At 65.5% G+C, this 112,835-nt stretch carries 116 protein-coding genes and 1 pseudogene (1 of these 117 running past the window's edge); 78 read left to right on the top strand and 39 right to left on the bottom strand.

Annotated elements, in window-relative coordinates; translation table 11 throughout:
- The 3 genes from NMI01S_RS27455 to NMI01S_RS27445 all read left to right on the top strand — a co-directional run.
- A protein-coding gene (locus NMI01S_RS27455; RefSeq protein WP_063001720.1) for an AMP-binding protein crosses the window boundary here: on the top strand, nt 1-541 show its 3' portion. It extends 1,151 nt beyond the left edge of the window; only the last 541 of its 1,692 coding nucleotides appear in the window; its start codon lies off the left edge, out of view; the stop codon is at nt 539-541.
- 260 nt (nt 542-801) lie between these two features.
- Nucleotides 802-1,335: a PaaI family thioesterase gene (locus NMI01S_RS27450; RefSeq protein WP_369689935.1), complete on the top strand. Its 534-nt coding sequence runs from the start codon at nt 802-804 to the stop codon at nt 1,333-1,335.
- Nucleotides 1,332-2,309 (top strand): quinone oxidoreductase family protein, encoded by a 978-nt coding sequence (locus NMI01S_RS27445; protein WP_063001609.1) that lies wholly within the window; start codon nt 1,332-1,334, stop codon nt 2,307-2,309. The genes NMI01S_RS27450 and NMI01S_RS27445 overlap by 4 nt, the downstream gene beginning before the upstream one ends.
- 591 nt (nt 2,310-2,900) lie before the next feature.
- Here the strand turns inward: NMI01S_RS27445 and NMI01S_RS27440 are convergent.
- Together NMI01S_RS27440 and NMI01S_RS27435 are read right to left on the bottom strand one after the other, a co-directional pair.
- Nucleotides 2,901-3,314 (bottom strand): MaoC/PaaZ C-terminal domain-containing protein, encoded by a 414-nt coding sequence (locus NMI01S_RS27440; protein WP_063001608.1) that lies wholly within the window; start codon nt 3,312-3,314, stop codon nt 2,901-2,903.
- The gene (locus NMI01S_RS27435) at nt 3,314-3,775 is read right to left on the bottom strand and encodes an FAS1-like dehydratase domain-containing protein (RefSeq protein ID WP_063001607.1); all 462 of its coding nucleotides are present in this window, start codon (nt 3,773-3,775) and stop codon (nt 3,314-3,316) included. Before NMI01S_RS27435 ends, NMI01S_RS27440 begins: the two co-directional genes overlap by 1 nt.
- A gap of 66 nt (nt 3,776-3,841) precedes the next feature.
- On the opposite strand from NMI01S_RS27435, the gene NMI01S_RS27430 reads away from it, so the two are divergent.
- From NMI01S_RS27430 to NMI01S_RS27385, 10 genes are all read left to right on the top strand, one after another.
- Nucleotides 3,842-5,029, top strand: coding sequence for an acyl-CoA dehydrogenase family protein (locus tag NMI01S_RS27430; RefSeq protein WP_063001719.1), 1,188 nt, complete (start codon nt 3,842-3,844; stop codon nt 5,027-5,029).
- Nucleotides 5,030-5,042: 13 nt separating this feature from the next.
- Nucleotides 5,043-6,995: an AMP-binding protein gene (locus tag NMI01S_RS27425; protein ID WP_063001606.1), complete on the top strand. Its 1,953-nt coding sequence runs from the start codon at nt 5,043-5,045 to the stop codon at nt 6,993-6,995.
- A 10-nt stretch (nt 6,996-7,005) separates the two neighbouring features.
- Nucleotides 7,006-8,073 carry an acyl-CoA dehydrogenase family protein gene (locus NMI01S_RS27420; RefSeq protein ID WP_063001605.1) on the top strand — a complete coding sequence of 356 codons (1,068 nt, stop codon included), beginning with the start codon at nt 7,006-7,008 and terminating at the stop codon, nt 8,071-8,073.
- A gap of 62 nt (nt 8,074-8,135) precedes the next feature.
- A complete protein-coding gene (locus NMI01S_RS27415; RefSeq protein WP_063001604.1) occupies nt 8,136-9,302 on the top strand; it encodes an acyl-CoA dehydrogenase family protein in 1,167 nt (388 codons plus the stop codon).
- On the top strand, nt 9,302-10,099 hold the full coding sequence (locus NMI01S_RS27410; RefSeq protein WP_063001603.1) for an SDR family NAD(P)-dependent oxidoreductase: 798 nt from the start codon (nt 9,302-9,304) through the stop codon (nt 10,097-10,099). The genes NMI01S_RS27415 and NMI01S_RS27410 overlap by 1 nt, the downstream gene beginning before the upstream one ends.
- 1 nt (nt 10,100) lies before the next feature.
- The gene (locus tag NMI01S_RS27405) at nt 10,101-11,300 is read left to right on the top strand and encodes a thiolase family protein (RefSeq protein WP_063001602.1); all 1,200 of its coding nucleotides are present in this window, start codon (nt 10,101-10,103) and stop codon (nt 11,298-11,300) included.
- Complete coding sequence (locus tag NMI01S_RS27400) at nt 11,300-12,529, top strand: acetyl-CoA hydrolase/transferase family protein (protein ID WP_063001601.1); 1,230 nt, start codon at nt 11,300-11,302, stop codon at nt 12,527-12,529. The genes NMI01S_RS27405 and NMI01S_RS27400 overlap by 1 nt, the downstream gene beginning before the upstream one ends.
- 52 nt (nt 12,530-12,581) lie before the next feature.
- Nucleotides 12,582-13,340, top strand: a complete 759-nt coding sequence (locus NMI01S_RS27395; protein WP_063001600.1) for an SDR family NAD(P)-dependent oxidoreductase — start codon at nt 12,582-12,584, stop codon at nt 13,338-13,340.
- Between the two features lie 8 nt (nt 13,341-13,348).
- On the top strand, nt 13,349-14,191 hold the full coding sequence (gene menB / locus NMI01S_RS27390; RefSeq protein ID WP_063001718.1) for a 1,4-dihydroxy-2-naphthoyl-CoA synthase: 843 nt from the start codon (nt 13,349-13,351) through the stop codon (nt 14,189-14,191).
- Between the two features lie 21 nt (nt 14,192-14,212).
- The gene (locus NMI01S_RS27385; protein ID WP_063001599.1) at nt 14,213-15,313 is read left to right on the top strand and encodes an LLM class flavin-dependent oxidoreductase; all 1,101 of its coding nucleotides are present in this window, start codon (nt 14,213-14,215) and stop codon (nt 15,311-15,313) included.
- Here NMI01S_RS27385 and NMI01S_RS27380 read toward each other — a convergent pair.
- Nucleotides 15,271-15,987: a FadR/GntR family transcriptional regulator gene (locus NMI01S_RS27380; RefSeq protein ID WP_063001598.1), complete on the bottom strand. Its 717-nt coding sequence runs from the start codon at nt 15,985-15,987 to the stop codon at nt 15,271-15,273. The two genes, NMI01S_RS27385 and NMI01S_RS27380, sit on opposite strands and share 43 nt — an antisense overlap.
- Before the next feature lie 257 nt (nt 15,988-16,244).
- On the opposite strand from NMI01S_RS27380, the gene NMI01S_RS27375 reads away from it, so the two are divergent.
- Genes NMI01S_RS27375 through NMI01S_RS27355 form a run of 5 tightly spaced genes read left to right on the top strand, consistent with a single transcriptional unit; the run spans nt 16,245 to nt 20,821 of the window.
- Nucleotides 16,245-17,027, top strand: coding sequence for an enoyl-CoA hydratase/isomerase family protein (locus NMI01S_RS27375; RefSeq protein WP_063001597.1), 783 nt, complete (start codon nt 16,245-16,247; stop codon nt 17,025-17,027).
- Nucleotides 17,028-17,056: 29 nt separating this feature from the next.
- The gene (locus NMI01S_RS27370; protein ID WP_063001596.1) at nt 17,057-17,866 is read left to right on the top strand and encodes an enoyl-CoA hydratase/isomerase family protein; all 810 of its coding nucleotides are present in this window, start codon (nt 17,057-17,059) and stop codon (nt 17,864-17,866) included.
- Nucleotides 17,867-17,896: 30 nt separating this feature from the next.
- Complete coding sequence (locus tag NMI01S_RS27365) at nt 17,897-18,709, top strand: enoyl-CoA hydratase/isomerase family protein (protein ID WP_063001595.1); 813 nt, start codon at nt 17,897-17,899, stop codon at nt 18,707-18,709.
- 8 nt (nt 18,710-18,717) lie between these two features.
- Nucleotides 18,718-19,758 (top strand): phosphotransferase family protein, encoded by a 1,041-nt coding sequence (locus tag NMI01S_RS27360; RefSeq protein WP_063001717.1) that lies wholly within the window; start codon nt 18,718-18,720, stop codon nt 19,756-19,758.
- Between the two features lie 40 nt (nt 19,759-19,798).
- Entirely contained in the window at nt 19,799-20,821 is a 1,023-nt protein-coding gene (locus NMI01S_RS27355; protein ID WP_063001594.1) for an Rv3169 family protein, read from the top strand.
- A 157-nt stretch (nt 20,822-20,978) separates the two neighbouring features.
- Here NMI01S_RS27355 and NMI01S_RS27350 read toward each other — a convergent pair whose 3' ends face one another.
- The 3 genes from NMI01S_RS27350 to NMI01S_RS34400 all read right to left on the bottom strand — a co-directional run bounded on the left by NMI01S_RS27350 (nt 20,979) and on the right by NMI01S_RS34400 (nt 23,061).
- Nucleotides 20,979-21,875: an SDR family oxidoreductase gene (locus NMI01S_RS27350; RefSeq protein WP_063001593.1), complete on the bottom strand. Its 897-nt coding sequence runs from the start codon at nt 21,873-21,875 to the stop codon at nt 20,979-20,981.
- 79 nt (nt 21,876-21,954) lie between these two features.
- On the bottom strand, nt 21,955-22,749 hold the full coding sequence (locus NMI01S_RS27345; protein WP_063001592.1) for an enoyl-CoA hydratase-related protein: 795 nt from the start codon (nt 22,747-22,749) through the stop codon (nt 21,955-21,957).
- Between the two features lie 75 nt (nt 22,750-22,824).
- The gene (locus tag NMI01S_RS34400; RefSeq protein WP_084513332.1) at nt 22,825-23,061 is read right to left on the bottom strand and encodes a flavin reductase family protein; all 237 of its coding nucleotides are present in this window, start codon (nt 23,059-23,061) and stop codon (nt 22,825-22,827) included.
- On the opposite strand from NMI01S_RS34400, the gene NMI01S_RS27340 reads away from it, so the two are divergent.
- Complete coding sequence (locus tag NMI01S_RS27340; protein WP_157126397.1) at nt 23,036-23,359, top strand: hypothetical protein; 324 nt, start codon at nt 23,036-23,038, stop codon at nt 23,357-23,359. The genes NMI01S_RS34400 and NMI01S_RS27340 overlap by 26 nt on opposite strands.
- A 57-nt stretch (nt 23,360-23,416) precedes the next feature.
- Here the strand turns inward: NMI01S_RS27340 and NMI01S_RS27335 are convergent, their stop codons facing one another.
- Together NMI01S_RS27335 and NMI01S_RS27330 are read right to left on the bottom strand one after the other, a co-directional pair.
- Complete coding sequence (locus tag NMI01S_RS27335) at nt 23,417-23,638, bottom strand: hypothetical protein (RefSeq protein ID WP_157126396.1); 222 nt, start codon at nt 23,636-23,638, stop codon at nt 23,417-23,419.
- A gap of 173 nt (nt 23,639-23,811) precedes the next feature.
- Nucleotides 23,812-24,642 (bottom strand): alpha/beta fold hydrolase, encoded by an 831-nt coding sequence (locus NMI01S_RS27330; protein ID WP_063001589.1) that lies wholly within the window; start codon nt 24,640-24,642, stop codon nt 23,812-23,814.
- 7 nt (nt 24,643-24,649) lie between these two features.
- On the opposite strand from NMI01S_RS27330, the gene NMI01S_RS34395 reads away from it, so the two are divergent.
- Entirely contained in the window at nt 24,650-25,081 is a 432-nt protein-coding gene (locus tag NMI01S_RS34395; RefSeq protein ID WP_245717051.1) for an oxygenase MpaB family protein, read from the top strand.
- 270 nt (nt 25,082-25,351) lie between these two features.
- Nucleotides 25,352-25,885, top strand: a complete 534-nt coding sequence (locus tag NMI01S_RS34390) for a DUF3558 domain-containing protein (protein ID WP_157126395.1) — start codon at nt 25,352-25,354, stop codon at nt 25,883-25,885.
- Nucleotides 25,886-26,767: 882 nt separating this feature from the next.
- Here the strand turns inward: NMI01S_RS34390 and NMI01S_RS34385 are convergent.
- Nucleotides 26,768-27,265: an SDR family NAD(P)-dependent oxidoreductase gene (locus tag NMI01S_RS34385; RefSeq protein WP_084513328.1), complete on the bottom strand. Its 498-nt coding sequence runs from the start codon at nt 27,263-27,265 to the stop codon at nt 26,768-26,770.
- 208 nt (nt 27,266-27,473) lie between these two features.
- Here NMI01S_RS34385 and NMI01S_RS27320 point away from each other — a divergent pair, with 208 nt between their 5' ends.
- The 10 genes from NMI01S_RS27320 to NMI01S_RS27275 all read left to right on the top strand — a co-directional run bounded on the left by NMI01S_RS27320 (nt 27,474) and on the right by NMI01S_RS27275 (nt 37,646).
- On the top strand, nt 27,474-28,649 hold the full coding sequence (locus NMI01S_RS27320) for a thiolase family protein (RefSeq protein WP_063001587.1): 1,176 nt from the start codon (nt 27,474-27,476) through the stop codon (nt 28,647-28,649).
- Nucleotides 28,649-29,395 (top strand): SDR family oxidoreductase, encoded by a 747-nt coding sequence (locus NMI01S_RS27315; RefSeq protein WP_063001586.1) that lies wholly within the window; start codon nt 28,649-28,651, stop codon nt 29,393-29,395. The genes NMI01S_RS27320 and NMI01S_RS27315 overlap by 1 nt, the downstream gene beginning before the upstream one ends.
- Complete coding sequence (locus NMI01S_RS27310) at nt 29,392-30,519, top strand: beta-ketoacyl-[acyl-carrier-protein] synthase family protein (protein ID WP_063001585.1); 1,128 nt, start codon at nt 29,392-29,394, stop codon at nt 30,517-30,519. Before NMI01S_RS27315 ends, NMI01S_RS27310 begins: the two co-directional genes overlap by 4 nt.
- On the top strand, nt 30,519-31,697 hold the full coding sequence (locus NMI01S_RS27305) for a thiolase family protein (RefSeq protein ID WP_063001584.1): 1,179 nt from the start codon (nt 30,519-30,521) through the stop codon (nt 31,695-31,697). Before NMI01S_RS27310 ends, NMI01S_RS27305 begins: the two co-directional genes overlap by 1 nt.
- The gene (locus NMI01S_RS27300; RefSeq protein WP_063001583.1) at nt 31,694-32,146 is read left to right on the top strand and encodes a Zn-ribbon domain-containing OB-fold protein; all 453 of its coding nucleotides are present in this window, start codon (nt 31,694-31,696) and stop codon (nt 32,144-32,146) included. Before NMI01S_RS27305 ends, NMI01S_RS27300 begins: the two co-directional genes overlap by 4 nt.
- A 274-nt stretch (nt 32,147-32,420) precedes the next feature.
- On the top strand, nt 32,421-33,488 hold the full coding sequence (locus tag NMI01S_RS27295; RefSeq protein WP_063920871.1) for an LLM class flavin-dependent oxidoreductase: 1,068 nt from the start codon (nt 32,421-32,423) through the stop codon (nt 33,486-33,488).
- A gap of 102 nt (nt 33,489-33,590) precedes the next feature.
- Nucleotides 33,591-34,418, top strand: a complete 828-nt coding sequence (locus NMI01S_RS27290) for an alpha/beta hydrolase (RefSeq protein ID WP_167669952.1) — start codon at nt 33,591-33,593, stop codon at nt 34,416-34,418.
- 80 nt (nt 34,419-34,498) lie between these two features.
- Nucleotides 34,499-35,761, top strand: coding sequence for an acyl-CoA dehydrogenase family protein (locus tag NMI01S_RS27285; RefSeq protein ID WP_084513327.1), 1,263 nt, complete (start codon nt 34,499-34,501; stop codon nt 35,759-35,761).
- Nucleotides 35,758-36,891: an acyl-CoA dehydrogenase family protein gene (locus NMI01S_RS27280; protein ID WP_063001580.1), complete on the top strand. Its 1,134-nt coding sequence runs from the start codon at nt 35,758-35,760 to the stop codon at nt 36,889-36,891. The genes NMI01S_RS27285 and NMI01S_RS27280 overlap by 4 nt, the downstream gene beginning before the upstream one ends.
- On the top strand, nt 36,888-37,646 hold the full coding sequence (locus tag NMI01S_RS27275) for an SDR family NAD(P)-dependent oxidoreductase (RefSeq protein WP_063001579.1): 759 nt from the start codon (nt 36,888-36,890) through the stop codon (nt 37,644-37,646). Before NMI01S_RS27280 ends, NMI01S_RS27275 begins: the two co-directional genes overlap by 4 nt.
- Before the next feature lie 222 nt (nt 37,647-37,868).
- On the opposite strand, the gene NMI01S_RS27270 is transcribed toward NMI01S_RS27275, so the two are convergent.
- The gene (locus tag NMI01S_RS27270; protein ID WP_218021128.1) at nt 37,869-38,180 is read right to left on the bottom strand and encodes a putative quinol monooxygenase; all 312 of its coding nucleotides are present in this window, start codon (nt 38,178-38,180) and stop codon (nt 37,869-37,871) included.
- A gap of 304 nt (nt 38,181-38,484) precedes the next feature.
- Between NMI01S_RS27270 and NMI01S_RS27265 the strand changes: the two genes are divergently transcribed.
- From NMI01S_RS27265 to NMI01S_RS27250, 3 genes are all read left to right on the top strand, one after another.
- Nucleotides 38,485-39,330 carry a mycofactocin-coupled SDR family oxidoreductase gene (locus NMI01S_RS27265; protein ID WP_063001577.1) on the top strand — a complete coding sequence of 282 codons (846 nt, stop codon included), beginning with the start codon at nt 38,485-38,487 and terminating at the stop codon, nt 39,328-39,330.
- 94 nt (nt 39,331-39,424) lie between these two features.
- Nucleotides 39,425-40,270: a mycofactocin-coupled SDR family oxidoreductase gene (locus tag NMI01S_RS27260; RefSeq protein WP_063001576.1), complete on the top strand. Its 846-nt coding sequence runs from the start codon at nt 39,425-39,427 to the stop codon at nt 40,268-40,270.
- Nucleotides 40,271-40,641: 371 nt separating this feature from the next.
- Nucleotides 40,642-41,385: an SDR family oxidoreductase gene (locus tag NMI01S_RS27250; protein WP_063001574.1), complete on the top strand. Its 744-nt coding sequence runs from the start codon at nt 40,642-40,644 to the stop codon at nt 41,383-41,385.
- 73 nt (nt 41,386-41,458) lie between these two features.
- Here the strand turns inward: NMI01S_RS27250 and NMI01S_RS27245 are convergent, their stop codons facing one another.
- The 7 genes from NMI01S_RS27245 to NMI01S_RS27215 all read right to left on the bottom strand — a co-directional run bounded on the left by NMI01S_RS27245 (nt 41,459) and on the right by NMI01S_RS27215 (nt 47,291).
- The gene (locus NMI01S_RS27245; RefSeq protein ID WP_063001573.1) at nt 41,459-42,205 is read right to left on the bottom strand and encodes an SDR family NAD(P)-dependent oxidoreductase; all 747 of its coding nucleotides are present in this window, start codon (nt 42,203-42,205) and stop codon (nt 41,459-41,461) included.
- A complete protein-coding gene (locus tag NMI01S_RS27240; protein WP_063001572.1) occupies nt 42,202-42,963 on the bottom strand; it encodes an SDR family NAD(P)-dependent oxidoreductase in 762 nt (253 codons plus the stop codon). Before NMI01S_RS27240 ends, NMI01S_RS27245 begins: the two co-directional genes overlap by 4 nt.
- Before the next feature lie 17 nt (nt 42,964-42,980).
- On the bottom strand, nt 42,981-43,436 hold the full coding sequence (locus NMI01S_RS27235; RefSeq protein ID WP_063001571.1) for a MaoC family dehydratase: 456 nt from the start codon (nt 43,434-43,436) through the stop codon (nt 42,981-42,983).
- Between the two features lie 27 nt (nt 43,437-43,463).
- Entirely contained in the window at nt 43,464-44,204 is a 741-nt protein-coding gene (locus tag NMI01S_RS27230; protein WP_063001570.1) for an SDR family NAD(P)-dependent oxidoreductase, read from the bottom strand.
- 92 nt (nt 44,205-44,296) lie between these two features.
- Nucleotides 44,297-45,352 (bottom strand): NAD(P)-dependent alcohol dehydrogenase, encoded by a 1,056-nt coding sequence (locus NMI01S_RS27225; protein WP_063001569.1) that lies wholly within the window; start codon nt 45,350-45,352, stop codon nt 44,297-44,299.
- Entirely contained in the window at nt 45,349-45,777 is a 429-nt protein-coding gene (locus NMI01S_RS27220; protein WP_063001568.1) for an NUDIX domain-containing protein, read from the bottom strand. Before NMI01S_RS27220 ends, NMI01S_RS27225 begins: the two co-directional genes overlap by 4 nt.
- Nucleotides 45,777-47,291, bottom strand: coding sequence for a class I adenylate-forming enzyme family protein (locus NMI01S_RS27215; protein WP_063001567.1), 1,515 nt, complete (start codon nt 47,289-47,291; stop codon nt 45,777-45,779). Before NMI01S_RS27215 ends, NMI01S_RS27220 begins: the two co-directional genes overlap by 1 nt.
- 153 nt (nt 47,292-47,444) lie before the next feature.
- On the opposite strand from NMI01S_RS27215, the gene NMI01S_RS27210 reads away from it, so the two are divergent.
- The 9 genes from NMI01S_RS27210 (at nt 47,445) to NMI01S_RS27170 (ending at nt 55,925) form a co-directional block, all read left to right on the top strand.
- Complete coding sequence (locus NMI01S_RS27210; protein WP_063001566.1) at nt 47,445-48,035, top strand: TetR/AcrR family transcriptional regulator; 591 nt, start codon at nt 47,445-47,447, stop codon at nt 48,033-48,035.
- 161 nt (nt 48,036-48,196) lie between these two features.
- Nucleotides 48,197-50,017 carry a sigma-54-dependent Fis family transcriptional regulator gene (locus NMI01S_RS27205; RefSeq protein WP_167669951.1) on the top strand — a complete coding sequence of 607 codons (1,821 nt, stop codon included), beginning with the start codon at nt 48,197-48,199 and terminating at the stop codon, nt 50,015-50,017.
- 146 nt (nt 50,018-50,163) lie between these two features.
- Nucleotides 50,164-50,988 carry an enoyl-CoA hydratase/isomerase family protein gene (locus NMI01S_RS27200; RefSeq protein WP_063001564.1) on the top strand — a complete coding sequence of 275 codons (825 nt, stop codon included), beginning with the start codon at nt 50,164-50,166 and terminating at the stop codon, nt 50,986-50,988.
- Nucleotides 50,989-51,008: 20 nt separating this feature from the next.
- Complete coding sequence (locus tag NMI01S_RS27195) at nt 51,009-52,190, top strand: acyl-CoA dehydrogenase family protein (protein WP_063001563.1); 1,182 nt, start codon at nt 51,009-51,011, stop codon at nt 52,188-52,190.
- Nucleotides 52,191-52,204: 14 nt separating this feature from the next.
- Nucleotides 52,205-52,720, top strand: coding sequence for a flavin reductase family protein (locus NMI01S_RS27190; RefSeq protein ID WP_063001562.1), 516 nt, complete (start codon nt 52,205-52,207; stop codon nt 52,718-52,720).
- On the top strand, nt 52,717-53,838 hold the full coding sequence (locus NMI01S_RS27185; RefSeq protein ID WP_063001561.1) for a 3,4-dihydroxy-2-butanone-4-phosphate synthase: 1,122 nt from the start codon (nt 52,717-52,719) through the stop codon (nt 53,836-53,838). Before NMI01S_RS27190 ends, NMI01S_RS27185 begins: the two co-directional genes overlap by 4 nt.
- A 48-nt stretch (nt 53,839-53,886) precedes the next feature.
- Nucleotides 53,887-55,044, top strand: a complete 1,158-nt coding sequence (locus tag NMI01S_RS27180; protein ID WP_063001715.1) for an acyl-CoA dehydrogenase family protein — start codon at nt 53,887-53,889, stop codon at nt 55,042-55,044.
- A gap of 9 nt (nt 55,045-55,053) precedes the next feature.
- On the top strand, nt 55,054-55,497 hold the full coding sequence (locus NMI01S_RS27175) for a hypothetical protein (RefSeq protein WP_063001560.1): 444 nt from the start codon (nt 55,054-55,056) through the stop codon (nt 55,495-55,497).
- Complete coding sequence (locus NMI01S_RS27170; RefSeq protein ID WP_063001559.1) at nt 55,497-55,925, top strand: MaoC family dehydratase; 429 nt, start codon at nt 55,497-55,499, stop codon at nt 55,923-55,925. The genes NMI01S_RS27175 and NMI01S_RS27170 overlap by 1 nt, the downstream gene beginning before the upstream one ends.
- 250 nt (nt 55,926-56,175) lie before the next feature.
- Here the strand turns inward: NMI01S_RS27170 and NMI01S_RS27165 are convergent, their stop codons facing one another.
- The 5 genes and pseudogenes from NMI01S_RS27165 to NMI01S_RS27150 form a co-directional block, all read right to left on the bottom strand.
- On the bottom strand, nt 56,176-56,847 hold the full coding sequence (locus tag NMI01S_RS27165) for a TetR/AcrR family transcriptional regulator (protein WP_084513324.1): 672 nt from the start codon (nt 56,845-56,847) through the stop codon (nt 56,176-56,178).
- A gap of 215 nt (nt 56,848-57,062) precedes the next feature.
- Nucleotides 57,063-57,367 (bottom strand): annotated as a pseudogene (locus NMI01S_RS36590) (acyl-CoA dehydrogenase family protein); the annotation flags it as partial.
- 635 nt (nt 57,368-58,002) lie between these two features.
- Complete coding sequence (locus NMI01S_RS27160) at nt 58,003-58,455, bottom strand: DoxX family protein (RefSeq protein WP_084513323.1); 453 nt, start codon at nt 58,453-58,455, stop codon at nt 58,003-58,005.
- Nucleotides 58,456-58,752: 297 nt separating this feature from the next.
- A complete protein-coding gene (locus tag NMI01S_RS27155; RefSeq protein WP_063001556.1) occupies nt 58,753-60,516 on the bottom strand; it encodes an FAD-dependent monooxygenase in 1,764 nt (587 codons plus the stop codon).
- Between the two features lie 498 nt (nt 60,517-61,014).
- On the bottom strand, nt 61,015-61,590 hold the full coding sequence (locus NMI01S_RS27150) for a TetR/AcrR family transcriptional regulator (protein WP_084513322.1): 576 nt from the start codon (nt 61,588-61,590) through the stop codon (nt 61,015-61,017).
- Between the two features lie 388 nt (nt 61,591-61,978).
- On the opposite strand from NMI01S_RS27150, the gene NMI01S_RS27145 reads away from it, so the two are divergent.
- The 4 genes from NMI01S_RS27145 (at nt 61,979) to NMI01S_RS27130 (ending at nt 66,475) form a co-directional block, all read left to right on the top strand.
- Nucleotides 61,979-62,548: a VOC family protein gene (locus NMI01S_RS27145; protein ID WP_063001554.1), complete on the top strand. Its 570-nt coding sequence runs from the start codon at nt 61,979-61,981 to the stop codon at nt 62,546-62,548.
- A gap of 37 nt (nt 62,549-62,585) precedes the next feature.
- Complete coding sequence (locus NMI01S_RS27140) at nt 62,586-63,449, top strand: fumarylacetoacetate hydrolase family protein (protein ID WP_369689934.1); 864 nt, start codon at nt 62,586-62,588, stop codon at nt 63,447-63,449.
- Nucleotides 63,446-65,488, top strand: coding sequence for an acetoacetate--CoA ligase (locus NMI01S_RS27135; protein WP_218021127.1), 2,043 nt, complete (start codon nt 63,446-63,448; stop codon nt 65,486-65,488). Before NMI01S_RS27140 ends, NMI01S_RS27135 begins: the two co-directional genes overlap by 4 nt.
- Before the next feature lie 69 nt (nt 65,489-65,557).
- Nucleotides 65,558-66,475, top strand: a complete 918-nt coding sequence (locus NMI01S_RS27130) for a zinc-binding dehydrogenase (RefSeq protein WP_245717050.1) — start codon at nt 65,558-65,560, stop codon at nt 66,473-66,475.
- 640 nt (nt 66,476-67,115) lie between these two features.
- Here the strand turns inward: NMI01S_RS27130 and NMI01S_RS27125 are convergent.
- The 5 genes from NMI01S_RS27125 to NMI01S_RS27105 form a co-directional block, all read right to left on the bottom strand.
- Complete coding sequence (locus NMI01S_RS27125) at nt 67,116-67,601, bottom strand: hypothetical protein (protein ID WP_157126393.1); 486 nt, start codon at nt 67,599-67,601, stop codon at nt 67,116-67,118.
- Between the two features lie 276 nt (nt 67,602-67,877).
- Nucleotides 67,878-68,219, bottom strand: coding sequence for a hypothetical protein (locus tag NMI01S_RS27120; protein WP_063001550.1), 342 nt, complete (start codon nt 68,217-68,219; stop codon nt 67,878-67,880).
- A 600-nt stretch (nt 68,220-68,819) separates the two neighbouring features.
- Entirely contained in the window at nt 68,820-69,725 is a 906-nt protein-coding gene (locus NMI01S_RS27115; protein ID WP_084513321.1) for a hypothetical protein, read from the bottom strand.
- A gap of 36 nt (nt 69,726-69,761) precedes the next feature.
- Nucleotides 69,762-70,592, bottom strand: coding sequence for a helix-turn-helix domain-containing protein (locus NMI01S_RS27110; RefSeq protein WP_167669949.1), 831 nt, complete (start codon nt 70,590-70,592; stop codon nt 69,762-69,764).
- Nucleotides 70,593-70,691: 99 nt separating this feature from the next.
- On the bottom strand, nt 70,692-70,967 hold the full coding sequence (locus NMI01S_RS27105; protein ID WP_063001547.1) for a hypothetical protein: 276 nt from the start codon (nt 70,965-70,967) through the stop codon (nt 70,692-70,694).
- A 256-nt stretch (nt 70,968-71,223) separates the two neighbouring features.
- On the opposite strand from NMI01S_RS27105, the gene NMI01S_RS27100 reads away from it, so the two are divergent.
- Nucleotides 71,224-71,967: a helix-turn-helix domain-containing protein gene (locus NMI01S_RS27100; protein WP_063001546.1), complete on the top strand. Its 744-nt coding sequence runs from the start codon at nt 71,224-71,226 to the stop codon at nt 71,965-71,967.
- A gap of 74 nt (nt 71,968-72,041) precedes the next feature.
- On the opposite strand, the gene NMI01S_RS27095 is transcribed toward NMI01S_RS27100, so the two are convergent.
- Both NMI01S_RS27095 and NMI01S_RS27090 read right to left on the bottom strand, forming a co-directional pair.
- Nucleotides 72,042-72,302 (bottom strand): hypothetical protein, encoded by a 261-nt coding sequence (locus NMI01S_RS27095; protein WP_063001545.1) that lies wholly within the window; start codon nt 72,300-72,302, stop codon nt 72,042-72,044.
- A 72-nt stretch (nt 72,303-72,374) separates the two neighbouring features.
- On the bottom strand, nt 72,375-73,217 hold the full coding sequence (locus tag NMI01S_RS27090) for an MmyB family transcriptional regulator (RefSeq protein WP_167669948.1): 843 nt from the start codon (nt 73,215-73,217) through the stop codon (nt 72,375-72,377).
- A gap of 895 nt (nt 73,218-74,112) precedes the next feature.
- Here NMI01S_RS27090 and NMI01S_RS27085 point away from each other — a divergent pair.
- The 28 genes from NMI01S_RS27085 to NMI01S_RS26945 all read left to right on the top strand — a co-directional run bounded on the left by NMI01S_RS27085 (nt 74,113) and on the right by NMI01S_RS26945 (nt 101,703).
- Nucleotides 74,113-74,736 (top strand): hypothetical protein, encoded by a 624-nt coding sequence (locus tag NMI01S_RS27085; RefSeq protein WP_063001543.1) that lies wholly within the window; start codon nt 74,113-74,115, stop codon nt 74,734-74,736.
- Nucleotides 74,733-75,971 (top strand): cutinase family protein, encoded by a 1,239-nt coding sequence (locus tag NMI01S_RS27080; protein ID WP_084513318.1) that lies wholly within the window; start codon nt 74,733-74,735, stop codon nt 75,969-75,971. Before NMI01S_RS27085 ends, NMI01S_RS27080 begins: the two co-directional genes overlap by 4 nt.
- A complete protein-coding gene (locus NMI01S_RS27075) occupies nt 75,968-77,065 on the top strand; it encodes a lipase family protein (protein ID WP_063001542.1) in 1,098 nt (365 codons plus the stop codon). Before NMI01S_RS27080 ends, NMI01S_RS27075 begins: the two co-directional genes overlap by 4 nt.
- Nucleotides 77,066-77,071: 6 nt before the next feature.
- The gene (locus NMI01S_RS27070; protein ID WP_084513317.1) at nt 77,072-78,604 is read left to right on the top strand and encodes a cutinase family protein; all 1,533 of its coding nucleotides are present in this window, start codon (nt 77,072-77,074) and stop codon (nt 78,602-78,604) included.
- Nucleotides 78,605-78,966: 362 nt separating this feature from the next.
- Nucleotides 78,967-79,416, top strand: a complete 450-nt coding sequence (locus tag NMI01S_RS27060) for a DUF8176 domain-containing protein (protein WP_501193598.1) — start codon at nt 78,967-78,969, stop codon at nt 79,414-79,416.
- The gene (locus NMI01S_RS27055) at nt 79,413-80,072 is read left to right on the top strand and encodes a hypothetical protein (protein ID WP_063001539.1); all 660 of its coding nucleotides are present in this window, start codon (nt 79,413-79,415) and stop codon (nt 80,070-80,072) included. Before NMI01S_RS27060 ends, NMI01S_RS27055 begins: the two co-directional genes overlap by 4 nt.
- The gene (locus NMI01S_RS27050) at nt 80,069-80,353 is read left to right on the top strand and encodes a hypothetical protein (protein WP_063001538.1); all 285 of its coding nucleotides are present in this window, start codon (nt 80,069-80,071) and stop codon (nt 80,351-80,353) included. The genes NMI01S_RS27055 and NMI01S_RS27050 overlap by 4 nt, the downstream gene beginning before the upstream one ends.
- Nucleotides 80,354-80,468: 115 nt before the next feature.
- The gene (locus tag NMI01S_RS27045) at nt 80,469-81,404 is read left to right on the top strand and encodes an alpha/beta fold hydrolase (protein ID WP_063001537.1); all 936 of its coding nucleotides are present in this window, start codon (nt 80,469-80,471) and stop codon (nt 81,402-81,404) included.
- Nucleotides 81,401-81,637 carry a hypothetical protein gene (locus tag NMI01S_RS27040; RefSeq protein ID WP_063001536.1) on the top strand — a complete coding sequence of 79 codons (237 nt, stop codon included), beginning with the start codon at nt 81,401-81,403 and terminating at the stop codon, nt 81,635-81,637. Before NMI01S_RS27045 ends, NMI01S_RS27040 begins: the two co-directional genes overlap by 4 nt.
- A 25-nt stretch (nt 81,638-81,662) precedes the next feature.
- Nucleotides 81,663-82,301, top strand: coding sequence for a DUF8175 domain-containg protein (locus NMI01S_RS27035; protein ID WP_063001535.1), 639 nt, complete (start codon nt 81,663-81,665; stop codon nt 82,299-82,301).
- Nucleotides 82,298-83,113 carry a DUF8175 domain-containg protein gene (locus NMI01S_RS27030; protein WP_063001534.1) on the top strand — a complete coding sequence of 272 codons (816 nt, stop codon included), beginning with the start codon at nt 82,298-82,300 and terminating at the stop codon, nt 83,111-83,113. Before NMI01S_RS27035 ends, NMI01S_RS27030 begins: the two co-directional genes overlap by 4 nt.
- Nucleotides 83,110-84,519, top strand: coding sequence for a TrbL/VirB6 family protein (locus tag NMI01S_RS36290; protein WP_157126391.1), 1,410 nt, complete (start codon nt 83,110-83,112; stop codon nt 84,517-84,519). The genes NMI01S_RS27030 and NMI01S_RS36290 overlap by 4 nt, the downstream gene beginning before the upstream one ends.
- Complete coding sequence (locus NMI01S_RS27020; protein ID WP_063001532.1) at nt 84,516-85,994, top strand: SCO6880 family protein; 1,479 nt, start codon at nt 84,516-84,518, stop codon at nt 85,992-85,994. Before NMI01S_RS36290 ends, NMI01S_RS27020 begins: the two co-directional genes overlap by 4 nt.
- Entirely contained in the window at nt 85,991-87,757 is a 1,767-nt protein-coding gene (locus NMI01S_RS27015; RefSeq protein WP_063001531.1) for a putative type IV secretion/conjugal transfer ATPase, read from the top strand. Before NMI01S_RS27020 ends, NMI01S_RS27015 begins: the two co-directional genes overlap by 4 nt.
- Complete coding sequence (locus tag NMI01S_RS27010; RefSeq protein WP_157126390.1) at nt 87,757-88,884, top strand: C40 family peptidase; 1,128 nt, start codon at nt 87,757-87,759, stop codon at nt 88,882-88,884. The genes NMI01S_RS27015 and NMI01S_RS27010 overlap by 1 nt, the downstream gene beginning before the upstream one ends.
- Nucleotides 88,881-89,432 (top strand): hypothetical protein, encoded by a 552-nt coding sequence (locus tag NMI01S_RS35080; RefSeq protein WP_157126389.1) that lies wholly within the window; start codon nt 88,881-88,883, stop codon nt 89,430-89,432. The genes NMI01S_RS27010 and NMI01S_RS35080 overlap by 4 nt, the downstream gene beginning before the upstream one ends.
- The gene (locus NMI01S_RS27000; RefSeq protein ID WP_157126388.1) at nt 89,429-89,983 is read left to right on the top strand and encodes a hypothetical protein; all 555 of its coding nucleotides are present in this window, start codon (nt 89,429-89,431) and stop codon (nt 89,981-89,983) included. Before NMI01S_RS35080 ends, NMI01S_RS27000 begins: the two co-directional genes overlap by 4 nt.
- Nucleotides 89,980-91,047, top strand: coding sequence for a hypothetical protein (locus NMI01S_RS26995; RefSeq protein ID WP_063001528.1), 1,068 nt, complete (start codon nt 89,980-89,982; stop codon nt 91,045-91,047). Before NMI01S_RS27000 ends, NMI01S_RS26995 begins: the two co-directional genes overlap by 4 nt.
- Before the next feature lie 59 nt (nt 91,048-91,106).
- Nucleotides 91,107-91,985: a hypothetical protein gene (locus NMI01S_RS26990; RefSeq protein WP_157126387.1), complete on the top strand. Its 879-nt coding sequence runs from the start codon at nt 91,107-91,109 to the stop codon at nt 91,983-91,985.
- Nucleotides 91,982-92,923 carry a hypothetical protein gene (locus tag NMI01S_RS26985; protein ID WP_063001526.1) on the top strand — a complete coding sequence of 314 codons (942 nt, stop codon included), beginning with the start codon at nt 91,982-91,984 and terminating at the stop codon, nt 92,921-92,923. The genes NMI01S_RS26990 and NMI01S_RS26985 overlap by 4 nt, the downstream gene beginning before the upstream one ends.
- Before the next feature lie 193 nt (nt 92,924-93,116).
- Nucleotides 93,117-93,950 (top strand): hypothetical protein, encoded by an 834-nt coding sequence (locus NMI01S_RS26980; protein ID WP_157126386.1) that lies wholly within the window; start codon nt 93,117-93,119, stop codon nt 93,948-93,950.
- 205 nt (nt 93,951-94,155) lie between these two features.
- Nucleotides 94,156-94,926 (top strand): hypothetical protein, encoded by a 771-nt coding sequence (locus tag NMI01S_RS26975; protein ID WP_063001524.1) that lies wholly within the window; start codon nt 94,156-94,158, stop codon nt 94,924-94,926.
- A gap of 64 nt (nt 94,927-94,990) precedes the next feature.
- Entirely contained in the window at nt 94,991-95,953 is a 963-nt protein-coding gene (locus NMI01S_RS26970) for a hypothetical protein (RefSeq protein WP_063001523.1), read from the top strand.
- A gap of 313 nt (nt 95,954-96,266) precedes the next feature.
- The gene (locus NMI01S_RS26965; protein WP_063001522.1) at nt 96,267-96,974 is read left to right on the top strand and encodes a hypothetical protein; all 708 of its coding nucleotides are present in this window, start codon (nt 96,267-96,269) and stop codon (nt 96,972-96,974) included.
- Nucleotides 96,971-98,239, top strand: a complete 1,269-nt coding sequence (locus tag NMI01S_RS26960) for a hypothetical protein (RefSeq protein ID WP_063001521.1) — start codon at nt 96,971-96,973, stop codon at nt 98,237-98,239. The genes NMI01S_RS26965 and NMI01S_RS26960 overlap by 4 nt, the downstream gene beginning before the upstream one ends.
- Nucleotides 98,240-98,291: 52 nt before the next feature.
- A complete protein-coding gene (locus NMI01S_RS26955) occupies nt 98,292-100,151 on the top strand; it encodes a type IV secretory system conjugative DNA transfer family protein (protein WP_063001520.1) in 1,860 nt (619 codons plus the stop codon).
- A 41-nt stretch (nt 100,152-100,192) separates the two neighbouring features.
- Complete coding sequence (locus NMI01S_RS26950) at nt 100,193-100,999, top strand: DUF4913 domain-containing protein (RefSeq protein ID WP_063001519.1); 807 nt, start codon at nt 100,193-100,195, stop codon at nt 100,997-100,999.
- Nucleotides 101,000-101,247: 248 nt separating this feature from the next.
- Nucleotides 101,248-101,703, top strand: coding sequence for an NUDIX domain-containing protein (locus NMI01S_RS26945; RefSeq protein WP_063001518.1), 456 nt, complete (start codon nt 101,248-101,250; stop codon nt 101,701-101,703).
- Nucleotide 101,704: 1 nt separating this feature from the next.
- Here NMI01S_RS26945 and NMI01S_RS26940 read toward each other — a convergent pair whose 3' ends face one another.
- From NMI01S_RS26940 to NMI01S_RS26910, 7 genes are all read right to left on the bottom strand, one after another.
- Entirely contained in the window at nt 101,705-103,174 is a 1,470-nt protein-coding gene (locus NMI01S_RS26940) for a B12-binding domain-containing radical SAM protein (protein WP_063001517.1), read from the bottom strand.
- Nucleotides 103,143-103,937, bottom strand: coding sequence for a DNA glycosylase family protein (locus NMI01S_RS26935; RefSeq protein WP_063001516.1), 795 nt, complete (start codon nt 103,935-103,937; stop codon nt 103,143-103,145). The genes NMI01S_RS26940 and NMI01S_RS26935 overlap by 32 nt, the downstream gene beginning before the upstream one ends.
- A 15-nt stretch (nt 103,938-103,952) precedes the next feature.
- Nucleotides 103,953-104,570, bottom strand: a complete 618-nt coding sequence (tmk, locus tag NMI01S_RS26930) for a dTMP kinase (RefSeq protein ID WP_063001515.1) — start codon at nt 104,568-104,570, stop codon at nt 103,953-103,955.
- A gap of 315 nt (nt 104,571-104,885) precedes the next feature.
- Entirely contained in the window at nt 104,886-105,131 is a 246-nt protein-coding gene (locus tag NMI01S_RS26925; RefSeq protein WP_063001514.1) for a hypothetical protein, read from the bottom strand.
- Nucleotides 105,128-105,775, bottom strand: coding sequence for a hypothetical protein (locus NMI01S_RS26920; RefSeq protein WP_157126384.1), 648 nt, complete (start codon nt 105,773-105,775; stop codon nt 105,128-105,130). The genes NMI01S_RS26925 and NMI01S_RS26920 overlap by 4 nt, the downstream gene beginning before the upstream one ends.
- 45 nt (nt 105,776-105,820) lie before the next feature.
- Complete coding sequence (locus tag NMI01S_RS26915; RefSeq protein ID WP_063001512.1) at nt 105,821-106,606, bottom strand: SAM-dependent methyltransferase; 786 nt, start codon at nt 106,604-106,606, stop codon at nt 105,821-105,823.
- 142 nt (nt 106,607-106,748) lie between these two features.
- The gene (locus tag NMI01S_RS26910; protein ID WP_063001511.1) at nt 106,749-107,078 is read right to left on the bottom strand and encodes a hypothetical protein; all 330 of its coding nucleotides are present in this window, start codon (nt 107,076-107,078) and stop codon (nt 106,749-106,751) included.
- Nucleotides 107,079-107,266: 188 nt separating this feature from the next.
- Here NMI01S_RS26910 and NMI01S_RS26905 point away from each other — a divergent pair, with 188 nt between their 5' ends.
- A complete protein-coding gene (locus NMI01S_RS26905) occupies nt 107,267-108,493 on the top strand; it encodes a helix-turn-helix domain-containing protein (RefSeq protein WP_245717049.1) in 1,227 nt (408 codons plus the stop codon).
- Between the two features lie 84 nt (nt 108,494-108,577).
- On the opposite strand, the gene NMI01S_RS26900 is transcribed toward NMI01S_RS26905, so the two are convergent.
- The 3 genes from NMI01S_RS26900 to NMI01S_RS26890 form a co-directional block, all read right to left on the bottom strand.
- On the bottom strand, nt 108,578-108,898 hold the full coding sequence (locus NMI01S_RS26900) for a hypothetical protein (protein ID WP_063001509.1): 321 nt from the start codon (nt 108,896-108,898) through the stop codon (nt 108,578-108,580).
- A gap of 216 nt (nt 108,899-109,114) precedes the next feature.
- Nucleotides 109,115-109,786, bottom strand: a complete 672-nt coding sequence (locus NMI01S_RS26895; protein ID WP_063001508.1) for a hypothetical protein — start codon at nt 109,784-109,786, stop codon at nt 109,115-109,117.
- On the bottom strand, nt 109,770-110,378 hold the full coding sequence (locus NMI01S_RS26890) for a hypothetical protein (protein WP_063001507.1): 609 nt from the start codon (nt 110,376-110,378) through the stop codon (nt 109,770-109,772). Before NMI01S_RS26890 ends, NMI01S_RS26895 begins: the two co-directional genes overlap by 17 nt.
- Nucleotides 110,379-111,230: 852 nt before the next feature.
- On the opposite strand from NMI01S_RS26890, the gene NMI01S_RS26880 reads away from it, so the two are divergent.
- The gene (locus tag NMI01S_RS26880; RefSeq protein WP_167669947.1) at nt 111,231-112,322 is read left to right on the top strand and encodes a S1 family peptidase; all 1,092 of its coding nucleotides are present in this window, start codon (nt 111,231-111,233) and stop codon (nt 112,320-112,322) included.
- The last annotated feature ends 513 nt before the right edge of the window (nt 112,323-112,835 follow it).

Here is a 112,835-nt window from a genome sequence, read left to right as displayed (position 1 = left end):
CGTCGGTCCCGACGGGAACGAGCTGCCGCGCGGAGCCGAGGGTGATATCGCCTATCGCGGTCCGGAACACATGATCGAGTACCTCAATCGCCCGGAGGAGACAGCTGAGCTGTTCACTCCCGACGGGTTCTCGCGTTCCGGCGATCTCGGGGTGATGGACGAACAAGGCTATGTGCGAGTTACCGGCCGTACCAAGGACATCGTGATTCGCGGCGGCATGAACATCAGTGTCCGCGAGGTCGAGGACAAGCTGGCCGACCACCCCGATCTGCTCGCGCTCGCCGTGGTGGGGATGCCGGATGAGAAGCTGGGTGAGAAGGTGTGTTGCTATGTGGTCACCAAGGAAGGGCACACCCCGCCGACCGTCGAGCAGTTGCGCACCTATCTCACCGATCGTGGCGTCGCCATTCAGAAGACGCCCGAACGGGTCATCGCCATCGACGAGCTGCCGATGACCGCGACCGGAAAGATCCAGAAGCACCTGCTGCGGATGCGGGTCGCCGCCGAGCTGAACCAGCCGACAGCCGCGGGTGCCCGTTGAGTTCGGCCTGCACGCCCGAATTTTTGATCAGTGGCGCTGAGGCGCTGGTGCGTGTGCGGCCGATCGGTCTGTCGCCGGACTGCGCGGAATTGGCGGTCGAGTCGGGTCCCTGGTTGCGGGATCCGGCTGCCGGTGTCAGCCGTGCCGCGCTCGCGGTGCCGCTCGATGATGTCACGGGATACATCGTCGCGGCGGCATCGGCGTGGGATAAATGGCCCGTGAGCCTCGGGATCCGGCTCGACCTGCTCGCTGATCCGCCGATGGACGGATCGCTGCTCGCGGTGACGGGTGAATTGATCGGTAGTGACGATCGCGGCGGGACGACCCGTGGCATGGTGACCGACGCGGCCGGAACGGTCATCGCGTTGATCACCCAACGCTCGCACCTGCTTTCGGTCGACGGACCGCCCACCGCCCCCGCCGTGAAGTTCGATGCTCCCGTGGACGGTGTATCCATCCGCAATTCTCTGGGCGTTCGTGAAAGTGCTTGCGGCGTGGTGGAATTGCCCGCGTCGGCTTTCGCTGCCAACGGCATCGGCAATGTGCACGGCGGAATCCTGCTCTGCGGAGCGGAATTCGCCGCCATGTCGGCGCTCGAAGCCGACGGAAGTCTGCGGACCACAAGCATCGATATGGTCTTCGTCCGGCCGGGCGACGCGAATGACACCACGACCTTCCGTGCCGAAGTAGTCCACCGCGGTCGCTCTCTCGCGGTGGTTCGAGTGGTCGCCGTGAACGCGTCGGGCAAGACATGCGCCGAGGCGACCGTGACCGTACAGCGGGAGATCTTATGAAAGCGATCGTGATGTCGGACTTCGGCGGTCCTGAGCAGTTGGTGTTCGGTGATGTCGACGAGCCGACCGCCCGCAATGGTTGGGTCACAGTCGAATTGCGTGCGAGCGCGCTCAACTGGCACGACGTGCTGGTACGTCGCGGGCAGTATCGTTCGCCGCTGCCACACACTCCTGGAGCGGACGGCGCCGGCGTACGCACTGACACCGGCGAGGAGGTGGTCATCCTCCCCTCGCTGTTCTGGGGCGATCGCCACGACGCACCCGCGGCCGATTTCGAGATCCTGGGCGACCACGTGCCGGGAACCTATGCCGAACGGGTCTGCGTCCCCGAGCAATGCCTGGCCCCCAAACCGACAGGCTACTCCTGGGAAGAGGCAGCTGCGCTACCGCTCGTGGGCGTGACGTCCTACCGTGCCCTGGTGACCCGGGCCGGCCTGAGCGCCGGGGAATCGCTGCTCATCATCGGCGCCGGAGGCGGAGTCGCGACGATGGCATTGTCGCTGGCGACGGCCCTCGGCGCCCAGACATTCGTGACGGCATCGTCGGAGGAGAAGCTGGCCCGAGCCCGCAACAGCGGCGCCGCCGGCGGGGTTCTGCATACCGGCGACGACTGGCCGAAAGAGGCAAAAGCGCTGTCCCCGGACGGAAATGGGTTCGACGTCATCCTCGACCCGGTCGGCCTGTGGGACAGGTCGGTCGAAGCCCTTCGGCCCGGCGGGCGTGTGGTGGTTCTCGGCGCCAACGTCGCCGAACACGTGACCATGGACGTCCGCCGCTTCTTCTTCGGCCAATACAGCCTCCTCGGCACGACCATGGGCGGCCCGGGCGATTTCCGCGGTCTGCTGAACCTCGTCTCCACCGGCGCCGTGTCCGCGCCGACCATTGCCGCCACCTATTCGCTGGACGACGCCGCACAGGCCCATCGTCATCTGGAGGCGGGCGACGCAATCGGCAAAATCGTGCTGGTTCCATAGAGGCAACCGCGTGGTGAGTTACTGGCGGCGGTCGGCACCTCGGCCGGCCAGCGGGCGCACGGCCCGAGCAATGCGCCGCGGTTCTGGCGCTGCTTTGCGGGCGAACTTGTCGGACCGGTATCGCCGAATCAATCGTGCAAACCTCGCCGACTTTTGAGGCTTCCGGGCTGTTGCAAAATACGGGCGGGTTTCTGCCATGACTTGGAGCACAGGTACAGCCGGCCAGCAGACGCAATATCGCGTCCCAAGGAAGGTCGTTTGGTGTCCCGCTGTGACGTCACTATCGAGCCTTCGGCGCATTTTGCAACAGCCCGCTTCCCGCATTCTTCGTGGAAGTTTGCAAGAAAAGTTTGTGCAGCGCGTGAGCTGGCCCATGGAATCGCGTTCCGACAACCCGACCCCCGCTATCCGAGACCACACCGGGCGAGGTTCACCATCGGCCATTGCAACGGCGGCTCCGACGCCAGAGCCCTCACGGCCCGGGGCCGCTGTGTCCCCCAAGGCGTTTCGGTGCTCGATTTCCTTGGGGGAGTGCGCCGCTCATCGGGAAGATTGAGCACAAGACGAACGGAGTAGTTCAGGCACAGCGGATCACGACACTGTGGTTCGCACGCGAGCAACACCCGTGACAACCACCCGCTCATCGGATTTCGCGTGCAGAGACAGCGTCGCGACGCCAGTTGCCGCATCGATCGAATCGACCTGACCTCCGAGGTCGATCGTTTCTCCGATGCGCAAGGGGGAGGCGAACCGCACGGAGTACGAGATCAGGTGCTCGATGTGAACCAGGTCGGAAACCCAGGCGGCGAGCATGCCGGCCTGCATCTGGCCCATCGAGATGACTCCGGGCAGGCCGGCTCGGATCGCGTAGTCGGGGTCGTGGTGCAGCGGGTTGAAATCCCCACCGGCGCCGGCGAATCGGACGATATCCGTCTGGGTGATCGGGCCGATGCGGCGGGATTCCAGTTGCGCGCCCGGTAGCAGGGTGACGGGGGTGCGGGTCATCATGCGCCTCTTTCGATCAGGACTTCGCGTTGGGTGAGCACGCGGTCACCCGCGCTGTCGATCCATTCGGTTTCCAGGGTGACCAGGCGCATCGTGCCGCCGCGTTTGCCCTCCTTCGTGGTGTCGTCGACGACGCGCCGCGTCCCGGTGAGGCGGTCGCCGACGACCGGCGGGCGGATGTAGTGCCATTCAACTGATCCCACCACCACGCGTTCGATCGCGAGTCCGAGGTCGCGGACGAATTGTTGCTGGTTTCGGTGATGGCCGGCGACGACCACATGGGTCGGGGTCGCCGGGAGGTTGGTGAATCCGGCTGCGGTCGCGGCCTCGGTGTCGGTGTGGACCGGATCGAGCGCGTGGGTGGCTGTGGCGAATTCCCTGATCTTCCCGGCTTCCACCTCGAACGACGCGACGTCGAGGACGCTGCCGGCCGGTAGCTGCCGAGCCGTGGGGCTCGTCATGGGGACCTCCTGGATTTTTTGGTCTGACCTATTGTAACGTTGGTCCGTAAACACGTGGAGGTGCAGATGGATCTGAGTGATTCGCCGGACGAGGCGCGATTCCGAACACGCATTCGTGACTGGCTGACCGAGACCCTGCCGAGTTTGCCGTGGCCGGAACCGGCGCGGCTCGAGGACAAGCGCGCGTTCTGGTCGGTGTGGCAGCGCAAGCTTTTCGCCGCCGGCTTCGCCGGTCTGTCGTGGCCGGCCGAGTTCGGCGGCGCGGGCGCCGATGCCAAGACCAAGGCCATCTTCAACGAGGAGATGGACCGCGCGGGGGCGCCGGAGCGGCTGAACATCATCGGTGAGGACTTCGCGGGCCCGACGATCGTCGCCTTCGGCAACGACGAGCAGAAGCGGCGGTACCTGGAGCCGATTCTGACCGGCGACGAGATCTGGTGCCAGCTGTTCTCCGAACCGGAATCCGGATCCGACCTGGCCTCCCTGCGCACCAAGGCGACCAAGGTCGAGGGCGGCTGGAAGATTCAGGGACAGAAGATCTGGACCTCACGCGCGCAGATCGCCGACAACGCGATCCTGCTGGCCCGCACCGGCGGCGGCGATCGGCACCGGGGCATCACGTACTTCCTGCTGCCGATGTCGTCGCCGGGTGTGACGGTGCGCCCGCTCGCGCACATGCTGGGCGAGGCGGAGTTCAACGAGGTGTTCCTCGACGACGTCTTCCTCCCCGACGAGGCGGTGGTCGGTGCGGTCGACGGCGGCTGGAAGGTCGCCATGGGGACGCTGGCGTTCGAGCGCGTCGGCATCGCGACCGGACGAGTCAACACCACGCGCGCGGTCGAGGACCTGATCGCACAGGTCAAGCGGAACTCCGACGACGAGGGCAATCCGCTGAGCGGCAAGTCCGAGATCCGCCACCGCATCGCCGACCTCTACGGCCGCGCGCTGACCCACTATCTGATCGGCCAGCGAGTCATCACCGGCGCCGCGTCCGGACAACCCCCGGGGCCGGTCACCTCGATCGGGAAATTGTTTTTCTGCCCCTTGGTCGAGGACATCGCGGACTTCGGCCTCGAATTGACCGAATTCGGTGGCCAATTCGGCCTGGCCGAGGACGACGAGGACGCGGACGCCGACCAGCAGCGCTGGCTGCGGCTGGCCTATCAGGCACGCGGAACCGCCATCGCCGGCGGATCGACGTTCATCCAACGCAACATCGCTGCCGAGCGTGTGCTCGGAATGCCCCGCGGTTGAGAAAGGCTGCACGATGAGCACCTACGTGTGGAATCCGACACCGGACTACCTCGAGCACGCGAACGTCCTGCGATTGGCGCGTGGGCACGGCATCGATTCGATCGACGAACTGCGGCGGCGATCGACGGCGGATGTGTCCTGGTACTGGGATGCAGCGGTGACCGACCTGGGCATCCCGTTCGCGACACCGTACGACTCGGTTCTCGACCTGTCGAACGGGGTCGAATTCCCGGACTGGTTCGTCGGCGGCACCTTCAACGCGGTCGATGCGTGTATCACCCGCTGGCTCGGTGACAACGCCGACCGGGCGGCGATCGTGCACGAGGCCGAGGACCAGTCGGTCCACACGATCACCTACGGCGAACTCGCCGAACAGGTCGGCCGGGTCGCGACCGGTCTGACCGAGCTGGGCATCGGCGAGGGCGACGCGGTGGCCATCTACCTGCCGATGATCCCCGAGGCCGTGGTCGCCTGCTATGCCGCGGCGGGAATCGGAGCGATCATCGTCCCGCTGTTCTCCGGCTTCGCCGCGCCCGCCATCGCCTCGCGCCTGAACGACGCGCAGGTCAAGGCGGTCTTCGTCGCGGACGGCACGATTCGCCGCGGCCGCAAGGTCGGCATGGCGGACGAGCTCACCAAGGCGCTCGCACAGACGCCGTCGGTGCGTTCGGTCATCACGGTCGAAAATATCGGTGGCACAGTAGATTTCGCCGGTATGGATATCGCGGCCACGGCATGGAGCTCGCTGGTCGGACCCGACGTCGCGCCGTACGAGTTCCGCCCGTTCCCGACCATGCAGACGCTGATGCTCGGCTACACCTCCGGTACGACCGGCAAGCCCAAGGGCGCGGTCCACACGCACGCCGGATTCACGATCAAGGTCGCCACCGAGGTGGCCTACTCCTTCGATATCGACGCGGGCGACACCTTCTGCTGGATCACCGATATGGGCTGGGTGATGGGTCCGCTGGCGGCCTTCGGCACCCACGCCAACGGCGCGACGCTGCTACTCTACGAGGGTTCCCCCGATGTACCAGACACCTGCCGGCTGTGGGATCTCGTGCAGCGCCACCACATCACAATGCTCGGCGTCTCGCCGACCCTGATCCGTGCGCTCAAGTCGACACCGCCCGCCGAGATCGCGACACGCGACCTGAGTTCGGTGCATGTTCTCGGATCCACCGGCGAGCCGTGGGATCCCGATTCCTACGACTGGCTCGCCGAGACGGTTTTCGGCGGCCGGGTTCCGGTGATCAACTTCTCCGGCGGCACCGAGGTCGGCGGCTCGTTCCTGGCGCCCTACCCGGTGGAACCGATTCCGAGCTGTTCACTCGGAGGTCCGTCGCTGGGGATGGATGTCGATGTCGTCGACGACACCGGAAAGTCGTTGCGCGGCAGCATCGGTGAGCTCGTCTGCCGGCAACCGTGGCCGGCGATGACGCGCGGCGTGTGGCACGACCGGGAGCGCTATCTCGAGTCCTACTGGTCCACGTTCCCCGGCATCTGGTGCCACGGCGACTACGCCCGCGTGGACGACGACGGCCAGTGGTACATCCTCGGCCGCTCCGACGACGTGATGAACGTCGCGGGCAAGCGGCTGGCACCGGCCGAAGTGGAGTCCGTGCTGACCACCCACCCCGCGGTCGCGGAGGCCGCCGCCGTCGGCATCCCGGACCCGAAGAAGGGCGAATGCGTCTGGGCGTTCTGGGTTCCGCGCAAGGGCGCCGATACCGAAGGGGTGTCCGACGAGCTGCGCACACTCGTCGCCGAAGGTGTGGGGAAACCGTTCGCCCCGGCGAAGGTGTGGACGGTGGAGGCCCTGCCGAAGACCCGCTCCGCCAAGATCCTGCGGCGCGCGGTGCGTGCCGCGGCCATCGGCACCGACCCCGGCGACCTCTCGAGCGCCGAGAATCCCGAGGCCGTGACCGCCATACGAGATGTCGTGCATCGCACGAGGACCAACTGAGGAGCAAGCGATGCATTGGGAACTGTCCGAGGAACAGGAACTGTTCGCCGCATCCCTGCGCGAGTGGCTCACGGCGAAATTCCCGACCGAGGCCGTGCGGAAACTGCAGGCCGGCGAGGATCCGGATCGGTTCACCGAAGCTCTGATCAAAGAGGGCTGGTGGGGTGTCGGCTACCCCGAGGAAGTCTCGGGACAGGGTGGCGGGGTCCTCGAGTTGGCCTTAACCGCAAGGGAATTCGGCCGCGCGGCGGTGCCCGACTCGCGGTGGCTGGCGGCCGCCCTCGTCGCGCCGTCGCTCACCCGGCAGGAACTGGGCGACCAGCTCGCCGGCGCGAAGCGATTCACCCTGGCAATCAGTGCCGACCGTGTACCGGCCTTCGAGCCGCTGGTCGCGCAGGGCGGGAGGCTCACCGGGACCGTCCGCCACGTCGTCGGCGCCCGCGGGACAGATGTGTTCGTTGTACCGGTGACAGGACCGGAAGGGCTCGGCTTAGCGCGTGTTTCGGCCGCCAGTGCCGTTATCGGAGAAGACCGTCTGCTCGACCGTTCGCGCGACGCGGCCACCGTCGAGTTCACCGGCGCACCGATCCTCGACACCGTTCCCGCGGACGAGGCGTCGCTGTCGCGGATCACGACGCTGGCCGGGGTGCTGGTGGCCGCCGATGCGCTGGGCAGCGCCGAGCGCATGCTCGAACTCGCCGTCGAATACAGCAAGCAGCGCAAGCAATTCGGGCAGTTCATCGGCTCGTTCCAGGCGGTCAAGCATGCGGCGGCGCAGATGCTGGTAACGGTGGAGGCGTCGTACTCGACAGCGCTGTACGCCGCGGCCGCGCTCGACGCGGGAATCGACGACGCCGCGACCATCGCCGCGGTCGCCAAGGCTCAGGTGACCGGGACGGTGGCCGACCTCGCGGAATCGGCACTCACCGTGCACGGCGCGATCGGATACACCTGGGAACACGATCTGCACCTGTTCTACAAGCGCGCCAAACTCGACCGCACGCTGTTCGGCCCGCCGCTGGTCTGGAACGAGCGCATCGCGGCGGCGCTGCTGGACGAGCCGGTCCGGCAGGGCTGACACTTGCAATTTTTGGTCAGTCCATTGGTATAGTTGGCTTAATTGATGGATGGAGTACGGGCGTGGATTTCCAACTGACAGAGGATCAGGTCACGATTCGCGACGCGGTCGCCGAACTGGCGGCCAAGTTCGACGACCAGTACTGGCAGGAGAAGGACGAGAAGCACGAATTCCCGACGGAGTTCTACAACGCGTTCGCCCAGGGCGGCTGGCTGGGGATCACCACGCCCGAGGAGTACGGCGGACATGGATACGGCATCACCGAGGCCTCGATTCTGCTGGAACAGGTGGCCGCCTCCGGTGCCGGGATGAACGGCGCCAGTTCGATGCACCTGTCGATCTTCGGTATGCATCCGGTGATCGTGCACGGCAGCGAAGAGCTCAAGCAGCGCACGCTGCCACGCATCGTGAGCGGCGATCTGCACGTGTGCTTCGGTGTGACCGAACCGGGCGCCGGCCTCGACACCACGAAGATCACCACCTTCGCCCGGCGCGAGGGCGACAAATACATCGTCAACGGGCGCAAGGTCTGGATTTCCAAGGCGGTGGAGTCGGAGAAGATTCTGCTGCTGACCCGCACCCAGAAGTTCGAGGATTCGCCGCGCAAAACCGACGGCATGACGCTGTTTCTCACCGATCTCGATCGCGACCGGGTGGACATCCGGCCCATCAAGAAGATGGGCCGCAATGCGGTGACCTCCAACGAGCTGTTCATCGACAATCTCGAGATTCCCGTCGAGGACCGGGTCGGCGAAGAGGGTAAAGGTTTCACCTACATCCTCGACGGGCTCAATCCCGAACGGATGCTGGTCGCGGCCGAAGCGCTGGGAATCGGGCGGGCCGCGCTGCGCGCCGGTGTGCGCTACGGCAACGACCGTGAGGTGTTCGGCCGCCAGATCGGCAAGAACCAGGGCATCCAGTTCCCCCTCGCCGACTCGCTCGCCCGCCTCGACGCGGCGGAACTGATGCTGCGCAAAGCCACCTGGCTCTACGACAACGGCAAATCGTGCGGCCGCGAGGCCAACACCGCCAAATACCTGTGCGCCGACGCGGGTTTCGAAGCGGCCGACCGTGCCCTGCAGACCCACGGCGGCATGGGCTACTCCGAAGAGTACAACGTGGCCCGCTACTTCCGCGAAGCGCGTCTGACCCGCATCGCACCCATCAGTCAGGAGATGATCCTGAACTTCCTGGGTTCCCACGTGCTCGGCCTCCCGAGGAGCTACTGATGACCGACCAGCCAGTCGAAACCCCCACCGCCGCACCCGGTATCGAGGTGTTCGGCCTCGACGGCCGTACCGCTCTGGTGACCGGCGCGGGCGGTGGTGTGGGAGCAGCCGTCGCCGAGGCATTCGCCGTGGCGGGAGCCTCGGTCCTGGTGACCGATATCAACAAGGACGCGGCCGCCGCGGTGAGCGAGCGCATCACGAAGGCCGGCGGCGCCGCGGAGCCGTTCACGCTGGATGTCTGCGATGGTGACAACGCCCGCGACGCGGTCGCCGCAGCTGCCCGCCTCGGCAACGGAAAGCTCAACATCCTGGTGAACAACGCCGGGGTGATCGCACCCGCGATGTTCCCCAAGATGGACGAGGACCGCTTCCGCAAGGTGCTCGACACTCACCTCATGGGTAGCTATCACTGCAGCCACGCGGCGCTGGATTACCTCGCCCAGGACGGAACCGGCCGCATCATCAACGTGACCTCCGCCGCGGGATTGACCGGAACGATCGGGCAGGCGAACTACGGCGCCGCCAAGGCCGCCATCGTCGGGCTCACCAAATCACTGGCCCGCGAGCTGGCCAAGCAGTCGATCACCGTGAACGCGGTGGCGCCGCTCGCGGCGACCGCGATGACCGAGAACATCCGCAGCAATGAGAAACTCGCCGCGAAGACACTGGCGCGAATTCCCCTGGGCCGCTGGGCCTATCCCGACGAGATCGCGCCCACCTTCGTATTCCTGGCCTCGAGAGCGGCCGGCTACATCACCGGCCAGGTGCTGCCGGTCGACGGCGGAACGGTGATCTGAGATGAGTGCACGAGTATCCGGTCCGTTCGCGACGTCGGGGCGCGAGGTTGTCATCGCCGAGGCGGTACGCACCCCGATCGGCAAATCGCATCCGGAGAAGGGATGGTTCCGCGATATCCATCCCAATGCGATGTTGGCGTCCTGCTATCAGGACCTGATCGGACGCACCGGCCTGGACCCGGCGGCGGTGGAGGATCTGGTCATCGGGTGCACGGCCCCGTTCGGTGAGCAGTCCCGCAATATCGGCCGCAATGCGTGGCTGCAGGCCGGCTATCCGGCCGAGGTTTCGGCGACCACACTGGATCGTCGCTGCGGATCCGCGCAGACCGCCGTGAATTTCGCCGCGGCCCTGGTGTCTTCGGGCGTGCACGACATCGTGATCGCGGGCGGCGTCGAGCATATGGGACATGTGCCGATGAATTCGCCCGCCAAGATCAGCGAACTCTACGGTGACCCCTGGCCTGCCGCGCTGCGCGAGCGCTACGACTTCGTCACCCAGGGCGAGAGTGCGGAACTGATCGCCGAACGCTGGGACATCTCGCGCACCGAGATGGACGAATTCGCGGTACGGTCGCACGCTCTGGCCACCGAGGCCATCGCCGCCGGCCGATTCGACCACGAGATGGTGAGGCTGGAACTCGACGGTGAGATCCGCACCGGCGACCAGACCGTCCGGCCGGGAACCTCGCTCGAGACGCTGGGCACGCTGAAACCGGTCTTCCGCAGCGAGAACGGCCGGATCACCGCCGGCACCTCGAGTCCCATCTGCGACAGTGCGGCGGCGGTGCTGCTGTGCACGCGCGAGGCCGCGCAGCGGCACGGCTTGCGTGTCCGCGCGCGGATCGCGGACCAGACCACCGTCGGGGTGGATCCGATCATCATGCTGACCGGCCCGATCCCGGCGACGCACAAACTGCTGGAGCGCAACGGCCTGACGGTCGCCGATATCGATCTGTTCGAAGTGAACGAGGCGTTCTCCTCCGTCGTGCTCGCCTGGCAGCGGGAGTTGAAGCCCGATATGGACCGTGTCAACGTCAACGGCGGCGCGATCGCGCTGGGACATGCGGTGGGCGCCACCGGATCTCGGTTGATCGCGACCATTCTCGCGGAGATGGAACGCCGCGACAGCCGGCTCGGCCTGGTGACCATGTGCTGCGGCGGCGGGCTGGGCACCGGAACGCTCATCGAGCGGGAGAACTGATGGTCGACTTCGGCGGGCTGCTGCGGCGGGATATGGGGGTGTGGTGGAGCCAGGCCGCGGCCGAGCCACGCCCGCTCGTCGATCAGCTGCTCGCCCAGGCTCCCGAACTCGGGCCGCTGCGCCTGTTTACCGGATTGAGCTGGAACGACCAACTGGCACAAGCGATCTCGCCGACCGACACGATGGTCTCCTACGGTGGCTTGGGCGCGTTGCGTGAGCTCGGCGCCACCGACCAGCTCGAGGTCGTGCCGTGTCACTATTCGGCACTGCCCCGGATGTTCGCCGAGCACCGGCTGCCGTGCGATGCCGGACTGGTGCAGGTATCACCGCCGGACCGCGACGGCATGTGCTCGCTGGGTATCGGCGTCGACTACATGGCCGACGCGATCGGCCATACGCCGCTGCTGTTCGCGGAGATCAACAAGCAGATGCCCGCCGTGCCCGGTTCACCACGAATCCCGTTGAGCCGCTTCGCGGCCACATGTGAGACCGACCGTCCGCTGCAGCAGGAGGCACGCCGTCCCGCCGGCGAGGCCGACCGCGTCATCGCGGCACATATCGCCGGATTGGTCGACGACGGCGACACCCTTCAGGTGGGCATCGGTTCCCTCGGGGCGGCCGTCTTCGACGCGCTGGCCGGTCACCGCGATCTCGGCGTGCACACCGGCATGATCACCGACGGAGTGCTGACGCTCATCGACAAGGGCGTGATCACCGGCGGGCGCAAGCCGATCGATACCGGATTGTCGGTAGCCGGAACCGCTTTGGGCTCGGCCGACATGTACGCGCGGATCGCCGAACTGCCCGCCCGGTTCCGGCCGACCAGCTATACCCATGCGCCGCAGGTGCTGTCGCAGCTCGACGCGCTCGTCGCGGTCAACTTCGCGATCGAAGTGGACCTGACCGGGCAGGTCGGCGCGGAGATGAGCCGCGGCACCTATCTGGGCGCGGTGGGCGGCCAGGTCGACTTCGCCCGCGCCGCCGCGCTGACCGGGAAACGATCGATCATCGCGCTGCGCTCGACCATGCGCGGACGCTCGTCGATCAAATTCGCTCTCGACGAAGGTGTGGTCACCACCGCGCGCGCCGACGTCGACTGCGTCGTCACCGAGCACGGTGTCGCCCATCTGCGCGGGCAACCGCTGGCGGAGCGCCGACGCCGCTTGATCAATATCGCCGCTCCGGAGTTTCGCGACGAACTCGCGAGCGCGGCGCGCCTGGCGTCCTGAGGTCATCGAACAACTGTGATCGAACGTCTGTCATCGAAAGGAATCGACACCCATGAGCAATCGCGTAGCGCTCGTCACCGGCGGCGCCCAGGGAATCGGCGAGGGTATCTCGCGCAAACTCGGCGAGGCCGGCTTCCGCGTCGCCGTCGCCGATCTCAATCACGAAGTGGCACAGCAGACCGCGAAGGAAATCGTTTCCGCCGGCGGCCAGGCGATCGCGGTGCCGATCGACGTCACCGACACCGATTCGGTGAAGGCCGCGGTGCAGCAGGTCACCGACAATTTCGGACCGGTCGAGATCGCCGTCAACAACGCCGGCTGGGACGACTTCATGAAGTTCCTCGACACCGACGAAGCGTTCTGGGACAAGATCCTCGACATCAACTTCAAGGGTGCGCTGCGCGTCAACCACACCGTGGTTCCGGGTATGATCGAGCGCGGCTTCGGCCGGGTGATCAATATCGGTTCCGACGCGGGCCGGGTCGGGTCGTCGCTCGAGGCCGTGTACTCGGGCGCCAAGGGCGGCATCATCGCCTTCACCAAGACCCTTGCCCGCGAGGTGGCCACGAAGGGCGTCACGGTCAACACCGTGTGCCCCGGGCCGACCGACACCCCGGCATTGCGTAAATTCGCGAACAACTCCGGTCAGGATGCGGACAAGGTGCTGGGCGGTATGACCCGCGCGGTGCCGATGAAGCGGCTGGCGCTGCCCTCGGATATCGCCGCGGCCGTCGCGTTCTTCGCCTCCGACGAGACCGGTTACATCACCGGCCAGACCCTGTCGGTCAGTGGCGGCCTGACCATGGCGTGAGGACCGCGGTGGGCGGTACCACGGGGGAGTGGTCGACAGTCCGTCGTTACGAGGACGTCGACTACTCACGGACCGCGGACGGCATCGCGAAGATCACCATCTGCCGGCCGGGGGTACACAACGCTTTTCGGCCGCAGACCCTGGTGGAGATCTCCGACGCGCTCACCCATGCCCGCGAGGATCCGTCGATCGGAGTCATCGTCCTCACCGGAGAGGGCGACAAGGCATTCTGCTCCGGCGGCGATCAGCGCGTGCGCGGCGATACGGGCTATCTCACCGATCCGGAGAATCCGGGCGCGGTGGGCCGCTTCCACGTGACGGATCTGCAGGTGCAGATTCGCCGGTTGCCGAAACCGGTCGTCGCCATGGTCGCCGGTTACGCCGTCGGTGGTGGGCACGTGTTGCAGATCGTCTGTGATCTGACCATCGCCGCCGACAATGCGCGTCTCGGTCAGGTCGGGCCGAAGGTCGGCTCGTTCGACGGCGGATTCGGCGCCGGACTGCTGGCCGATATGGTCGGTGTGCGTAAGGCCAAGGAGATCTGGTTTCTCTGCCGTCAGTACGACGCCGCGCAGGCGCTGGAGATGGGCCTGGTCAACACCGTCGTGCCCCTCGCCGACCTGGAGTCGGAGACGCTCGCGTGGTGCCGGCGGATGATGGAACTGTCACCGATGGCGTTGCGGCTGATGAAGGCGAGTTTCCACGCTGCCGAGGACGGCCTGGCCGGAATTCAGCAGCTCGCACACGACACCAATCTGCTGTTCTACGCCACCGAGGAGGCGAAGGAAGGCCGGGAGGCGTTCAAAGCCAAGCGGCGGCCGGAGTTCGATCGGTTTCCGCGCCGGGCCTGACAGAGCGAGAGGATCACCGAGATGACGACGTTCGGGGTCAATGCCTTCGGCGTCGGCCGCGGACCACAGCGGTTCGCGACCATGACCGAATTGGCGCGCGAGGCGGAGGACATCGGTTGTACGGCGGTGTGGACAAGTGAGCTGTACAGCCGCTCGGCCACCGTGCCGATGGCCGCGCTCGCCGCCGGCACCAGCACCATCCGCATCGGTTCGAATATCGCCTACGGGGTGGGCCGCAGCCCGCTGATGTGGGCGGCCGAAGCGCGGGACCTCGACGAATTGTCCGGTGGCCGAATCATTCTCGGCATCGGCAACGGAACGCCGACAATGATGGAGGCTTGGCACGGTGTCTCCGGTGAAGCGCCGGCCGCCCGGATGGCCGAACTGCTCACCGTGCTGAAGGCGCTGTGGCGCCTGCACGAGGGCCCGGTCCATCACGACGGGCGCTTCTACCACGTGCACATTGCCCCCACCTCGGAGGTGCCGGAACCGATCCGGCCGGGGATCCCGATCTGGATCGCGGGGGTGAACAAGCTGATGCTGCGGACGGCCGGCGAGCTCGCCGACGGGCTCGTCGGCCATCCGATGTACACCGCCGAGTACGTCCGCGGCCCGGTCGCGGACGAAATCGCCACCGGCGCGGCGTTATCGGGCCGCGATCCGGCCGAGGTCACCATCATGGGTATCCGGATGTGCGCGATCAACGACGATGTCGAGCTGGCCCGGCGGCAAGCGGCGTACGCGATCGGCCAATACGCGGCATCGCGGGTCTACGATCGCCTCTTCGCGCTGCACGGCTGGAGCGCCGCGCAACAGCGGATTCGCGAGGCGGCCCGCGACCGCGACAGCGAGGCGCTGATCAGCGCTGTCACCGACGACATGATCGACACCATCGCCATCGCCTGCCGCCCGGCCGAGTTCCCGGCGGCGCTGGCGGCGATTCCGGACGGCTTCGATCACCTCGACTTGATCGCGCCCCCGTGGGGACTCAGCGATCACGAAACCCGGGCGATCAATGCCGAGATACTGGCCGGCCTGCGCACCCATCTCGCACACGGTAGCGGTGTGACGCGGGGGCCTCAGGCTTCGCGCAGCTCGATCTCGGTGCGTTCCTCGACCTGAACGACGGCCTCGGCGTACCCGTGGACGTGCTTACTCATCCGCCGCGTCGCCACCGCCGGGTCGCCGGCGCGGATGGCGTCGGTGATCGTCTTGTGCGCCTTGTAGGTGGTTTTGCGCACCTCGTCGTCGACGAACGCGGTGTTCTCCGTCGAGCTGTAGATGGCGTTCGCCAGCGCGGTCATGAACCCGGTCAGCAGTTCGTTGTGGCTGGCGACCGCGACCGCGAGGTGCCAGTCGACGTTGGCCCGCAGGAATTCCTCGAGCGGGATGTCGAGATCGCCCAGCTTGGCGTTCGCGGCGTCGAGCGCGGCGATGTCGTCGTCGGTGCGGTACTTCGCCGCCAGGCCGGCGCACGCGGGCTCGATGGTTTCGCGGGTTTCCAGCAGGTCGGACAAGCGCAGCTGCTGCCCGCGGATGAGCAGGCTCACCGACGAGGCCACCGAGGCGCCTCCGGGCTGCTGGACGAACGCGCCGCCGGAGCGGCCGGTCTTGATGACGACAAGCCCTTGCACCTCGAGAATGCGCAGTGCCTCCCGGACGGTGGTCCGGCTCATCTGCGTCTGGGTGACCAACTCGCGCTCGGGCGGCAATGCGGTACCCGACGGGAACTCGCCGCGAAGGATGCGCTCGCGCAGGTCGTTGGCAAGAACGTCGGAGGCCTTGGGGACCTGCATCGGCTGCAACTGAACCGGGTGTCGCGCAACCGTGCTCGACGAGGGCGACTCGGGCATAGTTACCTACCTTCTGTGTATTTGGTCGTACCTAATCTATCAGTAAAGAGTCCTGCCATGCGAGTTTGCGTGGCTGGAAACGGTTAGGTAATTTGGTCGTACCAAAATAATGGTTGACTTGGTGCGGTGTGGTGGATAGCTTCCAATGAAGAGGAAGTCGGCCGCAGCGGTGTCGACGATGTGCTGAATGCGAGGACGACGTGGCAGAGCGGGCGCAGGATGTGGTGACCTGGGAGACGGTCGAACCCGGAATCACGGCGGTGACGCTGCGGCGGCCGCCGGCCAACGCGCTGGGCATTCCGCTGCTGGACGGGATGCACCTCGCCATGGATGCCGCCGAGAAGGCCGGTGACGTCAAGGTCATGGTCATCGGATCCGCGCTGCCCGGATTCTTCGCGGCGGGCGCGGACATCAAACACCTGTCGACGATCGACGCCGAGACGTTCACCGCGTACGGCGATCGGATGCGTGCGGTCAACGATCGCCTCGCCGCCTCACCGTGGCTGTCGGTCGCCGCGGTAGACGGGGTCGCCCTCGGCGGCGGTCTCGAACTCGCGATGGCGTGCACGCTGCGGGTCGCCGGCCCCGGCGGCCGGTTCGGGCTGCCGGAGGTCAAACTCGGGCTGATCCCGGGAGCCGGTGGGACGCAACGACTTCCGCGACTCGTCGGCAGAGGACGAGCGCTGGACATCATGCTGACCGCCCGCCAGGTGGCCGCCGAGGAGGCCTACCGGATCGGCCTGGTCGACCGCCTCACCGATGGCGACGCCACCGCGGCGGCGCTGGACTTCGCGCGCGAACTGCTCGGCCCCTCGCTGCCGGCCCAGCTGTCGGTGGTCCGCACCGTGGACGCGGCCTTCGACCTGCCTCTGGCCGAGGGCGCCCGGTACGAGGTCGAGCAGATCCAGGCGCTGTTCGAGGACGGGGAGGCCGCCGAGGGAATCAGCGCCTTCGTCGGCAAGCGCAAGCCGCAGTTCCGCTGATCGCCCGGCCGCTCACGTTAGGAGTCCAGATGAAAACCCTGGAACACCGTTTCGAAACCCTCCTCGCCGAGGAGGTGAAACCGGGCATCGTCGTGGTCACGCTGAACCGGCCCGATCGCTACAACGCGATGACCAACACCATGTTCGTCGAACTCGAGCAACTGGCCTGGGGCCTCGAAACCGAGGACTCATGCCGCGTGCTCGTGCTCACCGGCGCGGGCAAGGCGTTCTGCTCGGGATACGACCTCGCTGATGCCGACGATCTCCCGAACCTCGGTGCGCTGGGCATGCTGGATCAGCAGGAACGTGCCGCACGCGCACTCACCGCGATTCGTTCCCTGCGGGTCCCAGTCATCGCCGCGGTGAACGGTCCGGCCGCCGGTGGTGGTCTGGCGTTGGCGCTCGCCGCAGATATCCGCCTGGCCGGCGCCGCGGCCAAATTCAACGCCGCATTCGTTCGCATCGGGCTCTCCGCCGGTGATCTGGGCACATCCTGGCTGCTGACCCGATTGATCGGACCCGCGAAGACCAGCGAAATCTGTTTCACCGGACGGGTTGTCGACGCGACCGAAGCGGGCGAGCTGGGCATGGTGAATTCGGTCAGCGCCGGCGATGTCGTAGCCGATGCGCTCGCCCTCGCCGAACAGATCGTTGCGAACTCGCCGGGCGGTGTGCAGCTGTCCAAACGCGCCCTGCAAGCCAATCTCGAGGTCGGCTCCTATGCCGCGGCGATCGAGCTGGAGAACCGCGGACAGGCGCTGCTGACGCGCAGTCCGGACATGACCGAGGCGCTCAACGCCTTCAAGGACAAGCGCGCGCCCGTTTTCCAGGGCAAATAGCACGGCTGGACACGACGAGGCGAGGCCCACATGACCATCGATTTTCCCGATCTGCAGACACTGACCTTCGAGGAGGCCGAGCCCGGAATCGGCATCCTGCGAATCAATCGTCCGGAGCGCATGAACTCCCAGACCGTGCGGATGTTCCACGAATATCTGGCAGCCGGGCGGGCGCTGCGCGACAGCCGGTTGCGCGCGCTCATCGTCACCGGCGCCGGTGAGCGCGCCTTCTGTGCCGGCTTCGACCTCGACGAGATTCACGTGATCACCGAGATGGGCGTGCGTGAATTCCTCAAGTTCCAGGAGGTCGCCACCGGTGGCATTCAATCCATCAGGCATCTCCCGTTTCCCGTGATCGCCGCGATCCACGGTCCCGCGACCGGGGGCGGGCTGGCGTTGGCGCTCGCCGCCGATATCCGCCTGGCGGCACCGACTCTCAAGATGAGCGCGGCCTTCGTGAAGGTCGGCCTGTCGATCGGTGAACTCGGCACCTCGTTCAATCTGGCTCGCCTGGTGGGCCCGGCGCGGGCGGCGGAGATAGGGTACACCGCCCGCATTCTCGAGGCCGACGAGGCACTACGCATCGGGTTGGTGAACCAGGTGATCCCGTCGGAGCGATTGCTGGACGAGGCGCTCACGATGGCGCGTGTGATCGCGCAGAACTCCCCCGGCGGGGTGCGGATGTCCAAGCGGGCCATCCAGCGCAACGCCGAAATCGGTTCCTACGAGGCAGCTTTGGAACTGGAGAACCGCGGGCAGGCGCTGCTGACCAGGACCGAGGACATGCCCGAAGCGCTGGCTGCCTTCAAGGAGAAGCGCGCACCACAGTTCTCCGGTCGGTGAGCCTCGCGATGGCATGGGAGTGGGACCGCGAAACACGAAACGCGTTGGCGGAGTTCTTGGCAGGTCGCGGAATCGTATCCGGATCGATCACCACGAAGGCGATCGGTGACGGCCATTCGAATCTGACCTTCCTGGTCAGCGACGGCACCACCAGTGTGGTGGTGCGGCGCCCGCCACCACCGCCGATTCCCCCTGGCGCCAACGACATGCTGCGCGAAGCGACACTGCTGCAGGCGTTGTCGCCGACCACGGTGCCGGTACCGGAGGTGCTCGCCGTCGCGCAGGAGGGCGAGGTGCTCGATGTACCGTTCTACGTGATGAGCTTCGCCCCCGGCCCAGTGGTGACCACCCGCACGCCCGCGCCGCTCGACGCGCCCGAGCAACGACGGGCCGTCGGTCACAGCATGATCGACACGCTGGCCGATCTGCACGAAGTGGATTGGCGCGCGGTGGGTTTGGACCGCATGGGCCGGCCCGAGGGATTCAATGCCCGGCATCTGCAACGGATGCGCCGCCTGGTCGCCGACGACGAGGGGAATCCGCCGGCGGAGTTTGCCGACGTGGACGCCTGGTTACAGGCGAACATCCCGCCGGAATCGGGCGCGACGCTGATCCATTGCGATTTCCGGATCGGCAATGTCGTCCTCGCGCCCACCGCGCCGGGCCGGGTCGCGGCCGTCCTCGACTGGGAGCTCGCCACGATCGGCGATCCGTTGCTCGACGTCGGTTATCTGCTGGCGACGGTTCCCGAGCCGGGCCGCCCGATAAACCCGACCGCACAGCTGAGCGCCGCGATGCTCGAACCCGGATATCCGTCCAAAGACCAACTGGCGCAGCGCTACAGTGCGCGCACCGGCCGCGATCTCGACACTCTCGCCTGGTATACGACGCTGGCGCTGTGGAAGCTGGCGGTGCTGTACGAATACAGTCGCCGGCGCGTTCTGGACGGGATCGGCGACCCCTACTACTCCGACCCCGCGCTGGTGCGGAGCTTCCTCGACGACGCGCGCCGCGCCGCCGGACTGGCGGGAGTCGGCGCCGAAGTATAGGCGCTGCACGGCCTTCGCGCCCGAACCACAAGGAGTTCGCATGGTGAACACATCCGGCACCACATTCTGGGATCCGCTGGTCGGACCCGACGTCACCGATCTACCGGACGGCTTCTTCGACCGGCTCATGTTCAACGCGCACCCGGTCGATGCCACCGCACCGTCGGTCATCATGGGCTTCGGTATCTACCCGCCCAAGGGAACCGTCGACGGGTTCGTGGTGGTCAGTGGCGAGCACGAGCAGCGAAACCTCCGCTACTCGGGGCCGCTCGGCGCCACGAACCGGGACGGTTCCGGACCTTTCCGATTCGAGGTGCTCGAGCCGAACCGAACGTGGCGACTCCGGCTGGGGCCCAACGAGATCGACACCGAATTCGATCTGACCTGGCGGGCACGCACACCCGCCTGGTTCGGCGAGATCGCGGTCACGAACGCGTCGGCGGGGCGCACCTCGTTCGACCACCTCTTCCAGTCCGGTCGCTACGAGGGCACGCTGACCATCGACGGCCGCCGGCATTCGGTGGACGGCTGGTACGGGCAGCGTGATCGCTCCCGCGGCGTGCGCACCATGGCGGGCGGACAGGGCCTGCACATCTGGTATCAAGCCCAATTCCCGGACTTCTCCATCGGTTTCCTCCTGGTCGAAACCCGTTCGCACGAGCGGCTTCTCCTCGAGGGGGCCGTGATGCACGAAAGCGGCCGGCTCGATCCGATCACCGATGTCCGGCACGCCCTGGTGTTCACTCCGGATCTCGATCTGGTCGAAGGGGAAATCCGGGTCGAGACCGCGGCGGGGGAGCACTACGTCGTGCAAGCCGACGCGCGAGCTGGCGGCGGCTTCATGGCGGGCGCCGGATACGGCGGCCACCACGGCACTTCGTCCGGGGCCGACCGAATCGAATCCGACCGCTATCGTCTCGACGGCTCGGTGACCCCGCGCTCGCTGGACTCGGCACTGACCGACCGACTGTGCGGCTTCATCCTCGGCGACGTCCGCGGGTCGGGAATCTTCGAATTCGCTCTCACGCGCAGCAACAAGTATCACTACCGCCCGTCGATCTGATCGGCCCGGCGCCGGTTACCGCGAGGAATGTCCCGACCCGTCACGGGTCGGGACATTTTTCATTTTGCTCGGCTTCATTTTGCTCGGCTCGGATAACCGAAGAGGGTGCGCATCTTGTGGATGCGCACCCTCTTCAGCTCTGTGAGCTCGGATGGACTCACACGGTTCGTTGAGCCTTGCTGGACTCCGACGCCACCTTGCTGGTTTCCTTGATCTGCTGCCAGTCGGCGTCGGTCAGAGTCGTCAGACCGGCGAAGGTGCCGGGGCCGGCGAGCATCTGCCCGCCGTCCATGGCGATGGTCTGCCCGGTGAGGTAGTCACACGCGTCCGACAGCAGGAACATCGTGAGGTTGGCCAGCTCTTCGATCGTTCCGCTGCGCCCGGCCGGAATCTGGTCGACCTGGGTGGCGCCGACCGACGACTTGTCGGTCGGATTCAGCATCTCCCAGGCATAGTCGGTCGGAATGGGCCCAGGGGCAAGCGCATTCACGCGAATGCCGTATTTGGCCCACTCGACCGCCAGCGACATGGTCATGGCGTGGACCGCGGCCTTGGCCATCGCCGACGGCACGACGAAGGCCGAGCCGGTCCAGACCCAGGTCGTGAGTGTGGACAGGACGCTTCCGGGGAGACCGCCGGCGATCCACCGCTTGCCGGCGGCGTGCGTGGTGTGGAACGAGCCGTTCATCACCGTGCTCGTAATCGCTTGGAACGCACGGGGACTGAGGTCCTTGGTCTGCGCGATGAAGTTGGCGGCCGCGTTGTTGATCACGCCCGTCAGCGGGCCGTGCTCGGACCAGATCCGGTCCATCGTCGCGTCCACGCTGTCGTAGTCGCGCACGTCGACGGTCTGGTAGTGGGCGGCCCCGGGGCGAGATGTGGAGGCCTCGGCAGCGGCCTCGGCCAGCACCGCGTCACGGCGTCCCCACAGGTGCACCTCGGCGCCGTGCTCGACCAGATGGCGGGCGACGCCGCGGCCGAGCCCGGTCCCGCCGCCGGTGATCAGGATTCGCTTGCCCGACAACAGTGTCGGTGCGAAGGTCGTGTCGGTCATTCAGTGCACCTCGTCGGTTCGTGCCGGCGGCTGTGCGGCAGCCGCCGGGAACTCACGTTGTTCCGGTCGAAACCGCAACTCACTTGCCCCGGTAAGGCGTGAAGTCGGGCTTGCGCTTCTCGTTGAAGGCGTTGATACCCTCCTGCGCCTCCGGGGTCTCGCCGAACATCGCCAGCGTGGAGTAGGCCATGGTGCCGATGCTGACGAAGTGCTCGGTGTCGGTGTTCATCGACTGCTTGAGAACCTTGAGCGCGGTCGGGGAGAAGTCGAGCATCTGATCCGCCCACGCCCGGACCTCCGCCTTCAGGTCGGCGGCCGGTACGACCTTGTTCACCAGGCCCCACTCCAAGGCCTCCTGCGCAGACAAGCGCCGCAACATGAACCAGATCTCGCGTGCACGCTTCTCTCCGACCACGCGGGCCAGGTAACCGGAGCCGAGGCCGGCATCGAAGGAACCCACACGCGGTCCGTTCTGTCCGAACTGGGCGGTGTCGGCGGCGATCGTCAGGTCGCACAGCACGTGCAGCACGTGGCCACCGCCGATCGCGAGCCCGTTGACGGCGGCGATGACGGGCTTGGGGGCGTCGCGAATGACGCGGTGCAGGGCCTCGACCTCGAACAGGCCGCTGGCCGACGGACCGTAGTCGCCGGTCTCCATGCGCTGCTTCTGGTCGCCGCCCGCGCAGAACGCCTTGTCGCCGGCGCCGGTCAGTGCGATGACGCCGACGTCGCTGCTGGCCCACGCGCGCTTGAACGCCATGACCAGCTCATCGACGGTCTGCGCCCGGAACGCGTTGTAGCGCTCGGGGCGGTTGATCGTGATCCAAGCCAGCCCGTTGTCGACCTCGTAGGTGATGTCGGTGAATTCGGCCATCAGACTTCGGTGTCCTTCCGTGGTGAGCTACCCAATTTGTGGTCATTAGGACTGACCATTTGCACAACAGTAGCTTTATGGGTGCTCCGCACGCAAGGGTGGACGGTCGTTTCCAGGACTTCTCGGGGCTTGGATGGCTGCGAGCCTCCTGAACCGGCTCCCATGGAAAACTGAGAGCGATCGTTCGAAACCCATACGAAGCCCGTGGATTTCGAGCAGGGCGATGGTGTGGTCGCCGGCTGGGATCCCGGGGGAGACCGAGCATTCGAGCCACACACTGGACTTCTTGATGAAGACGCTGCCTTCCGGCAACGTCTCCCAGTCGACCGCTGCGAACCGGTCGACGTCCTTCTATGGAGAGGCCGAGGCAGCCGATTCGGGTGTCGACGTTGTCGGTCATGCGATCGTCCGTCGGTGGGTGTCGCCCGTGGGCTCGGTGATCCGCCCGCTCATCGATCGCGCCGCCATGGCGTGCGGCGATGTCGGAGATCCGAACGACCGCCAGCGAAGAGTGCGAGGGGAGCCTGCTGCACCCGGCGTCAAACAGGACGGATGGAAGATTGTCACTGACGGTGCTGTGCTGCGGTTCCTGATCCGCGAGCCCACGTGACCCTCGATGGCGCGCCGCAAATCGCTACCCGGACGGCGATCTGGCGGTCACGCCTGGTTAGTGTCCTTCCGGCTGCCTCGTCGGTGTCCCCGCCGGTTCCTCGCCGAGAAGCGGGAGAGCCGTCCGTACGGGATCCAGAAAGAGGCGTTCGATGGGCAGGCGCGGCACCTCGGCCGGCCCGATTTCGGCGATCCGTACCTCGTCGGCGAGGCAGTGCCGCCTCAGGTCGCGCACGAAGACCGATGCCGCGCTGCGACAGGCGACGAAGTTGAACGTCATACCCTCGACCACGAGCGTGAGCCAGCGGTCGGGTTCGTCCGGATGCGGTGAACTCGCTAACGAGCCGTTAGGCGCGGAATGTGTGTCCTTCTCTGAAGGGGTTGTCGGAGAGAATATGTGGATCACCTCCCGGATTCTCCGGCTCGGAGCCGGTTGTCAGCGGCGGAGTTCGGTCAGGTCGGTGCGGTGAAGAAGCTGAGGAGGGCGTCGACGGTTTCGCGAGGCGACTCCTCGGGCAGGAAGTGACCGCCGGGCACCGCATGGCCGCGGACGTCGTCGGCCCACTGTGACCAGACGGCTAACGGGTCGTCGTACAGGCGGGCCAGGGCGCCGTCGGCGCCCCACAGCACCAGCAGCGGGCACCGGATCCGGGCGGTGTCCGCTGCATGGTCTGCCAGATCCGCCGACGCGCCCGCTCGGTAGTCCTCGCACGACGCGGCGAGCTTCGCCGGATCCCGCCAGGCCTGCAGGTAGGCGGCGAAGGCCTCGTCGTCCACCACGTCGCCGCCTTCGGCGAAGTTGCCGAAAATCCGGCGCAGGAAGTACTCCGGATCGGCGCCGATCAGCCGCTCAGGCAGCCCGGCCTCCTGGATGAGGAAGAACCAGTGCCAGTAGCTGCGGGCACGGTGGCCGTCCATGGTCTCGAAGACGTGCGGGGTGGGCACGATGTCGAGGACGGCGGCGCGGCTGAGCCGCTCGGGCGAATCCAGCGCCATCCGATGGACGACGCGCGCCCCGCGGTCGTGCCCGGCCACCGCGAAGCGCTCGTGGCCGAGTGCTTCCATCACCGCGACCTGGTCGCGGGCGCTGGCGCGCTTGGCGTAGGTCCGGTGCTCGGGGTCCGGCTCCGGAGCCTCGCTGTCGCCGTATCCCCGCAGGTCTGTGACGACCACGGTGAACCGCTCGGCGAGTTCGCCGGCCACCTTGCGCCACATACGGTGGCTCTCGGGGTAGCCGCATGCGACATACGTGGAAACCCTTGTCGTAGCGATCAATACGTTCATTTCACCGATGTCCGACCGTGAGCACGAGGTTCTGTACGAGCAGTGCTGCGAGTGGTACCTGCGGTACGGGATCTCCGCGCGCCCGGTTCCGCCGACGTGGGCCGAGTTCGTGGACTATTTCGAGCACGCCTGCGGTACTCGTCTTCGCCCTACTCCGGCGTCGCGGAAGTTCATGCCGGTGGTGCTGCGGCCGAACGCCTGGGTTCCGAGGCTGCTGCCGTCCGCGGTGGCTCGCGAGTTACAGCACCCGCGTGCGCGGGAGCTGTTCGGTGTGGTGGCATGCTCTGGAGACCGCGCCACATTCGGTACCTACACGGCCGGACTCCGTCTCGCGGCACCCCTGGCGCCGAGCAGATTGCGGTATGTGCCATCAGCGCGCGCTTCGAGCAAGCTTCACCAGCGCCGGCCAGCCTCCGAGCTCACCGCAGGGTCGCGGTAACGATCGAGTCGACACTCTGATCACAGAAGACTTCGCCGTCGTGGGACCGTCGCGCGTCATCGCACTCGATTTCGAGCACGTGTTACCAACAGTGGTGCCGCCGGAGTCGGAGTCGATTCCCGAACGGGCCTCGTGATGATGCGACTTCCTCGGGGTCTGCCGCCCAGGTGGATGACGTCCCGTAATCGTCACGCCCAGGGGCTGAAAGCCGCGGCGAAGGATTGGGCCTTATAGTGCGTGGGGAGCTGTGACGGGGTGAAGGGGAGTGGGATGCGGCGGTATGGTGCGGCGGCGGTCGTATGTGCGGCAATGGGTTTGGCGGGGTGCTCATCGACGATTACGGGAGTACCTGCTCCAGCCTCTACCACCGACTTCAAGGCTGCGACGGCCCTGCTCTGGGACCCGTGTAAGAAGATCTCTGACGATTTGGTCGCGGGTTTGGGGCTCGATGTGTCGAGTAAGGAGCACGGGATCGGTGGGATCGATCAGTCGCAATGGAAGATTTGTTCGTGGCGCGGACGGGACTATTCCCTCACTGTGTATACCACCATTCACACAGTGGGAGAATTCGAGCGCAAAGAAGGTAATATCGATTTCGCTGATGTCGCAATTGCCGGCCGTAGCGGTCGACAATATCGAGTTGCGGGCGCGTCGAAGGACCTCCGTTGCGATGTCGTTTTCCCCACCCGAATGGGAGCCGTCCAGCTTGAAGTGGGCAGCAGCCTGATACCGGACAACCCACCGGATCCCTGTCCGATTCTCGTTCGCGACGGCGAAACCCTCGTACCGGTCTTCCCGAAGTAGTTGCATCTTTCGAGCTGCACCGACTTCGACCGTCGAGCAGTTCGATGCGTTCGGACCATCGGCACCCTTATCCCTCGACTTCGCGCGCCTTACCTACTGGCGGGTCGCTCACCGACGGCAATCGGCGCCCGGTCGATTCGTCGCTGGCGAGTGTGGACGGTCCACCGGGGGTGGTCGCTTTCGAAATAGGAGTGTGGCGCAGAGCTCGTGTGTCTTCGACATGGACAGTGGTAGGCAGACCCTTTGCGCCGAGCGAGAATTGGCAATCCTGGCCGCGATTTCGATGGTGGAGTGAAGTTTCGTGGGCCGGTTGACTGTCGGACATTGTCATGTTGCTCGCAAGGCCGGTGACTATCTTCTTACGGCAATATGCGTATCTAAGCAATTGAGTCCGCGATTTATCCGCCCGTGTCAACGGCACGCGAACCCGGGATCTGGCACAGACTTCGTTTGCGCCGTGAGGCGCTGTGTTTCGAATGGAGGTGAGAGACCTTCGTCGTCGGCCTGTCGTAGCAGGTCGGCGGAGTTGAGGGCAGCCTGATCCGGGTGGTGCCGGGGAGGGTGGGAGCAGCCCTGACAAAGCCGGGACGTGGCCAGTACTGCCAGATGGGGCGGGTCCGGCGAACGGGATGAAGAGGAGTACGCGAGGAACCGACGTTGTTACGTCCCTTTATGTGCCGCCTGCTCGAACCTGGCGGATCTGGGCAGGAAGCGGTGCGCACCCATCACTTTCGCGGTGGTTGGGGAACTCCTGGGTCGGTTTACGAAAGCCGGTCCGGAGGCCACGGGGAATGTCTACGGCGTACTTGTGGCGATGCCGCAGGGACACAGTTGGGCTTCTACTTCATCGAGCGAAACACAGTGAACACGGGAACCGCCCGGTCAGACTCCCCGGTGGCGCGCGATCCGGTAGCGCCGCGCGGGGATAGACGCACCGACCGTCGAACGGGCCGGGTGGGGCGGAGCCGCCGTAGTAGTCCGAGGCCGGGAAAGCCGGTCACATGGCCAAGGGCGGCAGCGGTTTTCGAGAAAGGCGGAGACTGTAATGCCGAAAGATGCGCCACCGAATGGTGACGCCGCGTCGGCCGACCCTGCGGGGCCGCGCCGGCGGGTATCGGAGAAGGCCAAGTGCAGGCCGCCATATGTTTCGATGGCCCGGCCTACCAGGCTCTCGACGGCCTGTTCGTCACGGACGTCTGCTTCGATGAAGATTCCGGTTCCGCCGGCGCTCTCGATCGATGCGACAACGTCTTTGCCTCCTGCCGCATCGACGTCGGTAACGACGACGCGAACGCCACGTTCCGCGAGCTGCAGGGCGGTGGCTCTGCCGATACCGGATGCTCCGCCCGTCACCAACGCCACTTTGTGCTCGAACGGCATACCGGATCAACTCCTTTTCTGGGGAACCTGATCGAGCAACGGTAGGGCGTTCAGGCCGGTCCTGCGTTGTCGCATTCTGGGACATGTGCGGAACGCACAGCGTGTGCGCGTGTAGCGCCTTGCGACAACTCAGGCCCTGCGCCTTCTTTTAGCGTCGGGCTGGATGGGAGAGAGACTCTCCGACGCTACGAATGGGAGTAGTCGCTATATGAGGTCAGCAGTGATCGTCGATGTCGTGCGGACGGCATCGGGTAAAGGAAAAGTCGGCGGTGCGTTGTCGAGTGCGCACCCTGTCAGCTTGCTAGCGGACACTCTGCGGGCGTTGCTCGCCCGCACCGATGTGGATCCGGCGAGCATCGACGATGTGATCGCGGGTTGTGTGTCTCAAGCGGGGGACCAGGCGCTCAACATCGCCCGCAATGCGGTTCTGGCCGCTGGGATTCCGGAGTCCGTCCCTGGGACGACTGTGGATCGGCAGTGTGGGTCGAGCCAGCAAGCTGTCCACTTCGCTGCGCAAGGTGTGATGGCGGGGGCTTACGACATCGTCGTGGCTTGTGGGGTCGAGTCCATGAGCCGGGTGCCGATGGGGTACAGCTCGGTGGACCAGCATCCGACCGCGCCGCTGGGTGCCCGGTATCCCGAGGGGCTGATCGGCCAGGGAATCTCTGCAGAGCTGATCGCGGCGAGATGGAAATTCGACCGGGAGACGCTGGACGCGTACTCGGCTCGATCGCACCAGCGGGCAGCGAAGATCGCAGCCGAAGGTGGGTTCGACGATGAAATCGTGCCCATCAGCATCGGCGGGTCGATGCACGACAGGGATGAGACCGTTCGCGCGTCCACCACCGTGGAAGGTCTGGGAACTCTGAAGCCGTCGTTCGTCGACGATGGATTGGCGCGGCGGTTCCCCGAGATCGAGTGGCGGATTACGGCAGGCAATTCCTCGCCGCTGACCGATGCCGCGTCGGCGGTGCTGATCATGAGCGAGGAGAAGGCCGCGCAACTCGGGCTGCGCCCGCGTGCGCGCTTCCACGAGTTCGCGGTCGCCGGTAGTGACCCGTTGCTCATGTTGACCGGTGTCATTCCGGCGACTCAAAAGGTCCTCGCGCGTGCCGGTATGTCGATCGACGAGATCGAGGCGTACGAGGTGAACGAAGCTTTTGCTCCGGTGCCGTTGGCCTGGCAGCACGATCTGCAGGCTGACCCCGACAAGCTCAACCCGCGTGGCGGTGCCATCGCACTTGGACACGCTCTCGGAGCTTCCGGTGTGCGACTGCTGGCCAGTTTGGTGACTCAACTCGAGGCGACAGGTGGCCGGTACGGACTGCAGACGATGTGTGAGGGCGGCGGAATGGCCAACGCGACGATCATCGAGAGGCTCTGATGGCGACAGGAAAGATCAGTGCGGATTTCGCAGGCGCCAGAGTCGTGGTGACCGGCGGTGCCCAAGGGATTGGCTTCGAGATCGCGAGTTTCTTCGCCTCCGCCGGTGCGAAGGTCGCGGTCCTCGACCGTGATGCGGCTCAGCTGAAGTCGGCTTGGGATGGCGTTCCCAATGTGCGGGGGGTTGCCGTGGACGTGGCCGACACCGATGCGGTTGCCGACGCGGTCGGCGACATCGTCGAATGGGCGGGGGGCGTCGATGTGGCCGTGAACAATGCTGGTATCACGCGAGACGCGGTGGTGTGGAAGCTGACGACCGAGCAGTGGCAGTCGGTGCTCGATGTGCATCTCGGCGGTACCTTCGCGGTGACCCGAGCCGTGGTGCCACACATGCGGGCAGCCGGCGCCGGGCGGATCATCAATGTCACTTCGTATACCGGGATGCACGGCAACGTGGGGCAAGCAAATTATGCGGCCGCCAAGGGCGGGATTATCGCTTTCACCAAGTCTGTGGCCAAAGAGGTAGCGCGCTTCGGGATCACCGTCAACGCGATCTCGCCGAACGCGTCCACGGCGATGGTCGCGGCTGTCCCACCTGATCGTCTCGCCGAAATGACGGAGTCGGTTCCGTTGGGCCGCTTCGCTGATCCGGCCGAGATGGCACCCGCGGTCGCGTTTCTCGCTTCGCAGCAGGCAGCGTATATCACCGGTGTGGTGCTACCGGTCGATGGCGGGGTGGCGATGTGACGCGTTTGAATCCTTCCCCGGCCGCCAAAGATCCGATCCCGATCCTCGGAATCGGCGCCACGGCGTTGGTGCCGGAATCCGACGCGGTGCTCGACGAACTCGTCTTCGAGGCAGTGGCGCAAGCATTGCAGGAAGCTGGGATACGCAAGCATGAATTGGGAATGTCGATAACGGCCTCGCTGGACATCTACGACGGCCGTAGCATTTCCAGTGGTCTGACCAATGCCGCGTCGGGCGGTTACCTCGCGCAGTCCTACCGCATCGAAGGCGATGCGGGCCAGGCGATCCTGGCCGCCGCGCAAACGATCGCGGCTGGTGACGCGGACCTGGCAGTAGCGGTCGGCGTCTACAACCCCGAGGTGTCAGATCCGGACCGTCGGGCATTTTTGCAGCAGACATCCAACTACGGTTTCGAGCCGCACTTCGATCGCCCGGTGGGGTTGTCAGCAGAGACGATGTTCGGCTTGCACGCCGGATATGTCCTGGATTCGGGCATGCAGACCGAAGAACAGCTCGCTGAGATTGCCGCCTCCGCCATCACGCGTGGAGCCCGAAACAGCCACGCGCGCAGGAGGACCGCTGTGACGGCGGCTGATGTTCTGGCGTCGGAGCATGTGAACGGGGTGCTGCGTGAATTGATGCTGCCGGCCGAGTCGACCGGCGCCATCGCCGTCGTGCTCGGCTCGCTCGCACGGGCGCGCCGAGCGTTGCGTCCGCGGGCCGTGCTCACCGGATGGGGTCAGGCTACGAGCGACACGACCGCGAGCGGCCAATGGTTACTCGACCCCGCCGTCGCCGCGCGCCGGGCCGCACAGGAAGCGTATCGACGTGCGGGTGTCAGCGATGCTGGCGAGCAGGTGGATGCGGTGGAGCTGACCGCCGCGACGCCCGCACTGGTCGGCCCTACCTTGGATGCACTGGGGCTGTCGAAAGGGCGCGCAGAGGTGGCGCCTTCGGGCGGTGTCCTGAGTTCGTTCCCCGGAGTGGCCAATGGTGCCCTGCGACTGCTGGAAGCGGTGTCGTGGGTGGAAGAGCACGGCGGGCAGTCAGTCTCGCACTCGACCGATCTACTCACCGGGACCGTCGCGGACACCGCGACCGTACTTGTGGTGGAGGCAGTCTGATGGCGACACGGGCCATGATCAGCGGTGTGGGCATCACTGCAGCCACATCCCCGCGCAAACAAACATCTTCGTCGCTCGAACTGATGCAGCAGGCGGTCTGGGCGGCACTCGAGCATTCCGGTGCCTCGCCCTCTTCGCTGGACGGGATCGTAGTCGGCAACATTGACGGTTTCGAGGGAACGGTCCTCGGTGCCAAGCACTTGGTTCGCCGCCTAGGTTTGGGCAGCGATTTGCCGGTTTCGATTCTCAACACCGGCGGCACGACAGGCGGCAATCTCATGCAGGTCGCTGCGCGCCAGGTGCGCTCGGGGGATCGAGAGCGGGTGCTCTGTATCGGCGGACCGACATTCTTCGGTGCCGAAGATCTACAATCGGCGATCAACACCAATTCGCCCATGGTGGTCGAACAGCCGCTGGGCATGGGGGCCTACCACATGGGTGCCTTCTATCCGAGCGCCTATCAGGAGCGCTTCGGTACCAGTGTCGAGGACTTCGCGGTGAGCGCGGTGCGCGATCACGAGCATGCCTCGCGTAATCCCTTTGCACACCTACGCAATACGTTGACGATCGAAGATGTGGTGTCGGCGAAGCCCTTGTCGAGTCCGATGACGATGGCGATGGTTTGCCCGGTCTCGACGTCGGCCAACGCGCTGCTTGTCACCTCCGAGGCCGCAGCTGCAGACCTACGGCCGGTGCCGGTGCTCATTCGTGCGATGGCAACCAGCAGCGACCCGTATCTCGGCGGCGGCAAGAACGACTTCGCCGCGATGGAGAACCTCGCGATCTTGGCGAACAAGGTCTACCGACTGGCCGACGTACGGAACCCGCGCGAGGAAATTGATGTCGTGGAGGTGTTTTCGCCGTACGCGCCTATGCAGCCGATGCAGTTGGAGGCACTCGGGTTCGCTCCACCCGGAGGTGGGATCGAGCTGATCCGATCTGGGGCCACGCGCATCGATGGAGATCTTCCGGTCAACTTGTCCGGCGGCCCGCTGTGCACCAATGCCGGTGTGGCGGGCGAGCTTGCCCCATACGTATATGTCGCCTTGCAACTGATGGGTGACGCACCGGTCGAGATGCAGGTGCCCGGCGCGCGGCTCGGTCTCGCACACGGTACCGGCGGCACCTTCTTCCAATTCGAAAACCTCGCCATCCTGGAGAGGCAGGAGCGCTCATGAGCATCACAACGCAACGAGTCCGCTGGGACCTGAACTACGACGTCCATCTCGGCGCCACCTGGGGCCGGTTCATGGCAGGGCTGACCGAACAGAAGATCTTGGCCAACCGGTGCCCGGACTGTTCGCGGGTATTCGTACCGCCGCAGGCCTACTGCGAGTCTTGCTTCGTGCGCACCGACGACTGGCTGGAGTTGCCGGCCGAAGGGTCTGTGGAGGCGTTCACTGTGGCGTGGCAAGGCTTTCGCGGCGGACCGACGCCGCCGTACGCTATTGCGGGTATCCGGCTCGATGGTGCCAGTACTCTGTTGATGCACTATGTGCGCGGCCTGGATCTGTCGGACCCGGCCGCTGTGCGCGAGCAACTTCCCCCTGGGTCGCGGGTGCATGCGGTGTGGGCGGAACAACGCAATGGGCAGATCCTGGATATTGCCCACTTCGAGAAGGTCTGACCTTCGCAAAACTTGACCGGCCCCGGTGCATCCGGGGCCGGTTTTTTTGTGTCCTGATCCGTTGTGACGTGGGTGCTCGACTGTAGCGGGATGCAACAACTCTCACCCACTCTGCGCTGCGACTCTGTGGTGGTGCACCTGCGCCGGCGTGATAGCGATCACACGGCCGGGCCGGCGGCGAAACCCACGCCGCGACGCACCCGCCGTGACACCCACGGTCATCTTTTTACCGGAGAAACCGGCGTGCGGCGCCGGAACGTGACGAGGAGTACACGTGAAAGTCCATATGACCAACCTGATCCAGAACTACAACAACGCTTCGTCGGACTACGACATCTTCAAGGACCAGATCGCGCTGTCTCTACGTGCCGATGAGGACGGGTACGAGAGCATCGGGTGCGTCGAGCATCACTTCGATCCCGGCTACTCGATGTGCCCTGACAACACCCAGTTCTTGTCCTACCTTGCCGGCCGCACCAAGAACGCGAAGCTGCAGACGACCGCTGTCATTCTGCCGTGGAACGACCCCATGCGCGTCGTGGAGAAGATCGCGCTGCTCGACAACCTGTCCGACGGGCGTGCGATGTTCGGAATGGGACGTGGCCTCGCGCGGCGCGAGTACGAAGGGTTCGGGATCGACATGGGCGAGTCTCGTGAGCGATTCGACGAGGCGGCCGAGATGGTCATGCGGGGCCTCGAGGACGGCTTCGTGGAGAACGACGGCAAGTACTACCCGCAGGCCAAGGTTCCCGTCCACCCGCGGCCGCTGGCGACCTTCAAAGGCCGCACCACCATGGTGGCGATGAGCCCCGACTCGGCGGTTGTCGCCGGCAAGCTCGGTCTGCCGATGATGGCCTTCATCCAGGGGCCGATGGAAACCATGCACATGCCGATGATCGAGCAGTACCGGCAGGCCTACCGCGACAACCACGGTGGTGAGGCTCCGGCACCCATGATGATCGACCTGACGTACTGCCACCGCGATTCTGACGAAGCGCGCCGGGTCGCCTACCAGGCGTGCGTGAACTACTACCTGTGCTGTGTGGAGCACTACGAGTTCGGCGGCCGCCACTTCGAGTCGACCAAGGGCTACGCGTCGTACGCCGCTGCCAAGCAGGCCATCGACGAAATGGGCATCGAAGCTGTCTGTGACACCTACGCCAATGCACAGATCTGGGGCACCCCGGATGAGCAGATCGCCAAGCACGAGGAGCGCAAGGCCATTGTCGGTGACTACGAACCGATCATGGTGTTCCAGTTCGGCGGCGTGAAGGGCGAGGTAGCAGCGGCGAGTTATGAGCTGTTCACACGCGAGGTCATGCCGACCCTGCAGAAGATGTGAACGCACAGCAAATGATCGACAGGAGGAAGTTCCATGGCGAGTCGTGAACTGGGCCGCGCCCGCGATCTGCTGGCGCATCTGGTCTCCGAGCCCGAGGCCACTATGGACGATTATCGCAGGCTCTACGACGAGGTCCTGGCCAACTTCGAACTCCCGGCCGATGCTGAGGTCGAACAGGTCGACGCCGGGGGAGCGCCTGGCATCTGGGTAAGCGCGCCGGGCACTTCGCGCGACCAGGTCGTGGTTCTGGTGCACGGTGGCGGCTGGTGTATGGGCAACGCGACCGGCTATCGAGAGTTCGGATATCGGATTTCCAAGGCGGCCGATGCTCGGGTGCTCGTTGTCGACTATCGGCTGGCGCCGGAGAATCCATTTCCGGCCCCGCTGGACGATGTCGTCTCTGCCTACCGCTGGGCCTCGCGACAACAAGGCGTGCGCCGGGTCGCTTTTGTCGGGGACTCGGCCGGCGGTGGTCTGGTGGTGTCGGCGTTGGTGAAGTTGCGTGACGATGGTGACCAGTCGCCTGCCGCGGCTGTCGCCTGCTCGCCCCTGGTCGACCTGGCGGGTGAGGGAGCATCGCTGACCGAGCGCGCGCATCTGGACCCGCTTCCCGCCGGTGCGCTGGTGGGCGCGATGGGCGGTGCATACCTGGGCGGCAAGGAACCGAAGTCGACCCCGTTGGCGTCGCCCCTGTACGCCGATCTCAGCGGCTTGCCACCGGTTCGGGTGCTCGTCGGCACGGACGAGGGCCTTCATGACGACGCTGTCCGTCTGGTCGAGAAGCTTCGCGCCGCGGGCGGTGATGTGGAGTTCGAAATCGGCGAAGAGATGGTGCACATCTGGCCTATCTTCAACTTCCTGCCCGAAGCCCAAGCCTCGACCGACCGGATCGGTGAGTTTCTGCGCAAGCGGTTCGCCGCAGCAGCCTGATCAGGCCGCTTCACCCGCCCGCCCCGGTTTGTCGCGCAATGCGACATCCGGGGCGGGTGCCGTTTCCATAGTGTCGGGGCATGCGCGGTGCCCGACGTACCGCCGACACATGGCCGAACAAGAAGGGCGACTGGGTGAGGACTACAACCGAGAAGAATCCCGACCTGGACGCGAACGCGCTCGCGTCGCAGGTGCGCACATTCCTGACTGAGCACAACCCGGCGACCATGGACCGGCTGGACTTCCTCCGTGCCCGGTTCGACGCAGGCCTCGCATGGGTCCATTACCCGGATGGGCTGGGCGGTCTCGGTGCCGACCCCGGTTTGCAGCAGGGCGTGGATGCGATTTTCGCTGCCGCGGGGGCGCCGGACAACCGGCCGCACACGAACATCATCGGACTCGGTATGGCGGCCCCCACGATCGTGCGATTCGGGACGGCCGACCAGCAGCAACGCTGGCTCCGTCCACTGTGGACGGGCGAAGAGATCTGGTGTCAGCTCTTCAGCGAGCCCGGCGCGGGTTCCGACCTTGCGAATGTCGCCACCAGCGCAAAGCGTGCGGGCGAAGGCTGGATTGTGTCGGGCCAAAAGGTGTGGACGTCCCTGGCACACGACGCGACCTGGGCGATCCTGGTAGCCCGAACGGACCCCGATCTGCCCAAACACCGCGGCCTCACGTTCTTCGTCTGCGACATGCACGCGCCGGGTGTCGACGTTCGCCCGTTGCGGCAGATCACTGGGGAGAGCGAATTCAACGAAGTCTACCTCGACGACGTCGAAATTCCGGACCACCAGCGGCTCGGTGAGGTCGGGCAGGGTTGGACCGTCACGCAGAACACCTTGATGAACGAGCGCGTCGCTATCGGAGCCGGAACGATACCGAGGGAGAGCGGCGCGATCGGTGAGCTGGTACGCCTTTGGCGTCAGCAGCCCGAGCTGCGCACACACGGCACCCACGATCAAGTACTACGTCTCTGGGTCGAGGCGGAGGCCGCTCGGTTGACCGCCGAGCGGTTACGTCAGCAACAGGCGGCCGGGCTCCCCGGACCCGAGGGTTCGGGCGCGAAACTCACCTATGCCCGCCTCAATCAACACATCTCCTCGCTGGAGCTCGATCTCCTCGGCTCGGAAGGCTTGCGCTACACCGATTACACCGCGCGCAGACCGGTGCTGGTAGAGCTCGCCGAAAGCTCCGCAGGATGGCGATTCCTGCGTGCCAAAGGCAACTCCATCGAGGGCGGCACGTCGGAGATTATGCGCAACATCATCGCCGAGCGCGTGCTCGGCCTGCCCGCCGAGCCAAGGGCGGACAAAGACACTGCCTGGAAGGACCTTCCCCGATGAGCGACCCGATTCCGCGCACGATCGATCTTCTGTACACGGAGGTCGAAGACGAATTACGTGCCAGCGTTCGCGCGCTCATGGACAAACGGAGCCCATGGGCAGCTGTACTGGCGAGAACAGAGTCAGCCGACACCACCGACCGACAGCTGTGGGACTCGCTGGCCGGCGAAATCGGCTGCGCGGCACTGGCTGTGCCCGAGGAGACCGGGGGAGCCGGCGCGAGTTGGCGCGAAAGTGCGGTGGTCGCTGAGGAATTGGGCCGGGCCGTTGCTCCGGTACCTTTCCTCGGGTCTGCGGGCATTGCGGTGGCATTACTGCAAGCCCTCGATGAGCGAGACCTGCTCGCCAAGGTTGCCGGAGGAGCGACCATCGCGGCGTTGGCGGTGCCCTTCGCGACAGCGCCGGGCACCACGGTCGACTGGGCTGAGGTGTCTAACGGCAGAATTTCGGGAACAGTGGACGGCGTCGCAGACGCAGACGCTGCGGATATTTTTCTCGTTCCCGCTGGTGGCGCGGTACATACGATCAGTAGGGACGCTCCGGGTCTACAGTGCAGACAAGTTGTCTCCCTGGATATGACGCGTCCTCTGGTGGACTTGGCCTTCCATGATGTTCCCGCTCGCCGTCTGGACACAGTGAGGTCGGTTCCCGAAGCCGTTACCGCCGCGCTGCACATCGGGGCCGTCCTGCTCGCGTCCGAACAGCTGGGAGTGGCACAACGGTGTCTGGAGCTGACGGTGGAGTACCTGATGATCCGGCGGCAGTTCGGCCGGATCATCGGCTCCTATCAGGCACTCAAGCATCGGCTCGCCGACCTGTGGGTTCTGATCAGTCAAGCCCGGGCAGTCGCACGGTATGCGGCCGACTGCGCCGCAACGAACGCACCGGGTTTGCCGGTGGCTGCCGCAGTGGCACAGGCGCATTGCTCGACGGTGGCTCAGCAGGCCGCCGAAGAATGTATCCAGTTGCACGGGGGAATTGGGTTCACCTGGGAGCATCCCGCGCACCTCTATCTCAAGCGTGCGAAGAGCGGTGTTATTGCGCTCGGCACGCCCGACCGACACCGCGCTCGGCTCGCAGACCTGGTGAACATTCCGGGTCCGCTGTGCGACAACGGGAGCCGATCATGAACCGCGATCTGGTAGGCATGACGGCGGTGGTGACCGGAGGCAGCAACGGCATTGGCCGAGCCATGGCAGTCGGCTTGGCCAGGGCAGGGGCGAATGTCGCGGTCTGGGCGCGAAACGCTGAGCGTAGTGCCGACGCGGTCGCCGAGGTCGAGGCCGAGGGAGTGAAGGCCATAGCCATAAGCTGCGATGTGGCCGATGAATCCGCCGTGGCTGCGGCCATGGACTGCACGGTCGAGGCCCTGGGGCCGCTGGGGTGTTTCGTGGCGAACGCCGGAATCGCAGAAGCCGCCCCCCTGACTGAGATGAGCCTGGAGACCTGGCACCGCGTACTACGAACCAACTTGGACGGCAGCTTCCTCTGTACCCGCGAGGCGGCCCGGCGGTTCGCCGCTCAGGACTCTGGTGGCTCGATGGTCGTTGTGTCCTCGACGATCAGCCGATACGGCGGGGCCGGTCAAGCTGCTTATGCGACGAGCAAGACCGGTCTACTCGGACTCGGTCGCACTCTTGCGGTCGAACTCGCCCGATATCGAGTGCGATGCAACGTCCTGATTCCCGGGTGGACTCGCACCGGTATGAATGCAGATCTGCAGGCAGACGAGCGGTTCATGAAGGCGACGATCGCCCGCACGCCGGCCCGCCGATGGGCCGACCCCGAGGAGTTCTACAAGGTCATCGCCTTCCTGGCTGATCCCGCGCTCACGTTCCATACCGGCAACGAGGTCGTGGTCGACGGCGGCTACACGGTTTTCTGAGCAGTAGACACTGGCTTCCGGGGCCGCCTCGAACCAACGGCGGCCCCGGGTCGGGGTATGGCGGGTCCTGTCCGGTTGCCCGATGCCTTTGCGTGGGCGCGGGATGTCGAAATATGTTGGCGGAGATAGCTAAGCGCTCGGACGGAACGTCCGAGCGCTTAGCGTTGTGCAACCGATGCAGCATCGGAGTGGTTTGCGGTGGGCCCGCTGATCACCACGTCCTCATAACGCACCGAGCTTCTCGTCTCCGGCTGGCAGGGGTTGCATCACGGTGACTCCCAGCGGCTCGGCCAGCAGCCCGTCGAGCTCGGTAGTCAACGTCGCGAACGCCGATCCGCCTCCGTGCGCATGCAATTCGCCGGCCGAGGCCCACTTCTCGATGACGACGAAGCCTTCCTTTCCGCGCACCCTGCGGTGTGCGGCGTACAGCTCGCAGCCGGCATCGTCGCGGTGGGTGGCAACGACCGCTTTTCGAAGCGCCGCTTCCACTTTCGCTTCGTTTCCGGCCACCGGAACGAAGGTGGCAACCACCACTACCGATTCAGTTTTGTCCACGAGAGGACTCCCGTCATCTGAGCCGTGAGCGAGACGGCGAGGTTGCGCTCGAAAACCGACGCTAAATCAGTCCCGCGGCTCGGAATGTCGCATTTTGCTTCACGCGAGCCCAATTTCGCGTTTCGCAATGGTTGCCGGTATTGCTTGCGCCGGGCGGGGAGCGACCCAAAATGCAACATTTCTGAGCCTCCGCCGCTGCCAGAGTGTGTTCACGGCCACACTGGCCCGGCATCGAATCGGCACGCCAGGGGTCGCGTTTTTCATTCGTCGGAAGGAATGACTCATGAGTCGGCTTGCGGGCAAAGTGGCCCTGGTCACCGGGGCGGCGCGAGGCCAGGGTCGCGCGCACGCGATAGCGATGGCGCGCGAAGGTGCGGATATCGTGGCCCTCGACATGTGCGAGCAAGTCAGCACCGTGCCATACGGTTTGGCGGACCGCACCGATTTGGATCAAACGGCTGCGGAAGTGGAGAAGCTCGGCCGCCGTATTGTCGCACGACCTGCTGACGCGCGAAGGCAAAGCGAGGTCGACGCGGTTGTCGCAGACGCGCTCGCCGAGTTCGGGCGGATCGACGTCGTCGTCGTCAACCACGGGATTTGGTCTAGGGGAGCGCTGTGGGAGCTGTCCGACCAGACATGGCAGGACATGGTGGACACCAACCTCACCGGTGTCTGGCGCACTCTCAAAGCCATCGCGCCGGCGTTGCTCAGGCAGAAGTCCGGGTCCGTGGTCATCGTCTCGTCGGTCAACGGCATCGAGGGGCAGCCCGGCTCGGCGCATTACACGGCGGCCAAGCACGGCGCGATCGGTTTGATGAAAGCGGCCGCCCAGGAATTCGCTCCCCATGGCGTTCGGGTCAACGCGATCCTTCCGGGTTTCGTCGATACGGCGATGACGAATTGGCCGGGCTGCTACGAGATGACAGTGGGCAGGCCCGGTGCGACCCGTGCCGAACACGAGCAAGCGGCCCGCCATTGGCACGCCGACGCTGGGCTGATCACACCCCCCGAGATCAGCGGCGCCGTTGTGTTTCTGGCGTCGGAGGAAGCCGCGCGAATCACAGGGGCGACGCTCGCGGTCGATGGGGGTCATCTCGTGCTGCCGGGCTTCAACCCGGTGCCAGCCTGAAGCCGGCGCCCCGGCAACACCGCAGTACGGACACCGCCCGGTTGTGGTGTCGACGAATTCTCGATCAACGAACTCTCAACCAACGGAGGAACTCATGAGGCGTGTAGAAGGAAAGGTCGCACTCGTAACCGGCGCGGCGCGCGGACAGGGCCGCTCCCACGCGGTGCGGCTGGCGGAGGAAGGAGCCGACATCATTGCGGTCGACATCTGTGCGCCTGTCGCGTCCTGCCCCTACCCGATGGCCACCGAGGATGAACTTGCCGAGACTGCCGAGCTCGTCGAGAAGACGGGTCGTAAGGTGTTCGCGCGTACGACAGATGTGCGTGATCTGGCCGCGATGCGTGCGGTCGTAGCGGAGGGGGTCGCTCAACTCGGTGGGCTGGATATCGTGTCCGCGGGCGCGGGGATCGGCAGCTTCGGCTGGTCATGGGAGTTGTCCGAGGAGACCTGGCAGGAACTGATCGACATCAACCTCACCGGGGTCTGGAAGACGACGACCGCGGCGATTCCACATCTCCTCCGGCGCGGTTCCGGATCAATCGTGCTGACCAGTTCGCTGGCCGGAGCGAACGCCTACGCGAACCTGTCGCACTACACAGCGGCGAAGCACGGGGTCGTGGGTTTGATGAAGGCTCTGTCGGTCGAACTCGCGCCGCACAACATCAGAGTGAACACGGTGAACCCGACCAATGTGGACACGATAATGATCAATAATCCGGCCACCTATGCGGCCTTCTTCCCGGGGATGGAGAACCCGACGCGCGAGGATGCGCAATCGGCCTTTTACGGCATGCACGGCCTGCGGATCGGATGGGTGGACCCTGTCGATGTCAGTAACGCGCTGTTGTGGCTGGCGTCTGATGAGGCGCGGTATGTGACCGGGACGAGCGTGACGGTTGACGGCGGAGCCTCCGCGCCGTTCAAGATCCCGAATGGTTGATGAGGGCCGCTGAGAATCGCTCGGCGCGGCGCCTGATCTGCGGCAAAGACAGGTGTCGCGCCAAGATTCTTTGTCGACGCAGGCCTCGCCGGCCAGTCGACAGCAGCTTGAGGTCGGCGGGAGCGCCTCGATGCAGGTGCGCGAGAAGCAGAGGAGCAACGAATGTTCGGATTCGTCGGGACGTGGCCTGCCTCAGCTGTCGGCTTCCGAGGAGCCTTCGAGAAGCGCTACGGGGACGGGCGCATTTTCTGCCTGGTGCCGGAGTCGGCCGTACGGCACGCGAACCGCGGCGACGTCCGACAAAAGGTCGAAAACTGTCGTCTCACGCTGGGGACGGCGACGGGACGTGAGAACGAGGCGGAGCTGTCGGCATGACGGTACTGATCACGGGCGGTTCCAAAGGGGTCGGCCGAGCGTGCGCTCTTCGGTTCGCGACACCGGGGCGCGACGTGTTCATCAACTATCACGCCGATGACAGCGCGGCCGCCACTGCTGCCGCCGCCGTCCGAGAGCGCGGTGCACAGCCGCATTTACTGCAGGCAGATCTCTCGACTCCCGACGGCATGCACTCGATGATGGATGGTGTCGCCGCGAAGGCAGACCATCTGGGCGTGGTCGTGCACTGTGCAGTGGATACCTCGGCCGTCGGCGGGGCGCTGGATGTCGATCCTCGTGCCTTCGCCGCGGCCTTGCAATGCAACGGCATCGCAGTCCTCACCCTCACGCAATTGGCCTTACCGTTGTTGAGGCGGGGCAGCAGCATCGTCTTCGTGACCAGTCACGGAGCACCGGCCCCCGTCCCCGGCTACGTCGGTGTGGGTGCGCCGAAGGCTCTGGGCGAGGTACTCGCGAAATACCTCGCTGTCGAGCTGCCCCCGCTGGGCATTCGGGCCAACTGCGTGATGGGGTCTGCAATGGATACCGCCGCGATCAGTAGTGCATTGGCGCCCGGTGCTGCCGAAGAACGGCTACGTGTTGCCGCCCGCGATAATCCCAGCGGCCGACGAATCGAGATCGACGAGCTAGTCGACGCTATCGAATTTCTGTGCTCCGATCGTGCCACGATGATCCAGGGTCAGCGACTCGTCGTCGATGGCGGCTATTACCTGCGCTGAGCCGACGAAATCGAAGTAACTACGGGTCGGGGTGGGCTGGAGAGGTCCGCCCACCCCGACGTCGGTGGCAGGATTATGCCCGCCAGAGATGTGGTCCGGGCCGAGTCATAGCGATCTTGGGAATTACTACCGAGCCGGTGAGCCGGGTTAGAGATACCACGACTTCGGCCACGTCGGCGGGATCGATCATGAATTCGGGTGCAACTTGGTCTGCGAGCGGAGCAGTCATATCGGTGGCCACGTAGCCGGGGCAGACCGCCGTCGCGAGCACTCCGCGTTCGGACTCTTCGGTGTTGAGGGTCTCGCACAGCGAGGTGAGCGCTGCCTTCGTGGCACCGTAGGCCGAGTTGAGCGGCTCGCCGGCGACTCCGGTCAGCGACGACACCGCAATGACTCGGGCGGCGCCGTGGAGTGCGGCGGTGGCGCGGAGTAGCGCAAGTGTCTGCTGAACCAGGATGTAGGCGGAGCGGGTGTTGACCATAAAAAGCTTGTCGAACCGGCGGGCCGGGAAGACATCGAGAGGTCCGATGGCGCCCATCCCCGCGTTGAGCACCAGAGCGTCGAGCCGCCCGAAGGCATCGGAATGCGCCTGGGCCAGCCGACGCAGATCCTCCTCATTCGACATATCCGCTGCAACCGGCACCACCGTGCACCCTTCCTCATTGGACAGGCGTGCTGCGAGCTCCTCGAGCGGGCCTGCTGACCGCGCACTGATGGTCAGGTTCCAACCTGCGGTAGCAAGTCTGTGGGCGATCAGGGATCCGATGCCTCGTGAGGCCCCGGTGACGAGCGCGGTACGCGCTTCGGCTGAGCGGATCATCGAGGTGCCATCCGGATCGCGCCGTCGAGCCGGATCGTCTCGCCGTTGAGCATGGGATTGGCGATGATGTGTTCCACCAAGGCCGCGTATTCGGACGGGTCGCCGAGTCTGGAGGGGTGGGGGACCTGCGCTTCCAGCGATGCGCGGGCCTGATCGGAGAGGCCTTGCAGGATCGGCGTGGCGAACATACCCGGCGCGATGGTCATGACGCGGATGAGGGATCCGGCGAGATCCCGGGCGATCGGCAGTGTCATCCCGACAATCCCGCCCTTGGATGCCGAGTAGGAGGCTTGCCCAATCTGGCCGTCGAACGCGGCGACAGAGGCCGTATTGACGATGACACCTCGTTCGCCGTCGATTTCATCGGTGGCGGCGATCGCGGCTGCTGCCAGCCGGATAACGTTGAAGGTTCCGACCAGATTGATTTCGACGACACGCGTGAATCGACTCAAGTCCAGCGGGCCGCTTCGGCCGACGGTTTTGGCCGGGTCGCCGATACCGGCCGCGTTGACGACGATCCGGAGAGGCCCGCGCTCGGAGGCCGTCTTGATGGCTTCGGCGACTTGGTCGGAATCGCGGACGTCGGCCGCGGTGAAGCTGGCGCGTGTGCCTAGCTTGGCGGCGAGGGCCGCACCGGCCGAGGTGGGTAGGTCGACAATGACGACCTCGCCGCCTGACGCGAGGAGCCGCTCTACGGTTGCGAGGCCGAGCCCGGAGGCTCCTCCGGCCACGAGGGCAACCGACCCTGCTGACTGCATGGATATCCCTTTCGTAGTTACGTGAAATAGCGGTAGACCGGGCGGGCCACGCAGCCCGGTTTCGTTCCGCCCTCGATTTCGAGGGTCGCGTCGGCTACCAGCTGAACGCCACCGGCGACTTCGGTCGCCGCTGCGACGGCCGCAGACAGGCGTACGCGAGATCCGGTCGGTACAGGCGCCGGGAATCGGACCCGATCCAATCCGTAGTTGACGATCATGGAGGCTTCGCGGACGTTCAGCAGCGAGGCGAACAGCGGTCCCACGAGCGACAGCGTGAGGTAGCCGTGGGCGATGGGGCTGCCGAAGGGTCCAGCTTTCGCTCGTTCGACATCGACATGTATCCACTGCTCGTCATGCGTGATTTGACCGAAAGTGTTCACGTCGTCCTGATCGAGCACGACCCACGAGCTGGTGCCTAGGGGCTTGTTCACCAATGCGAGCAGGTCGACAGGTTTGTCCACGGTGGTCTTCATGAATCTCCTCAGTGGTGGTTTGCAGAGCTATCTGGCCGTATAACCGCCGTCGACCGGGATGACGGATCCTGTGACGAAGGAGGCGGCCGGCGAGGCGAGGAACGCTGCGACAGCAGCTACTTCGGCCGCGGCACCCAGTCGGCCGAGGGGGTGTATTTCGCCCAATCGCTCCCGGGTCCGTGCATCGGGTTTGCGGAGCAGCGGGGTGTCGATGAATCCAGGGGCCACGGCGTTGACTCGAATGCCGTGAGTGGCGTACTCAAGCGCGGCCGTTTTCGTCAGACCGATAACCGCGTGTTTCGACGACACGTAGGGGCTCGCGCCGGGTGTGGCGACAAGACCCATGACAGAGGCGATGTTGACGATCGAACCTCCGGGGGCCGACATCGCAGGCATTTCGGCCCGCATGCAGAGGAACGTCCCCTCCAGATTGATCGACAACACCCGCCGCCATTCCGCGAGGTCGGTCTCACCTGTCGATGCTTTCATCGGCATGCCCACGCCGGCGCAGTTGACCGCAATGTCGATGGTGCCGCGCTGCTGCACGACCGTGGCCACCATCGCGAGGGCCTGCTCAGCATCGGTCACATCGGCTGTGACGGGCAGCCCGACAGGAAGCTCGGCGGCGACTGTCTCGGCGGCTTGCGTCGAGATGTCGGCTACCGCGACGGCAGCTCCGAGCGCCGCCAACTCGCGCGCACATGCGGCGCCGATACCGGATCCGCCGCCGGTGATAAGTGCAGTTTTGCCGCTGAGATCCAAGTCCATATCTGCTCCTGTATCGGTTCGTGCCCCCTGCCGGACCTTGTCGTCGTGATGGAACTTATGTGCAGGCCCGTAGTTACGAATGTCGCTTTCCGCTACGGGCGGTTCCCCGAATCGGTGTCGAGCACGATCACCGCGCGGCCGCGTACGGCTCCTGCCTCGAGGCGCTGATAGGCCAGCGGCGCTTGGTTGAGGGAATAGGTTTCGACTTCGATCCGGATGTGACCTGCCCGCGCCAGCTCCACGACCTCCGCCAAGTCAGGCCGACTGCCCCAGAACGTCGCTCGCACGCACGCATCGAAGGGGAGGCTCCGGTAACCCACCAGTAGCCTGCCCTTTCCGACTCCGACGATGGTGATGTCGCCCTCGGTTGCTACGACGCTGCCCGCGAGCTCAACGGTCTGCTGTGAACCCACGAAGTCGAAAATCGCGTCGACGCCGAGGCGGTTTGTCAGACTCCGGATCGCCGTTGCCGCTCGAACGTCACCGCGCACCGCATGGTGCGCGCCGATCTCGCCGGCGAAACGTAGCTTGTCGTCGGAAAGGTCTACGGCGATCACAGTGGTCGGGCTCATTGCCCGCAAGATCTGGATTGCGACGTGGCCCAGGCCGCCTGCGCCGATGACGAGGGCGTGGCTACCGGCTCCGAGTTTTGGGATCGACTGTTTGATCGCGTGGTAGGAGGTCAAACCGGCATCGGTGAGAGCGACGGCCTGGACCGGATGGAGGTCGCCGAGTGGCATGAGGTGGCGCTCATGATCGATGAGCAGATACTCGGCCATGGCGCCGGCGACGACGATACCCGGTGGCCGGATCCCGTCGGGATGAGTGCAGTAATTTTCCTTGCCCTGCAGGCAGTTTCGGCATACGCCGCAGCCCCAGGGGCCATAAACCACTACCGCATCACCGACGGAGAACCCGCTCACGCCTTCGCCCAATGCGGCGATGACCCCTGCGGCCTCGTGGCCGAGGGTCAGCGGCAGTGAACCGTATCGGTACTCGTGCTCAGGCGCGGCCATGATGTGCAGGTCGGAATGGCAGCAACCAGCCGCAATGACGCGCAGTAGTAGCTGTCCCGGGCCTACGGCGGGAACTGCGACGTCTACGACCTCGGGGCCGTCGCCGAAACGACGATATTGAAGGGCCTTCATCCCGTGTATGCGCCTTCTTCGTGCAGATCTGGGCGACCGACGGCATGAAGCACGTCGCGTAGCCAGGGCACCGTCGTCAAGCCATTCATCTCGGCTGGCCGCACCCAGCGGTATTCGTCGTGTTCCCAATTCAAGATCAGATCGCTGCGTGGGGTGTCGAAGAGGAATGGGAATACGTGCCACGCGTTGTCGCGGAGGTCGCGTAATTCGAGCCTTTTGCCCCGACGTACGAGGGAGAGATCAACGGGTGCGAGGCCGGTTTCTTCGTTAATTTCGATATGTGCATGTGCCAGAGGGTCGGAACCGGAGGGAAGATATCCGGTGACACAATGCCAACGATCAGGATCACCTTCGACCCGGCGGCTGCGCTTGAGCAATCCGAGCCGGTTACCGCTGACCAGTACTGCCGCAACGATGTTGGGCATCAGCGGAAGACCTTCCTGAGTGCCGGCCTGTCGATCTTGTTTGTCGCGGTGCGCGGAATGGAATCGACGATCTCGATTCGGCGCGGCCGTTGTAGTCCTCGCAGATTCGGGTCTTCTTCGCAGAAAGCGGCGATCTTGGCCGCCGTCACAAGCGAATTGTGCGGTACCACGATCGCGGTGACTTGCTGGCCGAAGCGTTCATGGGCGGTGCCGATCACTGCGACCTCGCGGATGAGCGGGCAGGCTGCCAAATGCGTCTCGACCATCTGCGGGTAGACGTTTTCGCCCCCGCTGATGATCATGTCGTCCGAGCGATCGACGAAATACAGATAGCCGTCCGAATCCGCCCGTACCAGATCGCTGGTGCGGAACCAGCCGTCCGGGGTGATCTTGGTGGCATTGGTCTCGGGCAGTTGCCAGTACCCAGGAGTGACGGCGTCGCCTCGGACCCAGAGCTCGCCCACTTCGCCCGGTCCCGCGTCGCGCATTCCGCCTTCGGGGACGATTCGGACCTGCACGATTTGATCGAGGGGTTTTCCCAGTGATCCTTCGCGCCTGGGCGCGTCCAACGGCTCGGTGATCGACAGGCCACTCTGTTCGGTCTGCCCGTAGATGTTCACCGCGACAATCCCGGTCGCTTCGGTGAGCGCTTTCAGCTTTGTCTGCGGTAGCGCCGAACCGCCGATCGCGCACACTCGGATGGAGTCGAGGGATACGCGGTCGTCGCCGAGGAAGTTGATGATGTCGAACATCATGGCCGGAACGAGGGCGGCGACGGTGGGCCGAAACTCGACGGCGTCCGCGAGCCAATCCTGGACCTGCCACCGCCGAAGTGTGACTTCTCCGCCGGCCATCAGGACGGGCAGGGTGATCAACTGCAGCCCGCCTACGTGGAACAGCGGCGTGCACACGAGAGCATGGTCGTCCGCGGTGAGCGACCATATATCGATGATGGCCTCGCATACAGCCGCTGTGTTGCGATGGGTTTGGCGCACCCCTTTCGGCTTGCCGGTGGAGCCGCTGGTGTACATCAGCAATGCGTCGTCGTCATCCATCCGCGGCACGATCGCCGTGGCGGGAGCGGTCGCAAGAACTGTTTCGAAAGACACGGCGGCGTCATCCGCAGCACCGACCGAGATGATGTGTTCATTGACGGGCAAGCCGGTCAACGCGTCCCTCAGCTTGGGGACTTCGGCCTCCGGCGTCACGATCCACGTCGCTTGGGAGTCTTCGGCAGCGTGGCGCAGAGCTGCTGGATGGAACAGATAGTTGAACGGGACGGCGACGGCGCCGATCTGCCAAATTCCTAGAAGAGCTACGACCCATTCCTGCTGGTTGTGCATGTATATCCCGACCCTCTGACCGGGAGTCACCTGCGCGGCTTCGAGGTAGGCGCCGAACCGAGCCGCTTGCTCGAACAGCTCGCGATAGGTGAGGTGTGTTCCGAGGTGGCTCAGGGCCACATCGGTGGCACGGTTGTCGGCCACTCGCCGCAATGATGTCAAAACGTTCATGGTGACCTCCGTCGGTCAGCGCCAGGCGAATCCGTCTCCCTCGGTCGGCCGAGGTCGGTATGAGCCGTCACGGTAAGTCCTTGTCGAATGGTCCGGTTGTCGCAAGGTGCGACAGCGGACGAGACATCCACGCTCGCGCGTTAGTGTTTTCGTATGTCACATTCCGGTGTGGCGCGGCGCACCCGTCTGGACTCAGGGGATCGGCGGGAACAAATCCTCGTCGCAGCGCAGCGCCTGTTCGCAAAGCGAGCGTATGAGGCAGTATCGACCTCCGAGCTGGCCGCGGCAGCGGGCACGACTCGGACGAATCTGCACCACCATTTCGGCACCAAACGCGCGCTCTACCTGGAGGTAGTGCGACGGTTCGCTCGCCTGCCCGATCTGCCGGCGGTTGTGGAACCGGCAGGTGATGTCGCCAGTAATGTGGCGCACACGTTCGAGCGGTGGCTGGACTTGGTCGAGCAGAACCGAGAAACCTACCTGAGCATGATCGGAGTGACTTCGTCTCGCCGAGATCCCGAGGTGGAAGCGGTTCTGCAGGCAGGGATGCGGACATGGGAGGAGCGGTTGCTTTTCCTGCTGGGCGCGAGTCGTGGGGATCGAAACCGTGCCCTGATCAGATCTTTTCAGGGATTGGTCACCGCTGCCACAGACGAATGGCTTCGCCACGAAACCTTGAGCCGAGGTGATGTCCATGCGCTCCTTACCAGGAATCTCCTGGCGCTTCCTGTGACCCACTACTGACAATCTTGACATATTGTCAGTAGTGGGTCACTCTTGGGGGCGTGGCAGTGGTGCCCATCTGACGGAGCGCACCGCTTGCCGACTGGTGTCGGGCTCAAAGGAAGGGCGTGTGCGTGACTACCGCATCTCCCACTATGCGTGCAGGCCTCAGAACGGGCGCAGTGGCAGCGCTGGACCCCAACCAGCGAAAAGATGCGAGATTCGAGCAGATCAGGCGCGTGCGCGACGCATTTCTGTCGACCGGAACGGCCGCCACAGCCGACATGCAGGCGGCCGGAATCACCCCGCAAGTACTTGAATCCTGGCGGCGCTCGGTTCGTTACGGTCTTGCACCCCGCGGCATCAGGCCGGTGCGTGTCGGAGACATCGACCTCGATACGCAGCTGACGCGCACCGTCGATGCGGTTCTCGCCCAACGCGACGCGGCGCTCGATCAGTCCATGTGCGGCCTCACACTCACTGATAGTGAGGGGACAGTAATACGCCAGTGGGTGCGTGACCAGAAGTTGCGTCAGTGGCTCGGACGTTACGACATATCGCCCGCGTTCTCCGTCGATGAAACCGTCATAGGAACCTCGAGCGGCATCTGCCTGCTCAGTGGCCGACCGACTCTCGTTCGCGGACCGGAACACTTCAGCGAAGACTATGCCGAGGTGACGTCCGCGGGGGTGCCAGTAGTGCATCCGGTCACGCACCGCGTCGTCGGCTCACTGAACTTGACGTGCCGCTACGAGGACACCAGCCCGGTCTTGCTGTCCTGGGTAATGGAACTGGTCCGTGACATTCAGCGTACTTTCCAAGAATCGGCGACCCGCTGCGAGCGGACGCTGTTGAACGCCTACCTAACCGAAAACAGGGACGCCCGGCACCCACTGGTGGTCTTGAACGAGCAGACGATCATCACCAACGCCACAGCCGCCAGGTTGCTCACATCGGTCGATCAGGCACGGCTATGGGAACACGCGTCACGGTCGATTCAAGAGCGTCGTCAAGAGGCTGAACGCCTGGTACTAACCAACGGTACGGTTGTTTCGGTCGATTGCCGGGAGATCGGCGACGGAGGTGAGCGGGTCGGCGCGCTGCTGAAAATCCGGCCGGTCGTCGAGCGAGCGGCGACGCGAGCCACGTCAACCGTGCACAGCGGTCCGGACCTAGGGAGCCTCGTCGGCAAAGGCCCGCGGTGGCGGGAACTGTGCCGACAGGCAGGTCGGCTTGGAGCCGATCCTGTTCTGATCACGGGTGAGAAGGGCACCGGCAAGCTGGCCGTCGCCAAAGCGATCGCCGGCAACGGTCCGGTCGCGGTACTGGACTCGGCGGATGCAGCGATCAACGGAACGCAAGCATGGCTGCGCCAGCTGGAGAACCGACTGCGCGGCGCGACCCCATCCGCTTTGATCATTCGCCGCTGCGACGAACTGGATGCAACGACATCCACCGCCGCGGCAAACCTCATTCGAGCACACCAGGGCGTATCGGTGCGGGTGCTCGCGACTGCAAACAGCTCGGCCGTCTCCGGCATTGATCCACTGCTCGCAGAGTTCACCGCAGTGCTACCTGTCCCAGCCCTGCGGGAGCGACTCGAGGACCTGCCATCGTTACTAGATGCATTGACCAAAGCCTCCTTCGAGCGACTGGGACGTGCCCCCCGCGCCATCCGTTGGATGCCCGACGCCGTACAGACCTTATCGCGGCTGCCGTGGCCCGGCAATATCGTATCGCTCGAGGCTGTGGTGCTGGAAGTGTTGCGCGACAACGGAAATGGTTACATCAACGCGGGCGATCTTCCGGTCGATGTGGTGGCCAAGGCGTCTCGTCGCCAGCTGCTCGGGTTGGAGCAGGTGGAGGCGACCGCAATCATTGCAGCGCTGCGTGAGGCCGGCGGCAACAAGAATCGGGCCGCTGACGCCCTCGGAATCGCCCGCTCGACGCTGTATCGCAAGATGCGGGCGTTGGGGATCGACCTGTCGACAATGGCATTCTGATTTTCCCTCGACCGGCCCCGGCTGCTGAGGCCGTCGGGGCCGGTCGGTGCGCGCAGCTGCCATTGCGCAGCTGATGTGTACCACGATGCGACAACTTTGCGGGCCATACCACCCTTACGTTCATTGTGAACGAGGAGGTGAGGCCCATGACTGCCATCGAAAACGGCTCGGCCGCCGAGGTCGGGGGACCGGCAGCCGTCGCAGACGGCGATATCGGCTATTCGGTCGCCGGCCCGGTTGCTCTGATCACTCTGGACCGTCCGTCGGCGCACAACGCCTTGACTGTGCGGATGATTCGCCGATTGGCAGAGGCGATCGAGGCGGCGCGCAGCGACGAGGACGTGCGAGCGATCGTGCTGACAGGCGCCGGTGGCAAAGCATTCAGCGCTGGCGGTGACCTCGGCGAACTGATTCCCCGACTGACCAAGGGCGAGCTGGACATCATGATCCCGGATCCGTCCAAGCGCTTCTTCTCGGATCTGTTCACGCCGGTTGTCGCGGCTGTCAACGGGCTTTGTGTAGCGGGTGGGCTGGAGATTCTGCTCGGCACCGATATCAGGGTGGCGGCCGAGCATGCGGTATTCGGACTGCCGGAAGTGCGCTGGGGCCTGGTGCCTGGTGGCGGCTCGCATATCAGGTTGCCTCAACAGATTCCGTGGGCTATTGCCATGCAGTTGTTGCTGACCGGCGATCACATCGATGCGGGCCGAGCGGCGCAGTGCGGTCTGGTCAACGAGGTCGTTCCAGGGGACGTGGTGCTCAAGCGGGCAATGGAGATCGCGCACGGCATCGCGCGCAACGCGCCGATCGCGGTACGCACAGCCAAGGAGATCGCCGTGCGCGCATGGGGCAATGAGTCTCGCTTCCCGTTGGAGCTTGCGCTCAACGAACGCGTGCTCCGCACCGAGGACGCCGTGGAGGGCCCACGCGCCTTCACGGCGAAACGTTCGCCTCTGTATCGGAACCGCTGAGTAACAGGAGATACGTAGGTATGAATGTCGACGCTATGCCAACGCTTCATCCGGAGAGCCGCGATCTCGTCGGTTCGGTCTTCGAGGCGGTCCAAGGAATCGCGGCGGAGTTTCCGCGGTCGCTGTATCTGCAGCGCGCCCGGGAGGGCGGCCACGCCAGAGAACTGTGGGACGCATTGGCGGCCGCCGATCTGCTCGCGGTCGGAGTACCCCCGGAATTCGGAGGCGCGGGCGGTGGATTGACCGGTACGGTCGCGGTGATGGAGGCATTGGCGCGGGCTGGCGTGCCGCCCCTGCAATATTCGCTGACCACGTTTTCGCGTGAAGCGATTCTGCGTCACGGTTCCGACCAGCAGATCAAAAGTCATGTCGTGGCCTCCATTTCGGGCAAACGCAAGATTTGCCTGGGAGTCACCGAGCCGGAAGCAGGGACGAACTCCTTCGCCGCCCGTACGGTGGCGCGGCCGACAGCGGATGGCAGTTACCGCATTTCGGGCCAGAAGGTTTTCATCTCGGGTGCCAACGAATCCGATCACATTCTGCTGCTCGCGCGTACGGCCCCGCCGGGTGAAAAAGTTGGCCGCAGAAAGGGTTTCGGCCTCTTCGTCGTGGACATGTCGCTGCCAGGTATCGAACTGCGCCGGCTCGACATCGAGTGGTACGCGCCGGAGAACCAGTACGAGGTGTTCTTCGATGATGTCGAAGTGCCCGCTGAGGCACTGATCGGGGATGACGGGCTGGGCTTCGACCACCTGTTGTCGTGTCTCAACCAGGAGCGGGTCACGGTTGCGGCGTGGGCGCTGGGCTTGGGCGATTATGCGCTGCGCAAGGCGGTGGATTATGCGAAAGTGCGTGCTCCGTTCGGTACCCCGATCGGAGCCCATCAAGCCGTTCAGCATCCGTTGGCCTTGGCGAAAGCCGAGATGGAAGCCGCTCGTCAGGTCATGTACTCGGCGGCAGCAGCTTATGACAGCGGGCGCGACGCGGGCGACGAGGCCAACATGGCGAAACTGCTCGGCAGCCGGGCCGCGCTGAACGCGGTCGAGGCGGCGATCCAGACCCATGGTGGTTCCGCGTTCGTATACGAAACCGACGTGATCACTGTGTGGCCGATGGTGCGCGTACTTCAGATCGCACCACTGAACAACGAGTCAATCCTCAACTACATCGGCGAGCGTGTGCTCGGGTTGCCGCGCAGCTGAGACGGGAGTATGTCGTGATCGCCATCGAATCGGCAGCAGAACGCACGACGGTGTTGCGCCAGGCATTTGCTTGCTTCCCCACCGGTGTGACTGCTGTATGCGCCTCCTCCGAACGGGGGCCGGTTGGTATGGCCGTGAGCTCTTTCACCTCTGTATCGCTGGACCCGCCACTCCTGTCGGTGTGTGTGCAAAACACCTCCACCACGTGGCCAGTTTTGCGGCGGCATCCCAAGCTTGGCCTGAGCGTGCTTGCAGAGGACCAAGCAGCGGCGGGCCGGCGGCTGTCGATGAAGAATGGTGACCGCTTTGCCGACTTGTCATGGGAAGCGAGCGAGAGCGGAGCTTTGTTCGTTCTGGGCGCCACGGCGTGGTTCGACTGCTCCATTCATACGGAGGTCCCTGCTGGTGACCATGTGGTCGTCCTCCTGGAAGTGCACGCGCTGCGAACGACACCGGATGTAGCTCCCCTCGTTTTCCACGGCAGCCGCTTCCGGAGGCTCGACGGCAACGACCTCACGGTGGCGTCATGACCACCCAATTCATCGTCGGCGCCGATACTGCGGCAAACCGGCTGCGGCGAGCGGGGACGGCCATGGCTGCCGGGTCACCGGTGGTCTTGGTCGACGACCGGACATCGGCCTCGGATGGGTACCTGATCATGGCTGCCGAGGCGGCGACCACCAGCACGGTGGCGTTCTTCATTACCCATTCATCCGGCCTGTTGTGTGTCGCCTTGCCGAAGCCCGATTGTGACCGCTTGGCGATACCCGCAATGGCCGGTGCCGCAAGTGATTCCGGCGCGTTCAACGCGTGTGTAGCTGTCGACGCGGCGAGTGGAATTTCGACCGGGATTTCGGCGCACGATCGTGCCCGCACTGCTTCGATGTTGGCCGACCCCGCATCCTCGGCCGATGACTTCACTCGCCCGGGCCACGTGATCCCGGTACAGACATCTCCCGACGGTGTACTGAGACGAAACAACGTCGCCGAGGCGGCCTCCGACCTCGCTGCGGCCGCAGGATGTCGACCGGTGGCTCTGTTCGCTGCCTTGGTCAGCCAGCGACGTCCGACGGACGTGGCGCAGGGGAGCGAATTGAACGAGTTTGCCGAGATCCACAGACTCGTCACGATCTCGATCAGTGATGTGATTGCGTACCGGATGAGTGTGGACCCGCTGGTGTCGCGCCTCGCGACTGCTCGATTGCCGCTGCGAGCGGGTGCGACCCGCATGCTGGGCTACCGCGGCTCGATCGACGGCGCGGAGCATGTCGCCGTCGTCACCGGCGAACCCGCTGCGGCCGAGAATGTGCCGGTATACGTCCACCAAGAATGTCTGACCGGCGATGTGTTCGGGTCGTCCGAATGTGGCTGTCGTCAACGCCTGGAGCGTGCAGTGGTGACCATCGCGTCGGCGGGATGCGGTGTGGTGATCTACCTTCGGCCGCTCGAGGGCGGTACACAATGTGATCTCGTCCATCAGCCCCGTCAGCGTGATCGGTGGCTGTCGTATGTCGCGGCGAACATTGCCCAGGATATCGGCGTGCGTTCGGTCTGCCTGCTCGAGGACAACGCGGGAGACCGTGCGGCATTCCAGGATCGGGGCCTGCCGACCCACATGCACGAGCTGGCCGTCGCTGCAATTGCATGATTTCTCAACAGAAAGCGAAACTATTCGATGAATTCCGCTGACAGGTCGCTGCCGCTTCGTCCCAGTGACGAAGAGATAGCCCTCCGCACGACCGTTGCCGGCATCGTCGCGAAGTTCGGGCACGAGTATTACCAGGCCTGCGCCGCAACTGGCGAGCCTATGACGGACCTGTGGGACCAGCTCGGCCGCGGTGGCTATCTCGGCCTGAACATCCCCGAAGAGTATGGTGGCGGCGGCGTCGGTCTGACCGAACTGGCAATCGTGCTCGAAGAGTTGTCGGCGGGCGGATGCCCCGAGCTGGCGATGGTGTTGTCCCAGGGCATCGCGGGTAGCGTGCTGGCATTGCATGGAAACGCCGAACAAAAGCAGCGCTATCTCCCGGGAATTGCCAGTGGCGCCGAGAAATTCGTTTTCGCCCTGACCGAGCCGGATGCTGGCTCGAACTCGCACAATGTGTCTACTACGGCCAAGCGAGACGGCGACGACTGGGTGGTGCGTGGCACCAAGTACTACATCTCCGGTGTGGACCACTGTGACCATTTCCTGCTTGTCGCGCGCACCGGAACCGATGAGCGGACAGGCCGAGGCCTGCTGACCCTGTTCATCGTGGATGATCCCGACGCTGCGGGACTGCGACGCCAACTCATCCCGACAGCATTACAGGCCCCGGAACGGCAGTTCACATTGTTTTTCGAGGAACTGCGCCTCCCAGCTGAGTCCGTGGTCGGCGACGTTGGAAAAGGACTAGTGGCGCTGTTCGACGGTCTCAACCCCGAACGAGTGCTCAGCGCGGTCATCTGTACCGGGGTCGCCCGATATGCGATCGACAAGGCGGTCCGCTACGTCAACGAACGCAACGTCTGGGGAGTACCGGTGGGGACATACCAGGGTGTCCAGCATCCGTTGGCCGAGGCAGCCATCGAGCTGGCAGCGGCCCGGGAGATGACCTGGCGGGCGGCTGCGGAGTTCGACGCTGGCCTCGGTGCCGGTGAGACAGCGAATATGGCCAAGTTTCTGGCGTCGCGGGCCGGCCACAAAGCATTGGACACCGCGATCCAAATGCATGGCGGCAACGGTATGGCACATGAGTACGGTCTCGCGGACCTCTGGGGCATCGTGCGGTTGCAACAGGTGGCCCCCGTCTCCACACAGATGGTGCTCAACTACGTCGCGCAACACACCCTCGGATTGCCGCGATCCTACTGAGGAGTCTGGATGACCGTCACGCTCGAATATCTCCGTTCATTGGAAGGCAAGCAGCTGCCCGGAGGGGAGCTGGTGATCGAACCGCATGAAGACGCGATCCTGCAACACGCCGTGCGCGCCCCTGAAAGCGATCAGAAGTTCGCACATCCCATGTGGTTTGTGGTGATTTCGCTGCGCTGTCTCGGGATCAGTGTTACCGACCTGTGCGATTTGGCGGGCAAAACCGAGCAGGACACGTTGCTGTTCGGTCAGTGCGCGATCGAACAGGCCACCGCGTTACAGGTCGGTGAGCGCTACCGCGCCGCGGCAACGATCAGCGCTGCGGGTTCGCGCACGACTCGCGACGGGGCACGACTCGACAATCTTGTCGTGCGAACCGAGATCGCCAGCGACGAGCGGATCCATGCGGGAACTGTGACGAGCACCTACCTGTTCAAGCGAGGAAGCCACTGATGGACGCAGGTCAGGATATCCGAATCGGCACGCAGTTGCCGGAGCGTCGAATAACCGCGGTTAGCGCCGAGCACATCAAACAGGTCGCGCTGATCCTGCGCGACCCCAACCCTATCCATTTCGATTTAGCAGCACTGGCGCAGGCCGGCTTGGGCGACCGAGAAGTCAACCAGGGCGGAACCACCATGGCCTATGTGTTGGACCTGGTCACCGAATGGTCCGGTTCACGAACGGCTTTGCGCTCAATCACGTGCTCATTCCGGGCGAATGTCTTCGCTGGTGACGACGTGACAGTCGGGGGAGACGTCACCGCGGTCTCTCCCGCGGATGGCGGCCTTCTGGTCGAATGCGCACTCTGGGCCGAGGCTGATGGACGCCGTGCCATTGCCGGTAGCGCGACCGTCGTTCTGCCCTCGCGCGGCGCCTGACACCTCCAAGGCTCGCACGAAATTCGACTGGTTCGACACACCGCGCTCCCGTTCTTCTGTAGAGCGGCCTTGTCGTCCGTTATATCACCTCCGTTCTTCTGTGCAAGTCATTGTCAAAGGGGTATAGCCGCGCCCTGGGACGATCAGTCACTGGCCTACGATCTGGCGCCGCTAGCGCAGAGCTCCGCAGCGGTGAGGTAGGCGGGTCTGTAGGTGCAGCCCCGCCTTGCCGGTAACGCCCGTAGCCGCGTTACAAACTTCTTTCCAGCTCGAGCAGTCTTATCGCTTCGTCCACCGCCACCGCCAGCGTCGGATCGAGGCGAGCTGCGCATCGGAGACTGGTTGCGGTCAGGTCGACGAGGGCTTCGACCACAGAGTCGGCGTCGAACGGCTGGTCCGCATCGATCCAGTAGGCGATTGCTTCGTCGACGGAGCTGACCGCTGTGCGAAGCATCATTCGGATCGCCTTGGCCGTTGGGTCGAGGCGAAGTAATCTCGCGGCCCATTCGATCGCCCGCCAGCGATCGGCTTCGAAGAGCTCCCACGCCTCTGGGTCGGCGCCTCGACCGCCAAGCACGAGTCGTCTGGCCAGGCCGCGATGTTCGGCAAGGTAGTGCAGGTTCGCCGAAAATAGTGCGCGGATTCGCTCGCCGGCCGGTCCCTCGGTCGGAATATTCTCGGAGACATCGAGATTGCGTGCCGCTTCCCGCATCGCCTCCAGATAGATACCGCGTTTGTTGCCGAAGTAGTGGAACAGGAGTCCATGTGCGACGCCCGCCGACTTCGCGATCTCGCCGACCGTCACGGCGTCGTAATGCTTGGTCGAGAACTCCTCGATCGCCGTGTCGATCAAACGTTGACGGGTTTCGGCGGCGCGGGCAGCTCGAGTGGTCGTGTGCCTCTTCGTGGTCGTCGCAGGCATCCGCGTCCTTCCTGGGTTGGCAAACGGTGGATACCGGTCCGCAGGCCCCGTCGGCCGGTCGAAGCCTGCGTTGATTCTACGTCATTGATACAGCGTCGATGACTTTTACCGCCGAGTCACCGCCGATCGCCAAGGCCGGCGTATTCGTTCTCGACGTCTGCGCGGACCCTGCAAGGTTCCGGGCCTCGCGCGAATTCGTTGTGCGACCGCAACGATCAGCTGGCGATTGCTCGTCCGATCAGATCCTTCATGATCTCGGTGGTGCCACCATAGATGGTCCGGATTCGAGTGTCGGTGTATGCCTTGGCGACGAGGTATTCGCCCATATAGCCGTATCCACCGTGAAATTGCAGGCACGGTCTATCCTGCGCTCCTGCAGCACGCTGATGTCCTACTTGCCTTTCACTGCGTCGATCGAGGTCCCGCTGACTGGCGTTGTAGGCCAGGGCGGGTTTGTCGGCATATGCGCGGCGATGTCGACTTAGGTTTGCATCTCGATCATCCCGAACCGGACATGCTGGAATTCCGCTGGCATCTGTGCGCTAACGACAATTCCACGACGACGAATTTGCGTGCCGTTTTGCAGATCCACGATTGGCTGTACAGATCTCGCCAGGACGGCCGCTGAGTTCATTGTCCCGGCCCCCTGGGGCGAACACCAGTGATTTCAGCTTGTCCGGTTTCTACCGGCGTGCGGGTAACGCTGTCGAGAGTGCTGCGCGGATTCGTCCGCCTGTTCGCTCTGATCGACATACTTCTGAAATGTGCCCGGTGTCACGCTCGACGGGTGAACATAACGAGCACTTCAGCAACGGGGATCAAAGTCCAACGAAATCTGCTCGCGGCGCCGGCTGTGCCGAGTTCGCACATCGATATCTACTCCGGCGTCGCGCAGCTTGCAGCGACGGTGTGGGCGAGCGAAGTGGTCGCGCAGCGTAGTCGCCCCGACACGGCAGTCGTGATACGTCGGCAACGATTCTTCTCTGATCAACGAGAACGTGCTGCTCGACATCGCCGCAATGGTGCGGCATTTGCGGAAAAAGGGTGGCGCCTCCGTGGTGCCGTACTACCAGTCGCAGGCGCGCGAGACGACGGTCACAGACCCGCCTGGTGGTGGGCCTGACCTGACGGAGTTCCGCAATCGCGTTGTCGCGGCTACGCCGTCGCTAGCAAGCCGAGTACTGCGACGGATAGGATTGCGATCACAATGGCCGGAGCGAGGTCTTTCGGATTCCTGTCACCGGCACGCAGATGGTAGTAGACGGCTCCGAACATCAACAATACAACACCGATGGCGGCGGCGATACCGGCTGCCTTTATCCACAACGCGGCGCCGAAAAACCCCAGAGCCGCAAGACATTCCGCGCCACCGATCGCTCGGCCGAGAGAAGGACTCACCCCTACGTGTGCAAGCAGCGCATTGACAGTCTTGGTGCCGATCACCTTGCTTACACCGAGGAAACCGAAAAATACAGCGAGAAAAATTGCTATTACAATGCTGGCGACGTGCATTGATGCTCTCCAGATTTGTTGAACGATGTGGTCGTCGGATGAAGCCGTTTCGGTAAATACATTCTCGATATGGGATCTGTCGCCGATTGCTAACATTTAAATTGATGTGGGCATCGACCCGACAACCTTCGGCGCGTGTGCTGCCCCGCAGTGTGCGCTCGTTCCGCATAACATGTGATGTCGATTTTTCCAGGCACCGCTCATATTGCGAATCGCGATATGAGCGGTGAGGAAAAGCGCACGCAACAGATTCGGCACACCGCACCCAAGGCTGCTTGGGTGCAGCGATACACGTCCCCGAAACCGGCTCGGGTGGGGTGCCTACCACGGCCGGTCATGGGCACCTTCGCCTACCTCGAGAACTGCGTTGTCGAACAGTTCCCCGACGAGAGGTCAGCGACCGAGGATGGTGCCGACGGCGCCAACGAACGAATGCACTGCGGGTTCGGCGGCGTCGGTGCTGCGCCAGCCGACGATATTGTCGGGTCGGACGAGTATCGCGCCGTTGTCACCGATTTCGCGTACCTCCGCCCACTGCCCATCTACATCGGCGTAGTCCGGTCCGATTGCGACGATCCGTATTCCTATGCCGAACTTCTCGGCGGCCGCCGCCGCAGCTGCCTTCCATACCGCACCATCACACCCGGTGATCAGCGTGAATTCGCCGGCAGCGCCGACGAGGTCGTGCGTGGAGAAGCGCTGTCCATTCTGTTCGAGCCAGGCATGTGGCAAGCGATGTCCTGGACGTGAAGTGGGGTAATAGATCGATCCCATCGGATCTGTCGGCGGTGGGGTAGAGCCGTCTGCCACCACGGCGCCGACCGGGTAGGAGTATCCGATCTCCAAATCGTGTGCCTGGAATTCGATCCGCTGGGTAGCCACTGCTTCACCGAACCGTGCACGCCGCGATTCACCCATTGGGGTGTCGGAAAAGAAGATGTCGAGGATCGCCTGATGCATTTCCGGTGGGAGCGGTATCGGCATCATGCCGATACCGGCGTCCACGACGAAGTGGTTTTGCAGGGTGAACAAGGCCCAGTCGACGACGCGCATGGCGACAGGCATGCGCTCGGCTTGATATGTATCGAGCAATTCCGGCGCCGCGTGGCCCTTGATTACGGCCGCGAGTTTCCAGGCCAGGTTGTGTGCGTCCTGGACGCAGGTGTTGAGGCCCAGGCCGGTGGTCGGTGGGTGCTTGTGGGCGGCATCGCCGACGAGGAAAATTCTGCCCTCCTGAAACTTGCTGGCGATACTTCCCTCGACCATCCAGTGGCTAGTCTTGTTGACCTCGATGTCGAGATCCCCGACCTTGAGCAGCTCGCGGATCTTCGGAACGAGGAAGTCTGGGCTGAGGTCCGTCTCGTCGGTAGGCGAGTACGCGAAGTGGAACTGCCATTCCTCGGAGTGCTTACCCCAGGTCGGGCCGAGCGGCACCAGGTTGCCGCCTGCAGGGTATGCGCCCGACGTGGGATTGACGAAGTGCGCGATGAGTACCTCGTCATCCCACCACGGCGACAGATCTGCCGTGAAGTGCGTCGAGACGATGTGGATCAGATTCTTCGGTCCGATCATGGTCGCACCGATTGCCTTACCGATTGTTTTTCCGCCGTCCGCGGCGACGAGATAATCGGACCGCACCGTCATGGTTTCACCCGTTGCCCGATTGAGAATTGTCGCGGTCACGCCGTCGGCGTCCTGTGTCACTTCGGTGAGCTCGTGGTGAAAGAGCACCCTACCTGGCGCCCGATCCTCTGCGGCCTGCTTCAACAGCGGTTCCAAGCGGAGCTGCGGAAAGTTCGTCGACCGGCAGGGGCTGTCTTTCAGATACCGTTCGGTCATGTCACCGCCGCCGAAAGCATCCATTTTGCCAAAGGTCTTCGCATCGAGTGGGCCGTCACCGCCCAGCGAGGTGTACCACGCGACCTTTCCCATTTGTTCCAGCGATGCACCGCCCGCGTAGATGGCATCCGCGACGTTGTGCTGTCGCATGATTTCCATGAATCGTTGGTTGAGATAGTGCGCTTTGGGCAGGACGGAGGTGCCCTCGTGCCGTTCGACCAGCAAGTGGTCTACGCCGTGCGAGGACAGGAAGATCGACGAGGTCAACCCCGCGCCGCCACCACCGACGATGAGGACGGGTACTCGAATCTCAGACATGCTTTATCACTTTCTTTATTTGCGTCGGGGGTGGCTCATGCGGTGATGAGCTGGTGGAGTTGGTCGATAAATTGCTCATAGAACCCGGCCGACCCGGGATCGTGCAGCGCTCGGGGCAGACTTTCCGTCACGCTTCGCCTCGGGACCCGTTCCGCCGGCGCCTCGAGTTTCTTTTGTTGGTCGGGTTGTACGGATGACGGGTGCTGCGATACGTCGCCGCACGCCCTTCGCCGCTACAGGTTCATCGGTACACCCCAGGAGGAGGCGGCCGTGCGCCAAATCACATCGTGTGGGTCACAGCTTAACCATCACGTTGACTTGCTGTCAATGATCGCCAGTCAGCAGTTTCCCTGCTGGTCATGGCGCGTGCGTAAGCGGAAAGGTCTCGCCTACGGCACAATCTGGCAGACATCGCGACCTATTGCGGATCGCTTTCGCGGCGTGATCAACGACCCGGACCACGCAAACTCCCACCCTGTCGGTGCGCATAATTTGCGGCTACGTCGACGAACGTGGTCGCGGCGCGCTACATCGTGCAGGGGAATCGATCGTGGCCTTTTGCAGCTGCGTAATCGCATCTTCGACGTCGAGCGACGGATCCAGTCGAGCCGCCCCGCGGAGCGCGGCGATGGTCTGATCGAGGAGCGCGTCGGCGATGAGTTCGACATCGAACCGATGGCCCAGTTTGTGCCACTGCACAGCGGTTTCGTCGGCGAAAGAGATGGCGGCCCGCAGCATCATCCGTAGCGCGTCATTACCTGGATCCAGCCCGAGCAGGGCGAGCCCCCACTCGAGTGATCGCCGACGTCCCTCCTCGACCGGTCGCCAAGCCTCGGGGTCCGTCCCGCGACCACTCAGGGTCAGGCGAAGAGCAAGCCCCTCGTGCCCGGCGAGGTAGAAGAAGTGGTTGCGATAGAGCTGGCGCATCTGTCCGCCCGCCGGCAGGCGGGGATCGACCTGGTGTGCAGCGTCGAGACCTCGTGAGGCTTCACCCATTGCGGCGAGGTAGATGCCGCGCTTGCTCTTGAAGTAGTGGAACAACAAGCCGTGAGCGACTCTGGCTGCCGAGGCGATATCACGACTGCGACATCGTCGTAGCGACGCTGGGCAAACGCGTCGATGGCGACCTTGAGGACTTTACGCCGTGTCTCTTCTGCTTGAAGTTGCCGCGACGTCGTTCTCGTGCCCACTGTCGACCTTCCGTTGATGACCACTCGGGCTTCAGCTCAGTCGAGCCCTGCGCGATTTGATTATGACCGACTGTGTTCGAGCCTATCGGTAGACCGATTCGAAGTCATTGACTCAAAGTCACCCGAGGGTTACGGTGTGAGGCAGCGCACGGCCTATCGGGACAGACCGAGCCGGCGCCCACCCCTCCGGCCGGATGTCCCGTCGTGCCGGACGTGCCCTCGTCTACGTATCCAACGAAGACGTGCCCCTGTGTGGACCTATCGGAGAAGTTATGACTGTGAATCCGCGCCTCGCCCATCTCGTGCTGCAGACCAACCGGCTGCCCGCCATGCGGCAGTGGTACATCGACGTACTCGGAGCCCGAGTCGTCTTCGAGAGCCCCGTGATGTGTTTTCTGACCACGGACGAAGAACACCACCGTGTGGCTCTTTTCGGACCGCCGGGAGGCGGCCTGCCTGAGCGGACCCCCGTCACCGTGGGTTTGGCGCACACCGCGTTCACCTTCCCCGCTCTGGGGGATCTGGTCGACAAATATCTCGAACTGCGGGAGAAGGGCATCGAGCCTCGCGTGCCCGTGCAGCACGGGGTCACGACTTCGCTGTACTACCGCGATCCGGACGGCAACATGGTCGAACTCCAGATCGACAACTTCGCCACCGCGGAGGAGGCCACCGAGTATATGCACGGAGACGAGTACGGCGCCGATTCCATCGGCCCCAGCTTCGACGCCGGAGCCCTCGCCGAGGCCTACAAGTCGGGAGTCCCGCAGGCCGAACTGACCACCCGCGCATGGGCTCTTGGCAACGAGCAGGTCAACGTCATGGAAATGCTGACGACCTGAAGCGCACGTACATATCGTCAAGCGACCGAGAATGGAAATGTCCAGGATGCGACTACTGAATGTCGACGGCCGACTGGCACTTGAGCGGAACGGTGCTGCGGTCGACGTGAAACGAGCAAGCAACGGCAAGTTCTCCCCGGACCTGCAAGAGGCGTTCGAACGTTGGGACGAACTCCGGCACTGGGCCGAGGGTCTCGATGATCCCGAGGGCGAGGATGTGGATCCGGCCCGGCTCGGCCCGCCCGTGGGGACACCTCGCCAGATCTTCGCGATCGGGCTGAACTACCGCGGCCATGCCGAGGAGAACAGCATCGACCTCCCCGACACCCCGATGGTGTTCACAAAGTTCGCCTCATCCATCACCGGCCCGTTCGGCACGATCACTATGCCTCCGGGATCAGTGGACTGGGAAGTCGAATTGGTGGCGGTGATCGGGCGACGCGCCGAGGGCGTTCGGGAAGAATCCGCATGGGACTACGTTGCGGGCCTGACCGTCGGACAGGATCTTTCGGAACGAAACCTGCAGGTCAAACCGCCGGTGCCGCAGCAATTTAGTCTCGCCAAGTCCTATCCCGGGTTTGCGCCACTGGGGCCTGCCCTGGTGACGCCGGACGCGTTCGCCGATCCGAACGACCTGGCGATCTCGTGTGCGATCGGCCAGGAGACGGTGCAGGAGTCGCGCACAGGAGACCTTATCTTCGGCGTCCCGACACTCGTGTCGTATCTGTCCGGCATCCTTCCGCTTCTGCCCGGCGATCTGATATTCACCGGTACCCCCTCCGGTGTCGGATTTGCCCGCACCCCGCAGCGTTTCCTCCAGCACGGCGACGAACTGGTCACCTCCATCGAGGGGATCGGGTCGATGCGTCACCGGATGGTTTCGACGGAGGGACAGCAGTGATCAGCGATCCCGCCGAGCACGCCGCCGATGAAGAAATCCTATGGGCGCCGTCGCAGGAGGTCATGGCGAAAAGCCGTATGGGACAGTACGCGAATTGGGTCGGGAGCCGATATGGAATCGACCTTCACGGCTATGCCCGACTATGGGAATGGTCGACCAGTGATCTGTCGGCATTCTGGGACTCGATCCGCGAATACTTCGACGTCACCACCGAGGGTGATCCCAGCGAGGTTCTCGTCGACTGGTCGATGCCCGGCGCCCGCTGGTTTCCCAACCTGCGGCTGAACTACGCGGAGAACGTCCTTCGCGGAGACCCGGACCAGCACGTCGTCACCTCACTGTCGCAGACTAGCGAGGCGGTCACGCTGACCCGAGCCGATCTGCGAGACCAGGTCGCCCGGGCAGCCGAGGGCCTGCGCAGACTCGGCATCGAGCCCGGTGATCGGGTCGTGGCCGTGCTGCCGAATATCTCCGAAACTCTCGTCGCGATGCTCGCCGCGACCAGCATCGGTGCGGTATGGGCTTGTTGTGCACCGGAACTCGGAACGCGCAGTGTGCTCGATCGCCTGCGGCAACTCGAACCGAAAGTTCTGTTCACCGTCGACGGGTACATGTACGGCGCCAAGCCGATCGATCGAGCCGACGAAGTCGCCGAGATCCGCGCCGGACTGCCCACGGTCACCACCACAGTCCATGTGCCATATCTGGACCCGGCCAGTGCCCCATCCGGGACGCTGTCCTGGACGGATTTCCTTGCGACAGAGGGTGTCCTGTCATTCGAACGCGTGCCGTTCGCCCATCCGCTGTGGGTGCTGTTCTCCTCGGGAACCACAGGACTTCCCAAGGCGATCGTGCACTCGCACGGCGGCATCGTTCTCGAATTGCACAAGGCGCTGGGACTGCATTCCGACCTCGGCGCCACCGATCGCTACTTCGTCTTCTGCACCACGACTTGGGTGATGTGGAATATCCAGGTCTCGGCATTGCTGGTCGGCAGCGCTATCGTCCTGTTCGACGGCGACCCAACGCATCCGTCACCGGCGGAGCTATGGCATATCGTCGCACAACATCAGGTCACTGTGTTCGGCGCTGGCGCCGCCTTCTTGATGAACTGCCGAAAGGCCGGGCTCCAACCGAGCAAGGATTTCGATCTCACTCGTTTGCGCGGGATGTTCTCCACCGGCTCCCCCCTTCCGGCGGAGGGCTTTCGGTGGGTGTACCAGGCGGTCTCATCCGATGTCTTTCTGCAGTCGACGAGCGGTGGCACCGATGTGTGCACCTCGTTCGTCGGGGGAGCGCCGCTGCTTCCGGTGCGCGCGGGCGTTATTGCGGCGCCCGCACTGGGGGTCCTCGCTCGCGCACTCGATCAGCACGGACGCGAGGTTGTCGGCGAACTCGGTGAACTGGTCATCTCCGCCCCGATGCCGTCGATGCCGGTCTTCTTTTGGAACGACCCCGCCGGCGCCAAGTACCGCGCGGCCTACTTCGAGCACTATCCCGGCCAGTGGCGTCACGGTGACTGGGTGAGCTTCGATTCCACCGGCGCCTGCGTGATAGCGGGACGCTCGGACGGAACCCTCAACCGCGGCGGAATCCGGCTCGGCACCAGCGAGTTCTATTCCGCACTCGAGAACATCGACGAAATCGTCGACAGTCTTGTCATCCATCTCGACGACCCCAATGGGGGAATGGGAACGCTGGTGTTGTTCGTTCAACCCCGCGAGGACACGGAACTGAGCGATGCACTGCGCAAGCGGATCTCGTCCGACCTGCGCAAGCGGCTCTCACCCCGGCACGTTCCCGACGAAATCGTCGCCGTTCCCGCCGTTCCGTACAACCTCACGGGCAAGAAGTTGGAGGTCCCGGTCAAAAGACTTCTCCTCGGTGCGCCGCGCGAAGAAGTCTTCTCCAACGGTGCGATGAGAAATCCCGAGGCTCTCGAGTTCTTCGAACAACTTTCCCCTTCGCGAACGTGGTCGGCGGGCCGAGGAGTGTCGGCAGCCGAAGAGAAATCCGCTACTCATGCTCTAAAAAATTAGGAGTCGTCAGTAATGAAGGCCGCAGTAGTACACACCTGGGGCGGTCCCGAGCAGTTGGTCGTCGAGACAGTGCCCGACCCCACTCCGCGTGCCGGCGAGGTAATCGTCCAGCTTCGCGCCAGCTCTCTGAATTGGCACGACGTCATCGTTCGCCAAAGCGGAAGAGGATTGGAACTCCCGAGCATTCTGGGTATGGACGGGGCGGGCGTCCGTGCCGATACGGGCGAGGAGGTGGTGATCTATCCGTGTCTGAATTGGGGTGATCGGCAGGAGGCGCCGAGCCCCGGATACTCCATCCTCGGCGATGAAACCGACGGCACCTATGCCGAGTGGGTCGCAGTCCCCGAGGTCAACCTGTTTCCGAAACCGCCCCATTTGTCCTGGCAGGAGACCGCTGCCCTGCCGTGCGCTGCGCTGACCGCCTATCGAGCGATGTTCGCCAGGGCGAAACTGCAACCCGAGGAGACACTGCTGGTCCTCGGTGCGGGAAGTGGTGTGTCGACTTTCGCAGTCGCCTTCGGGGCCGCTATCGGAGCGCGGGTCCTTGTTACTTCCTCAAGCCGGGCCAAGATCGGCGCCGCCCGCGAAATCGGGGCTGAAGCAGGCTTCTTGTATACCGAACCGGACTGGGTCGACGATGTCCGCGATGCGACTCAGGGCGGTGTGGACGTCATCATCAACGGCGCGGGCTCGACCTTGGCCGATTCGATCGCGTGCCTGAAGCCGGGTGGCCGGGTGGCCGTTTTCGGGTCGAGTGCGGGACGGACCGCCACGATCGAGGTGCCGCAGTTGTATTTCGGACAGGCGTCTGTCCTCGGAACGACTCTCGGAACCCCTCAGGACTTCCGAGACATGCTCGACCTGGTCGGTAGGTATGAGCTCCATCCGCGCGTTGATTCGGTCTTCACACTGTCCGAAATCGCAGCAGCGCATGCTCGCCTGGAGTCCAGGGACCACATCGGCAAGCTGGTGATCGTCCCCGCGTAAGGAATGGCCAGGTCTGAAAGGCTTGAAAAGCGCCGGATCAGTCCGAAAGACCCGGCCGCTATTCACCTTGGCTGGCTATCGGCGTGGGGCCTGCGATTGCGGCGGGGTGAGAGGGTCCGGCGCCGCGCTTGCGAGCCGCGCCGGCTACTGCTCTGAGCCGACGCGCTCTGGGTCTCCGCGTGCTCCCGGAGACCCAGTGTGAGTCGCGGTGTCGGTGCGCGGCGCCAGGATGTTGCCGGCGACGACGGCTCAGAAGTTGCGCCGGTCGATGGTGTCGAACTCCCAGTCCTCGACCACCAGGCGGTAGGGTGTCCACGATGGCGGGGACGTCGAAGTCGGTGGCTCGTGCGGCGCCGGTGGATTCGACGAGGCCGGTGACGTATTTGGTGGCGGTTTCCATCGTAAACATGCGTTCTCCAGATCTGCGCGGCGAGAACACGTGCATGGTTCGCGCTGGGGCGGCGTTTCGAGGTCGGCATCGATGCTGCTCCTAGCTTTCGGGTCGCCCGCACCTTCGTCGCGGACGAAATGTCTCGGACCAGCATCTATGTCCACGAAAATCGCCAACCATAGTCGATGTCACAAATTGCCTGCCGGATCGTGTGCTTCGGTGCAGCAGATCGAGCTTCTTGTCCGCTGTCTACCGTGCCGGATCCTGCTCTGCGGGACGCCGGTCCGCGCGGCCGCCACGGGGAACAAACGCCGTCCCGATCTGACGGTGCAGCCGTCGTTCATCCGCCCTCTCCTGTGCCCATCGGCGGAGCAGCCGCGGCCGCCACGGCGAACCGATGAGTGCCCGTCCCAGCGCGACCGGATCGCTGAGCTGCGCATCGCTCAGGCCGGTGGCTGCGCTCAGCGCGCCCGGGTAGATCCGGTTGTAGGCGGCGTTGATCGGAGCCGATCGGGTGGGCGGCATGAGCAGCCATTCGGCCGTCATTCGCGTCGGAATCCAGCGGTCGGTGACGCTGCTGGTGTCGACCTCGAGGAGACCGCGTTCATGGAGCCCACGCCAGGGCAGGCAGTGACGGTCGACGCGCGCGGGCCCGTAGGGTCGGGCGTGCAGGTAGAGGGGTTGGGGGAGCATGCTGGTCCGGACGAGGCCGAGCAGCTTCGGCAGACCGAGCATCCGCGCGGTGTGCACACGCGATGGCTCCCGCCAGTCGTGACCGCGAAGATCGGACCGTCCGGGCCGTCGACGCGAACCAGCCCGACCGGGTCGTAGACACTGAACTGAATCACCCACTGCTGCAACGCCTCCGCGGTCGTGGCCTCTCGCAGTGCTCGGCAGATGACCTTCGGGATGTAGTCCCGGCGGCCCCCGAAATCGCCCCACGGCCGATCGGGTGTGTGCACGATCTGCTGGGGGTCGACCCATCCGAGGTAATACGCGAACGATCTGGCCTCAGCGCTCACATCGCGGGGGACCGACCCGGTAGTCGCTGTTGAACGCCTCGATCTCGCCGACCTGCGGGGCAGACGCTTCCAACTCGGCCGCGCGACGTCGCAGCCACTCCACGATCGCCGTGTCTGTTCGGGGTATGCGAGAACGGATCTCATCAATAGCCGCCAAGTCGTCGGCGCGGAGGGTGTCGACAGCCCGCATCCCCAGCTCGCCGATCGTCAGATCCCCGTGGTCGAGATATCCGGCGCCGGCGTGCTGGGGATCCGCGTCGTTGTCCGCGACGTCAGCCGATGCCGACAACAGGTGCCCGCCGCCACCCAGTCGCCGCACGATCTGATGCATCTCGTCAACCGTTCGGCTCCACCCTCGAACCTCGAGTCCATCGAGCTCGGCGGTGAAAACACCAGTGCGATGGCGGCGTACAGGATTCACACCACATCCCCCATTCCTCGCTGAGGTCAACGCCGAAACCGGCACCAACCCAATGCCATTGACGATGCCACACCACCGGGTGCCACCGAACCGCAACCTGCTGTGCGGCCGGCAGGCGGCACACCCTTGGACGTCGTCGGCGGAGGTAGTGGATCCGTCACGCGCGATCGAGACGCTGCGACGACGCTTACGCGGGCTCGCCAGCAGCCAGTCGGAGGGGTTTCCGGAAGGGGCAATAATTCCGCGACGTCCTGTCGACGTTCTGTAGGTCCCTGAAGAATCGGTGATCGGCTGCTAACGGCAGCCCTATTCCACTGGTTCATGCCGTGCCGAACACCGCCGACCTGCGGTTCAGCCCATTTGCGGCGTCTGCCAACCAACCATCTGGACGACCCGCGGATCGTCTACCAACACATCGACCGCATCTGGAAGGGCTGGTGAGCTACCGCGAGATCTACTACCCAGGCTCGGACCGTTCGATTCCGGGGTTGGTGGAAGTCGTAATCTTTGTCAGCGGATCCGGAGGGGAGCGAGTGCCCATGTGCCGAAGGCATGGCTGATGGTAAGGACGATCTGGTCCGGTGCGGCGCCGTCTTCGAGATAGCTCTGCAGGTTCAGCAGGTTATCTGCAGAGTGCACGTGAGCAAATTCGGCGACGTTGTCGAGGTAGCAGAGGTTGTGGTCGAGGCCGGCGGACAGGGTCATGAACCGTAGCGCTTCGGTGTTGATGTTGTTGGTGATCACTTGCCTGACCTGGGCGCGGTCGATGTTCGCACGGAGTAGCACCTCGTCGGCGAGGCCGATGAGGGTGCGGCGGGTGAGCGCGGCGATGGTGTCGGGGGTGGTGGCCGCGCGGATCAGCTGGTTGGTGGCTGTGGCGGTGGCGAGGATTTCGATGCGGGCGGGTTCGGTGGTGACGAGGCAGGCTGCGGCACCATCGCTGACGACGGAGTTGACTTGGCGGAGCAGGCGTTGCTCGGGTGTGGTGCAGGCGTCGGTGGTCACCAGCAGCACGCTGCGGGCTTCGCCCGAGGCGACGAGCGTGCGCGCGAGATGCAGGGCGGTGCCGAAGTTGGCGCACTCGGCGGCCGACACCCCGATCGGTGTGGCGTGGGCCAGGCCGAAACGCTCGCTCAGTTGCAGGAGTTCAGTGTTTTCGATCTGGCCGAACCCGATGGTGGAGGAGGCGAGCATAAGGATGTCGATCTCGGACGCCGGCATCCGTGAATGTTCGAGCGTCTCCGCGATGCAGGTCGCGGCCATATCGATGGGGGAGTCGCGAGCGTGCCGATAGGTGGATAACCCGACCTCGCGCAGGGCATCGAGGAGTCCTGGCTCGGCGGCAATAGGTTCTATTCCTGTGATCGGCCGCGGGGCGCCAGTGGTATGAGCTATCCCGGTCATGAAAACACGCATGATGTTCTACCTTGAAAAGTGCTGTGACACGGACGGTTACTTGCATTCCGCGCTGGCGTTGCTGATGCCGTATGCGACGAGGATGGCGTGCGGGCTGCGGAATTCGCTGATCTGCAGCGAGATAGCGGCCGGACTGGGAGAACCGTTGTGCCGCAGTAGGACCGGTCTGCCGGAGGGGCGCCCGTAGCTGACAGAGGTGGGGTGTGTCGTCCAGAGCTCGGCGAACTGTGGGTTGGCGGCCAGGGTGCGCAGCAGGGCACGAGCATGGTGGCTGTGGCGGCGGTAGGGGCCGATGGCCGCGCGCAGCGCGGCGACCACGTGAGGTGCTTCGTCGTCCCAGTCGATGACCAGCTCGCGCGCGGGCGGCTGGAAGAACCACAGCGCTAGGTTGTTACCGGCCTGACGAAGTCCGGGCAGTGCGTCATAGAGCCGGTCGCTGGCGGTGAGCACGGTCGACAGGGGAGTGGTGTAGGCGCAGATGATGCGCGCGGAATCCAGGTGTGCGATATGGGCGTTGACTTCCGGTGTCGCGATCTGGCGCCGTAGTTCGTCGTCGGCCGGCAGTCGCCGGGGCGGGTTCCACAAGTCGTAGGTGTGGCGACGTTGAGCGGGATCGAGGTCGTAGCCTCGCACGATCCTGGCCAGGGTGTCGATGGTGGGGACGGACCGGCCGTGCTCGATCTTGAATAGATAGGCCGTGCTGATCCGGGCGCGAGCGGCGGCGATCTCGCGTGACCAGCCCCGCGCCTGGCGTAGCTGATCCAACCACAGGTGCAGGTCCGGCACCTCTACCCGCGCGGCGGCGCGGGCGCGTCGGGTACGTCTGGGTGGATGCGTGCCGTCTGCGTGGCCGCGTACTCGGTTCACCCGCCTGTCTCCGTCTCTCCCCGACGCCGTCTCGACCGGATCTGAAATATGAATATTCATAGAGTTCGCGCGCATTCGACGGTGACCGATCACCGTGCTTCAACGCCGCTCGTTGGTGTCGGTGCGGTGGCGAGCGCTGAATTCTGCCCATGACATGGGCGGTTTCTTGGCGGCGAGTAATTCGGCGCGGTCGCGGAGCATGCATTCGGTGCGCAGCTGCACGGCGAATTGCCGAACAAATGCCGCCAATTCGAGGTCGTCGGCGGTGTCGGCGTAGGTTTGGATGAGGTTCGCGGCGTCGCTGACCTGCGACGCGACCTGGTAGCCTCGGTCGAGGTCGGATGACAACAACTCCCGGCGCTGTGGACTCATCATTCAATTCCCTCCCGCATTGCGCCGTGGGCGCTTTCGAACCAAATGTGTTGCACGATGGCATGCCTCGACGATGTGGCAGCCGAAACGCATATACCCCTGTGTATTCATGACCGGCGTCACACCGGATTGTGTGGTTGCGGCCTGTATGCGCTTGCGATCTGGCTCTAGCATTGTGTGCGCAGTGCAGGGGGGCAACGGTTGCAGCGGCCACAACTTGTGGCCGGTCGCTCCACACGATCGACGGGGAGGTAAGACCGTGACGGTACCGGCGAGGTTCGGAGGCCTGGGAGCGTTCGTCGAAAAACGCAGGAAGCAGCTGGATTTGGATCGAGCCGAGCTGGGCCGGCGGGTCGGGCTGGCAGCGGGAACGATCAAGGCGATAGAGCGCGATGAGCGTCCGCTCGTCGACGAAAACCTCCGAAAAGTGCTGGGAGCGCTCGAAATTCAGGAGAATAACGTCCGGCTTCTGGTGTCGGCGAAGGAGGGGCGGCTTCGGTCCGACGACAGTGCGCCCTGTGACCTGGAGCTTCGCGCTATCGAGGCGATCACGGTGCCGGTGTTCATCCTCAACACCGTCATGGGGCGCATCGTGGCCGCCAACCAGGCGTGTGAGTCCCTGATGCATCTGCACGCAGGGGTGAGCATCTACGAGTGGCTGGTCACCGACCCGTGGACGCGGCAACTACTCGGGCAGGACTGGCGCACGATCGCCCACGGCCTGATCTGGGGTGCCGCGCCACTGATCGAGTGCGTGATGCCCGAATGTGAGCGGGAGCGGCTGCTCGAGGTCTGCAGTCGGGTGCCGGAATGGGAGACGTGGTGGACCACCCGCCCCGCCACCGCCGACTACATCTACGGCGCACGCATGACCAACCCCGGGACGGGAGAAACGGTCGACTACTCGTTTACCGCGTCTGAGTTGCGGTTTCCGCCCCGTGTTGGGTGGTGGCAGGGCCAGCTCACCCCGGCGGATCAAGAGTTGGCGCGGGTGAGTGCATGAACGTGGCCCGAGAGGGAACAGGCGGATGCCTGGCGGTCTTCCCTCCGGGCCACGCCCGCCCGTGACGCACACCGTCACGGGGGTCCGGGGCGTCGCCGCCGGCGGCGCCGGTGCTGCGGCGCCGACGGCGAGGTAGGCCGCTGCGGTGGCGTGGCGGCGGTGGCGGTGTGTTCGATGGCGGCGGCGATGTCGGCGGCGGTGAGAAACCATGTTCGCCCGGCCCGATGTCCCGGCAGCGCGTCGGCTTTCAGCTGCCGCAGATACCACGCTTCGGACTTGTGCAGAGCGCGAGCGCCGACAGAGACCGGGTAGGTCGGCTCGTGCGGGGCCGCCACTGCATCTGCGGCGTCCTCAAAATCTGTGGTGTCTATATGCTTATCAGTCGAGACACCAACACCTCCCTCACACTATGAAGCAGGTTGTGCCCCAACGTCGTCCGCGCTCTGATGCCCGGCAGCGCGCGTTCGATACGCCAAGAACAAGCGAACCCCGGGTTCCTCGACGAGCTCGGTGACCTGCACGGTGACGAGCTCCTCCCGGTCGCCCCAGCGGCGCGGAGACGGACCAATGTCGTAGGCGACCTCGACACCGCTACGCCACAGCCCAGCGAATCGGGCCCTGCCGGCGAGCTGTCGAAGGAGCCGGGCTCCCTCCGGCGCATCGCGGAAGCGGCCCAACGCCGCACGCAGAGTCGCCACGAAGAACTGGGCGTCCTCTTCGGGGCCCTGGCGACACGATTCGTCTGCCGCGGAGAATCGCCAGATGGCGAGGTTGTTCTCGGCTTGGTCCAGGCCGGGAAACAGCCTCTGGAACTGCTGGTTGGCTGCCACGACATTCCACAGGGGATCGCAGAAGCCACAGGCAATCGCCCGGGCGTCCCATGTCGCCAACTCTCCTCGGCGACCAGGAGTCGCTATACGCTCACGCAGCTCGTCCAGTGGAGCCAGGACTGCGGCGGGTTCCCACAAGTCGACGGTGTGGCGACGCTGGGCGGGTGAGAGTTCGTAACCGGTGATGATCTTGTCGAGTGTGTCCCGGCGCGGAGTCGCCGAACCAACCTCGACCGATTTGAGATAGGCGGCACTGACGTGTGTGTACTGGCCGGCCAGCTCGCGGGTCAGGTCGCGGTGTTCGCGCATCACCCGTAGCCAGGGCCCGAGGCTTGGAATTCCAACTGGCACATTACCAGCCAAACGGGGCACATCCGGTGGCTGTCGAGCGTCAGGTGAATCGGGTGTGGTGGCGGTCATGAAACCCCCTCGAACGAAGACACTTTCGTACCAACGTATACAGGAAATGGTGAAAAGCTGTCTCCCCCGAGCGCTTTCGTTCATACCAGAATCCCCCGATGGCGGCAACGAATAACCAGCGGTCTCACTGGCGAAGAGGCGCGCTCGACCTCGACCCCACGGCGGTGTTCACGACGTGGTGTTCACCAATCGGCGACGTGCGGGAAAAATTTCGAGGGATACTGGGAGTATCAATTTTCGCCGCTGTCGCAGGTAAATCCACCTCTTTGTGGGGATAGCGCGAGTATATATAAAAACTCCATCCCTTCAACGCCTGGTGAATCACAATTTTCCGCGTTTTGATGGTAGGGCAACTGCTCCTGCTCCGAAGGGAAATTGATTGTGGATCCGATGGTCGTTCTTTCCTGGATCGATACCGGCTCTGCGGCAGTCTCGAACGGACTGACGATCGCCGCCCAGGTGCTCTCGCTCGTCCTTCCGTTCCTCTGACCTGCTAAAACACCGGATCAGCGCCCCGGTCCAGTCGGCATTGACGACGCCGGGGCGCTGATCCCCGAAACGCCACACCATTCATTCCTTCCTTTTCCCTCCCCGCCGTACGAAGGGTTTATTCGGCATGCCGAAAACAGGATTCAGAAACGCCAAGAGAAGAACCCCGACACCCTACAAAGGGTCGGATCGGTCACAGACAGAGAAGTCCCGACCGGCGTCGCTCATGGTTGCCGGTGCTGTCCCGCTGTCGATCGCACTCGCGTGCGCCGGCGCGGCGGGTGCATCGACGGCGTCGATCGCTGACCAGCCTGGCGTTACCAGCCCATCCCAGCCCGGCACCGTGACACCGCTGCCCCCACCTGCGCCGGAACCTCAACCGGAACCGGCACCCGAGCCGCAGCCGGTGTATATCGAGCAGCCGCCCGAGGTCCGCAACGGGTCCACCCCGCGGCCCGAACCTGCCGACGAGCCGGCGCCACCGGTGCAGGTGCAAGACCTGCATCTGCCCGAGCCGGTGGCGCCGGTCGCGCCGATTCAGCCGCCGGACAACACGATTCGTATCGGTCAATGGCAGGCGCCGGCACCGGATTGGCTTCCACCCCAAGTACGTGACTGCATCAACAACACCGCAGCTGGTGCGGAAGCGCAGGTCGCTACCGCTCTGGATTCGATCGGCATCCCGGCAGGGCGCTCGGACCGGGTCAGTGGCGCAACTCTGGCCGGTGCCGGTATCGGCGGCGCGGCTGGAGCGGTGGCGGCCGCACCGGTGGCCATTGCGGGCGCGGTCGTGGGTGGGCTGATCGGCGGCACGATCGGCGGAATCGCCGGTGCCGCAGTAGGAACCGTGGTGCCGGTCCCGGTGGTCGGCACCGTTACCTCCGGCGTCGCGGGAACGGCAGTCGGTGCTGCGGCCGGGGCGGCAGCGGGCGCTGCCATCGCGGGTATCCCTGTTGCGGTGGCGGGCGCGCTGGCCGGCGGAACGGTCGGTGCCGGATTCGGCGTCGGAGTCGGGGTGGGCCAGCCATGACCGCCGCAACGTGCACTCTGAAATCGCTGGCAACGGCCGCGGTGAGCGCGTGTGCCGCAGCGGTGACTGGTCTGGGGAGCGGCGCAGCCGATGCTGTGCCGATCGGTCCCGGTTGCCCAGCGTTGTACGTGATCGGGATCCAGGGCACTGGCCAATCGAACTCCGACCCGACCGCCGACACCGGAGTTATCGGCGCATTGCTGGCCCAGGTCCAGGCCGCGGCTCCGGACCTTGTGCAACACAGCACCATTCCGTACCAGGCGGGTTTCGGCGGGATCGTTCCCGGCGGCGGACCGGCACCGTACGCGGAATCGGCCACCGAGGCGCTGGCCGGCCTCGATGCCGCTGCCATCGACATCACCAACGCCTGCCCCAGCACGTTGCTGGCGGGTGTGGCGTATTCGCAAGGCGCCCAGGCGATGGCGCAATTCGCTCAGCAGGTCGGCGGCGGCAATGGACCGGTCTCGCCGGACAAGATCGCCGGGATCGTGCTCTACGCCAACCCCGACCGGCTCCCGAACTCCCCGGTCATTCCCGGCCGGCCAGGACAAACGGTGCCAGACCCCGCACCAGGCACACCGGGTGCCGCAGTAGCAGCAGTGCAGATCCTCAATCCGCCCGCGTCCGGAAGTGGTATCGCTACCGACGGTGAGGGCTACGGCGCGCTGACCGGTCGTGTCGCTGATATTTGCACCGACGGCGACCTGGCGTGCTCGGCGCCCGACCACGCGGCCCTGCTACGCGTCGGCGCGGAAATCGCCGCCCAGGCCGACCTGTGCGACCCGATCGCGGCCCTGTTGTCGATCAACGGATTGTTCTCGACGGCGATGGGGCGGGCGTGGACCACGGTGCTCGCCGAGGACTTTCACACCGACCCCGGCGACGCCGACTACCTTCCGGGAAAACCGTTGGCGCAGCGACTCATCGACGCCGCCGCCCCCCGAACCCCCGCACCGGGCACGGATCAGGCGCAGGAAGCCGCCCAGCGATGGGATCAGATCACCGCCGCTGCGGCGGCGAACCCGCTCGGCGTCGTGCCGAAGCTGGCCGGCCAGCTCGCCGCCGCCTGGGGCCAGCTGGTGGCCGACAACGCTGATCTGATCAACCCGGCGGTGTGGCTGCACTACGGCGACACCGTCGCCCGCCACAACGGCTATCTCGCCACCGGGCAACTCGCCTCCGGCGTCGCCTGGATGACCGCTCTCGCCCACGACGCCGCAGGACACCAGTCATGAACGACACCGGCACCGACTTCTACACCCCGCCCACCCTCCACGACTCCATCGAGCCCGGCCGCATCCTGCGCATCCGCAGGGCCGACACACCCGGGCTGGTCGGGGCAGGCGCCGCGTGGCAGCTCCTCTACACCTCCACCGACACCCACGGCGAACTCACCACGGCCTCCGGCATCGTGATCGCCCCCGACACCGATCCCGAACTCGCGCCCGGCCCAATCCTGCTGTATTGCCCCGCCTTCCACGGACTCGGCGGACCCTGTGCATCATCTCGGCTGCTGGCCATCGGCGCCGAACCCGACACCGCACCGATCACCGCGGCGCAGGAGCGCGGCTGGATCGTCGCTGTCCCGGACGGGGAAAACCTCGGCATCACCGGCCAGGGCCCGCACACCTTTCTCGCCGCCCGCGCCGCGGCACACCACACCCTCGACCTCGCCCGCGCCACCGCCTCGATCCAGGAACTGAACACGCAGAGATCACCGGTGGTGGCGTGGGGATATGCCGACGGCGCTCGCGCGGTCACCGTCGCGGCGCAACTGCACCGCTCCTACGCGCCGGAGGTGGACCTGCGCGGAATCGCGGCCGGCGCCACCATCACCGTTCCCGGCGCGCTGGCGGCCCAGCTGAACGCCAGTCCGTTTTCCGCGCTCGTGCTGGCCGGGCTCATCGGCTTGTCACGCGCCTACCACCATCTGCCCCTGCGCCACGTGCTCTCGGCCGACGGCCGACAGATCATCGCCGAAGCCGAAACCCACAGTGCCCCGACGCTGCTCGCGCAGTATCGGCGCCCGATCGAGCACTGGTGCGATCGCACACAGCCGTGGACCGATCCCATGTGGCATTACGTCCTGGCCCGCGAAACCATCCCCCTCGACCAGTTACCGGGCGTACCGGTGCACCTCTACCACGGCGCCCGCGACGCGCTGGTCCCGATCGGACAGAGCACCCGCCTGCTGTCGGCCTACCGCGAAGGCGGGGTCGAGGTGAGCTGGCGCAATTACGACCGCGGCCACCTCGACACCGCCCGCGACGCCATCACCGAGACCATCGCGCACCTGGCCGACTACCTCAGCCGACCTAGCGAGGGGTGAAAAGCAATGCGATGCAGCACAACTCGGCACTTCCGGAAAGTCGACGGCAAGAACCTGGTTCGCCGGGTGTGCGTGACAGCGGTGGGGGCCTCGCTGATCGCTGGTGGCGACGTCCAGGTAGCGACGGCTGATCCGGCGGTGCCGATCGGGGACCGGTGCCCGGCATTGTTCGTGTTCGGGGTCCAGGGCCCGGACGAGTCGGCGACCGACACCGCACCAACTCTGGACACCGGCGCCCTCGGCCAACTGTTCACACCGCTGGAGGCGCGCGCCGGGGACCTGATCCAGCGTCTCTACATCCCCTACGGAACCAGCGAGACCGGCGAGCCCGAACCCTACGGCCAGGCCACCACCAGCGCCGCGCAGCGGCTCGAATCCGAGGCCAGCGAAGTCGTACATCGTTGCCCGACAACGAAGATCGCGGCGGTCGGCTACGGACAGGGCGTGGCTGCCGTCGCCAATGTCGCCCACCGCGTCGGCGACAACACCGCCACCTTGGAAGCCGATTCCATCGCCGGGATCGCGCTGCTGGCCAACCCAGCGCGAACGGGCAGCGACGTTCTTCCCGGCCGCCCGGAACAGACCACCCCCGCACCAGCACCCGGCACCACAGGAGCAGCGGTCGCATCTATCCACTTCGCCAACACATCGCGCAACGGCACCGGCATCAGCGCCAACGGCAGCGAGGACGCGGGATTCGGGGCATTGGCCGGTCGCGTCGCCGACCTCTGCGTACCAGGTGATCTGGCGTGCGACGCCCCCGCCGGTTCGCCACTGACGCAGACGGTGAAAAACATTGCCGCTCAATCCAACCTCGGTGATCCGGTTGCCGCCATCTCGACCATCGCTCAGGCGCTGGCGGCCACAACCTGGAAAACGGCAATCGGCGTCGTCACCGACGACATCGCCGGCAACAGCCTGGACGAGCTGAGCTACCAACCAACCAAACCCCTGGGGCAACGCTTGGCGGAGGCGTCGGACCCGAGCACCCCGATGCCCGGCCCCGACGACGCGCTGGCCGCATTGTTCCGGATCGGCACGATCGGACTCAACACCGTGGTGTCGGTGGCGCAGAAGGTATTCACCCCGGCCACGATCGCCGAGCTGGCCACCGTCGGAATGGCCAACCCCGCCGCCGCCCTCGGGATCCTCGGCGCGAAACTCGCCGGCGCGGTCGCCGACCTCATACCGCCGCAAACCGCGCTGAGCTGGGTGAACCAGGCCTTCGACGCCATCACCTCCACCGTCACCGACGACAACCAGCTCTACCAATTGGCCACCTACACCCAATACAGCGACACCGCAGGCCACCACGCCGCCTACACCAGCACCCCCGCCACCCCAACCGGAACACCGGCCATAGACGCGGTCGCCGACTGGTTCACCGCACTGGCCCACGACCTCGCCGCGACCCGCCCTGCCACCGAAACACCACTACCGACCACCACCACAGCGGAGCCCACCTCCCCGGCGACGTCCGGCTCCGTCCCCGAGCGGACCGGCACGGCAACCCCTCCCCCTGCCGTGCCGAGTCCTTGAACCCCTTCGGCGGAGACGGTTTCTCTGCGCCAGAGAGATCAGATCGTTCCTCGCGGGCCGACTCCGCCGAAGGGCCCCTAACCACCCGCCCATCCCCACCGAGGAGGTGAAACACCGTGCCACACAACCTATCCACATACGCTGCCCCGGTCGCAGGTGACGAATGGCGTTGGCTCGAGCCGGACCCGTCAGCAGAGCCGCAGGCTGAGGCCGCGCAACTGCATCCGGATGGTGACGACATCCAGCGCGCACCGGAGGTGGGGGGACAGGAGCATCCGCGAGTGGATCTGCCGTCCGCGCGGACGTGGATAGTTGTCGGGGCGGCGGTGACTGTGGCCGCCGTGGCCGTACTTATCGGCGGAATGACAGTCGCTGACCCCGGCGGCCACACCCCAGTTCCTACTCGAACCGCGGCCCCGCCGTCGAGCAAAACCGCAGCCGACGGCGGGGCGTGCGCCGGACTCACCGGTGCCACGGTCACCGATCGAGACGGTGACCCACGGACGGTCGCCGGGGTAGTGGCGTCGTTCGAAAACGCCTACTACCGGCTCAGAAGCTCGGACGCGGCCTTGCGGGTCGTGGCGCCGGAGGCTGGTCTGGCCGCTGATGCGCTCGCCGCCGGGATCGCCTCGATCCCGGCAGGCAGCACCTATTGCGTGGCGATCACGCCGGTCGCCGCGGGTAGCGCGAACGTGCATGTGGTCGAGCAGCATCCCGACCGCACCCGCACCGACTACCTGCAGGTGATCAACACCCGCCCGACCGATAGCGGACTGCTGATCACCAACATCCAAAAGCAGGCCGGCCCATGACCGCCGCCCTCGTCGCACACGCCGAGTACACGCCCCCCGACGGACGACTCGACCCGACCACTGTCACAGGACCGGACCCGGAACGTCGCGCGCCGGTGATGAATTCACCGCTACCCGTGACAGGGCCGTATCCGCCGCTGTTCGCGGTGCTCGGCGCCCACGGCGGCGCGGGCACCTCGACCCTGGCCCGGTGGTGGGCACACGCCGCCGACACCGGCCTCGCGTGGCCCGCCTCGACAGCGACCACCCAACGGTTAGTGGTCGCGGCCCGCGACTGCCTGCCCGGGCTGGTCGCGGCCGCGGACCGGCTACGGGAATGGCACGCCGGGCTCACACCCGCCGGGGTGACTGTGGTCGGGCTCGTGCTCGTCCCGCCGCGGCCCGGCCGAGTTCCGCTGGCGGTACGTCGCTACCGCAGCACGGTCGCCGCCCTGGTCGGGGGCGCGGTGTGGCCGATCCGCTGGCACGACGAACTGCTCACCCATGAACTCGACGAGCTCGCCACCTACACACCCAACGATTCACCGCCACCGCGGCGAGCCCACCCGAGGGAAGCGGTCCCCGCCGAGGTCTACCGGGCCGGGGCCGCGATCACCGCCCGCATCGCCGCCACCCGGCCGATCCAACCCGATCCCACACCTAGGAGATCGTCATGACTTCGATCGTCGTCGACAGTATCGCTGTTCTGGCGCAACAGATTCCGATCACTCCGGAGCCGCCACCGGGCTCTGCGGGGCTGACCAAGGTCGTGAACTGGCTCGCGTGGGCGGTGATGCTCGCCGGCATCGCAGCACTCATCTACGCAGGCGGCAAATTCGGGTGGGAACGCTGGCACGGCGGCGCGGTGGAAAGCCCCAAGATCGTGCTCGGCGCCCTCGTCGGCGGAATCATCGCCACCAGCGCCGGATCCATCATGACTCAAATCGTCGCCAAATAACCGATGCGCCAGCGAGTTTCAGAGCTCCGCATATCGGGTGACCGACGCGGCGGAACGGCTGACGCCACTCCATTCCAACAACGTACTTGATCCTGCGGCAAAGGAATTCGCACCAATGGGACTCACCGACACCTCATCGTTGACCATGACCACCAGCGACGGGCTCATGCTGGCCGGAGATCGTTGTGGGCCGTCGTTCGCCGCAGCGACCGTTGTCTATGTTCATGGGTTGCTGTGCGACGGCAGCTGGTGGCAGCCGCTGACCGAACAGGTGCACGATCGCCTCGACGGCCAGATCGCTCAAATCGTCTGGGATCAACGCGGACACGGCCGCTCGGGACGCCCTCACCGCAGCGTCGAAACCACCCTCGAGCATTTGGCCGACGATCTCGACGCCGTGCTCACCCAGGCAACCGGGTCGGTGGTGCTGGTCACGCACTCGGCCGGGTCCATGGTCGCTGCGGCCTACGCGCAGCGATACCCGGCGCGCGCGGCCGCCCTGTCGGGACTGGTGCTGTTCAACGCCACCGGCGAATTCCCCGAATTCCCAGCCCTGCCGCGGCATTTCACGACTGCCGCGGCGCGGATCAAGATGCTTCGCCACGGCAGGCTCGACCATGTCGCTGCCGCGGCCGCGTCGGTAGCCGAACGACGCTTCCGCCGCACGGCACGCCGGCTCGGATCCAAGGCTCCGCTGTCGACCGGCGCCCGTCCGGTGGATCCGCGGGTGCTGACCGACCTCATACATACCTACCGCCACTTCTACCTCGACCCCGAGACGGCGGCCGGGTTGCGGTCGGTGCCGTCGTTCGTGGTCACCGGCGACCGCGACCGGGTCGTGCCCGCCGCCCAATCGTTCCGGTTCGCTGAGAAGATCTGGGCCGACGAGCAGGTGGTGCCCGGTGCCGGGCACTCCCTGCCGCGCAGCGATCCAGACACGGCCGCGGAGGTGATCGTCGCGGCCCTCGATGTCGCCTACCGCGCCGATGTCGACGAGTTCCTGCTCGATCAGGACGGCGAGCTGGCCTCCGACACCGACGGTGCGCCATGAGCGCCACTACCCGTCTGGACCCGAAAGTTCTCGCCCCGCTGACCCAGCTGCTGGGGTGGCTGGCCTGGCTGGTGCTGCTGCTCGCGATCGCTCGCACCATCTGGATCGGCTGGCAGCTGGCATGGCGACTGCACCGTGACGAAGCGATCGAAGGACTCGCCGGCGCTCTGCTCGCCGCTGTTCTCGTCGGCTCCGCCAGCGGCATCGCCGCCGCCCTGTTCCCCACCCACTGAACTCCGAAAACCCTGGGAGACACCAGTGAACCCACACCCCACCCACCACGCCGGCCTCACCGCACTGATCGGGCTACTCGGCATCGCCACCGTCACCGCCTGCACCGGCCCCGGCGACTACACGCACCCGCCCGCCACCTCATCACTGCCCGTGGACATCCACGCTGCGCCAACCAACGTGACAACCACCGTCTACCAAGGCATCTCGCTTCCAGTGGCCGACCAAGGCCCACGAACGGTGACCGGCGCGGTCGCCGCAGGGTTCACACATACCCCCGCCGGGGCGGCGTTGGCGGCCATCCACGCCACAGTGCGGATCTCCGTGGCACCTGACGATCAATGGGCCACCGTCGGTCAACAAATGCTCGCCCCCGGCGCCGGACGCGATGACTGGGCCGTCGCGCGAGCCCAGGTATCGATCACCACACCGGTCACCGGCACGCCCCCGAAGATCCTCGGTTACCGCATCACCGGCTACACCCCAGACCGGGCCGACACCGCGATCTACACCCAGCAACCCGACACATCGCTGACCTGCAACACCGCCACCGTCATCTGGCAGGGCGGCGACTGGAAACTCCTGCTCCCAGACGGGCACCATCCCGCAGTCGTGACCGCGCCCAGCGCGCTGCCCACCGACATGATCCTGCTCCCGATCCGATGAACACCGCCACCACGACCCCAGCACCGAACCGCCACCGCTGGCTCGGACTCGCCGTCGCCCTGACCGTCCCGCTCAGCGGATGCGGCAATGACGCCGCTCAACCCCCGTCCGCCGGTTTATCCACAACGACCCCCACGACAACGACCCCCACGGCTGCGGCGCGGCCCCCGCTCAGCGCGACACCGGCCCAGCCTCCGACCACCGACCTGTTCGGCAACCGCCTTGTCGTCGTCGGCGACGAAGGGCGCGCGCTGACCCAAAATCCGGCCACGCGCACCAGCTCATCGGCGGGTGACTACCTCACCGCGGCACCAGCGCAAATGTCTTGGCAACGCGGATGGGGTGGCGCCGCGCTACCAGTTTCGGGCAGTGACGGTCCGGCTTACATCGACCACGGGATCGCCTCCGGGTTCGCCGACACCCCGCAAGGCGCGGCGCTGGCTGCCTGCGACGCGATCGCCCGCGCCCTCGCCGCGCCAGAAGAAGTGTGGCAGAACGTGATTCGGTCCCGATTCGTCGGGGACACCGACGCATTCATCGCCAGGGTGACGCGCGGCCGCACCCGCACACCGGATGCCGCCCGCTATGTCACCGTCCCCGACGGCATCCGCATCCGCCCCGGCTACCGCGCCGACTTCGCGGTCGTCGACATCGCCACCCGAACCCGCGACGGCTACACCTACGCCTCCTGGCCCATGACCTACGACAACGACTGGCGAGTGCGCCTGCCAGACGACATCGAAACGCTCTGGCAGCCAGGCGTTCCCATTGAAACTCTTGCCGGCTTCGGGCAATGGAGGACCACCACATGACGACATCTATCGCCGCCGTCAACCATGCTCAGCTGCCGGACATCGTGTGCGACCTGCCCACTGGACCCGGCGCCGTGTGCGCGCTGAAACAACTCGGCGGCAAAGCCGCCGACTCCGTAGCAAATTCCGCCTTCGACAGCATGGTCGACTCCCTGATCGACGGTATGACCAAGGCGCTCAGAATCGACGTGACCTGGTGGGTCAATCTGCCGTCCCCGCAGTTGGCGACGTCCACGGGGGAGCCTGGGCCTGCTCTGGCGTCGATTCGGAGCTACACCAGCGGTTTGCAGGTTCTGCTGATGATCGCGGGCATCTTGTTCGCCGCCGCCCGGCTGGCGATGGCGAAACGTGGTGGCGTCGCGGGGGAAGCGCAGGAGAGCTTCCTCATGTTCGCGCGGGCGGTGTTCGCCTCCATGATGTTCTCCGCGCTGATCACCACCGGCACGAAAGCCGGTGACGCATTCAGTCATTGGGTGATCAACGACGCCACCGGCGGCGACCTGCACGGAGCAGTCGAGCGGCTGGTCGACAACAACCTGCGCGATCACAGCAACCTCGGCTCCGGCATCCTGCTCGTGCTAGGCATCCTCGGCCTGATCAGCATGCTCGTGCAACTCGCGATGCTGGTCATCCGCCAAGCCGTCCTGATCCTGGTGGTCGCCGCGATCCCGTTGGCCGCTGCCGCCGCGGGCACCGGCCCGGGGTCGCAGGCGTACAAGCGGATGCTGTCGTGGTCGCTGGCGTTCGTGCTGTGGAAACCGGTCGGCGCCCTCATCTACGCGATCGCCTTCACCGCCGCAGGCACGAAAACCACCGGTCAGCAGCAAGACCCGCAGCTGGTGTTGCTCGGAATGATCCTGCTGTTGTCGGTGACGATCGTGCTGCCGGCCTTGATGCGGCTGGTCGCGCCCGCGGTCGCCACCCTCAGCGGCGGCGGAGGAGCAGGCGCCGCACTCGCCGGCGGCGCCCTGGGCATCGCCATGGGCGCAGCCGGAGGAGACCGTACCGCGGCCCGCAAGATGACCGAAGGCGAAAACGCCACCACCAGCGGAGCCGGAGGCGCTAGTCCCACTCCGCCCTCGAGCGGCCCGTCGGGCGGGGCAGGAGGTGGCCGTCCTCTCTCGGGCGGCACCGGTGGTGGTGGAGCTTCGCCCGGCGGCGGGGCCTCATCCGGAGGGGCCGCACCGGCGGGAACCGGGGGCCGGTCGGCGGGCTCCGCTGGCCAAGCCGGTGGCAGCTCGGGTGCGGCTGGAGGCGCCGGCGCAGGGGCGGGCATCGCTGGAGCGGCCGTCATGGGCGCGCAGTTGGCCGGTCAGGGGGCGCAGTCGGCGAGTTCGGCGGTCGAGTCCCAAGCCGGTGACAGCTGGGATATCGACGCGCCCGGACCGTTGGAGGTGCGGCGATGACCAGTCCCCGCATGTACGGCAGATGGGAAAAACCACGCTCGGCCGGGTTCTTCGGCATGACGTGGGGAGTGAGCATGCTCGCGCTGGCCCTGCTGATCACCGTCATGGCCACCTTCATGATCACCCGATCCATACCCACAACGCTGATCGTGCTCGCCTGCGCCGCAATGGTTTTCACGCCCCTTGTCATCACCGTCGATGGCAGGACCGGGTGGGAGACGGCGGTCTTGCGGGTCCAGTTCGCGGCGGCCAAGGCGCGGGGTGAACTGCTGTATCGGTCCGGCCGATTTTCCCGGATACCGGGAGTGGCGAGATTGCCTGGGCTGCTGGCTGATTCACGCCTGGCCGAGTGGGAGACCCCTGGCGGAAAGCGGTTCGCGGTCATCCATGTTCGCCGTACCGATCATTGCACGGTGGTGCTGCGGGTGCTTCCGCGCGGGAAGGAACTGGTCGACCAAGCCCAAATCGATGCCTGGGTCGGCGAGTACGGACATTTCCTGGCCTCGCAGTCACGCGGCGGTGAGGTCGTCGCGGTCACCTCGGTGCTCGAAAACGTCGCGGAAACACATCTCAAGCAACGCCGCGAAGTCGCACGCCTGGTCCGCCCGCAGGCGCCGGAGTTTGCGCGGGCGGTGATGCGTGAGGCCGCCGCCGATATCGGCGGTGTGGGCGTGCGGATCGAGGCCCGCGTCGCGATCACCTTCCGCGCCATCGGCACGTCCCGTAAAACGCGGCAGGACCTGCCCGAGCAGGCCCGCGAGATCGGGCAACGCCTGCAAGGGGTGCTGTCCCAACTGGCCCGCGCGGGGCTGCCGGCCACGCCGCTGCAGGCGTGGGAGGTGCTGGGGCTGGTGCGGTCTCGCTACGACCTGGCTGCCCAGCGTGACATCGAAGCGGCCGGCCCGGCGATCACCGCTACACAGTCGTGGGATTCGGTTGGCCCGATCGCGCACGAGGACCGCTGGGACCATCTGGTGCACGACGGGGCCCGATCCATCACTTGGGAAATGGACGCCCCGCCGCGGGGCGCGGTGCTGGAAACCGGTCTCGAGGAGTTGCTGCGCCCGCGCGCGGATGTGCCACGCAAACGGGTCGCGATTGTCTACCGCCTGCATTCGGCGGCCGAGGCCACCGACATCGTCGACTCCGACTTCCGCGACGCGCTGGCCGCCGAGCAGACCGAACGCGGCATCGCCTCGGCCGCCGCATCCATCCGCGTCGACAACACCCGCGCCGCCCGTCAAGAACAGGCCCGCGGCGCCGGTCTCACCCGATTCGGGGTCCTGGTCACCGTCACCGACGTCCTCGACGCCGACCTACCGGGCATCGAAGCCTCCGTACGCACCATGACCGCAGCCTCGCGGCTACGGGTGCGCCGCTGCTACGGCTCCCAAGCCGCGGCCTTCGCCGCCTCCCTCGGCATCGGACTGATCCTGCCCGAACACACCTCGATCTCGAAGAGGTTCAGCGCATGAACATCCATAACGAGACCCGGAAGGCCCGCCGTCCGCGAACGACGACCGTCGCGGGGATCCGCGTATTGACATCCCAGGCCCGCGCAGAGGCCGAAATGGCCGCCGCCAGGCGCGGTCTGACCGCGGTGCGCGCTCGCTGGGTGCTGTCGAGTGACGATCATCGCCGCGCCACTGCCGCACGACGGGTGGAGGATTCGGTTCGCGACGGATTCGCGGTGCCCGCAGCGAGTTTGACCGACCGCGGGTACCGCGGCGTCGGCGGTGGCCGCGCGACAGTGGTGCCAACGACGCCCGAATGGCGGGCGACCACGGTGCAGGTGGCCGGATTGTGGCCCTTCGCGGTCGGCGCAACCGCCCCGGTGGTCGGTTGCCCTGTCGGCTCGCATTACGTCACCGGCGCGCCGGTGCACTTCGACCCGATGTCGTGGTTCACCCGCGGATTCAACACCGCACCGATCGCCTTCGTGCTGGCGCTCAACGGATTCGGCAAATCCTCGCTGATCCGGCGCCTCGCAACAGGGGCGGTCGCAGCCGGGGAAACCGTGCTGTGCATGGGCGACACGAAACCCGACTACCGTGACCTGGTTGAAGCCCTGGGTGGGCAGGTCGTCGACCTCGGTTACGGGCACGGCAGCATCAACCCCCTCGCTGTCGGCGCCCTCGGCACCATCATCGACCAGCTCCCGGATCCGGATCAACGCCGCCAGGTCGCCGCCCGTGTCGAAGCCGGACAAGTCAACATCGTGGCCGGGCTGATCGAGCTGGTCCGCGGCTCCCGCGTCGCCGACTACGAAGAAACCCTCATCGCCGCCGGGCTGCGCGAACTCTACAGCCCCGCAGGAGGATTCACCCCGCAGCGGCCGCCGCGGCTGTCGGATCTGCTGGCCACGATCTCCGGCGGCGCAGACCGATTGCGGCAGTTTGCCGAGGAAGACGACGATGTCGCGTTCCGGGCGGCGACCAAAGTGCTACGCCGGTCGCTGCGCGCGGTGATCGAGGGCCCGTGGGGACAGATCTTCGACCGCCCCACCAGCACACCCCTCGATCTGAACAGCCCCGCGGTGTGCATCGATGTGTCCCGCATTCCCGAGGGCGACACGAAGCTGCTGGCGGCGGTGCTGATGGTGTGCTGGAGCGAGGGCTTCGGCGCGGTCGCCGCCGCTCACGCCCTAGCCGACGCAGGTCTCGCGCCGCCGCGCACGTTCGAGGTCGTCATGGACGAGATCTGGCGAGTGCTGGGGGCGGGGGAGTTCATGGTCGACCGCGTCGACGCCCTGACCCGGTTGAACCGGCCGCTGGGCACGGGGCTGATCATGTGCAGCCACACCATCAAAGACCTCGCTGCCTTCGACTCGCCGGCTGCCCAAGCCAAAGCCCTCGGCTTCTTCGAACGCGCCCGCGCCAAAATCATCGGCCCTGTCGGACCGGAAGAGATCGAACGCCTCCGCGCGGCGGTATCGATCACCGACACCGAAAAATTGCTGGTCACCTCCTGGGCCGCGCCCCGGCCACCGACCGACGATCACCTCGACAACACGGGCATGCGCGAAACACCGCCCGGCACAGGATGTTTCCTGCTCAAGACCGGAGAAGCCGACGCGCCGGGCATCCCGTTCCGCATGACCTTCACCCCGACCGAGCGCGCCCACGACATCCACAACACCAACCGCCGCTTCTCCCACCTGACCGGGGAAAACAACCACGGCCCGCAGCCATCGTTCGAGGCAGAGGCCTTCGAGGTCGGTGAGGACGGCGATGAGTGATGTCCTCCAGAACCCTGCTCGCAGGCATCGTGTGCCTGCCCATCGCATTGATCCTGTTCCTGGCAGTGCTCGTCGGAATACAGCCTGTGGACTCGTGTGCGACCCCAGTGCTCGCTGGGGGAGTGGCGGGCCCGACCGGTCAATCGCTGGCGGGATTGAACGAGCGGCAGTTGGAGCTGGCGCGCAACGGCGTCGCGATCGGCAAACAACGCCGAGCCCCGCAGTCGGTGATCATCGCCGAACTGGCAGCGATGATCACCGAATCGACGCTGCGCAACCTCGCGAACTCCAACGTCCCGGAATCGCTGAGCTTCCCCAACGACGGCGTCGGCGCCGACCACGATTCGGTGGGCCCGCACCAGATGCGCGTCAGCGTCTGGGGAAGCGCCGGGATCGCCACGCTGATGAATGCGATCTATCAAATCAACTGGTTCTACAACCAAGTCGCCACCATCACCGGCGCCACCTCGATGACCTCGGCCGAACTCGCTCAAGCAGTCGAAGTGTCCGCACCGAACGCCTATGCCGGACAACTGGACCTGGCCCAACGCCTCTACGCGATGTTCGCCGACATCGACCCAGCGTCCATGCCCGTCCCCGCGCCAGGACAACCGGCTTCCGGATGTGGCCCCGGCTCGGGACCACCCGGCGCGCCAGTGCCGGCTAGTGGGTTCGGGCAAGCGGTCGTGGCCGCGGCGCAGCGGTGGATCGGCACCCCATACGTGTGGGGTGGGGGAGACGCCGATGGCCCGACGGGCGGCGGGTTCGACTGCTCCGGGTTGACGTTGTACGCGATCTACCAGGCGTCGGGCGGCCGAATCCGGTTGCCGCACTACACCCAGGCCCAACAAGACTCACCGGCCAGGCAGGTGGTTCCGTTCGATCAACGCCAACCCGGAGATCTGATCTTCTTCACCACCCCGGCCGAGAGCGATTCCCACCACGTCGCCGTCTACGCGGGCCGCGACGCCGACGGCACCGACCTGGTCATACACGCCCCCCAATCCGGCGAAACCATCACCACCGCACCCCTTGCGCGAGTCGCCGGATCCGACCACCTCGACGTCCGCCGCTACACCACCCCACAACCCCGAAGCCCAACAGTGGAAGAGGGAAAACAGCTGTGACACCGAATAATCCGCATCGACGACGTGAGGCGGGATCCGTCCGTGGACGTTCTGTACCCCCGTCGTCGAAGCATCGCAATACCGCTCTGACCAGTGCAGGCGGTAATGACCGCGTCACCGCCGAGCAACGGCTCGCCGGGCGGGCATCAGAGGGACCGCATCTTCTGGCGTGGGTTTCCGCGACGCGGCAGACCTTCACCATCTGCCGGCCCGACGGGCACACCGTGGCCCACGACCGGTTTCACCGCGACCTGATCATCGATAGCGACGACGCCGCCACCGAAGCCGCAGCACTGCAAGCGATCTGGCTCGCCGCACACGGGAAAGACCTCTGGGGCGCCGACGTGGCGACCCTGCGCATCGTCACATCCCGCTTTGTCGCGGACCCGGATGCCCTGCACCGGGCGGCGTCCGCCAGCGGCCTGGTGCTCGACCTGCTCGTCGAAGCCGCTACCAATCCCGCCACCGGCCATCAGCTCGGGGTCTGGGTCGACTGGCGCCGCGCCGACCTCACCTACCTGATCCAACATCCGAGGAACCCGAAATGACGTCACGCCCCTTCACCACCTTGCTCACTGTCATGGCCGGAACGTGCCTGCTGACCGCGTGCACCGAGCACCCGTCACGCGGCCGCCCACCGGATGAAAACGCCTGCGCACGTGCAAGATTCGACTCACCGTTTACCGCAGTTGACCCGTGCTCGCCCGAATCGGTCATGTCGGCGGCCTTGCAGACGATGTTCACCTACCGACCTGGCGAGGGGCTCGACCCACGGCACGCGTTCGACGCAGCGACGCCGCTGCTGGAACCCGAATTAGCACGCAGCGGCGCACCAGCGGCAATCGCCCTGGCACCGGTCACACCCGACATGTGGGAACACTGGCGCGACCAACACGTCACGGTCACCGCGACCGCTCGCACCGCGGCCGATGACCACCCCGCCGACACCGCGACGAGGGCGGCGCGTGTGGTCACGGTGAGCATGCAACCCAGCGACAACACCCCTGTGCTGCGGCTGGTCGTGTTCGCTGTCGCAGACCGCACGCAGAGCAGGGCAGGCGCTGGGTGGCTGTTGTCGGATGTGCAGGTTGCGCCATGACTCAGGGGAACAGTGACCCGGTCGACGAGGGTGGGCAAGCGGTCAAAGCCGGATTCGTGCAGGCAATGCAAACCGCGGCGATGACGATGAACCTGATGCAGCGCCGCGGCAGCGAATCGCGCTCACGGCAAGAATTCGCCCGACGACAAGACGACCGGATCGCCGAACAGCAACGCAAAAACCACGTCCACGCCGCGCAGATCCAGGGCTACATCGATCGGGCTCAGCACGGACGCCTCGAGCACTGGGCCGACATGGCGATCAAGGCCGGCCGCTACCGTGAGCACCTACTCGAAATGCGAGTCAAAAACGCACGCCTGCAACACGATCAAGACAAAGCAGACCGAGCCAAGGATAGCGACAAAGCCACCGAGGAACGCCGCGACAAGACGCACGGGCTGCAGGTACGCGCTCTGCGCGGCGAGTACAACCGCAAAGACGCGATCCACACCCAGCAGTTGCGCCGCTACGACAAACAGATCGCACAAGACCAGCGGCTACACGACCTGAAGGTCGAATACCAGAAGCTGCTCATCGAGGCCCGAAAAAGCGCGCTCGGGCTCACCGAAACACTCACTGACTTCGACCCCGGCGCCGCCCGTGCCCACGCTGCCAGCGCGGGCTGGGCGGCAGCCGAGGCCACCGCGGATCTGTCCGACCAGCAGCGCGTCGCCGCCGACGCGTGGGCCGAACGGTACGGCGAGGACACCGGCAACGACCCCCGTACCACATTGGCCGATGCGCGTGCCGATGCCGAGGCCCTCGACGACGCGGTCGATGAACTCCACACCCAGATGAGCGCGCTCAGTGCCGAGTACACCCTTGCCAGCTATGGCGAATCCCAGCTGCGGGACATGAACTCCCACAGCGCCACCGACCCGACCCGCTGGCCTGATGCCGATTCAGGCGAACAGCTCGAAGTGCTCGGCGGAGAGGTCAGCGATGTCGCGGTCGAGGTCACCGGCGTCACCGGTGACCTCGATATGGGCGTCGATTTTGGGCCACCGGTTCTCCTACCCGTCAAAGCTCTCGGGCCCCCGCCGTCGGCGGAGATCGAACCATGATGGCGCGCAACCCCCTTCTTGTCCGCGAATCGGGTGTGGCTGTGCCCGATCGGTGGCAGATGAAGCTGCTCGCAGGTGTGTATTCGCATGCGTCGGCGGCGCGGGAGATGGCCGCTGCGGCGCGGGCAGGGCGGGAGGAGACCGGTGAGCTTCCGCCGCCGTCGTGGTCGCGGGCGTTTCGCACCGAGGTCCTGCTCGGCCAAGAACTAGAGAAAGCGGGACTGGCCGCCGGGGTGCCGCGCGAGTGGTTGAACCAGGCGCGCACGCGTGCCCATCTGGCACAGCCGTGGCGACGTGACCTGCACTGGCGCATCCCGAAACCGGTGGACCGGACCAGGCTGCTGGTCGGGCTGGCCGGTGAGGCGCACCGGATTCAAGACCTCGCCGCAGTGGCGGTCGCCTACGAGCACCGCGGCGCGCACGCCGAACCAGGCACTGCGACCTGGGTCATGCGCAACCTGCGCAGATCCCGCACCCGTCTGGTCCAACTCGCACGGCTGCTCGCCGTGACCGATGACGAAGCCCAGCGAATGTGGAACTCGCCCCAGCACTGGGCCGCCGCCGCCGAGGGGGCCCGCGCCGCGAGTGTCGACGAACTCGACTCCCGCTGGCGCGCCCACGCCCGCAGCGACCAGACCAGCATCGTCCTGCAGGCCCGCGCACTCACCAAAGCCGGCATCACCGCACCAACCAGCGCCGCACTCCTACCACCCGATCAGATCCTCCAGATCCTTCGAAACGAGCTCGGACACAACACAGTTCCTATATCCGAGGCCTCAGACCGGCGTCCGGTAGCCGATCTGGTCGCACCGGCCGGGCAAGGCATCGATAGGGCGCTGGCCGTAGCCGGAATCGGCAGCGGCGGCCATGACGGCCTGGTGGCGGATCTTCCGCCGCTGCCACGACAGCCCGGCACCGGAGTCGAGGTCGAACTGTGACCGGGCCGGAACGCGCTGTCGGTGCGGCCGGTCGGCGTCCGGTGGCGCCGAATGCGGCGCAGAAGGTACTGCTGCGGCGGTTGTGTGCGGTGGCGGCCCAGACGAGGGTGTTGCTCGATACCGCCCGAAACGACTATGAGACAGGAGTTTTGGCCGAACCTGCCTGGTTCGGGCGCCTGGATGCCCTGATGGCGCGCAGCGCCGCGCTGGTGGAGCTGGGCCACGCCGGTGGGATCCCGCAGCGGTGGATCGATCTCGCTCGCCAGCAGGGCGAGCGCGGCACGGGGTGGCGGACTCCGCAACGATGGCCCGTCCCGCAACCCGTGCCCCGGGCCCGCCTCATCGACGACCTCGTGGCCGAAGCCCGCGACCTCAGCGACGTCATGGCCGTCCATGCCGCCTACCGCACCCGTGCCCGCAGCGACGAACCCGAATTGCTGCGCACACGAATCGAACCCACAACAGCGTTGCGCCACGAGCGTCTGACCTCGATCGCGGCGCTCTTGGATCTGATCGGACCCGAACGTGACCGGATCAGGCCTGCCTCGGATCCGATCTGGGCCCGCGCTCTGGCGGCCACGGTGCGAGACCGTGGTCCCGACCTGCTGGCACAGCAATGGCGCGCCCACGCCGAACACGAACCCACATCGGTGGCGGCCTACCGGCTGCTGACCGACCACGGCGACCTCGACTTCATCCCGGATTCCGCCATCGCGCCCGTCCCCGCGGTGATGGTCGAGCACATCGCCGCAGCTCTGCGACTGCCACCCGGTCTGGCTGCGCACGATCTGCCACTCGGCGCAGCCACAGACAGCGCCGTGACCGCCGCGTTAGGCGAGCCTCGGTCCGTCGAATTCCCCGCGCCAACTGCCGGCGACCAGCAGCACGTCGGCGCCGGCCCGGCACTCATACATCGCGACAGCGGCCCCAGCCCGTGACCGCGCAGGGGCAGACCCTCTCGAGCCGCTGACTATCCGGCGGAGCACAGAGCTCAACACCAGGAGCAAAAGGATGACGACTCCCCACCCGACACCCGATCCAGCCCGCATCGGAGCGCAGACGTCGACCGTCTCGTCGGGCAGCGACCATGTCCGGGGACCGAACGCCGCCCAGGCCGCGCTGCTACGGCGTTTGCGTGACGTCGCCGACGGACTGCGCCGGATGCGGGAAACTGGCCGTCTCGGAGGCGAATTCGGTCACTTTCCCTCCGAACTGTGGAACGACTACCTCGACGAGATGCACGACCGCGTCGACGCACTCACCGCCCTCGGGTGCGCCGGCGGCATCGCTTCACCGTGGCTTGACTACGCCCGCACCACCACCGCGGCCGGACAGATACCCGACCGCTGGCCGGACACAGACCCGCGGGCCCGCGCCGAACTGATCGCCGCAGTGGGCGGGCAGGCACGGGAGCTGGGGCACATCGCGGCCGTGCATGCCGCCTACCGGTCCCGGATCGCCGCTGTACCCGACCGAGAGCAGGACGCTTTCGCTGAAATGCTGGGCCAGCGATGGGATCGCATCGGCACGGTGGCGGCTCTGCTGACACCTGTTGGCGCCGAACGCGAAGAGATTTGGCCCGGCCTTGAGAGTCCCGCATGGCTCGCCTCTTTCACGCAGCCCATACGCGACATCGGGCCTGCCGAGCTGTCACGGCGATGGCATACCCACCTGTCAGCTCCGGATGCCGACGTGACCACGCACGCGTCGCTGGCCGACTACGGCGACGTGATCTGGGACCCCGACCGCGAACTGGTGCCGCCACCGCAATCGCTGATCGCCCAAATCAGCGCCGAGTTGCATCCCGACCGCAGCGTCGACACGGCGGTCAGTGGGGGCGCCGCGATCGACGCCGATATCGCCGCTGCACTCCCTGATTTGCCCCGCGCATTTGTGCCGGAAATCCCCACACCTGACCCGAATCAGGTTGCAGGCCCCGCCCTCGACACCGGACCCGAACCGTGACAGCAACCCAACCAACCGAAAACAGCAACAACGCAGATCAATCCGAACCCAGGAGATCGCCGATGACCGAACCACAATCACCTCTCGTCCAGCGAAGACCGGTGTGGCAGCAAAGACTGCTCGACCGGATCCAGGACTTGTCCGACGACCGCGGCCGGCTCCTGCGCGAGGGCTACGACACCCGCCCGGGGCGGGGGAGTCGGCCATGCTGGCATGGCGCACTCAGTTGCTGCAGCTGGCGGCTGACCGCAGCGAGATCGAAGCCCGCGCGCTCGCGATCGGCATCCCGCCCGCTGAGATCGCCGCCGCCCGAGCGGCGGGAAGCCGCGGACGCCGAGCCGACCTCAACCCCGAGCCGGGCGCCGATGCGGTGCGCGAGCACGTGATGGGCTGGGTGGCCAGCGACGTATGGCAGATCCAGCACATGGCTGGGATCGACGTCGCCCACCGGATGCGTGCGGTCACCGACGCACCCCGGTTCGAGCCCGAACCGTGGATGGTCGCTCAGTTCGAGCGCAACCTGAGCGCGTTGTGGATACGGGCCGGCAACGTCGCCGACGCGATCGGCCTCACCGTCGAGGAATCCGCCGGAATGTGGGCGCGGACCAGCAGTGACTGGCAGCGAATCCTCGACGCCACGACACATACCTACGACAACGAAGCAGTCGAGGAACGCTGGCGCGTCTACGCCCGCCCTGGCATCGAAACCAGCGTGATACGCGATGCGACGGCCATCACCTTGCGCATGGACGTCGCCCTGTCCGAACAACCCGTGCGCATTCCCACGCCGCACGCCATGAAAACCGCCGCCGCAGCGGCATTCCTGTCCCGACCGGCGACCGGCGCCGACACCGTCGCCTATGCGATCGACCGCGCTCTGCCCACCGAGGCCGACCACACCCACTGGAACACACACACATCCACCGGCCCACCACCGCATTCCGGCCACGACTTCGACGCCGGAACCCAGCTATGACCAGCACCAGCCCCATCCGAACCCGCTGACACGCAGCGTATTTTCCCGCCAAGAGGTATCGACCATGACCGAACCTGACCCCGCAGTATCGATCGAACAGTGGCAGGCGAAGTTGCTGGGCCGCATCGACCGCCTCGCGCGCGAGCACGCGTCGGTGCAGGCACGAGGCTTCGGCGGCTACGCCGGCACCGACGGCACGCCCGAACAAGAGTGGCGCTCGCATCTGGACGCGTTGGAAGCCGAACGCGAAACCACCGAGCAACTGGCCATCGAGCTCGGCATCCCGCCCCAATGGGTCGACCGCGCCCGAACCAACGGTGCCGAAGCAGCCGAACTCCCCACGCCCACAACCGAAATTGCGCAGGCTGTCGCGCCTCCGAGCCCAGCAGCCGGGATACCCGAGGCCGCCGCGTCGGCGTCGAAGCAGTTGTTCATCGATATGGCTGTCGTCGATGTGTGGCATGTGCATCGGATGGCACTGCTGTCAGCGGCGCGCGATGCCCGCCTCAGCGCCGGCCGTTTGGGGTTAGGCGCCGACCCGGTCGCCGATATGCAGTTCCACCGCACCATGAATCTGCACCATCAGCGCGCGACCGGGCTGTCCGACGCCGCGCAACTGTCGGCGCCCGAGGTCGACGCCCTATGGAACAGCCCGCAAGTCCATACCGCCCGCCAGCAGGCCGCCGCGCAGATCAACCGATGGGACGACCTGCAACTGGAATTCGAATGGCGCCGCTACACCCGACCCACAACGGACCCAGCGTTGCCGCCCTACATCCCCGTCGACCCGGACACCGGAGCCCCGACCACCCACGCCCAGGCACGCCCACCCGACCCCGACGAATTGATCGCGCGCGCCGCCGCCGCGCTCGGTATCGACCCCGAGCGCACCGACCGGCTCCCGATCCACCACGCAACCGCCATCGATATCGCTCTGCCCGAAGCCACCGCCCGTGACTGGGCCCCCGACCCCGCCACCGCAGCACAGCCAACCTCCACACGACCCGACCTCGGACCCGAACCCTGACCGTCGCACCGCCAACTCCCGGTGATGGCGCTGGCGCCGCCCTCACTTCAAGCACGATTCCACCCCGATACCGCGAGGACATCCCGTCACGCCACGACCACCGGTCGCGGCCCGCTTCACCAGAAGGCGGAATACGATGTCCGACAACACATTCCCACCGTCGAATTCTCCCGGCGCCAACACGCCGGACCCCGCAGCGAGCGCGTCTCCGTCCGAACCAGCGGCCCCTGCGCCAATACCAGCGACGGCGTTTCGATCCCGCACCGTAGCCAGCCCCCTGGCCGTCCGGTTCGGGCCCGACGACCCCGATGCCGTGCGCGCGACCGCGCTGCGCGCCGTGCAGGACTCGATGAAGCGCTACATCGACTGGCAACACCACCCGGCCCCCGACACCCCGGCTGCCGGTCCCGGCGAGTGGCGGTTGACCGCGATCAACGGCATCGAAGACGATTTGCGTCGCGCCTACCTCGACGCAGTCCAGGGCGGGGTGCCGATCAGCGACATCGACACCGCCCACGACCTCGGGCTCGCCGGAGTGGGCTGGGACCAGCAACCCGCCCACCCCCTGCTGGGACGGCTCGAACACCTCGCCCACGAACTCACCCTCGCCGAGGCCCGCGCCGGCACCGACCGCGTCCGCATCCGCGAACTCGAAAACAAGCTCGACCACGCCCACACTCGGATCGAAACTCTGTCCGAAGACCTCGCCCACGCCCGCAACACCATCGCCCGCCAGACCGAAGAACTCGTCGACGCCGACTGGCTCACCGGACACCGCCACCACAACACCGAACCCGGCCCGCAGCCTGCCCGCGCGCTGGCTCAAACCAACGCCGAGTTGGCACTGGCCAACGACATCGACGCCCTCGAGCACACCACATCGCTCGACACCAGCAGTGGGATCAGTACCGCGATCGACACCGCACTGCCCTGCCAGCCCGATTACTGGCCCGATGCCACCGACCCCGACACCGGGCTACCGCCCGGCACGTCGGATCATGGGCCGGAGGTGGCGCCGTGACCGTGCTGGACGAGCCGCTGGGATTCACCAACCCCGACTACTACCGCGACGCCGCCTCACCTACCGAGCGGCAGCTGCGCGCCGACTTCGCCCGCTACTACCAGCTCCGCGAGATCGCTCCCTCCGCCGCCACGGCCGAGGCGCGAGCCGAATTCAACTCCCGCGCTGACGAGTTGGCGATCCGGTGGGCGCGCCACGAGTCCGAACACTGGCGCGGCACCTGGGCGGGACTGCAACGAGTAGTTGCCGGATGGCGAACCCAACCGGAGATCGCGCGCCGCAACTACGACCAGATCGCCCGCGCCCGCGCCACCGGCGAGGTAGCGATCGACGACGACATCTGGCGCACCCTGCAACAAGCCCGCCTCATCACCGGCCACGGCACCAGCACCGTCACCGGCTCCAGCCAAGACGCCGTCCGCCGCTACCCCTACCTGCAACCCGACATGGGCGCCACCCCAACGCCGATACCGCGACCGGAGAATGAGGTCGATCGACGCACCGCGGTGGAGCGCACTCTGGGCGCGCCGAGACACCAGGCTGTGGCGTTGCCGAGCCTCGCGCAGGTCGACGCGGTCATCGCCGACACCGACGCCCTGCTCGAAACCGAGGAAACAGCAGCCGATCTCGATGACGGGCGTGAGGCACGGAAGATGCTGCTGCCGCGCGCAGTTCGTGAAGCGCGAATCTCGGCCGACTACAGCCACGCCGAAACATGGGAACGCCGCCATGTCGAGGCCCTGCGCGAGATCCAGGACCTCGCCGCCGAGCACAGCAACGTCGCCGACCACCTCGACGGCACCGACGACCAAGCCCGCATCGCCCGCCTCGACCGGCTACGAGCCGGGCTCAGCGCCGCGCGACGCGACGCCCTCGCTATCGGGCTCACCGACGACCAGGTGCAGACCGCCTACGCCACCGGCCGCGACGGAACCTACTGGGCCACACAACCCTCCGATCCCCAGCTGGGACGCATCGCCCAACTGCTCGAACACCGCGACCACGCCCGTGCCGCCGCAGAGTCCTACCACAACCAACTCACCTCAGCGCCCGGCCCGACCGCAGACCCGGCAATACCGATCACTCACCGCGGCCCGGTGGAGGCTGCAGATGCTCCAATGCGCGGCGGCGGTGCAGGTGCCGCCATTAGCACCGCCGTGGACGTCGCCCTCCCCGACACCGACGTCGGCGAATGGTCCCCGCCCGCCGATTTGGTGGCGGCAAAAGAGGTTGTCTCCCAGCTCGATCGGGAGGTGAGCTTGTGATGGCCCTCGGCCAGAGTTATGCACAGCTGTTGTCCCGAGGGGGGGCGGCGTGATGGCGCGGCAGACGCGGCGCCGAACCACCGGCGGGCTCGGCGAGGAAACCTGGCTGCTTCTCATCGCCCTCGGCGTCATCGCTGCGGCGCTCCTTGCCTACGGAGCGCTGTCGGCCGGAAGCTGGTGCGCCGGACTGCCCATCACCGCGCACCCAGCAGCGGCACTGTTGCAGGTAATGGTGGGCCAGCATCGATGGCCGTGGCAATCCAGCGCGATCTTCGCTATAGCGATCGCCGCCAGCGGAGCGCTCGCGAGCGTGTTTCGCAGGCGGTGGGTATTGATGCGGCGCAACGACATCGATCGCGCGGCGCGCACTATGGTTTCCCCGCGACACATTTCTGCCGCGCGACAGCAAGACAACGCCACCGCCGGCCAGCGGCTGCTCAAAGACGCGCCAGCGGAGGTGCGGGCGCAGCCGGGGCCGCCGTTGGGCCGCACCGTCGTCGGGGGAGTGGAGTTGTTCGTGCCGGCAGAGATGGGTGTGTTCATCGCGGCCGGGCAGCGCACCGGCAAAACAATGGCATGGGCGATCCCCGCGGTGCTGAGTGCATGGGGGCCGGTGCTGGCGACCTCCAACAAACCCGACCTCTACCGCCACACCGTACTCGGGCGTGAACAACGCGGCCGAGTCTGGCTGTGCGATCTTCAGGCTGTGACCGGACGGCCGGTGTGTGGGTTCTGGGTCGACCTGCTCGCCCGAGTCCGCACCCTCGCCTCCGCACGAAAACTGGCCTCCTTCTTCGTTTCTGGGGCGTCGGGATCAGCGTCGGAGCGAGCGAACGCACGTGTCGACTCGTACTTCGATGGTGGCGCTCAAGAATTGCTGTCGTTGTATCTTCTGGCGGCCGCGTGTGTCGAGGGTGACCTGCTCCACGTCGCCGAATGGCTGTCCAGCGACCAGGATCAGACCCCGATCCTGGTCTTGCGCCACCACAATCATGTCCGCGCGGCGCAACGCATCCTCGACGCGCAAGGCTTGTACGCGCGCCAGAGGGACGGGTTGTACGACATGGCGCGCAGGTTCTTGAACGTGCTCTCCGACGAGGACTACGCCACCATGATCACCCCACCCGCCCGCAAACGCGTCACCGTCTACGAGACCAGCGAATCGATCGTCCTCCACAGCACCCTCGCTGCGGCGACGCACAACCTGCCCGAATTCAAACCCGCCGAGTTCATCACCAGCAACGACACCCTCTACGCGCTGTCGATGACCGGACCCGACTCCGCCGCAGCCCTCACCGCCGCCCTCGTCGGTCAAATCCTCGAATCCGCACTGGCATTCGCGCGTGCACGTCCCGACGGCCGCCTCGCCGTGCCGCTGCTGGCAGTGCTCGACGAAGCAGCGAACTGCGCACTCATCGACGCACTACCCAGCTACTACACCTACGCCGCCGGATGCGGCGTCATCCTGCTGACCATCGTGCAAGTCCTCGAACAAGCCGAAGACCTCTGGGGCACAAACGGATTGACCGTCATCCGCGCCCAATCGATCGAGATCTACGGCGGCAACATCGCCACACCGACCTATCTGGAGCAGTGGGCGCGTCTGGTCGACGACCACGACGTCGCCGACCACTCCCGCTCCACCGGGCCGGGAGGCACAAACCGCAGCACCAGCTGGCGCGCCGAACCCATCCTCAACGTCGCCAAACTCGCACGCCTCCCGAAAGACCGCGCCATGGTCCGCCTCCCCGGTCACGAACCCGTCTTGATCGAAAAGCAGTTCTGGTGGGACAACCCCACCCTCGAACCACTGGTCACCCGATCTCTTGCCCGCTATGCCAACCCACCCAGCCCAGCCACCCCACCGGCGCGGCCGGACAACCCAGGTGGCGCAGCAGGAGTCGAGCTATGACCCCACCCGCAACACCTGGAGCTGCACGACAGCGGAAGCCCATGGCGCCGGCGTATTCGGACTTCGTTACCTTCGCCGAGCAATGGCTGTTCCCGTTCGTCACCGTCCGTCTCGCCGAAGCCAACCGGGAACACACCTGGACCTGGTGCAGCCAATGGTGGCGCCACCGCGCGGTGAGCGTGCGGATCGCTCACCTGCACCGGGGCTTCGAAGCCATGCGTGCCGACAAGAACGCCGCGGGCCTGTCGACCTTCATACTCCATCACGTCGACCCTCACTTCGGCGTCATCCTCGACGCGGCCAACGGACCCCTGCACCGCTGCACCCGCACCAAACACGTCGCCCTCCCGTCACTTTCCTGCGAACCCGTGCCGCCCGGATGGTTCAAACCCCCGGGCAAGTCCGATACCGAGTCCGGCAACACCAAGCCCTATCGGTTCGGCCACTATGCCGATTTCGTCGAGCAGTGGCTGCTGCCGGTCACCGCGGTCCGCATCGCTGCCAACCACCGCGAAGACCAATACACGTGGTGTCGACGCTGGTGGGACCACCGCAGCGTCGCCGTGCGCCTCGCCGCCCTACATGTCGTATTCGAAGCCGCCCGCGTCGCCGAGGACGGCTCTGCCATGTCGACACTGTTCGTCTCCCACATCGACCCCCACTTCCGGTACATCCTCGACGCCGCCAACGGGCCCCTACACCGCTGCACCCCAGACCACCACACACCCGAAACCGGACTACCCACCGCAGACGTCCCCGCCAACTGGTTCACCACACTCGGAAACACCGCCCCGACAGACGATCTGGGATTCGGACCAGACTTCCGGGACCACCCGGAACACCGATGAGTGCCATACGCGGACCCGTACGCGTCGATGACGATCCCGGGTGGCGGGTGGGTGCCCCCGGGGGAACCGCTGAAGCAGCAGCGTGGGAATTGACGTCATTGTGACCATGTGGTGGGTCGGGCTGATGCAACAGCGCGACTGGTCACGGATGCCGCTTGGCTGGCGACACACGTGTGCCTGACGCGGTACCCGATGGCGGTGCGGCGTAGGGTCTCCGCGACCCCGAAACCCTTCAGGAGTTGTCTTCGATGGCCGACCGCCACCTGATCGACGTCCATATACTTCTCACCGACAGTGACCGGCTTCTGCTGACCCGTCGCGGCGGCACCGATGAGTTCGCCGGTCGATGGCACCTGCCTTCGGGAAAGCTCGACAAAGCAGAGGCCATCACCGCGGCCGCAGCGCGCGAGGCGTATGAGGAAGTCGGGGTCGTGATCGATCCCGCTGATCTACGCGTTGTTCACGTCGTGCATGTGGCTGGCTCGGGTCCGGAGCCGCGTCTGGGCGTGTTTCTGCACACGACGCGGTGGCAGGGCGAGCCGGTGAACCGAGAACCGGACAAGTGCCTGGGAGTGACGTGGTTCAGATTCGACGAGCTGCCCGACGACATCATTGAGTACCCGGCCATCGGTATCCAGGCCTTCCTCGACCGTGACGCCGCGTTGTTCAGCGAATACGGTTGGCCCGTTCCCGCTGTCGTGTAGTTCAGCCGTGGGTGCGTGCGTATTGCGTGCGGCTGAGGTAGGTCAGTTTGTCGCGGATGTAGCTGATCGGTGCTTCTGACAGCTGGATGCCGGTGGAGAAGTTGAATTCGTCTCGGCCGTACATGGTTTCGTCGACTCCACCGGCGGTGAGGTCGACGGGGGAGTAGTCGAGCAGCTGCTGCGGTGTGTAGCGGCCGGTGGCCATGAGGCGGGTCCATTCCGGGGTGCCGGGGTAGGGCCGGAACTCGAACACGCTCGCTCGAAACGTCCCCGGGAGAAGGTCTGTGGCGTCCCACAGTCGGTGGATCAGGGTTTCGGTGTCGTCTATCTCCTCTTTCGTTTCACCGGGGAAGCCGAGGATGAAGTAGCCCTTGACGTTGATGCCTCGCATCAGAAGCCGGTGGGCGACGCGGACGGCCATTTCGGGGGTGATGCGTTTGTCGATGTATCGCAGGACGCGGTCGCTGCCGGATTCGATGCCGAGCGCGACCTCGCGTAACCCGTTGGCCGCCAAGGTATCCAGCATGGCGTCGGATGTGTGGTCGAGGACGTTGATACGCCCGGTGGCGTCCCAGCGTGCCCAGTCGCCGATGCGTTCGGTGCTGAAGGCGTTCATCATTGTTTCGATGACCTTTTTCCAGCCGAGGAACAGGTCGTCGACGAACCGGAATGCGGTCACATCGTGCTGCTCGCGCAGCTGCGTCAGTTCCTCGATGATGTTGTGGGGCTTGCGAACTCGGATGGTGATGTCGGGGTTGGCGCTGGCAGCGGCGCCGCAGAAAGTGCAGTTGTAGGGACAGCCGCGGGCGCCGACCATGTTGGCTTCCCAGCGACCGCCCTCCCAATGGGGGTCCTGGCACAGGTAGGCGCGATCGACGAACGGCATCGTGTCGATGTCCGGTGCCAGATGGTGCTGCATACCGGGGACGCCGCCGGTGACCGGAGTTTTCAGGATCGGGTCCAGCCACATGACCCCGGGGAGTCGAGTGCGGTTGTGGTGATCTCTCAGTAGCTCGGCTACTCGGGTTTCGGCTTCTCCGAGTACCAGTGCGGCGCAACGGCTCATTCGAGGGTCGGTGAGTATGGCGGTCGGCATTGCCTTGGCCTGGTGGCCGCCGAGCATGACCGAGATGGCGGGGTCGAGTCCGGCAGCGATGGTCGCGGAGATGTCGTAGGTCGGCGCGAGCAAGTTCATTCCCGCCCAACGCGGGCGGGCCTCGTTCACTACGTCGATTGTTTCGCTGATGCCGAGGCCGTGGGCTTCGGCATCGAGGACGGCGACGTTGTACCCTTGGTGGGCTGCGTAGGTGGCGATGTAGGCCATCCCGAGCACTGGGAGTGTGAAGTCGTTGACCCGCGGCCGGACGGAATAGTCGCGTAGCGGGGCGTTGACCAGGAGCAGGTCGAGGTTGCGTTTCGGGTCGGCTCCGGCGAGCGGGTCAGTATGCGGTCGAGCGGTCGAGCTTTCCATGGTTGATCCCCCACGTGAGTGTCAGAATTGTCCAGGCGGACAACTGGTTTCCCGCCATCTCTTCCCAGGCGGCCTTGAACGCCGGCGCTCCCTTGGGCCAGTCCCGCTCGGGGTTGAGGCGCCGTGCCGCCGGTTGAACAGCGATGTCGGAGTAGTCGTAGAAGCTGAAGTCGTTGGTGTAGTCGGCGACAGCAGTACATGCCGTCCATCGCCCGACCCGGGGGATGGTTTGCAGCGCCTGCACCAGGTCGATGGCGGGCAACGTTTCCCAGACCTCGCCGTGGGTGAGGAAGCAGCGTGCAGCGTCGCGTAGCGCTGACTTGGGGAATGCCGCGCCGACGGTTCCGAACTGTTCGTCGGTGAGGGCGAGGATCCGATGCGGCTCGGGGAACAGCCACGCCGTCAAACCGTCGCGGGTGACAGGTTCACCGTAGGCGATGCAGAATCTGAGGTATCGGGTGCGGGCGTGTCCGGCTTGGACCACTTGCCGCATAATCGCCGCCGTCACCGCATTCCACAGCGACGGATTGGCTACGCGCACAACAATTCCGGCATTCTTCAGCGGCGTCACCAGGTCGTCGGGGCCGGACAAAACGCTCGGATCCACCGTATCGATTCTTATGGTGCTTCCACCGGAGTCGACGGCTTCGGTTCCCTCGGCAGAATCAGCCTTGATCAACACGGCTGAATCGCCGACGGCGACGGCCCGGTATGCGGCACCGGCGTCGGTATGCAGCCAGGCGGGGTGGTCGGTCATGATCATGCAGTACGTCCTTCGCTAGCGTGATGGTCCGGCGGCGGGCCCGACGAGGTGGGCGATGGCCAGGGTGGTCTCGTTCTCCGTGTGCTCGGTGCAGTCGATCACATGGACCGGCCAGCCACGTGTGCGGAGATCCTCGGCGACCTGGTCGAACAACTCCAGTTCGCGGGCGATGCTGTAGTCGGGCTGGCGTTCGAACCGGTTGTGTGCGCCGCGCGCGGCGAGACGGTCCGCGATGACCTTGGGGTCGGCGCGTAGGACGACCGCTACCTCCGGGACCCGAATCCCTTCGTTCAACTGCCATACCCGCTCCGCGGGGACCCCGTCGAGTACTTGTAGGACCAGGCTGGACGGCAGGTACCTGTCGCACACCACGATCTTCTCGTCGGCGAGTGCGGGCACGATCTCCACGCGCTGCTGGTGATGTCGGTCCCCAGCTACTAAGCACGCCAAGGCAATTCCGGTATAGGTGTCGGTGTACTCGCGTATGTGGTCACCGAGCACGGTGCGGCTCGGCTGGCTGGTCGCGTACGCGGGTAAGCCTGTGCTGTGCAGATGTTTCACCGTCGATGTCACAGTGGTGGACTTGCCGACTCCACCCGCGCCGTCGATCGTGATCAGCCGTCCCGTCACCATCGGCTCCTCGTGCTCTTGTACCGATGCTCTGTCCCAACGAGCGACATCCTCGGACGTAGACGCCTCGACTCGATAAACATCTCTCCCAACCCTTCCAAGGCACAGACCGCTACGGGAATTTTGGAATAGTCGGCCCCGTTCCGGCGGCGTCGAACTGCGGTGACGGTCACGGCTCGCTGTCCTCCTCATCCTCGATGCGCTGTCGGATCTCGGCCACGGAGCGGCCTTTCGGGATCCGGCTCGGCCAACACCACAGCGCGGCCACCACGATCGCCAACACGCCGAGAACGCTCCCGCCGAAAACCCAGATATCGCTCAAGGAAGTGCCCACAATCGTTCGCAGGGCAGCCGCCGGCGCCGGGGATCCGGCGCCTCGAAAGTCACCGAGACAGCCCGGTAGTCGGCGACCCAATGCAATGCGAACCGGATCGCGGCCGGCATGCATGCGACGAGCTTCAGCTCATGAGTATTCGGGACGGTGATAAGTAGGCACAGACCGATGTCCGGTTCGTGCGGTAGCGGCGAGTCGGGTTGAGCTTCAGTGGGTTCGGTGAAGCTCATCTCGGCTCGCTATCGCTTCCCCGGACCGAGGCGTTGTCGGCCAGCCCGCCTAAGACGTCGAGCAGGATCTCGAGGTTCACCCCGTGCGGTAGCGGAGCGTCGTCGGTGCGCCGCGGCCGGAATCTCGGCCCGTGAGCAGCTGCGCGCTCGCGAGGGATGTCGACCGGCGGAACGATCTTGCCCTCGCGGACGAGGCAGCTGTACGCGCTCGCCTTGCGCGGGCATTCGACGGCTCGGCAATTCTTGTGCTGCTGCATGATCTGGTGCGCTGTGTCGGCGGTGAGTGGCTGCAGCGGATGTGAGTGCTCCGGGTCGGAGAAGCCCGGCAGGTCCGCAGCCCAAGTCGCTGGGGGACAGACTGTTTCGAGATCGAACATCTCGCAGACCCGGCTCGGCGTGTTGCCGACGGTTTCCAGGTCGTAGACCACCATCGCGTCGACATTCAGGCTGGCGGCCAGACCGAGCGCGTAGCCGACCGGATCGGTGGCGTCGGCCGGGGGATGCACTGTGTAGAGGTGGAGGTAGCCGAGCCGTTCTGCGTGACGCTGGACCTCCATCGCGTGTCGTGGCGCGTGGGGGCCGGAGACTTCCGCGCGTACGAGGCATATCGCAGTTGGCTTCTGGTTCGGTTGGCCGAAATCCATTCCCTGTCCTCTTGTCTTGTGTGGACGGTTCCTGCCGCCAGGGAGCTACGGTTTGCGGCCGATCGCCGCGTAGGTGGACACCTCGGCGTCGGTTGCCTTGCCGAGGGTCGGGGTGACGATGCCGGGCTCATCGAGGACCAGGTGCTCGAAGAACGCGGCGACTTGCTCGCGGGTGCGAGGCCGGTACAGGATGCCGTCGTTCGTGTATGTGCGGGCGGCTTCCTCGATCTGCTCGGGTGCATGGTCTGCGGTGGCCGTGCTCAGGACGAGCGCGGATCCGGCCGCGAGCGGCGCGAGCAGCGCACGCACCCAGCGCAGCGCGTGGGACTGGCCCGGCACCAACTCGATCACCCCGACAATCGACACCGCGGTCGGCTCGTTGAAATCGAGCCGTTTGCTCGCGAAATCGAGGATGGCTTGCGGATTTTCGAGTTCCCCCGCGAACCAATGCACGGTGTCGTTGGCGGACATCGCGCGGCCATGACACAGCACGAGCGGATCGTTGTCCACATAGACGATGTCGGCGTCCGGTTTTTCGCGCTGGGCGACGAGGTGAACGCTCGGCCCGAGCCCGGCGCCGATATCGAGGAACTGGCGCACCCCATCGCGTGCGAGCGTCTCGATGGCACCTCGGTGGAACACGCGGGCGGCCCGGACCGCGGTGCTGGCGCCCGGAAACTGTGCGCGCACACGCTCGGCGAGAATGCGGTCGACCTCATAGTTGTCTTTGCCCCAGTCGAGAGCATCCCAGACCCGCGCGGATTGTGGTTTGCCCATGGATTCGACGAGCCGGTTGATGAGCCGCTCGTCCCCGGTGTCGGTGCCGGTCATGCCGGCCGCCGCACGGGGGCGATACGGTCGCGTTCCGCCCACCAGCGAAGGCCGTCGGCGACTGCGGCGACGTAGTCGGCGGATGGGCGGGGCAACTTCCGTGCGTCAAGGTGCTGCTCCGGGATGCGCTGGGGGAGTTGGTTCACCGGCCCACCCGGGCGAGCTGGGCCAGCCGGACGAGCTTGGTCGGCGGCGCGACGACAACGACGTCGACGTGGGAGGAGATGGCGTCGGGCACCTGGTCGCCGTCGAAGTGCTGGACGGTGGGGACGATGACGGCCTCGACACCGTCCATCCGGTCGAGGACCGCGCCGAGTCGGTGCTCGGGATCGTCGGTGTGTGAGCCGAAGACGATCGTCTTCTTGAGGTTGTAGCCGTGGCACTTGGCGTGCGCGCGCAGGCGTTCCTCGTCGGCTTTCTGGTGGGTTCCGGAGACGTCGCTCCGCACATATCCGATGGCATCGATGCTCATGGTCAGTTCGCTCTCGATTGCTGGTCCGTGAGTTGGTGGGCCGCTCGCCGCCGGGGATGACGAATTCACCCGGCGGCGAGGTTGACCAGACCGTATGAGCGCGAGACTGATTCACCGGGTACATTCCGTACCCCATACATCGGCGATACGCTTGGTGCTGACGAGCACAATCAGCGGGAGGCACTATCGTGCATGCCGGGAACAGCCTGGCGATTGGCCAGCGGATCAAGATTCACCGCGAACGCGCGGGAATGTCACGCCCCGTCTTGGCGGGGCTGCTTGGACGATCTGGCGGATGGTTGAAGGCTGTAGAAACCGGCCGCCTGCAGACCCCGCGACTACCGATGTTGCTCCGGATCGCGCAGGCCTTGGACATCGAGGACCTCGCCGAATTGACCGGAGATGACCACGCTGTGCCTGTCGTGGTGTTCGCAGGTGAGCGCCACGCTGCGTTGACGCAGGTGCAATCGGCGCTGACCGACTTCCGGATCACGTCGCGTGACCGGCAGCCGAGCACGCAGCATCTCGCCGAACGACTGCGGCAAGCATGGCACATCCGGCACTCCAGCCCGGATCACCGCACACAGCTCGGGGCGCTGCTGCCGGGCCTGATTCGCGACGCGCAGGGCGCCGCACGCACCGCTTCCGGGCCGGAGCGTCGCGCCGCGCGGAAGCTACTCGCCGGCGTCTACCAGCTGGCCGATTTCTACGTGGCATATCAGCCCGCTCCAGAGTTGGTGTGGATGGTCGCCGACCGGGCGCTCGAACAGGGATACGAAGCGGACGACCCGTACGTGATCGCGTGCAGCGCGTGGGGGATGGTCCAGGCGCTGCGCGACTCCGGTCGGTGGGAGGAAGCGATCGATCTTTCCCGGGACTCGATAGACCGCCTTGCCCCGTATATCGAGCGCGACGCGACCGCCGACGATTGGCGTGGAATCGTGGGCGCGCTGGAGGCCGAAATCGCCTACGTCTACGCCCGCCGCGGCCGGTACGGCAACGCATGGGCAGCATGGGAGCGCGCCGATGAGTTCGCCCGGCGGCTCGGTCCCGCGTATCGGCACGTACAGACGTCATTCTCGATGCCAGTGATGTCGGCGCACGCAGTGACGCTTGGTGTCGAGCTCCGACGCTCCGGTGAGGCACTCCGCTCCGCCTCCGGGTTCGACCCGGACGACATCGTGTCGGTGCCGCGTCGCAGCCGTCATTTCATCGAGGTCGCCCGTGCCCACACTCAGCAGGGGGAGTCGACTGCGGCGCTTGCGCTGCTCGCGAAGTCGGAGCGCACGGCCCCGGAGACGATCAAATACAACGGGTATGCCCGCGACATGGTCCTCGGCCTGTTGAAGTCGCCGCCCGCCGGGATGCGCGACGAGGTCCGCGAACTCGGACAGCGCGTCGGTCTAGCCGCGTAAGCTGTTGGGGCACAGTGCCACTGTGCTCGTCAAGGGAGCCGCCTCGCTCTGACCGGGGCGGCTCCCGACGCGTATCCGGCGCACTCAACGCGCGGCCCTGAGCGCTCGCTGCGGCACCCACTGCCGCACCGGCACCCGTCCCTGCTCATTCCCGGTCATCAGCACGAAATCGACCAGGCCGAGCCATGTTCCGTCGGCTGCGCGCGCCCACATGTGCAACCGCCCGGGAGTCTGACCGGTGACGACGAGGCCGCCAACCTTGATACCCATCGCGATGTGATTCCGTCCGAACGGACGGCCGACGTCGGCTCCGGTGGGGAAGATGACGGAGAGGTCGACCAGGACCGGTGGCGGCGGGTCCACGGTGCGGCGGAGGTTGAACGGGTCCGGCCAGTCCTCGAACATGTGTGCGAACTGTAATCGATCCGCTGTTTCGGTGCGGCGAGTGCAACCGAACAGCAACCCGCCCCGTCCTACATGTATGGACGACGTCGAGCGCGCGTCATTGATCAGAGTCGGTATCGACCCCGACGGCGACCCTCGGGAAGTCGCTGAACAGGTGAGGGTGAGTGACTACCTCATCTGCCACGCCCTTTGGCTTCGCAATTGGTGTCGCATACTTTAGGAGATTTTGCGTGCTGGGCCACCGTTTGTGTCTACTTCCCAACGGCGGCCCGTCTCGTCGGTGTAGCGGAGAGCCACGTATTCGGCGGGAACGTCGGGGAGATCCTTCGGGAAGAGAGACAGCGTTTGGTCGGTCTGGAGGCTGAGAACCGGCAACAGCTCAAGTTTCTCGGCCACGCCGCCCGGGTTGGGGTAGAGAATGATCCGCCGCTTGAATTTGAGGTCATCGACCACGACGCCGTCCTGGACGAAGCGGGAAATTTCTAGGTCGAAGATCCGGGAGTTGCGCCAATTCTTCACGTACACCCCGGCTTCCAGCGTCACTGGCGTGACCGAGTCGTCGGTCATGAGTTTCTTCGCGACGACGAACACCAGCCCGGCTTCCCGTGCGCGATCTGCGGCGACCTCGTCTCGCTCTGCCTGTCGAGCGCGTTCGGTGTGTTGGCGGTCGGTTGTTGCTATCCAGAGTGCGACAACGGCCGCTATGAGGCTGCCGAGCGCCCCCAACCACTGCCCGAATCCGGTGTACCAGTCGACATTCTGGCCGTTGGCCTTCGCGAGCTGAGTCCCGCCCCAGAGCAGCAGGACGGCGACCGAGGTCCCGGTCGCCGTCCATAGCCATACAGTCCGAGTACGCGGCCTGCCTAATCGGTCATCGGGCAGTGACACAGCCCTGCACCGCGATTCCGTCGTCGTCGCCGGCCGAGAGGTTGAGGATGTGGCGGCCGTCGGGGAGCTGTGAGTTTCGTCTCGCTCCGCCGGACAGAGACCACACGGCCGCGCCCTTGGCATACCAGACGTCGGCGCTCGACACCCGCTTGTCGCCGTCCATGATGTGCCCGCCGATCCACACGCCGTCGCTGCCGTTGATCGCCCACGCGTTCCCCAGTGAGTACCGGGAGTCGATGAACGAGCCGTTCACCGCGGCGAGGTAGCGGTCTGGAACGGGCTGACACCGCGGCGAGCGAGACACGCCCGGGACGACGGCGGGCGCCGCACTCATCGGCAGGGGCGCCGGCGGGGCGGCGGTCGTGATGGCCGGTGCCGCCACGGTGGTTGGCGTGGCGGCGCGGGCCGAGGTTGTGGCGCTGGCGCGAGTGCTCGATCCGGCGGCCGAGTTCTTCGAATCGTCATCGTCGGTATCGGCGACAGCACCGATGATGCCGAGCAGCAGTACTACGACAGCAAACCCGAGGAAGCTGAGGAGCAGGATCCGCTTGCGCCGCGAGCCGCCGGGGGCGGGCGGGTGTTCGGTTGTCATGCAAGGGGATAGCGCGCAGGCGGCGATTCGTTACCACGGCTGACCAGGGTGAAACCAGAAATCGGCCGTAGGCTACAGTCGTCGGGCCGAAGAGAACCCCGACCGACTGAGGTGCTGGTCAGGGGTAGTTTCTGCTGTGCCCTCGGCAGGGTTCGAACCTGCGGCCTTCTGCTCCGGAGGCAGGTTTGGCATGTACGGTGTGGTCCGTATCCTGGCGATTCGGCTTCGCCACCCGGTCAGGCTATCTGCGGTTGTCTGGCTGTGTCCGTGACACTTGTGACACGCTCGTGACAGCGATCCGAGACCGGAATGGCCTACGGCAACACTCTTCCGGCGAGGCGACTTGTACTAGTAGCGGCCCGGCATACCGTCGGCGATGGCCGAAATCCGAGTTGGGGACCGCATTACATGCGTCAGGCAGTCCGGACAGGAATCCCCGGACGGCGAGATCCCGATGGTTCAGTTCTATGGAACGGTTCTTGAGGTACATGGGGTCGACGAGTGGTGCAAGCCTGCCGATGACGGGCATGTCGATTGGTACTGGGTTCGGAAAGACGTTACGCGCGAAGAGCTCTGTGTCTCGGCGATGGAGGCAGGCCGTGATGCGGGTGAATGAGCGTACCGACGATGACTAGGGCTTTTGCGCGATGGATAGGCCGCATATCCGTCTCCGACTGCTCTCTCCCATCATTCTCATACTTGCCGCCCTCAGCGGAAGGCGGCTGGGTCAAGGGTTTTCCCTTGACGCGACCGTCTGGAGCGAGACAATTAGGCAATGAGGAGGGTGGGGGAACCGGGTTCGGAACCACAGCCGCGATCATCGTGTTCGTTGCGGTCGAGGAGAATGTTGGGATGCCTTCCCTCGAACCACGCTCGCTGACATGGCGGCTGCTGGTTGCAACCCGCGCTCTGGGTTTCTTTGCGCCACACCAGAACCGACAGATGCGCACCGTAATTAGCCGCAATCCCCAAACCACTGATGCTGACGGCGACAGCACAATTAAGCCTCTGAATGTCGCGGGCTTCCTGCACTACCTGAATCACGAGGACCCCTCGGTCGAGTGGTTTGAGGAAATCCATCATATTCGTCCAATCCTCCGCCAACTCGTCCGTTCGGGGCGGTTGGAGTTGGCGCATCCGACTGGTCTGCTCTTCGCTGACCAGTACTGGGCAACTCTTGACCACGGCATAACTCGCTTCCAACGCGGCGGATACCTGTGGCTTGCCGACGTACTGGGACCGGAACTGATAGTACGGACGATCGGCGCAGCAACTGTTCTGATCAGTGGACGGACCCGAGAGGGTGGTTTCGGAACCGGTTCAGGGATTGTTTTGGATGACTCGCATGTTCTGACGAACGCTCATGTGGTTCGTGACATGCGGCTCGACGAAGAGATCACCACTTCCTCGGTGTCGCCGCCCTGGTACGAGCATCACCGCGTCGCCCCCGGGCGAGCGCGAGTGGTCAAATTTCACGTCCATGACCGTGTCGACATGGCAGTGATCGAGATCGAGCCGGTCGACGAAGCGATCTATGTGCCGCAGGGATTGGCATTCCGGGATCCTGTCTGGGCCGACGATGTGATCACCCTCGGCTACCCGCCCGTACCTTGTGCGACAGAGTCACCGCTAATCGTGCATCGTGGTGAGGTCGTGAACCCAGAGGTCGGAATGTTGGATGGACCTGGTTTTCTTTACTCGGCGACCACCCGCGGCGGGAATAGTGGTGGTCCGGTAGTCGCGCTCGACGGCAGGGTCGTTGGTCTTGTTGCCCATGCAGTCTTTCAGGAGGGAAACAGTGAGGCTCCGTACTTCCGGTCGATCCCGTCCTCGACACTCGCGCAGGCAGCGACCGAACTCGGATTCTCATCTCTGATCAGATTCGAGGATTGGTCTGGTCAGGAGGGAGCCACCACAGGCCCGCTCGCGAATCAGCAGCAGTGATGCGCTGCCCTTTGTTGGGCAACTAAAAGGTCTGCTGGCGATGAATCCGGACCACAGCCGGTTGACCGGGCTGGGTGCCGGCCGATTCGGGATCGACTGCGGAAGGTAAGTCGGGTACGGCTCGCCTGGTGCCCAAAACTGAGTCATCGATTCGGGAGCTTCCAATGGATGACGAGATGGGCCGTTGGTGCCACGGCCCTCGTGGTATTGGCCGATTTCGGGCGGATATGGCGTAGTTGCTGGTCAGTGGGTGCGGGCCGCGTCGGGGCCGATGAGGCTGGTGAGTTCGCGCATGGCCTGCGGGGATGGTTTGAATGCCGCAGTGAGCTGGTTTGGCTGGGCGGCAACGGTTCTCATCGCGGCCGGCGCGATCGTGGCCGCGGCCGCGGTCACCGTGTTGGTACGCGTGCCCCCCGTTTGACGCTTCCGCTGACTTCCAGCAACCGATTGACCTGTCGGCAGCCGAGCCAAGTACCAACCAAGCACGTCCGCAACCCGAGCCGCTACGGCACA

It is taken from the genome of Nocardia mikamii NBRC 108933, from assembly GCF_001613505.1.
In the GTDB taxonomy this organism is placed as follows: domain Bacteria; phylum Actinomycetota; class Actinomycetes; order Mycobacteriales; family Mycobacteriaceae; genus Nocardia; species Nocardia mikamii.
This window is presented reverse-complemented; position numbering and strand designations above follow the sequence as displayed.

Excerpts from the sequence above, each read along its gene's own strand:
- NMI01S_RS27405 (WP_063001602.1), top strand. The coding sequence starts at position 10,101 with ATGAGTGCACGAGTATCCGGTCCGTTCGCGACGTCGGGGCGCGAGGTT.
- tmk (WP_063001515.1), bottom strand. The coding sequence starts at position 104,570 with ATGGTGACGGGACGGCTGATCACGATCGACGGCGCGGGTGGAGTCGGC.
- NMI01S_RS27365 (WP_063001595.1), top strand. The coding sequence starts at position 17,897 with ATGACCATCGATTTTCCCGATCTGCAGACACTGACCTTCGAGGAGGCC.
- NMI01S_RS27290 (WP_167669952.1), top strand. The coding sequence starts at position 33,591 with ATGGACGATTATCGCAGGCTCTACGACGAGGTCCTGGCCAACTTCGAA.
- NMI01S_RS27350 (WP_063001593.1), bottom strand. The coding sequence starts at position 21,875 with ATGACCGACACGACCTTCGCACCGACACTGTTGTCGGGCAAGCGAATC.
- NMI01S_RS27435 (WP_063001607.1), bottom strand. The coding sequence starts at position 3,775 with ATGACGAGCCCCACGGCTCGGCAGCTACCGGCCGGCAGCGTCCTCGAC.
- NMI01S_RS27145 (WP_063001554.1), top strand. The coding sequence starts at position 61,979 with ATGACTGTGAATCCGCGCCTCGCCCATCTCGTGCTGCAGACCAACCGG.
- NMI01S_RS26920 (WP_157126384.1), bottom strand. The coding sequence starts at position 105,775 with ATGGATTTCGGCCAACCGAACCAGAAGCCAACTGCGATATGCCTCGTA.
- NMI01S_RS27115 (WP_084513321.1), bottom strand. The coding sequence starts at position 69,725 with ATGCGTGTTTTCATGACCGGGATAGCTCATACCACTGGCGCCCCGCGG.
- NMI01S_RS27395 (WP_063001600.1), top strand. The coding sequence starts at position 12,582 with ATGAGCAATCGCGTAGCGCTCGTCACCGGCGGCGCCCAGGGAATCGGC.
- NMI01S_RS27275 (WP_063001579.1), top strand. The coding sequence starts at position 36,888 with ATGAACCGCGATCTGGTAGGCATGACGGCGGTGGTGACCGGAGGCAGC.
- NMI01S_RS27280 (WP_063001580.1), top strand. The coding sequence starts at position 35,758 with ATGAGCGACCCGATTCCGCGCACGATCGATCTTCTGTACACGGAGGTC.
- NMI01S_RS27090 (WP_167669948.1), bottom strand. The coding sequence starts at position 73,217 with ATGACCGCCACCACACCCGATTCACCTGACGCTCGACAGCCACCGGAT.
- NMI01S_RS27370 (WP_063001596.1), top strand. The coding sequence starts at position 17,057 with ATGAAAACCCTGGAACACCGTTTCGAAACCCTCCTCGCCGAGGAGGTG.
- NMI01S_RS27250 (WP_063001574.1), top strand. The coding sequence starts at position 40,642 with ATGACGGTACTGATCACGGGCGGTTCCAAAGGGGTCGGCCGAGCGTGC.
- NMI01S_RS27165 (WP_084513324.1), bottom strand. The coding sequence starts at position 56,847 with ATGCCTGCGACGACCACGAAGAGGCACACGACCACTCGAGCTGCCCGC.
- NMI01S_RS27045 (WP_063001537.1), top strand. The coding sequence starts at position 80,469 with ATGGGACTCACCGACACCTCATCGTTGACCATGACCACCAGCGACGGG.
- NMI01S_RS27430 (WP_063001719.1), top strand. The coding sequence starts at position 3,842 with ATGGATCTGAGTGATTCGCCGGACGAGGCGCGATTCCGAACACGCATT.
- NMI01S_RS27305 (WP_063001584.1), top strand. The coding sequence starts at position 30,519 with ATGGCGACACGGGCCATGATCAGCGGTGTGGGCATCACTGCAGCCACA.
- NMI01S_RS26900 (WP_063001509.1), bottom strand. The coding sequence starts at position 108,898 with ATGTTCGAGGACTGGCCGGACCCGTTCAACCTCCGCCGCACCGTGGAC.
- NMI01S_RS27360 (WP_063001717.1), top strand. The coding sequence starts at position 18,718 with ATGGCATGGGAGTGGGACCGCGAAACACGAAACGCGTTGGCGGAGTTC.
- NMI01S_RS27200 (WP_063001564.1), top strand. The coding sequence starts at position 50,164 with ATGACTGCCATCGAAAACGGCTCGGCCGCCGAGGTCGGGGGACCGGCA.
- NMI01S_RS27040 (WP_063001536.1), top strand. The coding sequence starts at position 81,401 with ATGAGCGCCACTACCCGTCTGGACCCGAAAGTTCTCGCCCCGCTGACC.
- NMI01S_RS27320 (WP_063001587.1), top strand. The coding sequence starts at position 27,474 with ATGAGGTCAGCAGTGATCGTCGATGTCGTGCGGACGGCATCGGGTAAA.
- NMI01S_RS26975 (WP_063001524.1), top strand. The coding sequence starts at position 94,156 with ATGCTGGCATGGCGCACTCAGTTGCTGCAGCTGGCGGCTGACCGCAGC.
- NMI01S_RS27030 (WP_063001534.1), top strand. The coding sequence starts at position 82,298 with ATGAACACCGCCACCACGACCCCAGCACCGAACCGCCACCGCTGGCTC.
- NMI01S_RS27285 (WP_084513327.1), top strand. The coding sequence starts at position 34,499 with ATGCGCGGTGCCCGACGTACCGCCGACACATGGCCGAACAAGAAGGGC.
- NMI01S_RS27335 (WP_157126396.1), bottom strand. The coding sequence starts at position 23,638 with ATGACGTTCAACTTCGTCGCCTGTCGCAGCGCGGCATCGGTCTTCGTG.
- NMI01S_RS34390 (WP_157126395.1), top strand. The coding sequence starts at position 25,352 with ATGCGGCGGTATGGTGCGGCGGCGGTCGTATGTGCGGCAATGGGTTTG.
- NMI01S_RS27070 (WP_084513317.1), top strand. The coding sequence starts at position 77,072 with ATGCGATGCAGCACAACTCGGCACTTCCGGAAAGTCGACGGCAAGAAC.
- NMI01S_RS27440 (WP_063001608.1), bottom strand. The coding sequence starts at position 3,314 with ATGACCCGCACCCCCGTCACCCTGCTACCGGGCGCGCAACTGGAATCC.
- NMI01S_RS27020 (WP_063001532.1), top strand. The coding sequence starts at position 84,516 with ATGACCAGTCCCCGCATGTACGGCAGATGGGAAAAACCACGCTCGGCC.
- NMI01S_RS27300 (WP_063001583.1), top strand. The coding sequence starts at position 31,694 with ATGAGCATCACAACGCAACGAGTCCGCTGGGACCTGAACTACGACGTC.
- NMI01S_RS26915 (WP_063001512.1), bottom strand. The coding sequence starts at position 106,606 with ATGACCGGCACCGACACCGGGGACGAGCGGCTCATCAACCGGCTCGTC.
- NMI01S_RS26880 (WP_167669947.1), top strand. The coding sequence starts at position 111,231 with ATGCCTTCCCTCGAACCACGCTCGCTGACATGGCGGCTGCTGGTTGCA.
- NMI01S_RS27225 (WP_063001569.1), bottom strand. The coding sequence starts at position 45,352 with ATGAAGGCCCTTCAATATCGTCGTTTCGGCGACGGCCCCGAGGTCGTA.
- NMI01S_RS27160 (WP_084513323.1), bottom strand. The coding sequence starts at position 58,455 with ATGTTAGCAATCGGCGACAGATCCCATATCGAGAATGTATTTACCGAA.
- NMI01S_RS27120 (WP_063001550.1), bottom strand. The coding sequence starts at position 68,219 with ATGCATCAGATCGTGCGGCGACTGGGTGGCGGCGGGCACCTGTTGTCG.
- NMI01S_RS26955 (WP_063001520.1), top strand. The coding sequence starts at position 98,292 with ATGGCGCGGCAGACGCGGCGCCGAACCACCGGCGGGCTCGGCGAGGAA.
- NMI01S_RS27220 (WP_063001568.1), bottom strand. The coding sequence starts at position 45,777 with ATGCCCAACATCGTTGCGGCAGTACTGGTCAGCGGTAACCGGCTCGGA.
- NMI01S_RS27420 (WP_063001605.1), top strand. The coding sequence starts at position 7,006 with ATGCATTGGGAACTGTCCGAGGAACAGGAACTGTTCGCCGCATCCCTG.
- NMI01S_RS27425 (WP_063001606.1), top strand. The coding sequence starts at position 5,043 with ATGAGCACCTACGTGTGGAATCCGACACCGGACTACCTCGAGCACGCG.
- NMI01S_RS27195 (WP_063001563.1), top strand. The coding sequence starts at position 51,009 with ATGAATGTCGACGCTATGCCAACGCTTCATCCGGAGAGCCGCGATCTC.
- NMI01S_RS26925 (WP_063001514.1), bottom strand. The coding sequence starts at position 105,131 with ATGAGCTTCACCGAACCCACTGAAGCTCAACCCGACTCGCCGCTACCG.
- NMI01S_RS27400 (WP_063001601.1), top strand. The coding sequence starts at position 11,300 with ATGGTCGACTTCGGCGGGCTGCTGCGGCGGGATATGGGGGTGTGGTGG.
- NMI01S_RS27355 (WP_063001594.1), top strand. The coding sequence starts at position 19,799 with ATGGTGAACACATCCGGCACCACATTCTGGGATCCGCTGGTCGGACCC.
- NMI01S_RS27345 (WP_063001592.1), bottom strand. The coding sequence starts at position 22,749 with ATGGCCGAATTCACCGACATCACCTACGAGGTCGACAACGGGCTGGCT.
- NMI01S_RS27260 (WP_063001576.1), top strand. The coding sequence starts at position 39,425 with ATGAGGCGTGTAGAAGGAAAGGTCGCACTCGTAACCGGCGCGGCGCGC.
- NMI01S_RS27080 (WP_084513318.1), top strand. The coding sequence starts at position 74,733 with ATGACCGCCGCAACGTGCACTCTGAAATCGCTGGCAACGGCCGCGGTG.
- NMI01S_RS26970 (WP_063001523.1), top strand. The coding sequence starts at position 94,991 with ATGACCGAACCTGACCCCGCAGTATCGATCGAACAGTGGCAGGCGAAG.
- NMI01S_RS26995 (WP_063001528.1), top strand. The coding sequence starts at position 89,980 with ATGACTCAGGGGAACAGTGACCCGGTCGACGAGGGTGGGCAAGCGGTC.
- NMI01S_RS27170 (WP_063001559.1), top strand. The coding sequence starts at position 55,497 with ATGGACGCAGGTCAGGATATCCGAATCGGCACGCAGTTGCCGGAGCGT.
- NMI01S_RS27330 (WP_063001589.1), bottom strand. The coding sequence starts at position 24,642 with ATGAACGTATTGATCGCTACGACAAGGGTTTCCACGTATGTCGCATGC.
- NMI01S_RS36290 (WP_157126391.1), top strand. The coding sequence starts at position 83,110 with ATGACGACATCTATCGCCGCCGTCAACCATGCTCAGCTGCCGGACATC.
- NMI01S_RS27060 (WP_501193598.1), top strand. The coding sequence starts at position 78,967 with ATGACAGTCGCTGACCCCGGCGGCCACACCCCAGTTCCTACTCGAACC.
- NMI01S_RS27380 (WP_063001598.1), bottom strand. The coding sequence starts at position 15,987 with ATGCAGGTCCCCAAGGCCTCCGACGTTCTTGCCAACGACCTGCGCGAG.
- NMI01S_RS27265 (WP_063001577.1), top strand. The coding sequence starts at position 38,485 with ATGAGTCGGCTTGCGGGCAAAGTGGCCCTGGTCACCGGGGCGGCGCGA.
- NMI01S_RS27000 (WP_157126388.1), top strand. The coding sequence starts at position 89,429 with ATGACGTCACGCCCCTTCACCACCTTGCTCACTGTCATGGCCGGAACG.
- NMI01S_RS27240 (WP_063001572.1), bottom strand. The coding sequence starts at position 42,963 with ATGCAGTCAGCAGGGTCGGTTGCCCTCGTGGCCGGAGGAGCCTCCGGG.
- NMI01S_RS26910 (WP_063001511.1), bottom strand. The coding sequence starts at position 107,078 with ATGAGCATCGATGCCATCGGATATGTGCGGAGCGACGTCTCCGGAACC.
- NMI01S_RS27155 (WP_063001556.1), bottom strand. The coding sequence starts at position 60,516 with ATGTCTGAGATTCGAGTACCCGTCCTCATCGTCGGTGGTGGCGGCGCG.
- NMI01S_RS27105 (WP_063001547.1), bottom strand. The coding sequence starts at position 70,967 with ATGATGAGTCCACAGCGCCGGGAGTTGTTGTCATCCGACCTCGACCGA.
- NMI01S_RS27215 (WP_063001567.1), bottom strand. The coding sequence starts at position 47,291 with ATGAACGTTTTGACATCATTGCGGCGAGTGGCCGACAACCGTGCCACC.
- NMI01S_RS27185 (WP_063001561.1), top strand. The coding sequence starts at position 52,717 with ATGACCACCCAATTCATCGTCGGCGCCGATACTGCGGCAAACCGGCTG.
- NMI01S_RS26990 (WP_157126387.1), top strand. The coding sequence starts at position 91,107 with ATGAAGCTGCTCGCAGGTGTGTATTCGCATGCGTCGGCGGCGCGGGAG.
- NMI01S_RS26950 (WP_063001519.1), top strand. The coding sequence starts at position 100,193 with ATGGCGCCGGCGTATTCGGACTTCGTTACCTTCGCCGAGCAATGGCTG.
- NMI01S_RS27010 (WP_157126390.1), top strand. The coding sequence starts at position 87,757 with ATGTCCTCCAGAACCCTGCTCGCAGGCATCGTGTGCCTGCCCATCGCA.
- NMI01S_RS27235 (WP_063001571.1), bottom strand. The coding sequence starts at position 43,436 with ATGAAGACCACCGTGGACAAACCTGTCGACCTGCTCGCATTGGTGAAC.
- NMI01S_RS26945 (WP_063001518.1), top strand. The coding sequence starts at position 101,248 with ATGGCCGACCGCCACCTGATCGACGTCCATATACTTCTCACCGACAGT.
- NMI01S_RS27450 (WP_369689935.1), top strand. The coding sequence starts at position 802 with ATGGACGGATCGCTGCTCGCGGTGACGGGTGAATTGATCGGTAGTGAC.
- NMI01S_RS27055 (WP_063001539.1), top strand. The coding sequence starts at position 79,413 with ATGACCGCCGCCCTCGTCGCACACGCCGAGTACACGCCCCCCGACGGA.
- NMI01S_RS26935 (WP_063001516.1), bottom strand. The coding sequence starts at position 103,937 with ATGATCATGACCGACCACCCCGCCTGGCTGCATACCGACGCCGGTGCC.
- NMI01S_RS27175 (WP_063001560.1), top strand. The coding sequence starts at position 55,054 with ATGACCGTCACGCTCGAATATCTCCGTTCATTGGAAGGCAAGCAGCTG.
- NMI01S_RS27230 (WP_063001570.1), bottom strand. The coding sequence starts at position 44,204 with ATGGACTTGGATCTCAGCGGCAAAACTGCACTTATCACCGGCGGCGGA.
- NMI01S_RS34395 (WP_245717051.1), top strand. The coding sequence starts at position 24,650 with ATGTCCGACCGTGAGCACGAGGTTCTGTACGAGCAGTGCTGCGAGTGG.
- NMI01S_RS26940 (WP_063001517.1), bottom strand. The coding sequence starts at position 103,174 with ATGGAAAGCTCGACCGCTCGACCGCATACTGACCCGCTCGCCGGAGCC.
- NMI01S_RS27315 (WP_063001586.1), top strand. The coding sequence starts at position 28,649 with ATGGCGACAGGAAAGATCAGTGCGGATTTCGCAGGCGCCAGAGTCGTG.
- NMI01S_RS27410 (WP_063001603.1), top strand. The coding sequence starts at position 9,302 with ATGACCGACCAGCCAGTCGAAACCCCCACCGCCGCACCCGGTATCGAG.
- NMI01S_RS27245 (WP_063001573.1), bottom strand. The coding sequence starts at position 42,205 with ATGATCCGCTCAGCCGAAGCGCGTACCGCGCTCGTCACCGGGGCCTCA.
- NMI01S_RS27385 (WP_063001599.1), top strand. The coding sequence starts at position 14,213 with ATGACGACGTTCGGGGTCAATGCCTTCGGCGTCGGCCGCGGACCACAG.
- NMI01S_RS27075 (WP_063001542.1), top strand. The coding sequence starts at position 75,968 with ATGAACGACACCGGCACCGACTTCTACACCCCGCCCACCCTCCACGAC.
- NMI01S_RS27140 (WP_369689934.1), top strand. The coding sequence starts at position 62,586 with ATGTCCAGGATGCGACTACTGAATGTCGACGGCCGACTGGCACTTGAG.
- NMI01S_RS27015 (WP_063001531.1), top strand. The coding sequence starts at position 85,991 with ATGAACATCCATAACGAGACCCGGAAGGCCCGCCGTCCGCGAACGACG.
- NMI01S_RS27050 (WP_063001538.1), top strand. The coding sequence starts at position 80,069 with ATGACTTCGATCGTCGTCGACAGTATCGCTGTTCTGGCGCAACAGATT.
- NMI01S_RS27210 (WP_063001566.1), top strand. The coding sequence starts at position 47,445 with ATGTCACATTCCGGTGTGGCGCGGCGCACCCGTCTGGACTCAGGGGAT.
- NMI01S_RS34385 (WP_084513328.1), bottom strand. The coding sequence starts at position 27,265 with ATGCCGTTCGAGCACAAAGTGGCGTTGGTGACGGGCGGAGCATCCGGT.
- NMI01S_RS27125 (WP_157126393.1), bottom strand. The coding sequence starts at position 67,601 with ATGCTCGGTCTGCCGAAGCTGCTCGGCCTCGTCCGGACCAGCATGCTC.
- NMI01S_RS27445 (WP_063001609.1), top strand. The coding sequence starts at position 1,332 with ATGAAAGCGATCGTGATGTCGGACTTCGGCGGTCCTGAGCAGTTGGTG.
- NMI01S_RS26890 (WP_063001507.1), bottom strand. The coding sequence starts at position 110,378 with ATGACAACCGAACACCCGCCCGCCCCCGGCGGCTCGCGGCGCAAGCGG.